The organism is Campylobacter sp. BCW_6465, from assembly GCF_001762815.1.
Classification (GTDB): Bacteria; Campylobacterota; Campylobacteria; order Campylobacterales; family Campylobacteraceae; genus Campylobacter_D; species Campylobacter_D jejuni.
In genome coordinates, this window is record NZ_MJXN01000101.1 from 1 (window position 1) to 113404 (window position 113404).

The following is a 113404-nucleotide window of genomic DNA, read 5'->3' on the forward strand; positions in this document are numbered from 1 at the left end:
TTTTTACTCTTACATAAATTCTGCCAATTTGAAACACTTTTGATTTCAAGACATTGTTTTAAACTTTCTTTTTCAGCTTGTATATTTTGCATTCTTTCATAAGTTAAAGCTTGGATATATAAAGCTCTTGCTCTATCTTCATCTGAAAGTTTTAATTTAAGCAAATCTGCTAAAACAGCTAAACTTTCTTCATTTTTATTGATTTTAGCCAAAGCATCAAGATACATAAATTCTAAATTAGGACTAAAAAGATTTATACCTTTAAAATTTTGATAGTCAATGGCCTTAGGTGCGTAAGTTAAAATAGTTGTTTGCATATTATGATCATTAGCATAAGAAAGTAAAGCATCATAAGCTTCTACCATACTAAAATTCATTGGAAAACTTTCTAAAATTTGCAAAATTTTAATGGCTTGATTGTAGTCATTTAAACGCAACAAAGACAAAAATTGCAAATAATAAGCCTTAAAATTCTCATCATCGCTTTTTAAAATTCTAGAATTAGCTATATCTTTAGAAATTTTAATCACCTGAGGATATTGTTTATTATCAAAAAGAATAGATGCTTTTTGAAGACCATAAAATATAGAATCTTCGCTATAATTTTTATCTATATAATCAAGTGCTTGTTCAACATTAGAAGTTCTGATAAGACAAGCTAACATTTGTTTTTTATTCTCAATTTTCTGACCTATATCATAAGCGCTAAAACGCATAAAAATATTTGCAGCATTGATACAATTATCAGCTTTTATCGCATTTTTTAAATCATTAACAGCTGCTTTCTCTAAAAATTGAATAGCATTTGGAATTTTTTTACTTTCTATAAGATCTTTATAAGCTAAAATCGCACTAAAATTTCCCTCTTTATAATAAAGTGCAACATCTTCATCTAAAGCTTTATTTGCAATATTCTCATCTTTATTTGCATATTGCTTCATTAAATCTGTATAACGCTGATGCAAAAAGCTTGCATTATTATCACCTAAAGCAAAGAATACCTCATCACTTGCTTTTTTGATTTCATCTAAATACCTACCATCTAAATAATCATCCATATACAAATCAAGGTATTTTTTAGCATCACTAGATCTATTAGTATGTGATAAAACTAAGGCTAAATCTTTTAAAGTTTCTTCATAACTTGGATCAAGTTTGGACATTTTAGCAAAGGCGTCTTCATAAATACTTGCACTTATATCAAATTGTCCTTTTTGATTAAATAATTTAGCAAGTTCTAAAGATCTTGGAATATCTTTTCCAAAATATTCAGGATTGGCTTTTAAAATAGTGTTAATATACTCTATAGCTTTATTTACTTGCCCATTTGAAAGCAAATTCTTTGCCAAACTCATAGCTGCTCTTGCAGCTAAATCTAAATTTTTTGTATTAAAATAAGTATTTTCATAAATATTTACAGCTTTTTCTTTTTCATTTAAATTATAAATATAGTCTGCATAATCAAGTTTTGATAACTGAGTAAAATAATTATTAGGTTGTTCATTATCCAAAATCGACATTGTATATTCTACATCAGCACGCTGGGCTAAAGCGATATAAGTTCTTAACATTATATGTAAAACTTCTGAAAAATTTTTATCACTTGTAAAAGTACGCGTCCAATTTTTAGCATCATCAATCATCTTTTCTAAAATTTGTTGATCACGCATGCTTGGATCTTGGGTGTAAAGTTTATTTTGAGCTCTTAATTTATATAGTATAAATTCACTAATAAAAATACTACCACGATATCTATTGATAGCATTTTGCGCATCAATAGCAACCTGACTATAATTAGCCTTATCGTATTCTTTTTTGATGCGTAAATAAGTATTGATATCTGCACTTTGAGGGATGACAACAGGATCAGAATTTAAATCCAAAGCTCCAACATAAGGCAAGCTCTCGTGTGGAAAATTGATATTAAAATCAAGTCCATCATAGTCTTTAATAGGTGCTAGCTCTGGTGCAAAAATAAAAGTAAAAGCTTTACTTTTATACGAGCTTGATGAACTAAGTTCTTTATCTATATAAATATTTTGAGAAGTGTCAAACATTCTTGCTTGTATTTTTGGCAAAATGATCATTTTAATTTTTTGAGCTTCTTGTATAAATTTTAAATCAAAAGCAGAAAAACTCTGATCTTTTAATTTATTATCAACCATACCTGCAATATCACATTCAAAATGAACTTTTGATTCGGTAATAAATTTTTGACATGTAAATTCTAAATCATTACTCGCATGTAAAACTGCAAAAGCTTGATTATTTTCGCGACCCGTGTTTAAAACAAGCTCAAAAGCAAAAGCATTTAAAAAACTTAATAAAATTAAAAATAATATTCTCATAAAATAATTATAGCAAAACTCTTATAACATTAACAATATAGCAAAAGTGCTTATACAAACACAAAAAGCTAAAATAAAATTTTGTATAAAACTAAACTTAATATTATGAACCCTATCATTTTTCATAAATAAAGCATGAATTAAAATCTTTAAATACGCATAAAGCATAATAACAGAAGATAAAGCCACAAAAAGTGCCAAATACCAATATCCATTTAAAATTGCTGTATTTAAAATCATAAATTTACCCCAAAATACTCCAAAAGGCGGGACACCTGCTAAAGAAAGCACACTAATGCTCAAACAAAAAGCAATTAAAGGTTTTTTAACCAAAAGTCCATTTAAACTCTCATAAGAATTATTCTCATAATTGCTTAAAATCATAAATACAGCATAATTTGCAAAAGCAAATAAAGTCCAATATCCAAAAATAGCAAGCAAAATTCCATCAAAATTTTGTTCTTTTAATAAAGGAATACAAGCCACCAAAACCAAAGAAGAATGCACTACAGAACTATAAGCAAACATTTTTTTGATATTGTTTTGACTTAGAGCCGCAAAAGCACCTATAAGCATAGAAAAAATCGCTAGAACTATTATGATATATTCAAAACCTGTATTATTTAAAAAATCAAACAAACGAATAACCACAACCAACATGGCAACTTTTGGCACAACTGAAATAAAAGCAACCAAATTTGTATGTGCTGCATAATACACGTCTTTAAGCCAAAAATGAAAAGGCGCCAAAGAAAGCTTAATTGCACAAAGAACGAAAATCATCACTCCAGCACCCAAAAGCATGGGATCTTTTTGAAACTCATTTTTTAACGCTAAATTAGCAGATAAATCTAAAGTTCCTATTTTTAAATAAATAAAAGCTACAGCCATAACAAAAAACCCAGCTCCTACAGCCGCTACACTAAAGTATTTTATCGCACTTGAAATAGCATTATCACTTCCACGCATTGCTATTAAAGTATAAAGTGCTAAAGAAGAACTTTCAAGTCCTATAAAAATAAGTACTAAATTTGAGCTTGAAACCATCAAAAGCAAAGATGCAATCACAAATAAAAATAAAGCATAAAATTCACCCTGATTTTCTTCTTTTTGCATTAAAAGATATAAAAATGAAAAACACAAAATCACCAAAGAAGCATAAAATGAAACAATATCATTATTTAAAGTAGCCAAAAAAGCTTTTGCTTCTAAACCTTGAGCATTTGCATTATTTAAAATCAAAAAAGCACTTACAATTAAAGATAAAGAACTTATGCCAATATAAAACGATCGATGAAATTTCCAAAAACCAGAGCAAAGCAAAAGAACTATTGCGGTTGTAATTAAAAATAAAAATGGATAAGATAAGCTTATATTTAAAAGTTCTAAATTTAAAAAATTATTTAACATTTGCCTCTCCTATTTTAGATAAAAAATCTAAAGTATTTTGCTCCACAGCTCTAATATTCATTGTTTTTATAAGATTATCCACATCTTTTTGTATCGGCTTTAAAAGTATATTTGGCATAAGCCCTAGTCCAAAAATCATTACTACAATACACACAAGCGCTACTATTTCTCTAAAGCGTAAAGAAAAACCCTCTATAAAGCTTTGTTTTTGCATGAAAAATATTTTTCTAAATACTGCGAACATATAAATCGCTCCTAAAATAATCACCAAACCTGCCAACAAAGCGTAAAATAAATTAATCTTTGCTATACCTAAAAGAATTAAAAACTCTCCCACAAAAGAAACAGTTAAAGGCAAAGAAACACTCGCAAGTAAAATTAGCATAAAGAAAATTGAAAATAAAGGTGCTTTTTTGGCCAAAGAATGGTAAAAAGAAATATCATAAGTATGATATCTTTGATATAAAAGTTCAACCATTAAAAATAAAGATCCTGTTACAATACCGTGTGCAAACATATAAAAAACCGCACCACTAATACCTAAAGCATTTAAAGAAAAAATTCCCAAAATCATCACACCAAGATGTGAAATAGAACTATAAGCGATCAATTCTTTAATATTTTCTGCTCTATAAGCAATTAAAGCATTATAAACGATACTCACTATACATAAAGCTACAATTAAAGGCATAAAATACACACTCGCATCTGGAAAAAGTGGTAAACAAAAAAGTAAAAATCCAAAAGGAGCCATTTTAAAAACTACAAGCATTACAGAAACAAGCACAGGCGAATTTGCATAAACCTTAGGTGCCCAAGTATGAAGTGGAAATAAAGGAGCTTTGATAGCAAAAGCGATAAAAAATGCTCCAAAAAGTAAAAGTTGCTCTGTGAAATTTACTGCTGAGGCATTATTTTTCCAAATTTCCAAGTCAAAAGTGAAGATGTTTAAAAGTTGATAATTTAAATAAGCTTGATAAATCAATGCTACAAGCATTAAAATTGAACCCGCAAAAGCACAGATAAAAAATTTCACCCCTGCTCTAAAATCTTTACCATAAACTCCCATAATATAAAGCAAAGGCAAAAGAGAAAATTCCCAAAAAACATAAAATAACAAACCATCTTTTGCGCTAAAAAGTCCCATAATAGCAAATTCTAAAAAGAATATACAAGATACAAGCGCTTTTTGTTCCAGCTTTAAAAATAAAAAGCTTAAAAATATCATCAAAGAACTTAAAAGCATCAATATAATTGCGATACTGTCTACTCCTACATGAAAGCTAAAAAATTTCAAAATTTTAAAAGAGAGATTATAATCAAAGCTTGCCCCTTGTAAAAAATCCGCAAAAATATCCAAATTTAAAGCCAAAATCATAAAACTTACAACAACGCTAAAAACCTTAACGCCTCCACGATTTAAAAGCAAAACCACAAAAGCAGAAATTAAAGGAAAAAATATCAAATAATTTAGCATTTTACACCATCCATACCAAAATCAACAAAATCACAAAAGCTGTCACCAAAAATCTAAGCATTAAGTTTAAGCTGTTTGGCATAATCATTTTTTGTGAAATATTTTGAGAATAAAAAGCAATTTTTTCAACTATTCTATCAAAAATATAAAGATCACAATGTTTTAAAATCGCACATAAGCTTTCATATTTTGAAACAATAAATTGATGATAGAATCTAGGAATAAAATAATCATTACTTAAAAGTTTGTGAATTTTATTTTCTTCAATACTTTCTTTAAACCAAGAATTTTTATAAGCAAAAATAGCCAAAATTACACCCAAAATAGCTGCTACACTCGCACAAATCATTACAATTTGATTTTGTGCATCAATAAAAACTAATTTTGTGCTTAAATATTCAAAAAAACTATGTTCAAAAAATCCTGCAACAATAGCTAAAACCATCAAAGGACTCATAGCCAAAAGTGCGATTTTACTTGCTTCATGTGGATGTTCATCATGCCTTGCAGGGGTAAAAAATACCAACATTAAAAGTCTAAAGCTATAAAATGCTGTTAAAAAAGCTGCGATTAAAAGCACTAAAAAAATACCATGGTGAAAAGAAATGAAAGAATATCCTAAAATCAAATCTTTAGAGAAAAATCCTGCAAAAGGATAAATTCCTGCTAAAGCTAAAGATCCTATACACATCAAAATAGCCGTAAATTTTAAAGGTTTAAAAAGTCCACCCATTTTTTTAATGTCTAATTTATCATTCATAGCATGCATTACATTTCCAGCACCTAAAAAAAGTAAAGATTTAAAAAAAGCATGTGTAGCTAAGTGAAATAAAGCTATACCATAAGCCCCAAGTCCTGCAGCTACAAACATATATCCAAGTTGTGATAAGGTAGAGTAAGCAATAATGCGTTTTAAATCCCTAGCCACCAAAGCCATAGAGGCTGCAAAAATCGCTACAAAAGCTCCAAGTAAGGCAATAATATAAGAAACCTCAGGAACTAAATCATAAAGCGTGCTAGCACGAATTACCAAATAAACCCCCGCTGTTACCATGGTTGCTGCATGGATTAATGCAGAAACAGGAGTTGGCCCTGCCATAGCATCAGCAAGCCAAGTGTGAAAAGGAAATTGTGCAGATTTTCCCATAGCTCCTATAAATAAACAAGTTGCGATTAAGATCAAAGCATTGTGATCTAGGCTTTGTGCCATGGAAAAAACTTCATTATATTTTAAAGTTCCTGCTTGTAAATAAAGCCAAAAAATTCCTAAAAGCATACCCAAATCTGCAATACGATTCATAATAAAAGCTTCATTAGCTGCAAAAGAATAAGTATCATTTTTATACCAAAAACCTATAAGCAACCAAGAGCAAAGCCCAACACCTTCCCAACCTACAAAAAGTCCTAAGAAATTATCACTCATAACTAAAAAAAGCATAGAAAAGACAAAAAGTCCTAAATAAGCAAAAAATTTATTAAAACCTTCATCATGAGCCATATAAAAAATACTATAAAAATGCACACAAGTAGCTACAATACCTACAACACTCATCATAGTAAGCGAAATGGCATCTATATCAAATCCAAAATTTACTCCAGCAAACCATTCAAACAAACTCACATTAAAAGCTTCATTGCAAAAAAGCAAATACAAAGAACAAAAAGCACTCAAAGCTATTAGAAGTGAGCAAATTATCCCTACAAATTGTTTTTTCTCACTCAAAGCAAAACAACTTGCAAACAAAAAAGCAATAAAAGGACTAAAAAGAGAAATCAAAGCCAAATTTTGCATACTAAGCCTCCACTTCTTTTAAGCTTTTTAATTCCAAAGTGCCTTTTCTTCTATACCAAAGCACACACAAAGCTACACCAACAGCTACTTCACAAGCCGCTACACCCATGATAAAAAGTGCAAAAACCTGTCCATTTAAATCATTGTGCATTTTAGAAGCTGCTACTAAGGCTAAATTAGCACTATTTAATAAAATTTCACTCGAAATAAAAAGCATGATGAGATTTTGTCTTTTTAAAATCCCTACAAGCCCTATGACAAACATTAAAATAGCTATAAAAAAATACTTTTCTATCATTGTTTTTCCTTTGCCAGCTCTTTATGAGTAAGTACTATAGCACAAACTAAAGCAATCAAAAGTAAAATGGCTATGAATTCAAAAGCCAAAAGATATTTTGAAAAAATCGCTAAAGCCAGTTGTTTATTAAAATCAAACAAAGCAGGATCATTTAAAGGCAAATCCGTGCTGATATTTTGGTATTTAAAACCTATAAGCATGGCCAAAAGTAAAATTGCACTTAAAACCACCAAAGTAAAAAAACTTTTTTTAGCTTTAAGTTGTTCTTTAAATTCCTTAGAAGTATCAAAAAACATCATCGCAAAACTATAAAGTCCAAGTACAGCTCCACTATAAACAATAATTTGTATCACGCCTAAAAACTCTGCATCAAGTAAAAAATAAAATCCCGATAAAAACACCATTCCACCCGCTAAAGCCGAAAGAGAATAAAGCATATTTTTACTTAAAACCGCAATACCAAAAAAGCCTAAAACCACTACACTAAAAAATACAAAAGCCAAATTTTCTATCATTTATTTTCTCCTTGCTCTTGCGTATTTTGATTTTCTAAGGCTCTTTCAATCATCACATCGTAATAATTTGGCGTTTTTTTAACCCACAAATTTGCATCCTTTCTAAGACTTCCTGCTCCTTCAAATTCAACTTGATTTTTAAGCTTATCAATAGGAGTTAAAAAATCTTGCTTATAGCCAAAATAAGACCTTTGCTCGGCTGCATTTTCATACTCTGTCCCATGTACTATAGCAAGTTCTGGGCAAACCTCAGCGCAAAAACCACAATAAATACAACGCCCTAAATTAATACTATAATTTCCTACTTTTTTACGCCCATTTTCATCTAAAGAAGTTTCCATTCTGATACAATTACTAATGCAAATTTTTTCGCAAAGCCCACAACCTATACATCTTTCATTTTCGCTTTCTATAAAACGCATCAAACGATGAACAGCACGGTAACGATTGTCAAGCTTTACCTTTTCAAAAGGATATTTAATCGTAGCGCTATTATTTCTCTTAAGTAATTCTCTCATCATCACAAAAAGCCCTACAAAAAGCTCTAGTTTAACGCTTCTACGCAAAGCTTGTGAAATTTTCTCCCAAGTGCTAACAGGAGTTTTTCTTTTCTCATCCACTAAATAATAATTTTTCATATCAAACTCCTATAAAAGAACTGCCAAAGCAGTGATTAAAAGGTTTAAAACCGCTAAAGGGATTAAGATCAAATAGCACATTTTCATCACTTGATCTGGACGCAATTGCGGAAAAGCAGCTCTTGCCCAAAAATACCAAAAGAAAATAAAACTTGATTTTACTATCATCATAATCCAACCAGGAATAATCCAAAAGCTGTTAAAACCCCCTAAAAACAAAAGAGTTACCAAAATAGCTCCAGCTATCATAGAAGCATATTCACCTATAAAAAACATACCCCATCTTAAACCCGAATACTCCGTTCCATAACCCGCTACAATTTCAGCATCATTTTCCGTCAAACAAAGCGGAGTTCTATTGGTCTCTATAAATAAAGCAATTATAAAAAGCACAAAAGCCAAGGGCTGTTTAAAAATAAGCCAAGAAAAAAATCCATCACTTTGATAATTGTTAATATCCACCAAAGAAAAAGAACCTACAAGCATTACAATAGCAATCAAAGCCAAAGCTCCTACGCTTTCATAGGAAATAATCGCTACAAGCCCTCTTGCAGCCCCTAAAATCGACCATTTATTATTACTTGCAAGTCCACCCAAAAACACCGCATAAAAGCAAAGTCCTGAAGTGCCGATGACAAAAAGCAAAGCTACATTGATATCTGCCACTATAGGCTGAATCACCCTTCCAAATAAAGTAAATTCAGGTAGCATAGGAATAGCCGCTAAAGAAACAAAAGCACAAATAGCAGAAATCAAAGGTGCTATAGCAAAAATAAATTTTTGCGAATTTGAAGGGATTATATCTTCTTTAGTAAAAAGTTTTATCATATCAGCTACAAGTTGAATAAGCCCAAAAGGCCCTACCATATCAGGCCCTATGCGTCTTTGAAAATAAGCTAAAACTTTTCTTTCAGCATAAGTTGCAAGACCTGCTAAACTCGCAAATATTGCAATGACAATAATACATTTAATCAAAGCCTCTAAAGCAAAAAAAGCAAAATCACTCATGGTTTGTTCCTAATTTTTCTAAATTCGCCACAACAAATCTTTCATCAAAAAAGCTTAGCGTGTCAAGTTTTTCATCAAAATACGGTAAGAAAGCTCCATTTTTTATATCCTTATCCACACGCACACTAAGGCTTAATTCTTTATCTTTTATTTTAAGTTTTACAAGATCTTTATCTTTTAAATTTTTCTCTTTAGCTAAATTTTCACTTACACCTAAAAAAATCACCTCATTAATCGCACTAGCACGATTTGAAAATCTACCAAATTGATAGCTAGGATTAGCACTATAAAGCAAAATTTCATCTTCTTTTGGGTTTAAATTTTCAAAATTTGGAGAGATGAATTCTTTTTTAGCAACTTGTTTAAAACATTCTAAATTAAGCTCATATCCCCTTTTACAATCGCCTGCATTGGTATAAAAATTGTCTAAATGATCAAAATCAATCGGAGAAAAACCTTTATTTATAGGGAGTCTCTTAGTATAATTTATGGTATATTCCTCATCAAAACCTAAAGCATTAGCTAAATCATTTAAAAAATATCCCTTAAATTCTAAAGCAGCGTTAGTTGGCACCACTCTTTTATCGTAATTTAAAAAAGTTCCTTCTTGCTGATTTAAACTCGCACTAGCTAAATTTGCATGCTCTTCATAAGAAAAACTAAAATCACCTTTTTCATTATAACCTAAAGTCTTGCCTTCTTGTGTGTTTTTATCCAAATCGCAAATCATGGCCACACCTAAGGTATTGGTATGCGTAGGATTTAAAAAGACTTTAAAAGGAGTGGTATTTTGGATCAAAGCAAGTAATTTAGCAAGTTTTTTCGCATTTTTATGAAAATAAAAATCACTCCCTATAACAAGAGTAAAATTTGCTTTTTTAAGCAATAAATCTTCTAATTTATCTTCATCTATGCCTAAATTTTTAGCAAAAATAGAGCGTTGCACTTCTATGATTTTTTTCACTTTCTTAGGCACGACTTTTTTTACTTCTTTTTGGATTTCATTGCCTTCTTCATCTTTTTCTATGACTTGCTCTACAACTTCTTCGTTGATACTTTCTTCTATTTCTTTATTTTCACTAACAAAAAACTCTGCTAAATGAGTTTTAATATCTTCATCTTGGCTAAATTTTTGAAGTAAAAAATATAAAATTTGCTCTTCATCGCCACTTTTATGAATGTGTGAAATAAAATTTTTAGAATATTTTGCTATACCCATATCTTCCATAGGATGAAAATAAAGCCCTGAGCCTTTATTCATCACTAAAGCATTATTGATTTTATAGCTAAGTGTTGGAGCATCATATCTTAAAAGCATTCCAGCCACAACCAAAAAATCACTTTTTGTTATATCTTGAGTATTAGCACTATAAAACTCGCCAGAATTAGCGATAAATTCTTGTAAAAATTCTTTAAATTTCAAAGCTTCTTCATTGATCAAAGAAAGATTAAATTTCTTTTTTAAATTTTGTAAAATCAAAGCTTCTTCATTGGTAATAAAACTATTAAATTTAATGTTTTTAATTTCATTTTTCTCAAAAAGCTCCACAAGTTCTTTAAAGGCTTTTTCATCTTTATCTGCCTCATTTTGCGTATCAAAAGCAAATCTTGCAGCCTTATTTAAACTCGCAAAGGCAAAATCATTACTCACACGATAAATTTTTTCTTTTTGATTGCTAATACCACTTTGCTTAATATCATAATACATCAACTCACAATCGCTTGAATGCGGATTTGAAGCAGGGATTCTTTTAAGTTCCCAAATATTTGAAGTGTATTGAAATTTCGAACCTATCAAAGCTCCTGTTGGGCATACGCTTGTACATTCCCCACAAAATGAACAATCAAGCGTGTCGCCATTTGCAGGACCTATCAAACTTTTTTGAAATTTAGTCCAAATCGCATAAGCATCTTTTCCCATGCTCTCTTTAAAGCTATTATCCACACTATCTCCGCCACGAGGAACGGTTTTTAAAGCACTTTCGCCGATTTTATCCTTACAAACTGTAATACAACGCTCACATACTATGCAAAGTGCGGGATCGTAATTAATCATTCCCCAATGTTTATGCGGTTTATGCGTGTCTTTAATCCAATGTTTTTGAACATTTACACGACTTTTATGAGTGAAATTTTGCAATTCACACTCGCCTGATTTATCGCAAACTCCACATTCTAAAGGATGATTGATACAATAAGCTTGCATGATCTCATTTCTTTCATCCCAAAGATTTTTTAAATCACTTTCTACAACCATACCCTCTTTTGCTTTAGTATTGCAAGAATATACCTTTTTACCATCAGCTTCAACCATACACATACGACAAGCCAAAGTAGGACTACAGCCTGAAAGATAGCAAATCGCTGGGATAAAAATATCATTTCTTCTTGCTATATTTAAAATATATTCGCCTTCTTCAAAGGCGCAATTTATACCATTAATCTTAACTGTCATTTTGCTTCCTTTATGCGAATTGGAGTAAAATCAAAACCATTGTTTTCATAATTTAAAAAAGCTATGGTGCCTTGTAAATTTTCATCTAAACAAAGCTTGGTTTTAAAACTAAAATCTTTAGCCAAAATTTTAACTTCACTTTGATCTTTGCATTTTGCAATTTGTAAAAATTGCTTTGAACAATGTAAATTTTTATCTTGCAAATTTGCTCTAAAAAGCACTAAACCATCATAATTATCTAGTTCTTTTAAGGTGTTTAATTTTGCCTTTTTAAAATCGCATTCTTCTTCATCGCTATCTAAAATCTTTAATTCATATTTTACGCTTAAGAAATTCAAAAAATATTTGATATTTTCGCTATCTTTATAAAAATGGATATTTTTATCTATAATTAAATACTTAGCCTCTTTTAAAAAAGCAAGCACTTCACCTGCTTCTTCCTCTCCAAAGCAAGATTCAGCACTTAAATATCCCTCATCTAAATCGCTAAATTGTCCTTCATCGCTTAATTTACAAAGCAAGGCTAAAACAAAACTCAAACTTGCAATTTCGCATTTGTAAAATTTAGCTTTTAAATTTTTATCTTCCAAACAAGAAATATTAATACTATTTACACCTATTTTTTCACATAAATTTTTGTTTTTAAGGCTTGGCATATCTAAAAAACAAAGAGCATTATCATAAATCATACCCTCTCCTTTTTTATAACAATAGTCCAATCCACTTGATTAAATTTCAAAGAATTTAAAAGCTCGCAACCTTGTTCTTTTACAAAAGAAAAACTTTTTTCAACAGGAGAAAAATCGCCGATTTCAAAAAGCACCACTAAAACCTCACCTTGTTTTGCTTCTTTTATGATTTGTGCTAAATCTTCAAAAAGCTCTTTGCTTTTTCTTAAATCTACTCTTCTCATCGATCTATCTCACCTAAAACTATATTTACATTACCCATAATGGCTACAACATCAGCCAAATAAGTACCTACAAGCATTTCTTCAAAAAACGCACAATGCCAATAACTAGGCGTTCTAGCCTTTAAACGATAAGGTCTTCCTGTACCATCACTATGGATAAAAAAGCCAAGCTCACCTTTTGGACTTTCGGTAGGCACATAAACTTCGCCTTTAGGAGGTTTTAAACCTTGAGTGATTAAAACAAAATGCTGCATTAAGGAATAATTCTGCGTTAAAATTTGTTCCTTTGAAGCACTTACATACTCAGGATGCGTAGCTAAAATTTCAGGTGGAGTATCTTTATAAAGCGTGGCACATTGCCTAAGGATTTTCAAACTTTCACGAAATTCTTGCATATAAACTTTATATCTTGCATAAGAATCCCCTTGTGTAGCATAAGGCACACCAAATTCGACTTCATTATAAAGCAAATAAGGCTCTTCTTTGCGTATATCGTATTTTATACCACTTCCTCTTAACATCACACCCGTACAACCCCAATTTAAGGCTTGTTCTTTGGTAACCACACCTACATTTTCAGTTCTTAAACGCCAAATTCTATTATCATCTAAAAGATCTTCATAATCTTTTAGATCATTTGGAAATTTGTCACAAAATGCAAGCATTTCTTCTAAATAATTCTCAGGTAAATCAAGCATAACCCCGCCTATTCTCATAGAAGAATGCGTAAGCCTTGCGCCGCAATACTTTTCTATCAAATCCAAAACATACTCACGTTCTCTAAAGCAGTATAAAAACACACTCATCGCACCAATATCAAGCGCATGAGTGGCAAGCCAAAGCAAATGTGATGCAATACGGTTTAATTCTAAAAGTATCATGCGTATCACTGCTGCACGGCGTGGAATCTCTAAACCACAAAGCTTTTCAACCGCTGCACAATAAGCATAATTATTCGCTGAAGCGGCGATATAATCCATTCTATCAGTAGTAGGAATAAATTCTTGATAAATCATATTTTCAGCCATTTTTTCCATACCACGATGCATATAACCTATACAAGGACGTGCTTTTACAACTTGCTCTCCATCAAGTTCTAAAATAAGACGTAAATTTCCATGTGCTGAAGGGTGTTGAGGGCCTAAATTGATAATCATTTTTGAGTCTTCTTGCTCAAAAGCTATATTTTCATAATAAGGTTTTAACTTGCTAGGAATTTGCATTTTAACGCCTTTTCTCTAAAATTTTTGCTTCATCACGTTTTACTTTTTTTACAAAAGCTACGCCTTCATCTTCTTGATATTCTTGTTTAAAGGAAACTTCCTTCTTTTGACCACCTTTTGGCACTTCATGATAAAGTCTTGCAAAATTTAGCGTATCTTTATCATCAACAAAACCAGAATCTCTTTGTTCTTCACCCACTACTTCACGATATTCTTTACCAAAAATTTTATCAATCTCATACCATCTTGCAAACTCATCACCCTTTAAAGGATAAGTTTTTAAAAGCGGATGTCCAAACCAATCATCAGGCATTAAAATGCGTTTTAAATTGGGATGATTTATGATGAAAATTCCAAACATATCATAAATTTCTCTCTCACTCCAATTTGCCCCTTTAAAAACATGAGCCACGCTTTGCAAACGCTCTTTTACGCCTACAAAAGTTTTTATTCTCACTCTTAATTTTTTTTCTAAATTTAAAAGCTGATAAAATACTTCAAAACCATTTTTATCTGCTACAAAATCAATAGCACTTGCCTCTGTAAAACTTAAATACCCTAAAGTTTTAAGCATTTGCAAAGTTTTAACGTTGTCTTCTTTTTTAATTTCTATTACCCAAAAATCAAGCTCTACAAAGGAATTTAAAATTTCTACTTGAGTTTTTAAAACTTCAAAATCATCTTTAAAAACACTTTCATTAACATCAGATTTTACAGTGTATGGCGCGTGATAAAATCTATCTTTGTAATAATTTTGAGTTTGAGCATTTTTTTTATCGCTATACTTTCTCATCATATCAACCTTTTAGGTGCGATCTTACGACTTGCTTTTTCTTTGCGGATCTTTTTTTGCAAAATCATCAAAGCAAACTGAAAACTTTCTGGGCGTGGAGCACAGCCTGGCACATAAATATCTACAGGTATAATTCTATCCACACCTTGAACCGTAGAATAAGTATTAAACATACCGCCTGTATTGGCACAACTTCCCATAGAAATCACCCATTTAGGATCAGGCATTTGATCGTAAAGTCTTCTTGTAAATTCAGCGTGTTTTTTACACAAAGTTCCTGCGATAATCATCACTTCGCTATGGCGTGGTGAAGCTCTAAAAATCGTTCCAAATCTATCAAAATCATATCTTGAACCCCCGGCCGCCATCATCTCAATCGCACAACAGGCAAGTCCATAAGATAAAGCCCATAAAGAATTACTCCTACCCCATTGAACTAGTTTATCAACGCTAGTTAAAACGACGGGCAAACCACTTGCATAATTTACTTGATGCTCTGCCATGCAAACGCTCCTTTTTTATAAGCATATAAAAATCCAACTCCTAAAAGTACGATAAAAACAAAAACTTCTAAAAGCCCAAACCAACCTAAATCTTTAAAAATCAAAGCCCAAGGAAATAAAAACACAACTTCTATATCCAAAAGTATGAAGATTAAGGCGATGATGAAAAATTGAGAGTTAATCTTGTTAGCTTGTTTAACAGGAATAGGACCACATTCATAAATTCCAAGTCCTAATTTTTTGCGATTTTTTGCGGCAAAATTATTACCAATTTTTGAAGCTAAAAAAACCAGTCCAAAAAAAATAACACTAGCAAGTACTAGCATTAAAAAAATACCGAAATAAGGATGCGAAGCATCTATATGAGACATTTATTCTCCTTTTTTAAAGCACTTTAATCACTCCACAACAAAAATTAAATTTACACTTTTCTTTATTTTACTCTAAACTTTCTATATTGAAACTTATATTAAAAAATATTTTTTAAAGTTTTAATTTTTTATGATTAAATTTATAAAAAAGATCACTTTGATGGGTTATAAATATATAAGAAATATTATTTTTTTGCTGATAGATATATAAAAAAGTTAAAATTTCTTTAGAAGTTTTAATATCAAGCGCTGAAGTAATTTCATCTAAAATCAACAATTTAGGATTTAAAACCAAAGCACGGATAAGACCTACACGCGTGGCTTCTCCTCCGCTTAATTCATAGGGTTTTTGTTCTAAAATTTGTTTTTTTAGACTAAAAAAATCAAAAAATTCTAAAATCAAGTCATCATTCTTTTGTAAATTAAAATTTTCCAAACCATCTTGTATAAGATTTTTGATTTTTTTATAAGGGTTTAAAGTCATTTTTTGATCTTGAAAGCAATACTGAATTTGCTTTCTTAAAAGTCTCTGTTTGTTTTTATCAAGCTTGTGTAAGTTAAGATTTTCATACCATACCTCACCCTCGCTTGGATCTTCTAAAAAACAAAGAATTCTAGCTAATGTACTTTTACCTGCACCACTTTTACCTAAAACTATTAAATTGTCATTTTCATTTAAAGAAAAATTGATATTATCAAAAATAATATGTCTTTCTTTTTTTAAATACCAATGCTTTTTAAGCTCATAAAACTTACTTAAATTACAAACTTTAAGCATTATAATACCTTAAAAACTCATCTAAGCTATATAAATTTGAACTATTTTTTTCTAGCATAAGAATTTCATCTGCTAAAGAATTTACCAAATTTAAATCATGAGTGATGCAAACTAAGGCTGTGTTATTTTTTAATTCTTCTAAAATCGATATAATCTTAGAAGCGTTTTCTTTATCCAAAGAAGCTGTGATTTCATCACAAATTAAAATTTGGGGTTGATTTAATAATGCTAAAGCTAGGCTCACCCTTCTTGCCATACCCAAACTTAATTCATTAGCATAAGAATGCCACAAACGATCAAGATTTTCAAATCCTAATTTTTTAAAATAAGAAAAAGCATAATCTTTTCTTTCTTTTTGTTTTAATTTTGTATGAGTTTTTAAAACAAGATGACATAAATTTCCAATATCCAAATAAGGATAAAGACTAAGCTCTGCATCTTGTAAAACAAGTGCCACCTTAGAACGAAAATCTCTAAGTTCTTCTTTGTTAAAATTAAAAATACAAGAATTATGAAAACTTAATTCATCAAAACTTATTGTGAAATTAGAATCTAAAAGTCTTACCAAAGCTTTTCCTAACAAGCTTTTACCCACTCCACTTTGTCCTAGTATCATTAAAGTTTTGCCTGTTTTTATATCTAAATTAATATCCTTAAGCAATAAATTATTCTTCAAACTGATATTTAAATTTCTTACCTTCAAGATCTTATACCCCAAATTTTTTGTAAAAAATTACCCAACCATAAAAGAGGTAAAAACAACAAAAGCAAGCTTAAAAGTGGAAAAAGTATCATCCACCAAGCACCTATAAAAACTGCTTTTGAAGACTCACTCAAAAGAGTACCTAAAGTTGGAATTTCAAATCCTAAGCCCAGTCCAAAAAAACTCAAAGTAGCTTCTGTGGCTATAGCATGAACAATATTAAATATAAAAAGTGTAAAAATCAGTGTTTTTAAAGCGGGTATTAAATCTTTAAAAAAAGCTCTAAATTTAGTTCTTCCAAGCACTATATTTGCTTTGTAAAAATCTAAATTTTCAAGTCTTTTTAATTCACTTTCTATAATTCTTGCTATGAAACACCAATGAATTAAAGCGATTAAAAAAATCATCAAAAACACATCAGAAGTTATCATGCTTTGAAAAAACATCATAAGTAAAAAAGCAGGCAAGGCTAAAAAAAACTCTAAAATACGCATCCAAAAAATATAAAAAAAACATCGTGCTAAAAACAAATAACACAAAGCAAAAATAATAGACAATAAAGATCCACCAACACCTATAATCAAAGAATTTCTCAAAGCAAAAAGCAAACGAGAAAACAAATCCCTACCTAAAAAATCAGTCCCTAAAATATAAGTAAAATTAGGAGCTTGATGCAAATTTTCTAAATGAGTGCTTAAAATATCAAAAGGAGTCAAAAAAGGTGCGAATAAGGCGCATAAAAACAAAAAAATTAAAGGCGCAAGTATGATAAGAAATTTAAACAAAATCAAGCCTTCTTAATCTAGGATTTAAAATCCTAGCTACAATATCACTTAAAAATGTAAAAAATGCTGCAAGCAAAACACTAAAAAATATAAGCGCAAGCACAACAGGATAATCTTTAAAAATAATACTTTTAAAAAGTAAAGACCCAAGCCCCTCGTAAGCAAAGACACTTTCTACCACATAAGTTCCCATCATAAAACTTAAAGCACTTCCCCCAAAATAAGCCACAATAGGACTTAAAGAATATTTCAAAACTAAAAAATAAATATCTTTTTCCCTCAAAGCTCTAGCGTATAAATTTTGAATAAAAATTTGAGAAAAACTTTCATTGATAAAATTTCTAGCAATCCTTAAAAATAACGCCAAATGTGATAAAACGAGCACCAAAACAGGTAAAATCAAATGCTCTAAACGATTTAAAAAATCATCTTCAAAGCCTATATCACTACTTCCCATAACAGGCAAAATTTTCCAAAAAATTCCAAAAATTAAAACAAACAATAAAGCTAAAACAAAAGGAGGTAAAGCAAAAAAATTAAAAGCTAAAAAAGTGATGATTTTATCTATAGAACTTTCTTTATAGTAATATCCTAAAAGTGCCAAAAAAACACTGAGTAAAAATAAAAGCATTAAGGCACTAAAACCCAAAATAAAAGTATTAAAAATTCTTTCTTTTATAAGCTTTAAAACACTTTCTCCACTTAAAAAAGAAACCCCTAAATCTCCTTTTAAAGCCTTAAAAAGCCAAATTTTATACTGCTCTAGCAAAGGCTTATCAAGCCCTAAATTTTGTTCTATTCTTTGAACAAATTCTTTACTTTGCGAATTAACTCCATTAGCATAAGCTATACTGCCTTTGCTAAAATGAAGTAAAACAAAACATAAAAAAGTACTAAAAAATGCTATAAAAATACTAAAAACTAAGCGTTTTAGCACTATTTACTCCACTCATAAATATTCCAAGTAAAACCCACTCCATGATGACCTAAAGTCCTTGCTTTGATACCTTTTAAATCTTTATTATAAACTAAAGCAAAATCAAGATAGGCTAAAAAAATAAAAGGAGGATTTTCATACAAAGCATCTATAAAATCTTTATAATATTTTTTTCTCTCTTCTAAATTTGAAGTATTTCTTGCTTTTTGCAAGGCTATATCCACTTTTTTATCATGATAATGTCCAAAATTCCAACCCTCATCATTTAAAGCACTATCTTGCGAACTTTCAAATACCCTAAAAGTGTGAAAATCAGGATCTAAAGGACTTCCCCAGCCTATTAAAAAACTATCTACTTTAGAATAATCAAAACTTCCAGCAGGTTTAGTCACCACCTTGCTTACAACTCCTATTTTTCTAAATTCGCTTTGCAAAATTCCAGCTAAACTTACCCTTAAAGGATCATTACTCATTGCCCAAATTTCAAATTCTAAAATTTTCCCATCTTTTTCAAAATTTCCATCTTTATTTTTCTTAAAACCTGCACTTACAAGCAAGTCCTCGGCTTTTTTAGGATCATATCTGTAAATTTTAAAATTCTTAGAATTTGCCCAAGAACGCTCTAAAGGGTGATTAGCTACAAAAGCATAACCATGTAAAAGATTTTTTACTATACTTTCTTTATCAACTGCGTAATTTAAGGCTTGTCTTACTTTTAAATCTTTTAAAAATTCATTATCAAAATTAAACATTAAAGCCCGATAATCAGCCGATTTTTCACGCAAAATTCTAAAATTTTCATCATTTTTAAAAAGATTTAGCAAAGAAACATCGATTAAAGCTGCGTCTATCTTGCCATTTTTAAGCTGGGCACTAGCTATAGAAGGGTCAAAAATGTGTTTTATAATAAGTCTTGGAGTTTTTACCTTATCAAGATAAAAATGTTCATTGGCTTTAAATTCAACATATTCACCTTTTTTCCATTTTACAAATTTATAAGGACCTGTGCCTATAGGATTTTGATTAAAAGAGCTTGTGTTTAAATTCTCATTTTCAAGCAAATGTTTAGGAAGCATTCCTATGCTTAAAGCATCTAAAAATGCGGGATAAGGTTTAAAAAGTGTGATTTTTACATGAGAAGGATTTAAAATTTCCACACTTTTAATGTCTTCAAAATTGACATAAACAGAAGAATTGTTTTTAGGATTTTTAAAGGCTTCTATACTAAATTTCACATCATCAGCACCAAATTTGACTCCATCATGCCATAAAACATCATCTCTTAAAAAAATATCATAAATAAGCCCATCTTTATTAACATCCCAAGACTTAGCCAAATCAGGTTTTAAACTCATATTTTCATCAAAACGCGTAAGCCCTGAAAATACAAGATTAATCACTGCATCATGATCCTCGCTATAAGCAGGATTTATCCTTGTGATTTCATTTTCAACTGCTATAATAAGCATATCTTTTTGGGTTTTTGCTTCTAAATTCACAAACAACAACATTGCAAAAATTAAAAATCTCAACATAAAAAACCTTTTTATTTTAATAACGCACAAAATTATAAAACAAAAAAACTTAACTCGCAAGCCTATACGGGGGATAAAGTTATATTTTAGTTATAAATTTCTATTTAAATACTATATTTAATAAAATTTTTATCATTATATTATTCAAATTTTTATTTTTTGAAGTTAAATTCATAAACGAAAAATCCATTATAAAGCCTATATTTAGGAGTTTTAAAGTCTTAATTTTAATTGAATAAAATTATTATTTGTATTATAATTGCAATTACTTTTGTCACATAAATGTAAGGAGATAACATGAAACAAAATCGTAGAGATTTTTAAAATGGAGTTCTTTGTTTGGTGGCTTAACCTTAAGTCCTATAAGTCTAAGTGCAAATTTATTAAAAACTCCACCATTGATCAGCAAATGGGCTGAATGTAATGTAAATTGCGGAACAAAATGTCCTGTAAAAGTGCATACTCAAGATGGAATTATTAAATAATCAGTACTGATAATGAAGGTGAATGATAGCTTTGATAATCGTCAAGCAAGAGCCTGTATTAGAGGGCGTAGTTCAAGATATAAAGTTTACAACGCAAATCGCCTAAAAAGATCTTTAAAAAGAGTGGGAAAAAGGGGTGAAGGTAAATTTTTATGCCTATTTCTTGGAAACAAGCTTTTGATGAAATTTCTGCCAAAATGCAAGAAATTAAAGAAAAATACGGCAATGAAGCCTTTTATATAAATTATACAACAAGAACAATAATCAATCGCTGTACACAAGGTCCATGGGCTAGACTTTTAAATCTTTATGGTGATTATTTAAATTATCATAATTCTTATTCTACGGCTCAAATTTCAAATGCTATGAATTTTTTCTATGGAGGATCTCCTGCTAGCGATATATACACTTTACGCTCTGCAAAATTAGCTATATTTTTTAGAGCAAATCATGTTGAAACTAGAATGGGAGGTGGTGGAGTAGGCTATGCTTATCAAAAAGCCTTTAGCACCAGGAACCGATGCAGCTTTGATTGCTGTGCTAACTTATGTGATGATAAAAAGATTTACTTGATAGAACTTTTCTTGATAAATACACCATAAGCTTTAGCGAAAATACTCTGCCACAAGATACAACCAAAACTCAAGTTATGAAAGCTATGTTTTAGGACTAAACGATGGAGTAGAAAAAACTCCTGATTGGGCTAGCAAGATTATAAACCACATAGTTCAACTTGCAAGAGAAATTACCACCATAAAGCCTTGTTTTTTATTCACAGATGCCATTTATCGCGGAAAAGAAATGGCAGATATTAGCGATGGAGTACGTGGTAAAACACAATTAAAACAAAATATCAAATTTATTTAATACAGCAGGAAATTGCCTTACAAATCAGCACAGCACCATTAAATAAGTGCATGATATTTTAAACGATGAGAATTTGTGTAAGTGTATAGTAGAGATATTAATGTAACTAGAACTCCGTCAAACAATTATGCTGATTATATCTTACCTGATGCAACTATGCTAGAGCAAGAAGATTTTATAAAACCTAGTGCAGGATATTATAACAATAAGCCTTATATTATTTATTGTCAAAAAGCTATCGAGACAGTTGGTGAAGCAAAACCTAATTTATGAAATGTGTCTTGAACTTGCTAAAAGACTTGGCATAGAAAAAGAATTTAGCGAAGGAAGAACACAAAAAGATTGGCTAAAATACCTTTATGAAGAAAGTATAAAAAAATCCACTTTTGTCTAGTTTTGAAGAAATGTGCGAAAAAGGACTTGTAAAATTTGAGCCTGTAAAACCTGTAGCGGCATTACAAAGTTTTATAAAAGATCCTATCAATAATCCTTTAAAAACTCCTAGCGAAAGGATAGAAATTTATAGCACAAAACTCGCACAAATGCAAAAAACTTGGAAATTAAAAGAAGAACAACAAATAGTGCCTATTCCTGTTTTTGAAAGCCAAAGAGAAGGGATTTTAGATCCATTAAAACAAAAGTATCCTTTGCAATTTTTTGGCTATCACTACAAAGGTAAAACGCATTCTAGCTTTTGGGAAATTCCACAAATTAGAGAAGCTAATCCACAAGAAATTTGGATAAATACCATAGATGCAGAGTAAAGAAGTATCAAAACAGGCAATGTGGTGCAAGTAAGAAATGACTTAGGAATCATACCAGGTTGTGCAGTAACCCCACAAGGCGCATGGGTAAAATATGAAAATGGCACCAATGTGGGAACTTGTGTGAATTCTTTGGCAAGTATAGTGCCAACTGCTATTTCTAAAGGAAATGGACAACATTCTATTTTAGTTGAAATTGCAAAAGTTTAAGGAGAAAAAGATGAAATTAGAAGAAAATTCACAATTTGGTTTTATGCTAGATCAAAACAAATGCTTAGGCTGTAGGACTTGCTCACCTTCTTGCAAGGATTATAAAAACATGCCTGTGGGGGTTAATTTTCGCCGTGTATTTGAGACTGAAGCGGGAAATTGGACCTGTAAAGAAGATGGAAGTTTTGAGCAAAGTGTTTTTGCTTACTACACTTCTATTTCTTGTAATCATTGTTCTAATCCATCTTGTCTTAAAGCTTATCCAACCGGTGCAACAACGAAAATAAATAGGGTATAGTAACAATCGATGATAGTATGTGTATAGGCTGCAAAGCTTGTTCTATGGTATGTCCTTATGGCGCACCTCAATTTAATCATGAAAGTGGTCATATGAGCAAATGCGATGGGTGTTATGAGAGATTAAAAGAAGGTAAAAATCCAAAGGAATTTGCAATGGTGGTTGCTTTTATCCCTTCATTTTTTCATTTAAATGATATTGCACACATTTTTAATGTATTAAATAGAATGGGTGTTTTTTATGCAAATAATGAGTGACATATAGGCTGGATGAATAATGAAATTTTATTTGTATCTCTTGTGTGTGCTTTGGGCTTTTTGCTTTATCTAAAAACTTCAAATTGGGTGTTTTATCTTACGCTAATATGTGGAATTTTAGGACTTTTCTTTATGAGTGGAGCTTATGGCTCCATGCAAGAAAGTGTGCCTACTTGGGATTTTAAGATCACTTTGCTTTATTTTTTCGCTAGTACTATATTTTTAGGTGCTATTGTTTATTATTGTTTTTTTGAAAATAGCGAACATGAAAAAAATGTCGTTTTTTACAGGACTTATGGGCATAGGGCTTTAAGCACTGCTATAGTTTTGCAAACCCTACATGTAGGACAAACTTGGATTATGGGGCTTGTAAACCCTTTTGAACTTTTAGGTGGAGCCTATGATTGGTTTATATCGCTTTCTTTTGCATTCTTAGGACTTGGGATTTTTACTTGGTATTTGCATAATTATTTACATGAAAAATTTAAAAGTAAATTTTTTGCTTATTTTGCCCTACTTTGTGCATTTTTAGGGGTGTTTACCACTAGAATGCTATTTTATGGACTTATAAGTTGGGACATTCTTAATGCAAAAATTGGCAATAGATATATTTATCAATTTTTTGCAAAATCCACCTAATCATTTTTTGCTAGAAAAACTTAAAAAAGAAGAATTCTGGCAAAATTGGTTTTTAAAAAATAATAGCAAATTACAATGCACCGCTTTAAAGCTTTTATCATCTTCAAACGAAGATGATAAATTAATAGCAAGTGATTTTACTTCTTTGTTTTTAAGTGATGTTGATTATGTAAAAGCACCGCCTTTTGCTTCTTTTTATCTTGATGAAAATAAAGAAATTTATTCAGATAATTCTGATAAAATTAAGCAAATTTTTGTGCAAAATAACTTTTTTTCTTTTTTTAATGAAGAACCTGCAGATAGCTTGATAAATGAATTATTATTTATTAGTTTTTTAATCAAAAAACAAGATGATATAACTTTGCAAAAATTCTTAAAAGAAGAATTTTTTACTTGGTTTAACATGTGGAGTTTTGATGTTATCAATAAAGCTAAAACACATTTTTATAAAGCATTAGCAATATTAATGCAAGACTTTTTCAATCAACTAAATACAAAATTTTAACACAAGTCAATTTTTTTCTCCTTTTTAAGATATAAAATATCTCTTTTACAATAAAAAGGAGAAATTATGACAAAAAAACAAATTCAAATCATCAAAGATTGTGTGCCTATTTTGCAAAAAAATGGAGAGGATTTAACCAATGAGTTTTATAAAATAATGTTTAATGATTATCCTGAGGTAAAACCTATGTTTAATATGGAAAAACAAATTTCAGGAGAACAACCAAAAGCTTTAGCGATGGCGATTTTAATGGCAGCCAAAAATATAGAAAATTTAGAAAATATGAGAAGCTTTGTTGATAAAGTTGCCATAACTCATGTTAATTTAGGGGTTAAAGAAGAGCATTATCCTATAGTTGGAGCTTGCCTTTTAAAGGCTATTAAAAATCTTTTAAATCCTGATGAAGCCACTCTTAAAGCTTGGGAAGTTGCTTATGGAAAAATTGCTGAATTTTATATCGATATAGAAAAAAAGCTCTATGATAAATAATACAAGCCCATTTTGGGCTTTAATCAAATTTTTCTACTAAATTTTTAGCCAATTCCTTTATATTCTCACCCTTTAATTCGCTGATTTCACCATTTTGAGCCAAGAAAATTCTATCAGCACTATCAAAATATGCATCATCATGTGTGATAGCAAAGATTGTTTTACCTTGCTCTTTTAACAAAGGTAAAAGTTTTTTATAAAAAAATCTTCTAAAAACAGGATCTTGATCAGCCGCCCATTCATCAAGCACTAAAATATCCCTTTCTTCAAGCAAGGCTATAAGCATAGCTAAACGCTTTTTTTGCCCTGTAGAAAGTTTGGTTAAGGTCAGTTCATTATCTTTGACACTTGTTTTATCTTTAAGTTCTAAAAACTCCAACCAAAAAGCAATTTTTTCTTCGCTTGCAAAATTTTCTTTATTTAAGGTTTTAGTAAAAAGATGAAAATCGCTAAAAACAGCAGAAATAAGAGATCTATACTCATCTAACTTTTTATCATCTATAAGCGTATCATCAACATAAATTCCGCCTTTGCTTGGCTTAAAAAGTCCTGTCAAAAGCATACAAAAAGTGGATTTACCACTTCCATTTTTACCTATTAAAAATACCAATTCACCTTTTTTAAGTTCTATATTTACAGGATTTAAGTGAAAATTTTCTTCATAAGCAAATTGAGTATTTCTAAAAGAAATTTTTTTCCATTCGCTAATATAATGTGTTTTTTTAAAACCTTCTATATAATCATCTAATTCCAATTTTGCGATCTTATCCAAAGCGATTTTTGCCAAAAGCAAAGTAGGAAAAGATCCTATCATAGATACTAAAGGGGTTCGTAAAAACAAAATAGAAAGAGCTATAGTTGTAGCATCTGCAACACTTGCCCATTCAAATTTTAAAGCTAAGTAAAACTCTACGCCTACTAAAGCCAAAAGAGTTACATTTGTCCAGTTGTTTGAGAGATTGTTAAAAAGATTGCCTAAAGTACTATTTTTCTTTTTCAATCTTGCATTATTTTCAAATTCATCTTCATAATAAAGCTTGGCTCTATCACGATTGATCAAAAGTTCTTTATGTCCATCTAGTATATTTTGGTAATTATTTTGCAAAGCATCGTCATTTTCCCTTGCCTTTCGAAAATACTGATATACTTTCATCATCAAAAAATTATTAGTAATAAAAATAACCATAATCCATACCACACACAAAGCAAAAATTTGTGGTGAAAGATAACATAAATAAACACTAGTGCATAAAATCAATATACTTGATTGTAAAAAATCAGGCAATCTTAAAAGCCCAAAAGATATATTTCTCACATCACTTCCCAAAGAAGCTAAAATTCTAGCCTTACCTACTTTAGCCACTCTTAACAAAGGGGTATCTAAGATCTGCTTTACTACACGCCTTTGCATTTTAAAAATAAAATTTTGTCCAAAAATACTAAGTCCAAGTTCAACTATGGTAGAACTTATAAAAAATATCAAAAGCAAAACAATAAAATAAAAAATAGGAATGTTTTGTGCATTTTTAAGCAAATAATCATTGATAAAAACAAGAGTTAAAACTCCAACAGCACTTGTAATAAAAGAAAAAAGCAAAAAAGAAATCAACTTTAATTTATTTTGCTTAAGTAATTCCATAATAAAAGGCATTTATAAACTCCAAAATATAATTTTAATTATAACATTTTAAGAGTGATTATTAAAATTTTATTTTATCTTTTGCTATAAAAACAGCACAAATAGCCAATAACGCTAAAAAAATCATATATACTCATACCATATAAAAATGGATTTTCATTTTTACTCGCGAGTGTATTAAGCCAAAAAACGAGTTGCGGAGTAATACCGCCTGAAATTGCATAAGCAATATTATAAGAAAAAGAAATTCATGAAAATCTTATTTTAGCTCTAAAAACTTCACTCATTAAAATAGGTGCAAACACATTAATTCCACCTAAAAAACAAACAATCGAATACAAAATACATACCAAAACCAAATTTTTAAGCTCATATAAAGCATAAAAATATAAAAAAGAAAAAAATACAAAAATTAAAGAAAATAAAATGCAAATTTTAAATAAACCAAATTTATCTACAAGATAACCCATAAAAGCCCCGCCTAAAGCTATTCCCAAAATTCCTAATATCTGCAAATAATTTCCTTTAATCTCACTTAAATTTAAAATACTAGGCATAAATTTAGGCATTAATAAAACAAGCACAATAACACAACCTGTTAAAACTCAAGTCATCACCATTGATGAAAATAAATTTTTTACAATATCCTTTTCTTTAAATAAATCTTTAAGTGGAAAAGAACTAAGCGATGATTCTTTTTTCATTTGTTTAAAAACAGGAGTTTCTTGCAAAAATCTACGCAAATAAATAGAAATAATCCCAAAAATTCCACCTACAAAAAAAGCAATACGCCATGCATAAGCAGCAATTTCTTCTATGCTAAAAAAAGCATTAATGATTAAAAATACTATACTTCCTAACAAAATTCCTAAAGCCATAGCTGAATTTAAACAGCTTAAAAAGAAAGCTTTTTGTTTTTCTTGACAATGTTCTCTTGCAAAAACCCAAGCCCCAGGCAATTCTCCACCTATAGCTATACCTTGAAAAATTCTTACAAGTATCAATAAAACAGGAGCTAAAAACCCAAGAGTTTCATAACCTGGAATAAAAGCTAAGACAAAGGTAGGAAGAACCATTAGTAAAATACTTAGCATAAACATATTTTTACGCCCAAATTTATCTCCAAAATGTGCCATAACTATACCACCTAAAGGACGTGCTAAATATCCAGCTGCAAATGCTCCATAAGTATTTAATAAAGCCCAAAATTCACTCATACCTTTAGGAAAAAATACATTGGCTATATATTCAACAAAAAAGACAAAAATAATAAAATCATAAAATTCTAAAGTTCCTCCTAGTGAAGAAAGTCCTAAGATCTTAATTTCCTTTGTTCCAAATTTTGATTTTCTCATTGATTAATTACCTTAAATTTTAAAAACATTGTTTTTATTATACTATAATCATTTCCAAAATATTATCTAAAAAATTTAAGGATAAATATGTTTAATTTTATAACCACTCTTTTAAAAACCAATCTTTATTTTTTAGAAGAAAAAAACCACAAGCAAAAATTCAAATCAAACCCATATAATCTCACTTTAAACAGTCTGATGATGAATTTTTAAATTTATTATTTTCTTTTCTAGTGCCACAAAGCGATGAAGATAAGAATTTTATAGAAAAAACTCGCACAAAAATCAAAAGAAAATGAGCATAATATTGTTCTGATAAAAAATCCGAATTTTAATGCTTTAATAGACACGGGGTTTTTAGATACTATTGGCACATTAAAAGAAAAATTGCATATCCACAAAACCGATTTTAAAGATATCACTCATATTATCTTAACACATGCACATCCTGATCATATAGGAGCTTTAATGAGCGAAGAAAATCTTTTTCCAAAAGCTCAAATTTTAATCGATAAAAAAGAATATGATTTTTAGATCAAAAGCGATAGACAAGAAATTAAAAACACTTTGCTTAAACTTAAAAATATAGAATTTATTAACCACTCTAAAGATTTAATCTTTCAAAATTCAGGCATTAAAGCCGTACCTGCTTACGGGCATACCCCAGGTCAAAATGCTATAATAATTGATGATAAAATAGTCTTTTGGGGAGATTTACTTCACCTTTATGATATACAAATCCCAAAACCTAAAATCGCTATAAAATTTGATATAGATCAAAATGAGGCTATACAAACAAGGGAAAAACTACTTAAAGAATTTAAAGAAAGAAAACTCAAAGTTATAGGGACTCATATGTCTTTTATTGAGCCTAAATTTTTAGATTAATTACTTAAAAATTACTAAAAATTAAGTAAAAATTTTAATAATTTTTGCTAAAATTATAGCCTTTTTATTTCATGAAAGGAGAAAATTTTGGCAAAAGATGATGTAATTGAAATTGATGGCACCGTACTTGAAGCATTGCCTAATGCAAATTTCAAGGTTGAACTTGACAACAAACATGTAATTTTATGTCATATTGCAGGAAAAATGCGTATGCATTATATAAGAATAATGCCAGGTGATAAAGTAAAAGTAGAACTTACACCTTATAGCCTTGATAAAGGGCGTATAACTTTTAGATATAAATAATCTAAGTTATTTAAAAGCTAATTTTAGATAAAATTAGAGTTTTTGCGACAAATTACATCGAACTATATGAAGAAGTATTTTTAAAATCCACCACTTATTTTGAAAATAGTTGGTTATTCATAAAACCTGATGTAGTCGTAAATCAAGTGGAATTCATTCAAGGAGACGCTCATGAAAGTGAGACCATCGGTTAAAAAGATGTGCGACAAGTGCAAAGTAGTTCGCCGTAAAGGCGTGGTTCGCATTATTTGCGAAAATCCAAAACATAAACAAAGACAAGGATAAACATGGCTCGTATTGCAGGTGTGGATTTACCAAAGAAAAAAAGAATTGAGTATGGACTAACCTATATTTATGGTATAGGGCTTTTCACTTCAAGAAAAATTCTAGATAAAGTAGGAATTTCTTATGATAAAAGAGTTCATGAGTTAAGTGAAGATGAAGCAGCAGCTATCCGTAAAGAAATTCAAGAAAACTATATGGTTGAAGGGGACTTGAGAAAACAAGTTGCTATGGATATTAAAGCACTTATGGATTTAGGAAGCTTTAGAGGCTTAAGACACAGAAAAGGCTTACCAGTTCGCGGACAAAAAACAAAAACAAACGCAAGAACTAGAAAAGGTAAGAGAAAAACTGTTGGTGCAAAATCATAAGGATAAATCATGGCAAAAAGAAAAATCGTAAAGAAAAAAGTAGTTAAAAAAAATATAGCAAAAGGTATTGTTTATATCAGTGCGACTTTTAACAATACTATGGTTACAGTAACTGATGAAATGGGAAATGCTATCGCTTGGAGTAGTGCAGGTGGTTTAGGATTTAAAGGTTCTAAAAAATCAACTCCTTATGCAGCACAACAAGCAGTAGAAGACGCTTTAAATAAAGCAAAAGAACACGGAATTAAAGAAGTAGGCATTAAAGTACAAGGACCAGGAAGCGGTAGAGAAACTGCTGTTAAGAGTGTAGGTGCTATGGAAGGAATTAAAGTAACTTTCTTAAAAGATATCACTCCATTAGCTCACAATGGTTGCAGACCGCCTAAGCGTCGTCGTGTCTAAGATATTAAGAAAAATTTAGGAGAATATTATGGCAAGATATAGAGGACCAGTAGAAAAATTAGAAAGACGCTTTGGTGTTAGCTTAGCATTAAAAGGGGAAAGAAGACTAGCTGGCAAAAGTGCACTAGATAAACGCCCTTATGCACCAGGACAACACGGAGCAAGAAAAGGTAAAATTAGTGAGTATGGACTTCAATTAAGAGAAAAACAAAAAGCTAAATTTATGTATGGAGTAAGTGAAAAGCAATTCCGTCGTTTATTTGCTGAAGCAGCAAGAAGAGAAGGAAATACAGGGGTATTACTTATCCAACTTTTAGAACAAAGATTAGACAATGTAGTATATAGAATGGGTTTTGCTACAACACGTCGTTTTGCAAGACAACTTGTAACACATGGACATGTTTTAGTAAATGGTAAAAGAGTGGATATTCCTAGCTTTAGAGTAGAAGCAGGTGCTAAAATCGAAATCATCGAAAAAAGCAAAAACAATCCTCAAATTACAAGAGCTATCGAACTTACAGCACAAACTGGAATCGTTGCTTGGGTTGATGTTGAAAAAGATAAGAGATTTGGAATTTTCACAAGAAAACCTGAGAGAGAAGAAGTTGTCATTCCGGTTGAGGAAAGATTTATCGTTGAGCTTTACTCTAAGTAATAGGGGCTAAATATGAGAAACATTACAACATCTGCTTATACGCCAACAGAATTTACAATAGAAAACATTAGTGATACTGTGGCTAAAATCAGTGCTTGGCCTTTTGAGATCGGCTATGGAATCACCCTAGCCCATCCTTTACGCCGTTTGCTTTACACTAGCACCATAGGATATGCTCCAACTGCAATTCATATTGATGGCGTAGCTCATGAATTTGATAGCATGCGTGGTATGCTTGAAGATGTAGCACTTTTTATCATTAATCTAAAAAAACTACGCTTTAAAATTAAAGGCGAATCAAATAAAGAAATAGTAGAATTTAGCTTTAAAGGCTCAAAAGAAATTTACGGCAAAGATCTAAATAATGATCAAGTAGAAGTAGTAAATAAAGACGCCTATCTAGCAACAATCAACGAAGATGCTGAACTCAAATTCACATTGATTGTTGAAAAAGGTATTGGCTATGTACCAAGCGAAGAAATTAAAGAGCTTTTAAATGATCCTAAATTTATAGCTTTAGATGCTTTCTTTACACCTGTAAGAGAAGCAACCTATGATATTGAAAAAGTTTTATTTGAAGATAATCCTGATTATGAAAAAGTGGTTTTAACCGTAACAACTGATGGACAAATCACTCCAAATGAGGCTTTTCAAAATGCTCTAGAAGCTATGTATAAACAATTATCAGTATTTGATAAAATTACCAATGTTAGAAGCGTAATTAAAAATCAAGCAACAAGCAATGAACTAGAAAATACTAAATTATTGCAAAACATTACAGATTTAAATTTAAGTGCTAGAAGTTATAATTGTCTTGAAAAAGCAGGAGTAGTTTACATAGGTGAGCTTGCTTTGATGAGTGTAAGTGAACTTGCAGGGCTTAAAAATTTAGGTAAAAAATCTCTTGATGAAATTAAAAACATCATGGAAAGCATAGGTTTTCCTGTGGGAACTTCTAAGCTTAGCGATAATAAAGAAATACTTAAAAATAAAATCGCAGAATTAAAAGCACAAAACGAAGGATAAAGAATGAGACATAAACATGGATATAGAAAACTTGGCAGAACTTCATCTCATCGTGCTGCCTTATTAAAAAATTTAACTATAGCTTTAGTAAATAGTGGAAAAATCGAAACTACTCTACCAAAAGCTAAAGAATTAAGAGGTTATGTAGAAAGATTGATTACTAGAGCAAGACTTGGAGATTTTAACGCTCATAAAGCAGTTTTTGCTTCATTACAAGATAAAAACGCTACTAATAAATTAGTGACTGAAATTGCTCCAAAATTCAAAGATCGCAATGGTGGATATACAAGAATCATCAAAACAAGAATTCGCCGTGGTGATGCTGCTGAAATGGCTTTCATCGAATTTGTGGCTTAATCAAATCCTAGCTTTTGCTAGGATTAATACTTCAATTAAATACCCTAAAAATAAAAAGTTTTAAATAATTATTTTAAATAAAATTAAATTTATTTATTTTTCAAAACCCTTGCTAAAAATTCAACTACTTATGCTAATATAAGTTTTTAATTTTTAATTTCAAGGATATGTTATGCAAGAAAACACTCGTTTACGCATTGCGATACAAAAATCAGGTAGACTTTCAAAAGAATCCATAGAGCTTCTTTCAGAATGTGGTGTTAAAATGCATATCCATGAACAAAGTTTGATCGCTTTTTCTACAAATTTACCTATAGATATTTTACGCGTTAGAGATGATGATATCCCTGGGCTTATTTTTGATGGTGTTGTAGATTTAGGTATTATAGGGGAAAATGTTTTAGAAGAAAATGAACTTGAACGCCAGTCTTTAGGAGAAAATCCAAGTTATAAGCTTTTAAAAAAGCTAGATTTTGGATATTGCCGTCTTTCTCTTGCCTTACCTCAAGAAAAAAAATTTCAAAATTTGAAAGATTTTGAAGGCTTAAGGATAGCTACTTCTTATCCACAACTTTTAAAGCGTTTTATGAAAGAAAATGGGATTAATTATAAAAATTGTATGCTTACAGGTTCTGTTGAAGTAGCCCCTAGGGCAAATTTAGCCGATGCAATTTGCGATCTTGTTTCAAGCGGGGCAACTTTACAAGCAAATAATCTTAAAGAAGTTAAAGTCATTTATGAATCTCGTGCTTGTTTGATTCAAAAAGAAAATGCTTTAAGTAAAGAAAAACAAGCTTTAGTGGATAAAATTATGTTGCGTGTAGCAGGAGTAATGCAAGCAAGAGAATCTAAATACATTATGCTTCATGCTCCAAAAGAAAAGCTTGATAAAATTCAAGCCCTACTTCCAGGAGTTGAAAGACCAACCATCTTACCTTTAGCACACGATGAAAAAAATGTAGCTTTACATATGGTAAGTAAAGAAAATCTTTTTTGGGAAACCATGGAGGCTTTAAAAGAAGAAGGTGCGAGTTCGATTTTGGTTCTGCCTATAGAAAAAATGTTAAAGTGAGTAAAAAATGCAAATTTTAGTATATGATAATTTAGATGAAAAACAAAAAGAAGAATCATTAAAACGCCCTGCTATAAGTGCGAAAGATGAAATTTCAAAAATAGTAAGTTCTATCATTAAAGAAGTGCAAGAAAAAGGCGATGAAGCTTTGATAGAACAAGCTTTAAAATTTGATAAGGCTGAAATTTCTAATATTAAAATCACTCAAGAAGAAATTACTCAAGCAAGTAATCGTTTGGATAAAGATTTACAAGACGCTATTTTAGTAGCTTATGAAAATATCAAAAAATTCCACGAAGCCCAAATCCCACATGAAATCGCTCTTGAAACTACAAAAGGCGTTAAATGTGAGGTTTTAACACGCCCTATAGAAAAAGTAGGACTTTACATACCAGGGGGTTTAGCACCTTTGTTTTCAACGGTTTTAATGTTAGCTATCCCTGCAAAAATTGCAAGTTGTGAAAAAATCGTTTTAGCAAGTCCTGCAAAAATCAATGATGCCGTGCTTTTTTGTGCCAAGCTTTGTGGCGTGGATGAAATTTATCAAATGGGCGGTGCAGGAGCTATAGCAGCTTTGGCCTACGGTACGCAAAGTGTTTTAAAGGTGGATAAAATTTTTGGCCCAGGAAATGCCTTTGTAACCGAAGCAAAACGCCAAGTAAGTAGCGATATAAACGGAGCGACTATTGATATGCAAGCAGGACCTAGTGAAGTTTTAGTAATAGCTGATGATTTGGCTAATGAAAAATTTGTAGCTAGTGATTTGCTTTCACAAGCTGAACATGGTGCAGATTCTCAAGTGATTTTGGTGTGTTTAAGTCAAAATTTTGCTAAAAAAACAAGCGATGAAGTCCAAAGTCAATTAGAACTTTTGCCTCGCAAAGAGCTTGCAAGCAAAAGCATTGCTAATTCACGCATTATCATAGCTAAAGATTTAAATCAAGCCTTAGAAATTTCAAATCTTTACGCTCCTGAACATTTGATCATACAAACTCAAAATCCACGAGAACTTTTAAAAGGTGTGAAACACGCAGGATCGGTATTTTTAGGAGCTTATTCTCCAGAGTCTATGGGTGATTATGCAAGTGGAACTAATCATGTTTTACCTACTTATGGACTTACTAAAACGCATTCTAGTTTAGGTTTGGCAGATTTTAGTAAAAGAATGACCGTTCAAGAGCTAAGCAAAGAAGGCTTTCTAGCTTTAGGTAAAAGTGTTGAAATTTTAGCACAAAATGAGCATTTAGATGCACACAAAAATGCAGTAACTTTTCGTTTAGAGAGCTTAAAATGAGTCAAAAAATTCTTTTTATAGATAGAGATGGCACTTTAATAGAGGAGCCAAAAAGCGATTTTCAAATCGATACTCTTGAAAAATTGCGTTTTGAAAAAGATGCTATTCCTACTCTTTTAAAACTAAAAAATTTTGGATTTAAATTTGTCATGGTAAGCAATCAAGATGGTCTTGGAACGCCAAGTTTTCCAAAGGAAAATTTTGAAATCGCTCATGAAAAAATGCTTGATATTTTAAAAAGTTGTGGTATAGAATTTCAAGATATTTTTATTTGTCCGCATTTTGAAAATGAAAATTGTGCTTGTAGAAAACCTAAAACCGCTATGTTAGAAGAATATATCAAACACGAACTTTATAACAAGGAGCAAAGTTTTGTTATAGGAGATCGTGAGAGTGATATGATCTTAGCTTCAAATTTAAGTGTGCGTGGTTTAAGATACGGCGAACTTTCTTGGAAAGAAATAGAAAATGAAATTTTAAGTTCTTTTAGAAGTGCGAGTTATCAAAGAACTACTAAAGAAACAGATATAAAAGTAAAAGTGTGCTTAAATGGGGGCAAGGTTAGCATTAAAACAGGTATTGATTTTTTTGATCACATGTTAGAGCAAATCGCTGTACATGGAGGTATAGGGCTTGAAATTTCTTGCAAAGGGGATTTAGAAATCGATGAGCATCATAGCGTTGAAGATGTAGCCTTAGCACTTGGAGCTTGTATCAAAAAAGCTTTAGGGGATAAAATCGGCATTGCAAGATATGGTTTTGCTTTACCTATGGATGAGTGTTTGGCAAGTTGTGCGATGGATTTTTGCAATCGTCCTCATTTAGTCTATAAAGCCAAATTTAAAAAATCTCATTTAGGAGCTTTAAGCACAGAAATGATCGAACACTTTTTTTATTCTTTAAGCTATGCTATGGGTGTGAGTTTGCATTTAAAAGTTAAAGGTAAAAACGATCACCATAAAGCCGAAGGGCTTTTTAAAGCCTTTGCAAAAGCTTTGAAAATGGCAGTAAAAATAGAAAGTGAAAATTTAGCCAGCTCTAAAGGAGTGATATGAAAATCATCATCATCGATACAGCCTGTGCGAATTTGGCATCTTTGAAATTTTGTTTGGATAGATTAGGTTTTAATGCAACTATCAGTAGGGATTTAAAAGAACTTGAAAGTGCGGATAAGCTTTTTTTACCTGGAGTGGGTACTGCAAAAGAAGCGATGAAAAATTTAGAACAATTTAATCTTATTGATTTTATTAAAAATACCAAAAAACCTTTACTTGGTATTTGTTTAGGTATGCAAATTTTAGGAAATTTTTCCGAAGAATTAAATCAAGAAACCTTAAAACTCATAGATTTTACAACTCAAAAATTTAAAGCTAAAGAAGGCTTTACTTTTCCACATATGGGATGGAATCAAGTTCATAGCTCTCATGCTTTGTTTAAAGGTTTAGAAGGGGCTTATTTTTATTTTGTGCATAGTTATTGTGTAGGACTTGGAGAATACACTATAGCAGATTGTGAGTATTCGCAAAAATTTAGCGCAAGTGTAATGAAAGATAATTTTTACGGGGTGCAATTTCACCCTGAAAGAAGCAGTGAAGCGGGAGAAATTTTAATTTCAAATTTTATTAAGGATATAGGATGACTCAAATCATACCCGCACTCGATCTTATAGATGGCGAAGTGGTGCGTCTTGTAAAAGGGGATTACGAACAAAAAAAAGTATATAAATACAATCCCTTAAAGAAATTTAAAGAATACGAAAAAGCAGGAGCGAAAGAACTTCACCTTGTAGATCTTACAGGCGCAAAAGATCCTAGCAAAAGACAGCTTGTTTTGATAGAAAAATTAGCTAAAGAAGTCAGTGTCAATCTACAAGTAGGTGGAGGCATACGCTCTAAAGAAGAAGTTAAAGCTTTGCTTGATTGTGGAGTAAAAAGAGTAGTGATAGGATCTATGGCGATTAAAGATGTGACTTTATGTCTTGAAATTTTAAAAGAATTTGGTAATGAAGTTATAGTTTTAGCCTTAGATACGATTTTGAAAGAGGATTATGTTGTGGCTGTAAATGCTTGGCAAGAAGCAAGCGATAAGAAGCTTATGGAAGTTTTAGATTTTTATAGCAATAAAGGCTTAAAACACATACTTTGCACAGATATTTCAAAAGATGGCACCATGCAAGGAGTAAATATAAGACTTTACAAACTTATTCATGAAATTTTTCCTAATATTTGCATTCAGGCAAGTGGTGGAGTAGCGAGCTTAAAAGACCTTGAAAACTTAAAAGGAATTTGTAGTGGGGTTATCGTAGGAAAAGCTTTATTAGACGGAGTTTTTAGCGTAGAAGAAGGAATAAGATGCTTACAAAACGCATAATTGCATGTTTAGATGTCAAAGATGGCAGAGTAGTAAAAGGAACACAATTTAAAAACCATAAAGATATGGGAGATATCATAGAGCTTGCTAGGTATTATTCTCAAAATGGTATTGATGAGCTTGTTTTTTATGATATTGCTGCAAGCGCTAGAAAAGAACGCATATCAAGAGAATGGGTAAGTGAAGTAGCAAAAAATATCAATATTCCTTTTTGTGTTGCAGGGGGTATTAAAAGCGAAGAAGATGCAGCTGAACTTTTGGCTAATGGGGCAGATAAAATTTCTATCAATTCTCCTGCTTTAAATGATCCAAGCCTAATCACACGCCTTGCTAAAAGCTTTGGCGTGCAATGCGTAGTAGTAGGGATTGATAGCTTCAAAGATGAAAATGGAAATTTAAAAGTATTTCAATACACAGGCGATGAAAAAACAAGCAAACATAGTGGAAAAAGCACTTTAGAATGGGTTAAAGAAGTGCAAGATCTAGGCGCAGGTGAAATTGTTTTAAATATGATGAATCAAGATGGTGTTAAAAATGGCTATGATTTAGAACAATTAGAAGCTGTATATAAAATTTGTAAAGTACCTTTGATCGCAAGCGGGGGAGCGGGAAAAATGGAGCATTTTTTAGAAGCTTTTAAACTAGGTATAGATGGGGCTTTAGCTGCTTCTGTTTTTCATCAAAAACTTATAGACATTAAAGAATTAAAAATTTATCTTAAAAATCAAGGCTTAAGTATAAGGATATAATATGCAAAATTTCAAAGAACTTAATGAAAAAATTGCTTGGCAAAAAGTGGATCATCTTTTACCTGTCATCATCCAAGATGCAAAAACTTGTGAAGTTTTAATGCTAGGCTTTATGAATAATGAAGCCTTAGAAAAAAGCTTAGAAAGTGGCAAAGTAGTCTTTTTTTCACGCACAAAACAGCGTCTTTGGATGAAGGGTGAAGAAAGTGGAAATTTCTTAAATATCATAGATTTAAGCTTGGATTGCGATAATGACACGCTTTTAATTTTAGCAAATCCTGTAGGGCCTACTTGTCATACGGGCAATATTTCTTGTTTTGAAAAAATTTCTAAAAATGCGGATTTTGTTTTTCTAGCCAGACTTGAAAAACTTATCAATTCACGCAAAAATGCCGATGAAAATACTTCTTATACAGCAAAACTTTTCAAAAATGGTACAAAACGCATCGCACAAAAAGTTGGTGAAGAAGGTGTAGAAACAGCTTTAGCAGCGACAGTAAAAGATAAAGAAGAGCTTATTTGTGAAGCAGCGGATTTAATGTATCATTTAAGTGTTTTACTTGCAGATGCAAATCTTAGTTTCTCAGATGTGATTTCAAAGTTGAAAGAAAGACATAAAGCTTAAAGCTTTATGTAAATAAATTTGTATCAATGCAAGGCTTCATTAAGTTTGACTGCTTTTTTGTTTAAAGCTACTATCATAGCACCACTTATAGAATCTTGACGAAAATGTAGGCCATTTAAACCTTTAAGCTCTAAGCCTTTATAAATTTCTTTATCAAAATTAAAATAAGGATTAAGTTTAGCAAGTTCCTCAGCATCTTTGAGTAAAAATTTCGTTCCTTCTAGCACCGCAATACCTGCATCAACTATACAATTATCCCCTAAAGGAATTCCTGTAACTGAATTAGCTCCTAAAAGACAAGCCTTACCTACGCTTATAGCATTGCCACTTGTTCCACTTAAAACACCTAAAATCGAAGCTCCTCCACCTACATCAGAACCTTCTCCTACTATAGCACTTGAGCTAATACGCCCTTCAACCATACAAGCTCCTGTTGTACCTGCATTAAAATTCACATAACTTGCCCCTGGCATGATGGTTGTTCCTGCTGCTAAAGATGCACCCATTCTTACTTTAGAACTTTCTAAAATTCTTGTATTATCTTCAGGGATAATATGTGCTAAAAATCTTGGAAATTTATCAACAAAATCGATTTTTGGATATTGATTGCTCATTTTTAAACGCATTTCATTTGCTCTTAAATACTCAAGCTCGATAGGCTTATCATCGCTCCAAGCTACATTGCTTAAAAGTCCAAAAGCTCCATTTAGATTGATACTTCTTAAAGGTACTTTTTTAGTAGAAAGCAAATAAAGTTTTAGATAAACACTTTCTACACTTAAAGGTTCTTTATCTTCAAAAAGACAAACAAAAGCAAATTCATCGTCTTTAAATTTATCTTTGATAATCTTTAATAAATCGATATTTTGATGCCCCTCTTCTTCTAAAAAAGGTTTAAAACAAGAAAGTGCAAAATCAATATCTTCTAATTTCAAAGTTTGCACAAACTCACTCGCATTAAAATCAATCTCCACGCCCCTTTGCATAAAAGCTTCAAGCATGATTGCCGCTGAGCCAAAATTTTGCTCATAGTTAATCAAAGCAAAACTTGCTTGTAAGATTTTATTTTTATTTAACTGTCCTCTATCAAGCCTTGCTATACCAAAAGCTTTAGGTTTTTTATAGCCACTTTTTTGCTCGATTTGTTTGATTAAAAGTAAAAAATCTTCTTTAGTATTAATCATTTTCTTTTCCTTATCCACTTAATTTTTAATGCGAACACGCACTTTTTCCATTCATCACAGGTTGTATAGCAGAATTATCCGCACCACCTTCATTGTTAATCTTTTCTATAAAGCTCCAAATTTTTTCAGTCGCCATTAAATAACGCTTTGAACTCACACTTTCAGGGTGATAAAAACTCACAGGCTTGCCTTCATCTCCACCTTCTCTTACTATCATTTCTATAGGAATTTGTGCTAAAACTTCACTTTTATAAGCTTTTGCCATATCCTCAGCTGTTCCTTTACCAAAAATATCATACTCTTTACCATTATCAGGGCATAAAAATCCACTCATATTTTCAATCACACCCGCTATAGGAATGTGAAGTTTATTAAACATATCTAAAGCTCTTTTACTATCGTCTAAAGATACGGTTTGAGGCGTGCTTACGCAAACTCCTGCAGTAATAGGAATACTTTGTGCAGAAGTAATTTGCGCATCACCTGTTCCTGGAGGCATATCTAAAAACAATACATCAAGTTCAGGCCAAATCACATCAGCTAAAAGTTGCTCGATTGCTTTCATAATCATAGCTCCACGCCACATAAGACCTTGACCCTCTTCAATCAAAACCCCCATACTCATCATATAAACACCATGAGTTAAAATAGGCTTTAATCTCTGCCCTACTACTTCAGGCTGAGTTTTGGTTTCACCTAGCATTCTTGGAATATTTGGCCCATAAATATCCGCGTCTAAAATACCTACTCTTTTTCCCATTTTAGCCATGGAAATTGCTAAATTTACTGTAGTTGTAGATTTACCCACACCACCTTTTCCACTTGAAACCATGATGAAATTTTTTACTTGTGGAGCGATATTTTTTCCACTTCTTGAATTACTTTTTTCTTCAGGAAATTTTGGAGCGATGATATTAAGTTCGATATTTTTTAAAGCCAAACTCGATAAAGCTTCAGTAGCATTTTTACGAATTTCATTGGCTACTTCAGGATTTGCTGAAACGATTTCTATATCAATGAATACACCATCATCTTGAATTTTAATATCTTTTACAAAGTTAAAACTCACTATATCCTTTTCAAAACCAGGATATTTTACAGTTTTTAATTTCTCTAAAATTTGTTCTTTCATGTCTTTTCCTTGTCTTTTAAAAAAATCAATTTTACTAATAAAATGATAAAATTTAGCTTTTTATAAGTGTATAATATGGTAACATTATAAAAACCAACAATATTAAAAAGAGGAATAAAAAAATGAGTGAAATGAGCCTCATTATGTTAGCAGCTGGAAATTCTACTCGTTTTAACACAAAGGTAAAAAAACAATTTTTACGACTTGGAAATGACCCTCTTTGGCTTTATGCAACAAAAAATTTAAGCTCTTTTTATCCTTTTAAAAAAATAGTTGTTACCTCTAGTAATATCACTTATATGAAAAAATTTACTAAAAACTATGAATTCATAGAAGGTGGTGATACCAGAGCAGAATCCTTAAAAAAAGCCTTAGAGCTCATAGATAGTGAATTTGTTATGGTAAGTGATGTAGCAAGGGTATTGGTGAGTAAAAATTTGTTTGATCGTTTGATTGAAAATTTAAATAAAGCAGATTGTATTACCCCTGCTTTAAAAGTTGCAGATACAACGCTTTTTGACAATGAAGCCTTACAAAGAGAAAAAATCAAACTCATTCAAACCCCGCAAATTTCTAAAACCAAATTGCTTAAAAAAGCCTTGGATCAAAACCTAGAATTTACAGATGATAGCACAGCTATAGCTGCAATGGATGGAAAAATTTGGTTTGTTGAAGGTGAAGAAAATGCAAGAAAACTAACCTTTAAAGAAGATCTTAAAAAGCTTGATTTGCCTAAACCTAGCTTTGAAATTTTTACTGGTAATGGTTTTGATGTGCATGAATTTGGAGAGAATCGCCCTTTGCTTTTAGCAGGAGTGCAAATTCATCCTACTATGGGGCTTAAAGCACACAGCGATGGAGATGTTTTAGCTCACTCTTTAACCGATGCGATTTTAGGTGCTGCAGGACTTGGAGATATAGGAGAGCTTTATCCTGATACTGATATGAAATTTAAAAATGCCAACTCCATGGAGCTTTTAAAACAGGCTTATGATAAAGTCAGAGAAATAGGTTTTGAACTCATTAATATAGACATTTGCATCATGGCACAAAGCCCTAAACTTAAAGACTTTAAACAAGCTATGCAAAGTAATATAGCTCATACTTTAGACTTGGATGAATTTAGAATCAATGTTAAAGCCACAACAACGGAAAAATTGGGTTTTATTGGAAGAAAAGAAGGTATGGCAGTGCTTAGTAGTGTAAATTTAAAATATTTTGATTGGACAAGATTATGAAAGTTTTAATTATTGAAAATGAAATTTATCTAGCGCAAAGCATTAGCATTAAACTAAGTGATGCTGGATATAGCTGTGAAATTATCAACTCATTTGATGAATACAATGGTGAAAAATACTATGATATTGTACTGCTTTCTACAAATACTAATAATTTTCTAAAAGCCGTAGGTCAGTTTAAACATAGTATTATTATTTTGCTTATTTCTTATATAAGTACAGATACAGTTTCAAATCCTTTGAAATTAGGCGCTAGTGATTATATTCAAAAACCCTTTATGATAGAAGAGCTGATTAGAAAAATAAAGCATTATCAAGATTTTAGAAAACTTTCAATCCTTAATAAAGCTTATCAAAGCTATATCAAATCAAGATTAGAAACAATCAAAATTCCAGAGTATAATTATAAAAAATTAAAACTTCCATTGATATTAAAATCCAACAAGCAAAGCAGTGCTGATGCTTTTGTTTTTAATTATGCAAATGAATGTGACATTACTCTTTCTTTTATTGATTTAACATCTACAAATTCAGTTGAAAAAGTTATGAAACTTCCCACAGAAAACAATCTCTTATTTTTGAGTAATTTTCAAGCATTAAAAGCAACAGAAAAGGAAAAACTCCTAGATTTTATACAAAACAAAAATGTTATTTTGCATACCAATTCAAATACAGATGATTTAAAAATAAACTGCATTAATTTAAATGATAATGAAAAAAATATCGATAGCAATGAAATTTTAACCATAGATGAGTATGTAAAATATGTTATTATAAACTACCAAAATATATTTCCTGATACTGATCTTTCAAAAAAATTAGGCATTTCACGTAAATCTTTATGGGAAAAAAGGAAGAAATATGAAATCAGCAAGAAAAAATAAAAACATTACCATAGATCAAAATCAATTTGGCATCTTATCACTTATTAAAGAAGGTTTATTAGGTACTTGCACTCATTTAATGAATGAAAAAGAAGTCAATGAAATCATTAAATCAAGAAAATTTAAAGGAGAAAGTTTTCCCTATCCCTTAAGCTTTGCACCAAAAAATGCTGAAGAAGCAGTAAATGATATAAAATCTGGCGATAGAATCGATCTAATACTAGATGAAAAAGTAGTAGGACATATAGATTTTAAAAGCCAATTTAAAAATAATAAAAAATTTTCTGATATTTTCAATCCCAACACTTGCTCTCTAAAAGATATAGGAACAACTTGCATAAGTGGAAAAATAGAAATTTACAATTCTCAAATTAAAAAAATAAAAGAAAATTTTCAACAAATCAAAAACAATCTTAATGCACAAAAAATTACCGCTATAGTTTCAAGTTTTGATCCTTTGCATCGTGCCCATGAAAGGATGTTTCGTTGGACCATTGATAAAGCAGATTTAGTTGTAATTTTTCTTGTAGAATCTTTTGATGCAAATGGGTTTGAATTCGAACTTAAAGAAGCTTATTTGAAAAAATTTATTCAAAACTATCTTCCACCGGATAGAATTTTCATTTTTCCATTAAAAAATATTAATATTTTTCACGCCCATTTAAATCCTGGTTTAGAAAGCATTATCGCAAAAAGTCTAGGTTGTACCAAACTAGTAGTAGGACAAAATCATACAGGACTTGGAATGTTTTATGATGATAATCAACCAAAAACCATACTTGATGATTTTTCCAAGGATTATGGCATAGAAGTGATTGTTTTGCCTGAATTTGTATTTTGCGATCAATGTCGCATGATTGTTAGCACAAGATCTTGCCCTCATGGTTGTCATCACCATTTGCACTATAATTCTCAGTCTTTAAAAGATTTACTAAGAGCGGGTATCATTCCTCCAGCAATTTTCATGCGCAAGGAAGTATCTAGTATTATTTTAACTTCTCTTTTTCCAAATAGATTAAAAAATATGCAAAAAATTTATAATGAGCTTTTTCCAACTGATGGAATTTTAGAATACAAAAATGATGAAGAATTTTATCAAAAACTTTTAGAAATTCATCAAATGTCTTATATGGTGTAACAAAATGCAAAAATTATTTTTAACTTTTTTTTATTCAGGTTCTATAAAAAAGGCAAGTGGGACTTTTGGTACTATCGCTGCTTTAATACCTGCTTTTTTTATACTTAAATATCTCGGGATTAATACTTTGTTTTTACTAAGTATTTTAATTTTTGTTGCAAGTATTCGTGTTATAGATGATTATGAAAAAAAAACAGGAATTCACGATGACAAACACATAGTTATCGATGAAGTTGCTGGGGTTTTTCTTGCTTGTGCTATTGCAGCAAGTGTTGAAAACTCGATAGTCAATTTTATTTTGGCTTTTGTTTTATTTAGACTCTTTGACATTACAAAACCTTCTATTATTGGCAAGATAGATAAAAAAGTCAAAGGCGGACTAGGTGTAATGCTTGATGATATGCTAGCAGGATTGTTTGCTGGACTTTTAAGTGCGGTAATTTATGGATTTTTACTTAAATTTAATTTAGTTTTTTGGGATATAAATTTAAAGGATTTATTTTGAAATTTTGCTTAAATTAATTAAATTTTAAATTTTATTCTTATATAATTTAGTCTTTAATTTCAAAAAAGGAAAATATAAATGGCAAACCATAAATCTGCTGAAAAAAGAGCAAGACAAACTATTAAAAAAACAGAAAGAAATAGATTCTATAGAACAAGACTTAAAAATATAACTAAAGCCGTAAGAGAAGCTGCAGCAAATGGAGATAAAAATGCTGCTAATGAAGCTTTAAAAGTAGCTAATAAAAGCATTCATGCTATGGTAAGTCGCGGTTTCATTAAAAAACAAACTGCTTCTCGCCGTGTAAGCCGCTTAGCCCTTTTAGTAAATAAAATCGCATAATTTTCTATATAGTTTTTAATGTTAGCTGGCAAACTAGATCCTTTTTTAAAACGCTTTGAAGAGTTAAATTCTCTTCTTAGCAGTTCTGATATACTCAACGATATCAGTAAAATGACTACACTCTCTAAAGAACAAAAAAATTTAGAACCTATCGTTTTAAAAGCTAAAGAGTATTTAAAAACTTTAGACAATATAGAAGAAAATAAAGCTTTGCTAAACGATCCAGAACTTGGGGAACTTGCGAAAGAAGAACTAAAAACTTTAGAAGAATTAAAACCAAAACTTGAAGAAGAGATTAAAATTTTACTTCTTCCTAAAGATCCCAATGATGAAAGAAATATTTTTCTTGAAATTCGCGCAGGCACAGGTGGCGATGAGGCATCTTTATTTGTAGGAGATCTTGTAAAAGCTTATGCAAGATATGCTGAAAATCGCGGCTATAAACTTGAGATTGTAAGCTCTAGCGAAGGAAGTGTAGGTGGATTTAAAGAAATCATCATGCTTGTTAAAGGAACAGGAGCTTATTCAAGACTTAAATATGAAGGTGGAACGCACCGTGTTCAAAGAGTTCCTCAAACAGAATCCCAAGGACGCGTGCATACTTCTGCTATCACCGTGGCAGTAATGCCAGAAGTTGATGATATAGAAATCGAAATCAATCCAAACGATCTTAAAGTTGATGTTATGCGATCTTCAGGACATGGTGGACAAAGTGTAAATACTACTGATTCGGCTGTTCGTATCACTCATGTCCCTACAGGTATAGTTGTAGTCAATCAAGATGGAAAAAGCCAACACAAAAATAAAGAAAGTGCGATGAAAGTCCTAAAAGCAAGGCTTTATGAAATGCAAGAGAGTGAAAGACTAGCAAAAGAAAGCGAAGCAAGAAAATCACAAGTAGGAAGCGGAGATAGAAGCGAACGCATTCGCACTTACAATTTTCCACAAAATCGTATCAGCGATCATAGAATAAATCTTACTTTATATCGCTTAGATGCCATTATGCAAGATGGGCTTTTTGATGAAATCATAGAACCTTTAATCACTCATCATCAAGCCCAAGCTTTACAAGAACAAAATTTATAAGATTTTATATAAATTAATGCTTATGTGGGAATTTATGTGGATTTCCACTAGCACCTACATGTGAAACATTTCCATTTTCTATATCATAAGCTTGACCAAAACCTTTTACAAAGCGTCCTTTTTTAAATTCAAGCTTTACTAGATGAAAATCAAGCATCTTGCGTATAGTTTTAATGCCTCCTTCTCCTCCGGTTTGTTTTTCAAACTCATCATAAATTTGATCAAATCTTTCACCTCTCTCTAAAAAGCTTGCATTTACTCTATAGCGCAATCTTTTGCGAAGTATAACAGAAGCAGCTTTACTCTCATCCTCTAAAAACATTATTTCCATATTGTTTGGATTTACTTTGATGTTGTTAAAATGTTCACTTACTTCACTTATATAAATATAATTTCCCCATTGTGTGCTTACAAAAGGTGCATACGAGCAAACAACTTCTCCATTTGCATTTAAAGTTGCCAAAGCTACAGAATTAAAACTTAGCATAAATTCATTTAATTCTTTTTCTACGCTACTAAAATTTTGCTCACTCTTTGCACTCATGCAAAGGGATATTATAGTATCTTTAATTGTGTTTTCATCGGCTTTTTTAGGAAATTCCACTCGTAAATTTTCTTTATCATTGTAAACAAGATCTAAGCCATTAAAATCAACACTTTTTAGAAAAACATCTTGCACTTGCTCAATACCACCAAATTTTTTACAAAGATCAACTAAATTTGATTTATGATGATCATTCATATGAGAAATAATGCTTTCAAAATTCATTTTTATCCTTTCTTGATTTTAAAATAAAATATTAAAAAAAATGGTATCAATTATCAAATTAAAAATAACTTAAAATATAAAAATTATCTATTTTAACAAAAATTTATACTAAATTAAGTTAATAAAGGATAAATTTCGTTCTAAATTATTATGATATAAATTATCATTATTTATTTTATTTAAGGAGTAAAATTTGCACCCAAATAAAAAAGCTTTTAAATTATCTTTATTTGCATTATTACTAATAACTAATTTAAATGCACAAGAATCAAATGAAGCCATCAATCTACAAAAAGTTGTTGTTAGTGCAACAGGTTTTGAGCAAGATGCGGACTCAAATTTACGCAATGTAATCAGCATAGAAGGTAAAGATCTGCAAAATAAAGGTTATGTTTCCTTAGAACAAGCCTTAGAAAGAATTTCAGGCATTAGTTTTGTAAATTTTGGACTTGGACGCAATATAGATATGCGTGGACAAGGAGATAAATCCAATATAGCTGTAAAAGTTATGATCGATGGGCGTGCTATTAATGTTCTTGATAATTCCCATGGTGTAACCCCGCTAGATAGTATCAATTTAGATAATGTAGAACGCATAGAAATCATACCTGGGGGTGGTTCTGTGCTTTATGGAAGTGGTACTAGAGGGGGCGTGATTAATATCATTACAAAAAAACAAAAATCAGATGCTTTTGCTATAAATTTAAAAAGCAGTGCTTATGATCATGGTGGAATAGGTGGAAATTTAGGTATCAATGGCGCCAAACAAATAAATGAAAATTTAGCTTTTAGCTTTGATATACAAAGTTTTAACCTTGATGGATATCAAGAAGGTTATAATGAAAAAGGTTATTTTATCAACACAAAAACCTATATTGATATCAATGATAATAGCGATTTAACTTTGGGGTATAATTATTTTAAAAGCAAAAATACCAGCAGTGGCTATCTAACAAAAGCACAAGCTCAAAGCGATCCAACTCAAAAAGGCAATAGTGACAATATCACACAAATCAATCGCCCTGAAATTTCTTTGGATTATCATTACTATTTTGATGATATATGGGAATTTAACCTAGAAGCTTTTTGGCAAAATCAAAAGATCAATTATCTAAAAGATGTTTCTACAATGAGCTACATGAATATGAGTCTTCCTGTATATCAAAATGGAAGTAGTTTTGAAGACACACTTACAGGGATAAGTTTAAAAAACAAGCTAAATTATGCAAATAATTCTTATTTTATTTTTGGTTATGAATTTGCAAACCATGATGCAAAAAGAACAAGTATTATTCATTATGATGTAAATAGTCCTAATTTTCAAATGAGTCACACCATGACAACGCTTATGGATATGGATAAACAAAGCCATTCTATTTTCGCTCTTGATTCTCATGAATTTAATGATATTTTTAGTATTTCAGGTGGAGCAAGATATGAATATAGTCTTTATGACACAAATAGAAATTACACTAGCAATATGATTATATCAAGCGTTCCTAGACCAAGCACTCCAGAGCTTTTTTCAACCGATGATACAAGTCATAACTTCGCCTTTGAAATCACTCCAAATTTTAAATACTCAGACACAGGAAAGCTTTATATCAAATACGAAAGAGGTTTTGTCTCTCCAAGTCCAGCACAATTTGTCAATAAGGATCAAAAAACTCAAAAGTATTATTCTGCAAATTTAAATCCTGAGATCTTTGATACTTTTGAACTAGGAATTGATGATTTTTGGTGGGATTTTTACGGCTTTAATCTAACTTTATTTTACACCCTAAGCAAAGATGAAATTTCTTATCTTGGAAACCCTCACGCAACAGGTGGAGGATTTTGGCAATATTATAATATAGATCAAACTCGCCGTTTAGGAGTAGAATTAAGTCTGAGTCAAAATTTTTTAGATGATGATTTAATCCTTAGAGAAAGTCTAACTTATCTTGATGCTAAAATTTCTAAAGGTGTTAATGACGGCATGAGAATTCCTTATGTTTCAAAAATCAAAGCCACAGCTGGGCTCGAATACGCTTGGAATAAAAATTTCTCAAATTTTATTGATTTAACCTATTTTTCTAGAGCAAAAGATGGTGGAACTATAGATGAAAATACAGGAAAAATGTCTAAAAATTCTTGGATAAGGGATTATTTTTTAACAGATATTGGTATGAAATATAATTATAAAAAATTACAAATTTTAGCAGGAATTCGCAATCTTTTCGATAAAAGATACTACACATACCAAGACAGTATAAATGATCAATACCTAGTTGGGAATGGCAGAAACTACTATGTTGAATTTAAATACGCATTCTAAAATTTTAGTGATTATAGGGCTTTTTGTAGCTTATATAATCGCTTCTTTTACAGCACTTTGCTTAGGAGATGAGAATTTAAACCCAAAAGAACTTTTTTCATATATCTTTAGCCAAGATGAAATTTTAAGACAAATCATCATAGATGGACGCTTGCCACGCATTATAATGGCGATTTTAATCGGTATGCTTTTAGCTAGTAGTGGGGCTATCACTCAAAATGTATTTTCAAATCCTATAGCCGATCCTTATATTATAGGTATAGCTTCTGCAGCAACCTTTGGATCGGTTTTGGCGTATTTGTTAAAATTGAATGATTATTATTATGGAATTTTAGGTTTTGTTTGCTCTGCCTTTTTTGCCCTAGGAGTTTTTAAAATTTCTTCTAAAGCTTCTATAGCAACTTTACTCATTATCGGCATAGCAGCTTCATCTTTTTTAGGAGCTTTTACTTCTTTTTTCACCTATCTTATAGGCGAGGATTCTTTTAAAATAGTCGCTTGGCTTATGGGAAATATAGGCAATGCTTCTTGGTTTCGTGTGGGAATTTTAATCTTGCCTTTAATTTTTTGTTTGTTTTATTTTTACGCTCATAAAAACGAATTAAACATACTTTTAAGCGGAGATGATGAAGCTAGAAATCTAGGGGTAAATGCTCAAAAATTAAAGATAAATTTACTCATTGTTTCATCCTTGGCTGTATCTTTTGCGGTTGCTTTTAGCGGACTTATAGGCTTTGTTGGGCTCATCATTCCTCATACCATAAGACTTTTGCTTAAAAATTATGATAATGCCTTAGTTATCCCTTTATGTACAGCATTTGGAGGATTATTTTTACTTATTTGTGATACTTTAGCAAGAACTCTTTTAGCCCCTGTGCAAATTCCGATTGGAATCCTAACTGCATTTTTTGGAGCTCCTATTTTTTTATACTTGGCTTTAAGCGCTAGGAGATTTTTATAATGCTAAAAATACAAAATTTAAGCTTTGCTTATCACCAAAAAGATTTACTAAAAAACATTCATTTAGAACTTAAAAATCAGGCTTTTATAGGAATTTTAGGGCCAAATGGCTCAGGTAAAAGCACTCTTTTAAAACTTATACTTAAAAATTTAAGTCCAAATAAAGGAGAGATAAGTCTTTTTAACACAAATATCAAAGATTTTTCTCTTAAAGAATTTGCCAAAATTTGCGGATTTGTGCCTCAAAAATCAGAATTAAACACCCCTTTAAAAGTCATCGATGTGCTTTTGATGAGCAAATATGCGAATTTAAAACACGCTTTTAGTTCTTATTCTAAAGAAGATATTTTAGAAATTAAAGAATTTGCTAAGGATTTAAGACTTGAAAATTTTCTAGAAAGAAGCATACTTTCTTTAAGTGGGGGTGAATTTCAAAGAATGCTTTTGGCAAGAGCTTTGCTTAAAAAGCCAAAAATTCTTTTTTTAGATGAACCCACTTCAGCCCTTGATTTAAACTATGCTATAGAGCTTTTAAGTCTTTGCGAAAAACTAGTTAAAGAAAAAAATATAGCCGTTGTTGCTATCTTGCATGATTTAAATTTAGCTTCTATGTTCTGCGATAAAATCCTTTTTTTAAAAGAAGGGGAGATAAGGTATTTTGGAACGAGCAAAGAGCTTTTTACTCAAGAAATTTTAAAAGAAATTTATGATTTAAACTGCGAGATTATTTATAAAAATTCTAAACCTTATATTTTAGCTTTAAAGGAGAAAAAATGAAAAAAATTTTAATTATTATGAGTTTGTTTTTAATCACACTAAATGCAAAAGAACGCCTTGTAGTACTTGATCCTGCAAGTATAGAAACCCTTTTTATGCTTAAGGCTGAAGATCAAATCGTAGGCATTGCCACTTTACAACACTCAAATATCTATCCTAAAGATCAAACCTCAAAACTTACAAGCGTAGGCACTTTTTCAAATCCTTCACTTGAAAAAATAGTAGCATTAAAACCAAGTTTGGTGATTTTAAGCTCTTATTCTTTAAATTTAGAAGAAGGACTTAAAAATTTTGGTATCAAAAGTATCAATTTAAAAGCCGAACGTTTAGAAGATATAACAAAAAATATCACAACCTTAGGCCAAATCACGAAAAAAGAAAAAGAAGCAGAGCTTTTAAAACAAGAATTTGCTCAAAATTTAAAAAAATTAAGCGATAAACCCTTAAATAAAAGTGCGATTTATCTTTATTCTAGCAACCCTTTAATGGCCTTTAATGATAATTCTTTAATAGCTGATATTTTAAGACTCATAGGGATTAAAAATTTAAGCCCACAAAGTCAAATTTCAAGACCTGTTATATCAGCAGAATATATACTGAAACAAAATCCAGACATACTCATTCTTGGAATGGATGCCAAAAATAATCTTTTGGATACAAATGCTTTATTGAAAAATACCAAAGCAGTTAAAACAGGAAGTATTTATTTTAACAAAGATACACATATATTATTACGCCTTAGTCCTAAGATAATAGATAGAATTCAAGAATTTAAAACAAAGCTAGAAAATAACAATTTTTAATCACCCAATCTTGCTTTAAAAAATTCGCAAGTTTGACAAAGTTTTTCTATGCGTTTATCTTCTTCAAAAGCTTTTTTCATCATCTTTATACGCGGTGATTTAAAAAGCTTATCAAAGTTATTTTCAAAAACATTTCCTAAGTTAATATCTGCTTTAGTATCCAAACAGCAAGGCACCAAACTTCCATCACTTAAAATCCCAATTTGCTCTTTTAAAGCATGACATTTTCCTTTTTTATAAAGGGGTTTGTCTTTTAAATTAGGCCATTTAAAAAGTTTATTTTGATGAAGCAAAATATGTCTTTGCAAGCGATTTTTACTTAAGTTTGTATCAATCTTAACTTCAAATTCTTTGGCTAAAAACTCATAAATTTTTAAATTTGACTTAGGTGCTTTAAAATTAGCATCTAAATTCCAAAGTCTTAGATTGATAAAAGAAAGGCTTTTTTGCTCTAAATGCTTTTTGCAAAGTTCTAAAATAGGCTTAAAATACTGTTCTAAAGAAATTTTGCTTTGACTTAAAAAAGATATTAAAGAAATATTGATTTGATGGATATTCTCATACCCTAACAATAAAGCTTGATTTTTAGAATTTAAATAAAAGCCACTTGTAGTGATTTCAAGTTTCATAGCTTCACCTTTTGCGATTTTTAGATAATTTTCCAAATTAGGTAAAAGCAAAGGATCGCCCAAAAGATGAAAGGTAAAAAGCTCAGCTTTATTAGAAATTTCATAAGCTAAGTTTTGAAATTTTTCTTCACTCATTACCCCGCGAATTCCTTTTTGAGAAGGACAAAAATCACATTTTAAACCACAAATATCGCTTAATTCTATATATATTTTTTTAAATTTCATTATATTTCCTAGAGTAAACATTTTACCAAAATTTATGAAATTTATTAAAATATGTAACATTTTTATCGATATTTTTATCTTTTTTATTTCTCTTCTTTATTTTTAAATATATTAAACAAAAATCACACTATACTTAAATAAAAATCTAAAATTAAGGAAGGGTTTATGCAAGAGCTTACTCGCACGAAAAAAATTCGCTCTATTATTGCTGCAAGTAGCGGAAATTTAGTAGAGTGGTTTGATTTTTATATCTATGCTTTTACAGCAACTTATTTTGCTCATACTTTTTCAACTTCAGATAATCCTGTTATCCAGCAAATCAATGCCTTTGGGGTTTTTGCAGCAGGATTTTTTATGCGTCCTATAGGCTCTTGGCTTTTTGGCTCTTTAGCTGATAAAGTAGGTCGTAAAAAATCTATGGTTATATCAGTGGTTTTAATGGCTTTAGGCTCTTTTATGATAGCAGCCTTACCAAGCAAAGATACAGTGGGCGATCTTGCTATTATCTTGCTTTTAATAGCAAGACTTATTCAAGGTCTTAGTGTAGGCGGGGAGTATGGCATAGCAGCTACTTATCTTTCAGAACTTGCTACGGAAGGAAAACGCGGTTTTTACTCATCTTTTCAGTATGTAACCCTAATAGGTGGTCAACTTTTGGCCGTTGCAAGCATTAGTATAATGTTTTTATTTTTTAGCATTGATGATATGAAAGATTATGCTTGGAGAATACTTTTTGTAATAGGCGGAATTTTAGCACTAGGCTCGCTTTTTGTAAGAAAAATGATGAATGAAAGTGCTACAAAACTTCACCAGCATGAAGATCGTGGTACTTTAAAGGCATTATGCAAATCTTGGAAACCTTTTTTAATGGTACTTGGGGTTACCTCTGGAGGTTCTTTAGCTTTTTACACCATTACAACTTATACTAAAACTTTTATGGAAAATACGGGTATGGATAAAATGCTTGTTAATAATCTTTTCTTAGGTGCTTTATTTATACTAATGATCATTCAACCTCTTTTTGGATATATAGGAGATAAAATAGGTCACAAACGATCTTTAATTGTATTTTGTATTTTGGCATTGGTAGGAATTTATCCTATTTTTTCACTTATAGCCAATAACGCACAAAATAATCCTTCTTTGACATTTATGTTGGTGGTATTATTGTTTGTTATTTTAAGTTTTTATACTTCAGTTGCTGGGATTTTTAAAGCAAAACTTTTTCCTGAACATGTAAGAGCTTTAGGGACAGGTTTAGGTTATGCTATTTCAAATGCTGTTTTTGGAGGATCTGCTCCTTGGGTTGCTTTACAATTTAAAAATGCAGGTATAGAAAATGGCTTTTTTATATATATAGCTATTTTTACAATCATCATGCTTATAGCTACTTTATGCTTGCCTAAAAAATCAGAGCTTAATTAATTTTAACGCTTTTAAAGAAAGTGCCGAAAGCGCGGTACTTTCTAACTCTTTTAAGGTTTTAAATTCATAATTTTTATTTTCATTGTTTAAAATTTGATGATAAACCTTGATATGAAGTTTATACTTAGTATAGCCGTGCTTAAACTCCCCTATAAAACTCATATCTTTAGAAAGTTTATACTCTCCTTCTTTAAAAAAAGGAAAATTATACATACCCTTATAAAGCTTATCTTGGCTTTTCTGTATCGCAAATTTTTTATTAAATTCAAACAAAAAAAGATTTAAATTTAAACTCTCATAAAGTATTTTTTTAACTCTTGGATAAAGCTCTGTATTAAATTTACCTTGACAAAAATCATACAAAGGACAAATTCCACACTTTGCATTTTTACTCACACAAACCAAAGCCCCTATATCAAGCAAAGCTTGGTTATGATCAAAGGCATGATTTAAATTTAAAAGCTCTTTAGCTCTTTTTTCAAGTTCTTTCATACTAGGATTTTCCAAAGTAAAAAGACGAGAAAGCACACGGCGTATATTACCATCAACAAAAGAAACCTTTTGATCATAACCAAAACAAGCTATAGCGCCTGCTGTATAAGCTCCTATACCGCTTAATTTTTTTAGATCCTCAACTTCTTTGGGTAATTTAGCCCCAAACTTATCCACACATTCTAAAGCTGCCTTTTTTAAATTTCTAGCACGAGTGTAGTAACCAAGCCCTTGCCAAGCCTTTAAAAGCTCATCTTCATTAGCATTAGCCAAACTTTCTAAAGTAGGAAATTTTTGCAAAAAGGGGAAATAAAACCTTTCTAAAACTGATTTAACTTGAGTTTGCTGAAGCATAATTTCGCTGATATAAACCCCATAGGCTCTATCAATATGCTTTAAACTTTCATCACAATTTTGACTTTGTAAATTACGCCAAGGTAGAGTTTTGCGTCCATTTTTTTCATACCAAAGAAGTAAATTTTCTTGTAGTTTTTCAAGCTCTTTTTTTTGCATAAATGAGAGTATAACAAAAAATTTTAAAATTTTTTGCTAAAATTAGCTCAAATTAAATTATTAAGGATATCCATGTTAGCTTTTTTTAAAGGTTTAGGTATAGGTTTTTTATGTTTATTACTTTTTGTTGCAGGAGTAGTTTTTAATGTAGAATTTTTAGGCAAAAAAGACTCTAATCATGATTTATATTTTTCAAGAAATATAGAAGTAAGCAATACACTAAAACCCGATATTTTATATACAAATATTAATTTTTGGGCAAATGAAAATTTAAGTTCAAAAATTACATTAGACAATAGTGAAAAAGCTGAAATCACAAATACTTTCAATCAAATTTTAGAACGCTCAAAAAAAGAAAATTTTTGTAGCGGAGGAAGTTTTTCTTTAGAACCTAATTTTTCCTATAAAGATGGTATACAAACTCCAAAAGGTCAAAGATTTGATGCGAATTTAGAATGCGAATTTAAAGAAAACCAACTTGCAGATTTTAACAATCTTTTAAATGACATCAATTCTATCATAGCTAAAAATAATTTCATCAGCGTTTCAACACCAGCCATACAAACAAAATTTTCAAAAGATACACTAAACAACAACAAAGAAAATCTCTACAAAGAGCTTTTAAAAACATCATACGAATATGAAAAAACTTACTCTTTAGATCTTAATAAAACTTGTGTATTGAAAAATTTACAAGTAAATGCCAATACCAATATCGCGCCTAGAATGCTAAATACAAAATCTGATAATATAGAACTTTCATCTCCAATTATCGGCGAAAAAGAACAAATTTTAAGTGCAAAAGCTTTATTTATTTGCAAATAACTTAAGGCAAAATAAACTCCTTTTAAGTTTATTTTGCTATACTTTTATCTTCAATTCTTTCAGAAATTTATGCGGGAATAGCTCAGGGGTAGAGCACAACCTTGCCAAGGTTGGGGTCGCGAGTTCGAATCTCGTTTCCCGCTCCATAATCACCCGCCCGGGTGGTGGAATTGGTAGACACAAGGGACTTAAAATCCCTCGGAATTTTTCTTCCGTGCCGGTTCAAGTCCGGCCTCGGGCACCACTTTTTCAACATTATCAGGGCGACATAGCCAAGCGGTAAGGCATGGGCCTGCAAAGCCTTGATCTCCGGTTCGAATCCGGATGTCGCCTCCAAAAGGCAAAACTTTACTTTATCGGGAGATGGCTGAGTGGTCGAAAGCGGCGGTCTTGAAAACCGTTGAGGGTCACACCTCCAGGGGTTCGAATCCCTTTCTCCCGGCCACCAAAACTTTCTAGTTTATCAAGCTTATGTCATTCCTGAAATTATAAAGGATACTACAGATGAAAAATAATTTCGGTCTTACTATTTTTGTTATATCCTAAAAAACTTAGAAAAACTATGGTTAATATAACTAAAAATAAGAAATACAAATGGAAAATTTAGAATTTATTATCTTAAAACAAAAATATAAAATTTTAAAAATATGTCAAATTTTAAAATACAAGGTAGCCAAATGAAAGAATTTTATATGAATTTAGCTTTAAATGAGGCTTGGAAATATCAGTTTTTAACCTATCCGAATCCGGCTGTAGGCTGTGTAATCTTAGATAAAAATGAAAAAATTTTAGCCATAAAAGCTCATGAAAAAGCTGGATTGGCTCATGCAGAACTTAATGCCATAGCTCATGCTTTTAAAAGTTTAAGACCTGAAATTTCATTGCCTAAAGAAGCAAACGCTTTACATGAGTTTATTTGCAAAAACCATCAAGGTGTATTTAAAGATAGCATAGCTTTTGTAACGCTTGAACCTTGCTCTCATCAAGGAAAAACGCCTCCTTGCGCAAAACTCTTTAGCGAGCTAGGTTTTAAAAAAATTTTCATCAGCGTTAAAGATGAAAATAAAATCGCAAGTGGTGGGACTGAGTTTTTAAAAAAACAAGGTGTAGAGGTTGAATTTGACATACTTAAAGAAGAAGGAAAAAAACTTTTAAAACCTTTTTTAAAATGGCAAAAAGGGCAATTTAAACTTTTTAAATTAGCCCTTTCTATGAACGGCTCACCTTTTGGTAAAATCGTAAGCAATGAGCTAAGTCGTACTTATGCACATAAAATTAGAGCGGTGATTGATTTACTTGTAGTCGGTGGAGAAACCATAAGAAAAGATCACCCTATACTAGATGCTAGGCTTTGCAAAGCAAAAGCGCCCAATCTTTGTATCTTAAGCCGTCAAAATATAGATAATTTTGATAAAAATATCCCTTTATTTAAAGTTCCAAATCGCCAAATTTATACCCAAATTCCAAGTGAAACTAAATTTTTAATGTATGAGGGTGGAGAAAATTTTCTCAAAACCTTTAAAGATGAAATAGATATGTTTTTGATTTTTCAAAGTTCAAGTTTAAATGATGAAAAAAATGTTACAATACCTTTAAATTTCAAGCCACTTTATAGGAATTTTTTAGGGAGTGATACTTATGGCATTTATGAACTTTAGTGGATTTTTTTATGCAAGAAATGATTTAAGATTATTTAAAATAGAAAAGAAAAATGAATTAAAATCCTTTTTTTACAAAGACTACACCTTATCAAGCTATAAAGATGCTTTAAATTTAAACAATGAAATCTTTTTTTATCAAAGTTTAAAAGAAGGCTTATTTAAAGAAAATGATGAAATTTTAGTTTCAAATTTGGGTAAAAAGATCATACTTTTTAGAAATTTCACTCAAAATTGCGATAATTTTAATGAAGCAAAATTAAAACAAATATTGCTTTTATTTTTTTTATTATTAGCGAGTGTATTTTTTGCAAGTTTGGCTATGATTAATGAATTTGGAGCCATAGATCTTGTTTTTTTAATGATTTGCTTATTGCTTTTAGTGATGGGAGTAATTAATCTTGGCTTGCTTTTTAAGCAAATTCGTATTCTTAAAAGTTTTTCCAAAGAAGAAATGAAAGAATTTTTAAGTCAAAGAATGAAAAAATACACTAAAGTGTAAAAACACTTTAGCATACTGTTTTTAAATTTGTAGCAAGACCACCTAAAGAAGTTTCTTTGTATTTATAATTCATATCTTTTCCTGTTTCATACATGGTTTCTATAACCTCATCAAGGCTTACCATAGGAGTAGATTTACGTGTCATTGCCATTCTAGCAGCACTTATAGCCTTAATAGCTCCAAAGGCATTTCTTTCTATGCAAGGAATTTGCACAAGCCCTGCAACTGGATCGCAAGTTAAACCTAGATGATGTTCCATTGCCATTTCAGCAGCATTGCATGCTTTAAAAGCATTAGCCCCTAAAACTGTTGCCATAGCCGCAGCTGCCATCGAACTAGCACTACCAATTTCTGCTTGACAGCCTGCTTCTGCTCCGCTAATACTTGCATTTTTCTTATAAAAAGAACCTATAAGCATTGCTGTTAATAAAAACTCTATAGCCTTTTCATCGCTAAAACCTATAGTATGATTTTTAAGATAAAGCATAACAGCAGGGATAACAGCACATGCTCCATTTGTTGGCGCGGTTACAACTTTTGCTCCGCTAGCATTTTCTTCAGCAATCGCAATAGCATATAAAGAAATAAAATCTATAATGCCCATAGGATCAGCTGTCATCGCCACTCTTTCTTTAAGTCCTTTAGCTCTACGCTTTAAATGAAGTTTTCCAGGCAAATAATCTTCATTTGGATGCGTACCATTATAATACACTTCTTGCATTACTTCCCAAATTTCAAGACAATAAGCACGAATTTCCTCTTTAGTGTGAAATTGCAATTCATAACGATAAGAAAGCTCTGCTAAATCCCAATCTCTTTTATCGCAAAGCTCTAAAGCTTCTTTTGCATTGTTAAGCTCTATATCTAGTTTTTTCTTTTTATTTTGGTTGGAATTTTTACCTTTTTTTTCTAATTGTGCAGCTGTTAAAACAAAGCCTCCACCTACAGAATAATAAGTTTCTTCATCAACTAACCCACCTTTACAATCATAAGCTTTAATCTTCATACCATTCTCATGTAAAGGTAAAAAATCTTTGGAAAATATCAAATCTTTTTCATAATTAAAACAAAGTTTTTTCTCACCACAAAAATCAATTTGAGCATTTTCAATAGCATTTTTATTTACTTCATCTTGTATTGCTGCGCTTAAATTTTTAGCTTCTAGGCCATTTAACCCCCAAATTACAGCCTTATCACTCAAGTGTCCTTTACCTGTTAATGACAAAGAACCATAAAGAATGACTTCAACTCTATCAATTTCATCAAGCTTTTTAGCAACTTTTTTACAAAATAAATTTCCAGCAAGCATAGGCCCTAAAGTATGAGAAGAAGAAGGACCGACACCTATTTTAAAAATGCTTAAATTACTCATTTTTTATCCTTAATTTATAAAAGATTGTGAATTGCAGCAGAAATTGCAACTATTCCCATTACCAAAATAAAAAGATCTAAAAATTTATTACGAAATCTTGCCAAAATATCAAAACGATAAATACAATAAAGCGGCATCAAGAAAAGCAAAATAGCCAAAACAGGACCACCAATAGCCTCAATAATTCCTATAACACTTGGATTTTTATACGCAACAAGCCAAGCGATAACAAAGGTAATGATCGCTGTTAAAGTTTGAGCGAATTTACCTTGAATTTTACCATTACTTGCTTTATATAAAATACCGTTTAAGCCTTCTTGAGAACCAAGATAATGTCCTAAGAAACTTTTACTAATGGCCACAAGTGCAACAATAGGCCCAACATAAGTCAGCAAAGAAACTTCAGGAAATTTATTTGCTATAAAGGTAAGAATATTGATATTTTGATCTTTTGCTGATGCAAAATCTTCTGGTGTAAAAGTTAAAGCGCAAGAAAAAACAAAAAACATTACAACAAAAACCATAAGAATAATTGCCAAAGAAATAATTTTTCTAGCGCGAGGTTCAGCATAATCACCATATTCTTTTTTACAATAACAAGCAAGTGAAGAAATAATAGGAGAGTGATTAAAACTAAATACCATCACAGGAATAACAAGCCATAAAGTAACCCAAAAATTACTTGTTGAAATTACGGAAAAATCAACATTTGTAAATAATGATGAATTCCATTGTGGAATTAAAAGCAATGAAAAAATAAATAAAAATATAATAAAAGGAAAAACAAGAAAACTCATTGCTTTTGTTACAACATTTTCACCAAGAATAGAAATCAAAACCAAAACTCCAACAATCAAAAAACTCACCCACCAACGAGCAGCATGAGTAAGATCTGCATTGAAATTAAACTGATTGATTAAGAACTCAAGCAAAGTTGTTGTAAGATTAGCACTATAAACCAATAAAATAGGTAAAATAGCAAAAAAATACAAAAGTGTAATTAAAAATCCACCGCCCTTGCCAAAATAACTTTCTGCAACAAAAGTAATATCATCTTTTGGATTAGAACTTGAAAGCACAAAGCGACATAAATTTCTATGAGCTAAGTAAGTCATAGGAAAAGCTAAAACAAGTATAACTAACAAAGGTATCAATCCACCAAGCCCAGCACTAATAGGTAACAAAAGTACACCGGCTCCAATAGCTGTTCCAAAAAGAGATAAAACCCACCTTGTATCGTGACTAGTCCATTTAGGAGTATTCATTATTCTTCCTTAAATTTAAGATTACATCTCTTTTATTTTAGCAAAATATTTATAAATAATTATTTTTTAAAAAAAATATTTTAAATCTTATGTAACATTTTGTAAATTTAATTTTATAAAAAAACAATCACTTGTATCAATAAAGTATTATTTTAAAACTAAATATATTTTGGGTTTTGCAATCAAAAAAGAAAAAATTTGGAAGACTATGCTTCCAAATTTTTGCATCAAATTTTCTAAGGGAGTTAAATTTTCAAAAATTAATCTAATTTTTGACCTAGGACATTTCCTTGCATATCCGTATAAACTTTCATGTTATTATTAAACTTAAATTTATAACCATTAATTTCTTTATCTATTTCAAGAATTTGAGCATTTGGTTGAGTTGCACTTACTTTTTTCATAACACTAGGTAAAATAGTATGTGGTAAAGCCTTGTATTTTCCATCAACTTCTTTCCAATCTCCATTGATCATAAAATCAATTTCAGTTCCATCATTTAAAATTACATCATAAGAATCTATATCTTTTTTCACCAAACCAATTTGAGCGGTTTTAAAATTTTTAGAAATAAATTCTTTGGCATTATTTGGAAGTTCGCTAGCAGGAACAACCATATCTTTAGCTAAAAGCACCGTAGCACCCAACAAAGCAAGTAAAGTTAATTTTGCTTTCATAATTTCTCCTTTTGTGTTTTGGTTGGCGAAAGTTTAACTCAAAACTGTGAAGTGAATGTGAAACTTAAAAAATAATTTTCAAGCTTTCGTTCTCAACACTTATACCTTGACTTTTTATAAATTTTATTTCTTTTCCATCTTCAAATTTTAAAATATCTTTATCTTTTAGATTAATATCATAAGTTAAAATATGTAAAACAATATCATAAATACAAAAGAAAAGTTCTTTTTCTTCTATGTTTAAATCACAAACTTCAAGTTCTAATTTATCAAAATTTCTAAGCCCATAAGTATAAGCATTGACTCCATTTTCACTAGGATAAACACTAACATATATCCAATTATATACCGGCAAGCGATTATCATCTAACATTTTTGCATTTTCTATATAAAAACTGGGCTCTAAAACAACTGCACCTGTATAAAAACCTAAAGCATGTTTATTATCCAAACATAAAGCTGCAATTTTCGTAAACATTTTAGCTTGTTCTAATTTGCTTTGATCTTGACTTAGCACCGCTATAAGAAGATGAGCTTTATGTTTTTTAGTTTGCTCTAAGGCATCTTTCCACATAAAATTAAAATTTGCATAGTATTCTGCTTCGTGATTAGGTATAGGATTTTTAATCAAATTTAGAGTAATCAACATATTTTCATGTGAAAAAATCACTCCCTCTTTGGTAAAATTTTCATCAGCTATTTTTATATTAAATTTATCTTCTAAAATGCTTTTTAACTCCGAAAAATTAAAATCAACTTCATCAAGAAGAACAAAAGAGGTAAAATTGTGATTTAAATCTATAGTCATATTAAACCCTATTAAATTTTTATAAATTATAACCTAATAAAAATAAAAACTATAAACAAGAATTTCTTAAAAATTATGATAATTGATATTAATTATAAATTTATTTTTTATATAGTATAATCTTTTAAAATTTATAAGTATATTTTTGGAGAAAAATGTGGAATTTCTAAAAGATTACATCGATTTAATTATCTTTTTAATTCTAGGAATTATGGCATTTATAGCTTTTTGGTGTGTTGTAGAAAGAATGCTATTTTTTAGAAAAATTAACTTTAAAAATTATGAGAATCAAGAGCAATTTGATGATGCGATTAGTGAAAATTTAACCACTATATATATCATCTATTCCAATGCCCCTTATATAGGACTTTTAGGCACTGTAATAGGCATCATGGTTACATTTTACGAAATGGGCTTGGTAGGCAATATAGATGTCAAATCTATAGTCGTGGGACTTTCTTTAGCTCTTAAGGCTACAGCTTTGGGACTTTTGGTTGCTATTCCTGCTTTAATGGCTTATAATGCCTTACTTAGAAAAGTTTCCCTCTTAAGCAATGCTTATAAGGCAAATAAAAATGCTTAAACTACCGAAAAATGAAGGTTTAAATATAGTTCCATTTATAGACATTATGCTTGTTTTGCTTGCTATAGTACTTAGTATTTCAACCTTTATTGCGCATGGAAAAATTCAAATCTCACTTCCTTCAAGTGAAAATGCTACCAATATAAGCAATAATGAAAAAAAACTTCTTATAACCATAGACGAAAAAAATACTTTTTATTTAAATGATAAATTAGCTGATTTAAATGAAGTTCAAAATGCTATTTTTTCACTTGATAAAAAAACCATAGTAGAACTAAAAAGCGATAAAAATGCTAAATTTGAAAGCTTTGTAAAAATTATAGATTTTTTAAAAGCCAAAGAACATGAAAATTTTCAAATTCTTACTGAGAAAAACAAATGAAAACTTTATTTTTAAATCATAAATACCAAGCTTCTTATATAACTTTTATAGTCTTTATACCTTTGCTTTTTGTCATTTTTCACTCAAATGACTTTTTTAAAATGGAAATTAAAAATGAAGATTCTTTTTCTTTAGCAATAAAACAATTTACCCAAACTAATCCAACAAATGAGACTAAACCAACAGAATCCATTATAGAACCTATCAAACCAAAACCTCAGCCAAAAGTTATTAAAAAAACTCCTGAAAAAATGCAAAAAAAGATAAAAAAAACACCTTCACATCCAATACCAAATAAAATCCCAATAGCACCAACTCAAGAAGTTAAAACTTTTACAAAAACAACTGATACAAATGTCAAACCTAAAATCACCCAATTAACACAAGGAAAAGATAATCACCCTGTATTAAAAGAAATCCAAAAAGCTATACAACAAGCACAATTTTATCCAAGGCAAGCAAAAAAAATGCGTATGCAAGGAACTGTAAAAGTAGAATTTTTATGGAAAGAAAATAAAACTTTAACAGATTTAAAAATCATAGAAAGCTCAGGATATGATTTGTTAGATAAAAGTGCTTTAGAAAGCATAAAAAAAGCTTCTTTAAATTTTCCACACTATAACGGGGATTTAAGAATTACACTACCTATTATATATGATTTTAAAATCTTAAGAGGGTAAAATTATAATTTGCTACACTCTCTTATCTACAATTTGTGTTTCTTGATTTTCAATTTTATTTTGAAAATCTTTACTTAAATTCTGACTTAATTCTTGCAAAGATTTTTGCTTCAGTTTTTCAAATTCTTCAGGATTGCTAGCCTCAAGCTTTGCCTGCTCATCAGCACTTAAAGCACTTAAACCTTTTTCTTGGGCTTTTTGAAGCAAATCTTCGTCTTCTTTTTCTTTGATATTATTTTCCTTGTCATCTTTTTTATTGATTTTTTGCGGATCTATGGTTTTCATAGCATTAGCTCCACCACCTGATGCTTCTTTAATGTCGCTTAAAATTTCTCTCATGCTAGGTTCTTTAACATCACTATCATCAACTTTACCATCTTTATTTACATCTTTATCAATAAAAAAATTTAATTTTTCTTCTATATTTGCATCATCAGATATTTTTTCATCGCTTGTTTTAAAGCCTAAATTTTGCATACTTTGTTGAAGGGTGCTTGTATTAAAATTTAATTTTACACTTTGTTGTTTATTATTTAAATTTGAATTTAAAGAACCAAAATTATCTTTTACACTTTCAAACCAATTTGAAATAAATTGGTTTGCTTCGCCATTAAGCCTTATACTACCATCATTTCTAGCAACATAATTCGTATAAGAACTGAAATTTTTTTGTAAACTACTATAATTTTCATTGCTTAAATTTAAAGCTATAAGTTCACCTTGCTTATTTTCAAAAACAACCTTAACACCATCGTTATTTAAACTCGAAAGATCTTGCACGGGAATTTTATCTTGATCTTCTTTTTTTAATACGCTAAGCTCTTTTTTATCAACATTATTAGTTAAAGAATGGGTTAAACTAGCAGAAGTATCGATTTTCATTATTTATCCTTTTTTACATTTTGCAAATAAACCTAAACGACACATTTTTCTCTCATGTGAATTTTTTAAAGAATTACACTTTTTAAGTTCTTGCTCGTAGTTGGCACAAGAATTTGCAAAAGCAAAAGAACTCAAAATGCTTAAAACCAAAATTATTTTTAACACTTTCCAATCCTTATTTTAAAGATTTTTTAGTTAAAATTATACCTTTTATAATCGACAAAATCTTAAAAAACTTTATAATCTCAGAAAGGAATCAATGAAAGCATTAGCTCTTTTTAGCGGTGGGCTTGATAGTATGCTTGCAATGAAACTCATCACTGCGCAAGGCATAGAAGTTAAAGCCCTAAATATCAACATAGGTTTTGGAAGCACAAGCGATAAAAGTGAAATCATGAAAAAGCGTGCAGCGATGGTAGGTGCAGATTTTGAAATGATAGATGTAAGAAATTCCTATCTTCAAGAAGTGCTTTTTAATCCACAATATGGTTATGGCAAACATTTTAATCCTTGCATAGATTGTCATGCTTTTATGTTTAAAACTGCTCTTGCTATGTTAAAAGAAGAAAATGCAAGTTTTATCATCACAGGAGAAGTTTTAGGACAACGCCCTATGAGTCAAAGAAGTGATGCGATGGCAAAAGTTAAAAAACTTGCTCTTGATGAAGAAGATTTAATCTTGCGTCCTATGTGTGCAAAAAACCTACCTCTAACCAAACCTGAAAGAGAAGGTTGGGTAGATAGAGAAAAACTCGAAGGTATTAGCGGAAGAAGTCGTAAAAGACAACTTGAACTTGCAGCTAAATTTGGATTAGAAGACTTTGAAAGCCCAGGTGGGGGTTGTTTGCTAACTCTTGATAGTTTTGCTAAAAAAATTCGAGATTTCATAGAATTTGACAAAGATATGCAGGTTAATGACGCACAACTTTTAAAATATGGTCGTCATTTAAGATTACCCAATGGAGCTAAAATGATCATAGGTAGAAATGAACTTGAAAATACTCTTTTAAAAGGTTTAAAAACTCCTAAATATGAAGTAATAGAACTTGGGGATTTAATCGGAGCTTACTCTTTGGTAGATGAAAAAATTTCAGAAAAAGACTTAGAACTTGCCTTAAAAATAGCCCTTACCTATACTAAACACGAAGCAGGAAAAAGCTATGAACTTAAATTTAAAAATCAAGCTTATACAAGTATAGCTTTTGAAAATAAGGCTGATATTAATCAATTTTTTATTAGTTAAAGTATAAAGTATTTAGCAAAACAAGCGATATAGTATTTGAATCTTTTCAAAATATTGCAATCAAGCCCATGAAAATGGGCTTTTTTTATTTTAATCCATAAGCATTTTTTAAATTTTTTAAATTCGCACTCGCATTCAAAAGCAAACAATCAGCCAAAACTAAACGCACCATAGCACTAGCTACAACACTTCCTCTAACACCTACACAAGGATCATGCCTACCTTTGAGTTCAAATTCCAAATTATTGCCAAATTTATCTATACTTTCTTGCTTGGCAAAAATAGAAGGAGTAGGTTTAAAATAAGTTTTTAAAATAAGATTTTCTCCATTTGAAATTCCTCCTAAAATTCCTCCACTATGATTGCTTAAAAACTTGCCATCTTTTAAAGCATCATTATTACACGATCCGCGCATTTTGCTTGCATTAATACCTTCGCCTATTTCAACTGCTTTAACAGCATTAATTCCCATTAAAGCATGAGCTAATTTAGAGTCTAACTTATCATAAAGAACTTCTCCAAGTCCCACAAGCATACCACTAACTTTTGTAAAAACAGCAGCGCCTACACTATCTTTTGAATTTCTAGCATTTAAAATTTCATTTTTAAAGTCACTTTCTAGTTTTGGATCAAGGCAAAAAATTTCACTTTTCTTAGCAAATTCAAAATCAAATTCTTCTTCTTTCAAATTTGATACAAAAGTTCCTATTCCAAAAACACCACTTTGAACACAAATGCCAAATTCACACAAAAGCATCGCTGCAACTGCACCACCAGCCACTCTAGCAACACTTTCTCTAGCGCTTGATCTACCTCCACCCCTATGATCTCTTATGCCATATTTATAAAAATAAGCAAAATCCGCATGAGCAGGACGAAATAGATCTTTTAAATTATCATAATCCTTAGAATGAGCATTTTCATTAAAAACTACTATAGCTATAGGATGACCCGTTGTATATCCTTCAAAAACTCCACTTAAAACCTGAGCTTTATCGCTTTCTTTTCTTGGTGTTGCAAATTTACTTCCGCCTTTGCGTTTATCAAGCTCATTTTGTAAAAATTCTTCATCAAATTTAACTCCAGCAGGCACTCCATCAATAATACATCCAACAGCCACACCATGAGACTCACCAAAACTTGTAAATTTCAATCTCGTACCAAAGGTATTCACTATAAAGCTCCTAATTTCTCAAGTGCAATTTTTGCTGCCATTTGTTGTGCTTCTTTTTTGCTTCCCGCAATAGCTCTTGCAAGTTCTTTACCATCAAGCATTAAAGCGATTTCAAATTGCTTTAAATGATCAGGACCAAAAGCACGCACTGTTTCATACTGCGGAGTTTGTCCGATTTTTCCTTGTGTAATCTCTTGTAATTTTGTTTTATAATCTTTTATAAGAATTTTTGCATCAATTTGAGGGAAATTTTTTTCTATAAGCCTTAAAGCAATAGTTTTTGCAAACTCAAACCCAGCTTCTAAATGTATAGCACCTATAATGGCTTCTAACGCATCTGAAAGTATAGAAGGCTTTTCTTTTCCTCCATTGTTTTCCTCAGCAACACTCATAAAAATAAAATCGCCCAAATTTAAACTATTTGCAATTTTTGCAAAAGACTTTTCATTCACTAAAGCCGCTCTAAGCTTAGATAAATCTCCTTCGGCATCTTTGGCGAATTTATGAAAAAGGTATTCACCCACAACTAAATCAAGCACGGCATCACCTAAAAATTCCAAGCGTTCGTTGTTGTAAGATTTTTTAAAACTTTTATGGGTTAAAGCATGTATAAGAATATTTTTATCTTTAAATTCATAAGTTAAACTCTGCTCTAGTTTTTCAATGTTTTTCATCATTTTCCCTTGCAATTTTCAAAGCAGCTTCACGCGCCAATGTATCACATCTTTCATTTTCCAAATGTCCATTATGTGCTTTTACCCAAAAAGCCTTAATCTTATGAGATTTTGCCACTTTAATATATTCCTTCCATAAATCTATATTTTTTTTACCTTTAAAATCCTTTTTTATCCATCCTTCTAGCCATTCATTAATACTTTGAACCATTAGGTTAGAATCTGTAAAAAGCGAAATTTCACAAGGCTCTTTTAAAGCCTTCAAAGATTCAATAATTGCCATTAGCTCCATTCTATTGTTAGTGGTATTAGCCTCAGCTCCAAAACCTTCCTTTTGATACTCTTTATAACGCAAAATATAAGCCCATCCACCAAAACCTGGATTATTAAGACATGAACCGTCTGTATAAATTTCAATGTGCTTCATTATTTTTCACTTCATAAATAATTTTACAAGTATTAAACTCATAACAAACAGGACAGTGATAAAAAAACAAAGGCATAACATTTTTACACTCAGAACAACGGTATGAAAATTCTAACCTCGCATTAAAAGAATTATCTTTTAAAATTTTTAACATTTTAAAATTAGAATTTTTAAAAACAAACTGATGCGTATCATCATGCTTTGAAATTTTACCCAAAGCATAAAAGAATTCTAAAAAATCTTGATTTTCTAAATTAAACGCTTCATTTTCTCTATAAAGCAAATCACAAATATCAAAAAAATTTTGCCCTAAAAACATATGATATTTTTCAAAAACTAAACGCCCTAACATAGGATTATCTTCTATTTTAAATTCTAAAAGTTTTTTCTTTTTTTCTTCATCGGTGATATTAAAAGTACAAAGTTCTAAAGCTTTGATAAAATCATGCTCTTTTTGCACATCTTCATTAAGCTCAAAAAGACATTCTAAAAGTTCTAAATTTTCTTTATAAGAACGAAGTTTTAAATAAACAATTTTTAAAAGTTTTAAGGCTTGTATATTTCTTGGACGCAGTTTTAAAACTTGTAATAAAACTTCTTTTGCACGCTCTAAAAATCCTGCTTTAAAATAAACTTTTGCTAAAGAAAGGAAAATAAATTCTCTTTCTTGTTTATCTTTACATTTTTCAAGAGCAATCAAATAAATTTGAGTTGCTTTTTCAAATTCCCCACTTTTGGTAAAAATTTCAGCCAAAAAACTTAAATTTCCAAAACTCAAGCTACTATTTCTTAACAACTCTTTATGAGCGTTATCCATTTCAAATTTTTTTATAAATTTTTCAAGCTTTTGTTCTTCATCTTTGTTAGCAAATATTTTCCAAATATAATTTACAACAGCTACAACAAATACTAAAATGGTTAAAATTATAAGCCCTACTAAAGGGTCTCTGTATTCTACAAAGAAAAAATCCATAGTCTCGCTCTAAAAATTTTATGCCAAATTATAGCCAAATCTTTGTATAATTTTAACAAGGTTTGTAAAATGATAACTAAAGAAAGTATAGAAAATTTATCCCAAAGACTTAATATTGTTGATATTATAGAAAATTATATTGAAGTAAAAAAACAAGGCTCTAGTTTTGTGTGTATCTGTCCTTTCCATGCAGATAAAAACCCGTCTATGCATATCAATCCTACCAAAGGTTTTTATCATTGTTTTGCTTGCAAGGCTGGTGGAGATGCTTTTAAATTTGTAATGGATTATGAAAAATTAAGTTTTGCCGATGCAGTTGAAAAAGTTGCAAGCCTTAGTAATTTTACTTTGAGTTATACAAAAGAAAAACAAGAAAATAAAAAAGAGCTAAAGTCTATACTACCAAGCTTAAATGCGTATTTTAAAGATAATCTCAAACACCACAAAGAAGTTTTAACCTATCTTTACCAAAGAGCTTTAAATGACAAAGATATAGCCAAATTCGAATTAGGTTTTGCAGGAGCAAGTGAAGATAGTATAAGATTATTGCAAAATCAAAAAATTCCTTTAGAAGATGCTATGAGTGTTGGAGCTTTAAAAAAAGATGAAAATAATGAATTTTACGCAAGTTTTATATGGCGTATCACCTTTCCAATCTACGATCATAAAGACTTATTAGTAGGGTTTGGAGGGCGTACTTTAAATCCCAATGTACCGGCAAAGTATGTAAATTCACCCCAAAATATACTTTTTGATAAAAGTAGAATTTTTTATGCTTTTAACATCGCTAAAGAAAATATAGCCAAAAAAAAAGAAATAATAGTATGTGAAGGCTACATGGATGCAATAGCTTTTCACAAAGCAGGGTTTAACAATGCTGTAGCAGTTCTTGGAACAGCACTAACCGAACATCATCTACCTTTAATCCGCCGTTATGATGCAAAAGTGATTTTATGTTTTGACAATGATGAAGCAGGATTAAAAGCTGCGACACGATCTGCATTTTTATTAAGCACAAATAAAATAGACGGTAAAGTGGCAATTTTGCAAGGCGGAAAAGATCCTGCTGAGCTCGTAGCAAAAAATGAAAGCGCAAAACTCCATAATATATTCGATGAAGGAATAGAGCTTGGCGAATTTTATATCAGACGCTTAATATCCACTCATTCCATAATTTCTGCTCTTGACAAACAAAAAGCTTTAGAAACTATACAAAAATTCACCTTTAATCTTGAACCTTTAGTGGCAAATTCTTACACTGGTCTAGTTTCAAATTTATTAAAAGTGGATGAAAAATTTATCGTCTTATCACAAAATTCAAAAAAAACCATACAAACCCCTTTAATTTCTCAAAATAAATACAATTTTCCTAAAGAAAAAATTCACATTGCAGAATTAGAACTTATAGCTTTTTTAAAACAGCATCCAGATATATGTAACGATTTTAAGCAAATTAGTGATAGTGTTTGTTTTAAGCATAAAATTTTATTGGATAAAATTTTAGAAAAAAAAGGTTATGAAGATAGTGATATTAGAGAATTTGAAAGTAAAAATATTCGAAAAAATTTAAACTATAGCGAATTCTTGTTAGGTATTTGCAAGGTTAATTTAGCTTTTTTAAACAATGTAAAAATTAAAAATTCTACACTCGCATTAAAAAAACAACTTTTTACGCTTATTGATAAAAATTTAAATCTTCTAATTAAAAATTTAAATACCGAAGAATTAAATAATTTTTTAAAAGAATATTTAAGCTTCTTAAAATATGAAAAAAACGAAGAAATTCTGCAACAATCATTTAGAAACTTAAATGGAATTTTTAGTAACAAAAACTTTACAGCTTATGATTTAGGATTTAGCGCACAAGATAATGACGAACCTTTTTAATTTATTTAAATTTCAAGCCTTAATTTACCTTTTTTTAAACACAATCACGCTAAAGTATATAAAAATTTTTAAGGATAAATTATGATGCCTTTTAGTGATGAAGAGCTTATAAATCCTGTTAAAGCAAGTTTAGAAAAGAGCTTGCCTATGCTTGAACGTGATGGCGGAGGGCTTGAATTTTTAGGGATTAAAAATGGGGTTGTTTATGTCCATTTAATAGGAGCTTGCAAAGGTTGTGCATCAAGTGGAACGACACTAAAATACGGTCTTGAAAGGCAACTTAAGATTGATATTCATCCAGAAATCACTATAATCAATTTAAACGGCGGAGCAGACGAATTTGCAAAATTATAAAAAACTTGGAATTGAACATTTTTACAAGAAAGATTTTAAAACTGCAAAAATGTATTTTTCTATGGCTTATGAAAAACGCAAAAATAAACGCTTGCTAAATTTTATCTGCCTTTGCGATCTTGCTTTAAAATCTCCTAAAGAAGCTTCTTTACTTTTTGATTTTTATATAGAACATTACAAAATCTCTAGCATTGATAAAGACTTAGAAGAAATTTTAAGTACAATTGAATTTAAAAAACAAGAAAACAAACAGGAAAACGAATTTGAAGATAGGCATGCGTTAAATTATCAAGATTTTTTAAAAAGCGAAGAAGAACTTGGCTTTCAAAAAAGTTTTGAAAATATCATTAACAGCACTAAATTAGTTATTGATAATCGTGATGATTTTTTAGATTTTTTGGAAAAATTACTTGATAATGGCTATAAAGATATGACTTTAAATTATATAGAAAATGTTATGCCTCATTTTTGGGCAAATGATAGATTTATCAAACTCCAAGAAAAACTCATAGGATTTAAAAGTGAAATTAAAACTTGAAAATTCATTCATTACAGATAATACCTTAGAGTGTGAAAAAGAATGCTTTTTTTTACAAACCACACAAAATGCTAAATTTCACGCTCAAGCCTTAGAAAAAGGTGCAAAAATCATTGATGTAAATGAGTGTAAAAAACTTTTAAAAATCGATGAAAAGATTCAAATCATAGGAATCACAGGAACCAATGGCAAAACCACAACCGCAGCAGCGATTTATTCTATCTTACTAGATTTAGGTTATAAGTGTGGGCTTTGCGGAACAAGAGGAGCTTTTATCAACGATGAACAAATTGATGAAAAATCCTTAACCACCTCCCCTATTCTTAAAACCTTAGAGTACCTACAAATAGCCACTCAAAAAAAATGTGATTTTTTTATCATGGAAGTAAGCTCACACGCACTCGTTCAAAACCGTATCGAAGGCTTAAAATTTGTTGCTAAAATTTTTACCAATATCACTCAAGATCATTTAGATTTTCACGGTACTTTTGAAAATTACAAAGAAGCAAAAGAGCTTTTTTTTACAGATGAGAGTTTAAAATTTATCAACAAAGATGCTTTGGCTATTAAATTTAATGTGCGTAATGCTTTTACTTATGGCATAGAAAATCCTGCTTTATATCAAATCAAAGCTTATTCTTTAGAAGAAGGCATTAGTGCTATTGTAACAAATAAAAATCAAACTTTTCACATAGACTCGCCCTTGCTAGGACTTTTTAATCTTTACAATCTTCTAGTTGCTAGCGCTTGTGTGAATGAACTTGTAAAGCCTGATTTAAAAGACTTGGAAAATGCTATCAGTGGATTTGGTGGGGTTTGTGGCAGGGTAGAACAAGTAGCAAAAGGTGTGATTGTAGATTTTGCTCATACACCTGATGGCATTGAAAAAGTGCTTGACACTCTTAAAAATAAAAAACTCATCGTTGTTTTTGGAGCAGGTGGAGATAGGGACAAAACCAAACGCCCTTTAATGGGAAAAATCGTCGAACATTTTGCAAAAATTGCTATCATTACAAGTGACAATCCACGCAACGAAGAACCAAAAACCATCATGGAAGAAATTTTATCAGGCTTTGCTAAAAAAGAAAAAGTTTTAATGATAGAAGATAGAAAAGAAGCCATAAAAAAAGCTTTAGAACTAAAAGAAAATGACGATTTAGTCGTTATTTTAGGCAAAGGTGATGAAACTACTCAAGAAATTAAAGGGATAAAATATCCTTTTAGCGATAAAGTAGTTGTTAATGAAATTTTAAAAAATCAAGGATAATCAATGTTTGAAAATATGGATTTTTCTAAAATGGGAGAACTTTTAAATCAAGTTCAAGAAAAAGCAAAAAATATAGAACTAGAACTTGCAAATCGTGAATTTAGCGCCAAAAGTGGAGCAGGACTTGTTAAAGTAAGCGCCAATGGAAAAGGTGAAATTATCGATGTTAGCATTGATGATTCTTTACTTGAAGATAAAGAGTCCTTGCAAATTTTACTTATTTCTGCAATTAATGATGTTTTGGCTATGGTTGCGCAAAATCGTTCCAATATAGCGAATGATGTTTTAGGCGGTTTTGGAGGTATGAAATTATGAAAAAAATTTTAATTATTTGCATGCTTTTTACTTTGTCTTTTGGTATAGAAAGACCTAAATTTGAAGATTTTTTAGCAGGTTATGAAAGAAATAAGGCAAGCATGCTCAACTATGAAGGAATGCCAGCTTTTGCACTCAGTGAAAATTTACTTGCTGTGTTAAAACAGCCTAATACTAAGCTTAACAAATATGTAAAATATGATCCATTTTTAAATTTATATCTTGTAAGAACTGACTTTAGCCTAATCCCTACTCCTATGGGTAATGAAGAAAAACTTACTCGTAATGATTGGGTTGGAATTTGGGATCCTAATAAACCTTATATAGGGCATATTAAGTATTTAGCTCAAAATATTGATGAAAAAGATCAACTTGATTTTAATTCTAAAATAGGACTTTTAGGGACTCCATGCTGTGAAATGATGGGGATTGCTTTAAATAATAGCTCTTTTATAGGCAATCGCTATTTAAAACATTTTATGAAATATAACGATGTTTATTGGGGGGATATTGGCGTTGATTTTGTTGTTCGAGAAAATAAAATTTATGTTAACAATGTAAGAAAAAATCCACAATTTTTAATCAACGATCAAGTTATAAGTGTTGATGGCTTACCCGCTAATGATTTAAGAAAACTCAATGAAAAAATTCTTTTTGCAGATCGCGGAAGCACTCTTTATTTTCAAGTATTGCGTGATAATATGGATTTAAATATTTCTACTGAAGTTTTTGCAAAAGATTTGAGCAAATTTAACCTTCCTGATTCTAAACCAAAACCAAAAATTACAAATTTCACAAGCAATCTTGGTTTAACGGTTAATACTAGTCTTGTTGTAACCAAAATAGATCCAAAATCAAAAGCATCAAATGCAGGATTTATGGTAGGAGATAAAATTTTACGCGTTAATAATATTATTTTAAATAATTTTAAAGAATTACAAAATATTTTAAGCGCTGGTAATGACTTTAGCATCTTAATTGAACGCAAAAGTACTAAATTACCTTTATCAAATTTCAACAATGAACTAGGCGGAAATGCCAACTCAGGTGGCGATGGTAAATTTCAATTTTTCATAAGGCTTACTAAGTGAATTTAAAAGAACTTTTTATCCATCACTTAGAAAAAAATCTACCTAAGGTTGAAAGCTTTCATCCTTTTTTTAATGAAGCTTTAGCCCTTATGCTAAAAGCAGGAGGAAAGCATTTTCGTGCACAATTGCTTTTAAGCGTAGTACAAAGCAATAAACCTGAACTTTTAAATCAAGCTTTAGATGTGGCTTTAGCTTTGGAATTTATCCATACTTATTCACTCATACACGATGATTTACCCGCTATGGATAATGCGGACTTTAGACGAGGAATTCCAACCTTACACAAAAGCTACGATGAAACTACAGCCATCTTAGTGGGCGATGCTTTAAATACTGAAGCTTTTTTAGCTCTAAGTCATGCTCATTTAAAAGATGAAATCAAAATCAAACTCATAAAAACCCTTGCCTTTAATGCAGGACTTAATGGAATGGTTATAGGACAAGCTATTGATTGTTTTTTTGAAGACAAAAGACTGAGTTTAAATGAACTTGAGTTTTTACATACACACAAAACCGCAAGATTAATCGCTGCAGCTTTAAAAATGGGTTGTGAAATTTGCGAACTTAACAACGAAGAAAGCAATCAAATTTACAAACTTGGTTTAAAACTAGGACTGATTTTTCAAATCAATGATGATATTATCGATGTAACTACAAGTCAAGAACAAAGCGGAAAGCCTACTAACAACGATATTCATAAAAATTCTTTTGTCAATTTGCTTGGACTTGAACAAGCCATAAAAACAAAAGAAAATCTTCTTAGTGAATGCGAACAAGACTTAGAAAAACTTAATGAAAAACTCGCACAAATGATACAAAATTTAATAATTCAATACTTATAAAGGCAAAAAATGGACATTCAAATTTTACAAGAACAGGCAAATACTCTAAGATTTTTAAGTGCCGATATGGTGCAAAAAGCAAACTCAGGACACCCAGGTGCACCTTTGGGCTTAGCAGATATTTTAAGTGTTTTAAGTTATCATTTAAAGCACAATCCTAAAAATCCCACTTGGCTAAACCGTGATAGACTTATATTTTCAGGTGGACATGCAAGTGCTTTGCTTTATAGTTTTTTACATTTAAGTGGCTATGATTTAAGCTTGGAAGATCTTAAAAATTTCCGCCAACTTCATGCTAAAACCCCTGGACACCCTGAAATTTCAACTCTTGGAGTAGAAATCGCTACAGGCCCTTTAGGGCAAGGCGTTGCCAATGCCGTAGGCTTTGCTATGGCAGCAAAAAAAGCACAAAATTTGCTAGGTAGTGATTTAATCGATCATAAAATTTATTGTCTTTGCGGAGATGGGGATTTACAAGAAGGCATTTCTTATGAAGCTTGTTCTTTAGCAGGACTTCACAAACTTGATAATTTCATACTTATTTACGATAGCAACAATATCTCCATAGAAGGCGATGTAGGTTTAGCCTTTAATGAAAATGTAAAAATGCGTTTTGAAGCACAAGGATTTGAAGTTTTAAGTATAAATGGACACAATTACGAAGAAATCAATAAAGCCTTAGAACAAGCTAAAAAATCCACAAAACCTTGTCTTATCATCGCAAAAACAACTATAGCAAAGGGTGCAGGAGAGCTTGAAGGCAGTCATAAAAGCCATGGTGCACCTTTGGGCGAAGAAGTGATTAAAAAAGCCAAAGAACAAGCAGGTTTTGTTCCAAATATCAGTTTTCATATCCCACAAGCAAGCAAAATCCGCTTTGAAAGTGCTGTAGAACTTGGGGATTTAGAAGAAGCAAAATGGAAAGATAAACTTGAAAAAAGTGGTAAAAAAGAACTTTTAGAAAGGCTATTAAACCCTGATTTTAGCAAGATAGCTTATCCTGATTTTAAAGGAAAAGATCTTGCTACAAGAGATAGCAATGGTGAAATTTTAAATGTTTTAGCTAAAAATTTAGAAGGATTTTTAGGTGGAAGTGCGGATTTAGGCCCTTCAAATAAAACAGAACTTCACGGTATGGGAGACTTTATAGAAGGTAAAAATATCCATTTTGGCATCAGAGAACACGCTATGGCAGCGATTAACAATGCTTTTGCAAGATATGGAATTTTCTTACCATTTTCGGCAACTTTTTTCATCTTTAGCGAGTACTTAAAACCTGCCGCAAGAATAGCAGCCCTAATGAAAATCAAACATTTTTTCATTTTCACACACGATAGCATAGGTGTGGGCGAAGATGGACCAACACACCAACCTATAGAACAACTTAGCACTTTTAGAGCTATGCCAAATTTTTTAACCTTTAGACCTGCTGATGGAGTGGAAAATGTCAAAGCTTGGCAAATAGCCTTAAATGAAGGTATTCCAAGTGCTTTTGTGCTTTCACGCCAAAAACTCAAAGCTCTAAATGAACCCGTTTTTGGAGATGTAAAAAACGGAGCATATTTACTTAAAGAAAGCAAAGATGCTAAATTTACACTTTTAGCGAGCGGAAGTGAAGTTTGGCTTTGTTTAGAAAGTGCAAACGAACTAGAAAAACAAGGTTTTGCTTGTAATGTTGTTTCCATGCCTTGTTTTGAACTTTTTGAAAAACAAGATAAAGCTTATCAAGAAAGATTGTTAAAAGGTGAAGTTATAGGTGTTGAAGCAGCGCATTCTAATGAACTTTATAAATTTTGCCATAAAGTGTATGGTATAGAAAGTTTTGGAGAAAGTGGCAAAGACAAGGATGTTTTTGAACACTTTGGCTTTAGCGTTTCAAAGCTTGTAAATTTTATCCTTAGCAAATAAAATGAATACAAATTTCAAATTTCAAAATAACACTCTTTTTATCTTTGGAATTTGGGATAAAACAAGTATTTATAAGTTAAAAATAAAAGATTTTTTAGCTTTGATTCAAAGCAAGGAAGTGATTTTTGATTTTAAAGATCTAAAAGCAATCGATACCGCTGGAGTGAGATTTTTCCTTGCTTTGGAAAATGACCTTAAAGATAAAAATATTAAAATCACCAAAGAAGGCTTAAATTCACGCTTTCAAACCCTTTTTGAACTTTGTGAAAAAAACTACCAAAGACTAAGCAAAACAAAAAAATCACATAAAAATTTCAGTGAATACTTTATCGATCTTGGAAAATTAAGTTTAGAACTTTTAAAAATTTTAAGAAAATTCATCAATTTCACAGGAGCTTTTTCCACAAGTCTTTTTTTATGCCTTAAAAATCCTAAAAATTTTCGCTTTATTGCTTTTTTATATCATATAGAAAATTCTGCTTTTAAAGCCTTGCCTATAGTTATTTTAACTGCTCTTTTAGTAGGAGTGGTTTTAGCCTATCAGGCCGCTTATCAACTCGCACAATTTGGAGCCAATATTTTCATAGTAGATTTGATGGGAATTTCAGCCACTAGAGAACTTGCACCTTTAATCGCCGCCATAGTGATCGCAGGAAGAAGTGCAAGCTCTTATACCGCACAAATTGGAGTGATGAAAATTACTGATGAAATTGCAGCTATGAATACTATGGGTTTTCGTTCTTTTGAATTTATTATTATTCCACGTGTTATGGCTTTGGTAGTGGCTATGCCTTTAATCGTTGCCATTAGCGATGCGATCAGTATTATAGGCGGAATGATGGTTGCAAAATTAAATCTTGATATTTCTTTTGCCGAATTTTTAAGACGCTTTAGAGAAGCTGTAGATATAAAACATATCTTTATAGGACTTGCAAAAGCACCTATTTTTGGATTTTTAATAGGGCTTATTGCTTGTTTTCGTGGTTTTGAGGTAAAAAACACTACACAAAGCATAGGAATTTATACCACAAAAAGCGTTGTAAATGCTATTTTTTGGGTGATAGCTTTTGATGCTTTATTCTCTGTTATTTTAACTTCTGCAGGAATTTAAATGGTTATTAAAGCGCAAAATATCATTACAAAATTTGGAGAAAAAATCGTCCATGATGGCGTAAGTTTTGAAATCAAAAAAAACGAAATTTTTGGTATTTTAGGAGGTAGCGGAAGTGGAAAATCCGTCCTTTTAAAACAAATGCTTATGCTTGAACATTTTGATGGTGGAGAATATGAAATTTTAGGCTATAAGCTTAAAAATATCAACGAAGAAGATGCACTTGCTTTGCGTAAAAAATGGGGTGTAGTTTTTCAGTTTGCTGCACTTTTTAGCTTTTTTAATGTTTATGAAAATATCGCCATTCCTTTAAAAGAATACACTCATTTAGATGAAAATAGCATACAAGAACTGGTTTTAATGAAGTTAAAAATGGTAGGTTTAAACGAAAGTGTTTTAAAACAATTTCCAAGCGAACTTAGTGGTGGTATGCAAAAAAGAGTGGCAATTGCTAGAGCTTTAGCACTTGATAGTAAGTTACTTTTTTTAGATGAACCTACCTCAGGACTTGACCCTCATAGTAGTCGCGAATTTGACGATTTGGTTTTAGAATTAAAAAAAAGTTTTGATTTAAATATCATTTTGGTTACACATGATAAAGAAAGTATGAAAAATTTACTCGATCGCTTTATCATTTTAGAAAATAAAAAAGTTGGATTTTGCGGTACTTATGAAGAATTACGCCTGCAAAATAAACGACTTTTTAAAAGATTTATGGAGTAAAAGTGGAAAATAGAGCAAATTATTTTTTTGTAGGACTTTTTGTTTTTGGAGTGTTTTTTGCAAGTCTTGGTTTCATACTTTGGCTTGGTGGATACTCTAAAGAAGAAAGTTTTAAGTATTATGAAATTCACACACAAGAATCCGTTGCAGGACTTGGCATAAAAGCACCCGTAAGGCTTTTGGGCGTGGAAGTAGGTAGCGTAGAAGAAATCAGCATTTACAATCAAGATGAACTCGGCGTTAACATACGCATTAAGGTCAAAAACAATACCCCTATAAAAGAAGACACCTTTGCTACTTTGCAACTTCAAGGTATCACAGGACTTAAATTTGTCCAACTTCAAGGCGGAAGCAAAAATAGCAAAGATTTAGTATCTATACAGGGAAAACTTCCAGTCATTCCTTTTAAAGAAAGTTTTTTAGCAACCATAGACAGACAAAGTGAACATATTTTTTCTTTGGTTAAAACGGCCGATGATAAATCAAAAGAACTTTTAAGCGAAAAAAATCTTAAAAATCTAGAAATCTTTTTGCAAAATCTAGCAGAATTAAGTGCAAATTTAAATGCTAATTCTAAAAATTTAAGCCTTAATCTTTCAAACACAAGTTTAAAAATAGGAAAAATGGCTGATAATATAAGCCTTAGTGCGCAAAATTTCAACTCCAGTCTTAAAGACATAAAAGAAAGCACGATGATTTTAAAAAATTTCATAAAAAAAGCTGATGAAAAATTAAACACTTATGATGATATTAAAGCATCTTTGATGCAAAATTTAGAGCTTTTTAAACGAGTTTTAATTGAAAGCAATATTCTAATAGAAAATTTACAAAATAGCCCTGCTGATTTGATTTTTAAAGAAACTAAACCTAAACTAGGACCAGGAGAAAAATAATGCTAAAGCAATTATTCTATATTTTGACTTTTACTTTTATATTATGCGGATGCTCTTTAAGACACGAAACCATCAACAAAAATGAAAATATCATATTAAAAGATGAAGGAATAGACTCAAATATTTTTTTTAAAAAAACCGGTAAAATTCTTAAAATTCGCAATGCAAATGCACCTTTGTATTTAAACTCGCGAGCTATTGTTTATATAGATAATGGTTTTAGCAACAAATACGCACATTATTTCTGGGGAGACTTACCAAGCAATCTTTATTCTTTTTTAATTTTGTCAAAATTTGAACAAAGCAATATTTTTACAACCTTACTTTCTTCAACAAGCTCTTTAAATGCGGATTATGCCCTTGAAAGCAGGATTAACTCTTTTGAACAAATTCTTAACAACAATGAAAACTACGCTCAAATTTCTATAAGCGTAAATTTCATAAATCTTGAAAACAATCAAATAATAGCTCATAAAATTTTCAATACTAAAGAAAAAATAGAAAAAAAAGATATCCGCTCTACTTATAATGCTTTTCAAAAAGCCTTAAATAAAATTGGAAATGAGATTGTTTTTTGGGTAAATTCTAATTTATCCTAATTTAGGAACACTTTTTGCTTTTTAAATATTTAGCAATATTTTTGAAAGGTAAACAATGAAAAGTGATTTAGATATATTTAAAAAACACTTAGGCGAAATTCAAAGCGTGAATGAATTTAAAGCAAATCAAATTTGCTCTCAAATCAATGATGCAAATGATTTTATAGGAGCACTTCAAGTACTTGATATGTCTTTAAAAAAAATAGAAAAAAGCATTCTAGAAAGAATAGATGAAAATTCAGATGATATGCAAAAAAGAACTCTTGATGCCACAGCATCACAACTTATACAAAACTGCTCTTTCATGGGAACAGCCCTTTTTGGAAATATTTTCAATGTTTATGTTGGTAAAAAACTTTTTGAATTTGAAATTGCTAATCCACTTTTAATTCTTCAAACAAGTAATTACGAAGGTGTATTGGCCTATATACAAGATAAAAGAGATGAAATAAAAATCATTCTATCAGAGTTAGCAACCGCAATCACCATGGGCGAAACTGTGGATAATGCTGGAATTTATAACTCTACAATGGATTTTAAAAATTTATTTAAATAAGAATAGTAATCATTTGTTCTCTTTAAGCAAATATAATATATTTTAGCTTAAAGAGATTTTCCAAACTCTAAAAGAGAGTTAGGCTACGAATAAAAAGGGGGAGGGAAATAGCCTAACCCAAACGAGATCTTAAAAGATCTCTTTAAACTAAAATAAATATTTAGATAATTTAATAAAAATTATTAAATTATCTAAACCATATTTATGTTTTAGTTTAATACGATGTGACACTTTATTCTAATAACACTTAATATATGATAAAAATATTATTTAGTAACTTAAATTATTAAAGAATATTACTACAATATTATTTAAAAAATTTTAAATTTTTAGGATTTTAAGAAAAAAATATTATTTTTATAATTTAATATCATATCATAGAAAGAATTTCAGCACGCCCATTAATCACAGCAACACAATGTTCATAATGAGCCGCATTAAGCCCATCAATACTTCCAGCATCCCATTTTCCATTATAATGTTTTGGTGTTCCATCTTTTTGGCATATCATAGGCTCTATGCAAAACACCATTCCATTTTTAATTTTAGGGCCACTTTTTGCACTCGCACCTTTTTCTAAATAATTTAAAATTTCAGGCTCTCCATGGGGCTTTCGTCCTATACCATGTCCACAATATCCACGAAGCGGGACAAAACCTCTTGCATGGATAAATTCGCCTAAAGCAGCTGAAAGTTCCTTAAAACGCATTCCATCATGAATAATATCTATAGCATGATATAACGCGTCTTTAGCACAAGAGATTAAAGCTTTATCAGTGGGTGAAACTTCTCCTATAGCAATAGTTCTTGCTGCATCCCCATAATACCCATCAATCAAACTTCCCACATCAAGACCTAAAATATCACCCTCTTTGATAATTTTATCATCTGGAATTCCATGGATACAAACTTGATTTAAAGATGTGCAAATGGCACCTGGAAAACCATAAAGTCCCTTAAATGATGGCTTGGCACCAAGGCTTAAAATATAATCTTCTGCCATTTTATCAATTTGTTTTAAACTCATTCCTATTTTAATTTCATTCTCTAAAAAATTTAAAGTTTTTGCTACAATTTGATTTGCTATTCTTAATTTTTCTATTTCATCTGGTTTTTTCAATTCTATCATTTTATTTCCTTATAAATTTAGCCAAATTTTAGCAGTATTTTTTAAAGATTCAACATCGCTTGAAGCATAAAAATGCAATCTTGCTTTATGATTTTTCAAATCTATATTTTCTCTTTCTTTAAGAAATTCAACTATAGCATCTCCTGAATGAATTAATTTTGTTTTATCGCCAAAATACTTACTTAAAGAACGACCTAGTAAAGGGAAATGAGTGCAAGCGAGTATCAAAGCATCTGGAGTTGTGATATTTTTAAAATAATACTCCATAGCACTTTGCAAAAAATCTCCTTCAAAAATACCTTCTTCAACCATAGGCACAAAAAGCCCTGTAGCTAAAGCATTTATATTTGTATATCCTTGAAATAATAAACGCTTTTGGTATTCTTCTGATTTAATGGTTGCTTTTGTTGCAATGACTAAAATTTCTTTATTTTTATCATGTAAAGCTTTTATCGTTGCTTCAACCCCTGCATCAATTACACCATATACTGGAAAATGTGCTTTTGCTTTTAAAGCATCTAAAGCATAAGCACTAGCAGTATTACATGCAATGATAAGCATATCAATTTGGAATTGTTCAAAAAATTCCAATGCTTCAAGACAGAACTTTATAATAGTATCTTTATCTTTCACCCCATAAGGAACTCTTGCGGTATCTCCATAATAGATAATTTCATCAAACAGTCTAGCTTCATAAAGAGATTTTAAAACACTAAGCCCCCCTACTCCGCTATCAAATACACCTATTTTCACTTTAATACCTTCTTGCTCCTATATAACGAGCCTTCCAATAAGAACTATTTAACTCGACTTCTTTTACTCCACCTTTACTAGATAAATGTATAAATTTTCCCTTGCTCGTATAAATACCAACATGCATACCATTTGGCCCTCTACCTGTCTTAAAAAATACCAAATCTCCTGTTTGCAATTTTGATTTAGAAACTTTTCTCCCAGAACCTAATTGAGTTTTTGTAGTGCGAGGTATGCGTATATTAAGCTGAGCTAATACACTCTGTGTAAATCCTGAACAATCAGCACCTTTTTTAGTAGTTCCACCTAAAACATAAGGAGTTTTTTTCCATTCATTTGCTATAGTCTTAAGTTTTGTTTCTTTATTTGTATTATAAATCGGACGAGTATAGTTTAAATTCTGATAAAAACTACATCCACTTATAAAGAATACAATCGTGATGATGAAAAAAATATGCCTCATCAGTCCCCTTAAGATCGAGCAGCAAAGAATTTAAGATAAATAAAACCCCAAATCCCAGAACAAAATGAAGCTATGAGAATAGCTAAATTATCTGCATAATTAAAAATATCACTGACTTCATACGCCAAGCCATCGATAAACAAACTCATTGTAAAACCGATACCTGTAAGTATACAAACCCCATAAAGTTGTTTCAAATTTGAACCTTGGGGCAAGGCTGCAAATTTAAAGCGGATTGCCAAATAAGAAAACAAAAATACACCCACTTGTTTACCTACAAAAAGCCCCAAGAAAATACCTATACTTACACCTGAAAAAATTGCTCCTATGTCGATATTGGATAAATTTACCCCAGCGTTAGCAAAAGCAAATAAAGGTAAAATAATAAAAGCAATCCAAAATTTTAGACTTTCATAGATTTCTTCTAAAAATGCTTCTCCATTTTTAGTTTGCATCGGTATAAAAAATGCTGTTATGATTCCAGCCAAAGTTGCATGCACACCACTTTTTAAAACACTAATCCAAAGAATAACTGAACAAATAAAATAAAAAGACTTTCTTGTTATTCCTAAAATATTTAAAACAAGCATTACCAAAATAGCAATTCCTGCAACGACAAAAGCAACTATTGATAATTTTGTCGTATAAAAAATAGCTATAATTAAAATAGCACCCACATCATCAAAAATAGCCAAAGAAAGTAAGAAAATTTTTAAACTTGATGGAATATGCTTACCACACATCATTAAAATCGCTAAGGCAAACGCTGTATCTGTAGCTGTAGGTATAGCCCAACCTTTTAAGGTATAAGCATCTCCTATATTCACCAAAGCAAACAACATTGCTGGTATAAGTATACCCCCTAAAGCAGCCATAAAAGGTAAAACAATATTTTTAGGATTTTTAAAATCCCCATGCAAAAATTCCTTCTTAAGCTCAAGCCCTATAGCAAAGAAAAATATAGATATAAGCCCATCATTTATCCAAAGCAAAAAAGGTTTATTAAGCTCAAATTCACCTACACTAAATCCGACTTTTAAATTTAGAAATTCTCGATAATGTTCGCTAAAAGATCCATTTTGCACAAGCAAAGCAAGCAAAGTACAAACTATAAGTAAAACACCACCAAAAGCCTCATTTAAAACTAAAGTTTTTAATTTATGTACTATATTATTCATTTAACAATCTTAAGATAAATAAAACCAACAATGGCACTTAAAAAACTAGCTATTAAAATAGCAAGTTTATCCGCATGTTCAAAAATATCACTATTTTTATAAGCCAAACCATCAATAAACAAACTCATCGTAAAACCAATGCCTGTTAAAATACATATACCATAAAATTTTCCATATTTAATATTTTCAGGTAGTTTTGCAAGCTTAAGTTTGATAGCAATAAAACAAAAAGTAAAAACACCTAGTTGCTTTCCTAAAAATAATCCTAGAATAATTCCAAGGCTTACAGGTGAAAATACCGAACCAAGATGCATATCTCTGATATCAATTCCAGCATTGGCAAAAGCAAATAAAGGCAAGATAAAATAAACCACCCAAGGATTTAAATCCTTAAGAACTTCATGCAAATAAGGTTTTTTATTTTTTGTATCAAGCGGTATAAATAAAGAAATAATCACACCAGCCAAAGTCGCATGCACTCCACTTTTAAGCATAGCTATCCACAATACAACACCTACTAACACATACAAAGAAAGATGGGTGATGTGATAATAGTTTAACAAAAGTAGAGCAAATATACAAAACAAACAAATAATAATCGCCAAAGCTGAAAGCTGATCTGTATAAAATAAAGCAATAATAACAATAGCGCCCAAATCATCAAAAATAGCTAAAGAAAGTAAAAAAAGCTTTAAACTTGTAGAAATTTTATTTCCTAAAAGCATCAAAATACCCACTGCAAAAGCTATATCGGTTGCTGTAGGTATTGCCCAACCTTTCATAGCAAAATCATGAGAATAATTAATAGCAGCAAAAATTAAAGCAGGAGTAATCATACCCCCCAAAGCTCCAAATATAGGTAAAGATACAGCTCTTATATTTTTAAGCTGTCCGCGTAAAATTTCATATTTTAACTCAAGTCCTATACATAGAAAAAATATAGCTATCAAACCATCATTTATCCATAAATCCAACGACTTTGAAATTTGAAAATGATCAAATCCTACTGTAAAATTAGCATGAAAAAAATCTGTATAAATAACACTTAAAGAAGAATTTTTACATAATAAGGCTAAAAATGTAAAAAATATAAGCAAAATACCAGGGAAAGTTTCACTTAAAACCATCTTCTTTATCATTTGCATCCTTGCTCCTAAATAAATATTATAAAAATTTAATACGATAAATAAAATGGCAAAATTATAACGAAAAAATACTAAAGAAATAATTATTTAAAAAAACAAGCTCAAGATACCAACAAGTTCTTAAGCTTGTTCTTAAGATATTTAAGCGTAAATATCCAAACCACTAGAGCTAGAAACTTGTGGAGCGGAGGCTTGAGAGACACCTTCCATACCTTCGATGAGTTCATTCATCAATGCCTCGTTTGTGTCCATAGATTTTTTCAAAACTGAAGTATTAACAGCAGTCATTAAATTAGCATTACCCATAGAAACATCTGAAACCATATCATCCTCCTTTTAGATTGAGTCTTAAGACTTTATTTAAATCGGATGATATTTTTAAAACTTAATATTTTTTACTAAACTTTTTAAAATTTTTCAAGGAAACCAATATCTGAAATTAAAAATCATAAATTTTTTAAGATAAAATCCTATTTTAAAAATTTTTACACTATGAAACAATAAGCAAAATATAAATGGTTGATACTTTTAGAAGCAAATGAAATAGATAAAAATTTTACTTCAATAAATTTAAGTTTTATCTTATTTATACGATTTATAATATAATCAAAAATTACAACTTAAAAAGCTATTGCAATTATATAGGAGTTTGCTAATGTTACTTAATACACCTTGTAGGGGAATAGTAGATACAAATTTTGAAAGTAAAAGAATTAATATAACTTCAACTTTAAAATTTCAAGAAAAAAAAGAAAAAGTAGAAGCTAAAGCTGAGAAAGAAGAAGCAAATAAAGACAATAGCAATTCTATAAACACAGATACCAACAAAAAAGATAAACTTTTGGATATATCTACTTAATCTAAAATATGCTATAACCATCTCCTTGAAGAATACACAATAAATGATTTTTTGATTTTTATTAAGCTTTTAAAACACTAAAAAAGGAAAAATTAAAAATACAAAAACAATATCCCAAAGTGGATAGTTTAGAAGAAAATCTTGCGATACTTAAAAACAACCCATATTAAATCACAAAAATAAGATATATTTAAAAATTTATTAAAATATATCTTAAATATAATTAATAAAAAATATTATCGATACAAAAGCTTATTTTTTAGTTCTATTTAAGATTTTTAATATTATACTAGCCATTATTTATTTTGATAATAAATATTATTTTTATCAAAAACCAAGGGTAATGATAATGAAAATTTTTAAAATTATATTTTTAATTATAAGTATTTTTTTATCAAGCTCAGCTTTTGCTAGAGTAGATGATTATATTAATGAAGCAAATCTTATCAAAGATATGCTAAAACAAAGCATAGAAACTTATAAAAAGGGGGATAATCTAGGTGCTAAAAAGCTTAGCGAAGATGCGTATTTTCAACATTTTGAAAATATGGAAGGCCCTATAGGAAGAAACATAGGAAGAAAAGCCATCACCATGGAGCGTAAATTTGTAAATTTGCGTCGCATGTATAAAGATGAAGCTCCTTTAACACAAATTAATGCTTTAATTGATAGTCTTTATTATGATCTTGATGAAGTAGCCCCAATCTTACAAAATGGATATCGTTTAAAAGCAGAAGCAAGCGATACAAACTATGATAAGGCTAAAGCTGAAAAATCAAGCCTAGAAGCCAATGCCAAACGCGAAGCTGATGCAGAAGCTTTAATCGCACAAATGATGGGCGTGGATAAAAAAGATTTAGCACAAAGTTCTTTAGACACTCAAACTCCTAATACACCTACAAACAACGATGCGAGCAAACTTACAGATGATAATGCAAGCGCTGATTTACAAGCTGCTGCTGCAATGGACGTAAGATTGCAATTTATACTAGATAATATCTCTACCAAATTTTCACAGGCAGCTAATGCTTTTAAAGAAAAAAACTACCAAACTAGTAAAGATTTTTTAAATGATGCCTTATTTAGTGATTATCGCAATACCAAAGTAGAAATTTTAGTAAATAAATTTACCAAAGCAGGAAACGATCAAAAAATTCAACAAGCCATACGCACCCTTATACGCCAAATCAACGATGCAAAAATAGATGAAAAAGACTTAAGAAATGGCTTAGATAACATAGAAGAACAAATTTTTGATGTTTTCTTACAAATTCCAAATTCAGAACTTTCAAGTTTGCAAATTTCAGGCTTTAATGATGAAACAAAAGGCAAAGATTATGCCAAAGTTTCTAATGATATCAAACTTGCCTTAGATGGAATTTTGAAAAATTATGATGGCTTTAGCGCTTCTATAGTAGATGATTTGCAAGGAATTTATCTAGATACTTTTGAAGCAAGCGGTATGGAAAATAAAATCGGTGCTGTAGATAGCGGCTTAAAACTTAAAATAGAAAGTTTATTTTCCAAAGGCGTAGCACTGATTAAAGCAAGTGCAGATAAAAAAGAGCTTGAAGCTACTTTTAATGACTTAGAACAACTCATAGCAAACAGTGTAGATAAAATTCAAGATTCTACTCCTTATTCGTTGTTTATATGGGCTTTAGGCATTATTTTGCGTGAAGGCTTGGAAGCTTTGATTATCGTTGTAGCCATTGTTTCTTATCTTGTGCAAAGTGGTAACAAAAATCGTCTAAATATCGCCTATAGTGCTCTTTTTACAGGAGTGATTTTAAGTTTTATTACCGCTTTTGGAGTTTCTTGGCTATTCAAAGAAAATGCAGGACAAAGTAGAGAGCTTATAGAGGGTATTACCATGCTTATAGCCGTATTACTACTCTTTTATGTGGGCTTTTGGCTACTTTCAAACGCACAAAATAAAAAATGGACAAGCTTTATCAAACAAGGTGCTATAGATGCTATATCAAACAATAGTGCAAAAACCCTTTGGATCACCGTATTTTTAGCTGTTTATAGAGAAGGTGCAGAAACTGTGCTTTTTTATCAAGCCTTGCTTTTTGATGCTAAAACAAGCACTGATTTTAGTGCTGTTTTTGGTGGGCTTGGACTTGGAATTTTAATACTTATTGTTTTATATTTTCTTTTAAAAGCAGGAGCCATTCGCATACCTGTAAAACAATTTTTCTATATCACTTCTTACATTATTTTTTACATGGTTTTTGTTTTTACAGGCAAAGGCATAGCTGAACTCATAGAAGGAAAAGTCATCATTCCTAGTCTTATACCTATGAATTTTGAACCGATTTTATGGCTTGGAATTTATCCTTACTATGAAACCTTAATCCCTCAATTTATAGTTTTGATCATGCTAATTATTGGCATTTTAATAACAAAACAAATTTCAAAAAAAGGAGTAAAATCATGATAAAAAAAGTTTTATCAGTAGTTGCTGCAGCTGCGGTTATTAGTACAAATTTATTTGCAGGCGAAGTGCCAATCGGTGATCCAAAAGAACTTAATGGTATGGAAATAGCCGCTGTTTATTTACAACCTATTGAAATGGAACCAAGAGGTATTGATTTAGCTGCGTCTTTAGCAGATATTCACCTAGAAGCTGATATTCACGCACTTAAAAACAATCCAAATGGTTTTCCAGAAGGTTTTTGGATGCCTTATTTAACCATAGCCTATGAACTTAAAAATACCGACACAGGTGCGATTAAACGCGGAACTTTGATGCCTATGGTGGCTGATGATGGTCCTCACTATGGTGCAAATATCGCTATGGAAAAAGATAAAAAAGGTGGCTTTGGCGTAGGAAATTATGAACTTACTTTTTATATCTCAAATCCAGAAAAACAAGGTTTTGGACGCCATGTTGATGAAGAAACAGGCGTGGGTAAGTGGTTTGAACCTTTTAAAGTAGATTATAAATTCAAATACACAGGCACGCCAAAATGATTTTACACTCGGATTTTCCGAGTGTTTAAATATTTTTATTTTTATTTGAAAAATTAAAATAACAATGTTTAAAGAGTAAATTATGAGTATATATTTTGTGCATTTTCTTATCAGTGTTTTACCGCTAAGTATTTTAATGGCCTTTATCACTCCTGATAAAAAATATATTTTTAAAAGTTTTTTAGTAGTTTTTTTGGGCTTTTTATTTGGATATTTTGCTTTTTTTATCGCAGCACAATTTTTAAAAACTGAAAATTTAATCTTTAATTTTGATTTTGTTTTTATAGGTTTATTGCTAGTAAGCTTTATATTTTATTTTTGGAAAAAAATTGAAATTTTAAATTTTATTTTATTGGGAATTTTAAGTTTTTGCACCGCTTTGCATTATTATTTTTTAAGTCAAGATTTCCCTATTTTTACTAGCTCTTTAATCGATAGCGAAGGTATAAGTTCTTTAGGTTTTATTGCTTTAGCCTTGCTTGTTTGTATTTTGATTTTCTTCTTTTTAAAATGGCAAAAAAATTTTAATCAAAAAACAAGCTTTATGCTGTTTTTACTGCTTATCCTTATAGAAAGCGATAAAGCTCTAGCCAATATCTTGCTTACTTTAATGCGAAATTCCATCATAGAAACTCATACTTTTTTGGTGAGTTTTGTAGGAAAAAGTAATTATTTTGGTGTTTTTGGAATTTATGTTTATTTAATTTTCATCACTTTTTTAGCATTCTTAAGCTTAAAAATTCGCAAAAAAAATATAAGCAAAAAACAAATTTTAGATATAAATTATCGCAAAAATGAAGCTAAAACAAGTCTTATTAATCGCTATTTTTCCAGTGTTTTTATCTCCTGTGTTATAAGTTTTTGCATTGTTTTATACTTTTTTATGGTAAGCTCTAAGCCTTTAACCATAGATGAGCCTAAAGAAATTTTACCCGATAAGAATGGCAAATTTATCTTTGATATAGCTCTTTTAAGGGATAACAAACTCCACCGCTTTGCTTATATCAGTGCTGAAGGCAAAGTGATAAGGTTTTTTCTTATCAACAAAAGAGAAGATAAGGATTCTCCTGTAGCTGTTTTTGATGCTTGTATGATTTGTGGAGATATGGGCTATATCAAAAAAGATGGACAACTCATTTGCATTTCTTGCAATGTGCGTATTTTCTTGCCTAGTGTAGGCAAAAGCGGGGGTTGCAATCCTATCCCACTCAAATACGAATACGATGGTAAAAAAATCACCATAGATGTTAAAGATGTAATAGCAGGATCTAATTATTTTAGTCAAATCAAAGAAATTGAAGTGCAAGATCCTGTATCAAAAACAAAGGTTATAAACACCCAAGCTCCTTTTTCTTATAGTTATAAAGGGATTACTTATTATTTTTCAAATCAAAACAACTATGAAGAATTTAAAAAAGATCCTACAAAATATGTAGAAGAAAACGAAGCCCAATTTTTAATCCAAAGGAGAAACGATGTTGGCTAAAATGATTTTTAACTCTATATTTAAAAACAAAATTCAAAAATTTTTAGCCTTTCTTACTTGTTTTTTAGCCACGCTTTTGCTCTCTACTATGCTAAATATTACCCTAAGTATAGGCGATGAAGTAACTAAACAACTCAAAAGCTATGGCTCTAATATCCTTGTTTTACCCAAAGGCTCAAGTCTTAGTATAGAAATAGGTAATGAACTTTATGAACCCTTAAAAAACAAAAACTACCTAGAAGAAAAAAATTTATATATGATTAAAGACATTTATTGGCGTAACAACATCACCGCACTTGCTCCTTTTTTAGAGGGTAAAATCGCAATTGAAAACTCCCAGCAAAAAGCACTTATTTATGGCACTTATTTTCAAAAAGCCATAAAAATTAAAGATGATGATGATTTTATCACAGGTATAAAAAGTCTTTATCCTTATTTAGCAGTGCAAGGAGAATGGGCAAAAGATGATAGCAATGAAATCATGCTAGGTGAAGACTTTGCTAAAAACAATAAACTAAAACTAGGAGATACTATCAAACTCATAGGAGAAAACAATCAAAGCAAAGAAGCAAAAATTGTAGGCATTTTACTTCATGCCAATCCTAAAATGTCAAATAAAATCATCACTCCTTTAAATTTAGCTCAAGATTTACTCAACAAACAAGGGCTTTACTCAAGTGCAGAAGTAAGAGCTTTTACCATACCTGAATCAGCCCTTTCTGAAAAAGTGCGTCGCATGGGCGAAGAAAAATTAGATCAGTTGGAATATGACAAATGGTATTGCTCAGCTTATGTAGGCTCAATCGCTAGTCAAATTAGCGATGGCTTACCAGGTGCTGATGCAAAAGCTCTAAATGCTATAAGCGATGCTCAAAGCTTGGTGGTTAAAAAGATCCAATCCTTAATGGGCATTACTTGCATTATTTGTCTTATTGTTGCAAGTATTGCGATTTCAAGCCTGATGAGTTCTGAAATTCATCGTAGAAAAAAAGAAATAGGACTTTTAAAAGTGCTTGGTGCTAATACTTTTCAAATTTATCTCATCTTTGCTAGTGAAAATTTAATCGTAGCTTTATTTGCTGCTTTATTTGGATTTATTTTTGGCACAGCACTTTCTCAAATCATCAGCCTTAGCATTTTTGGATATTTTATTGATATAGCCTTTGTAGCTTTACCTTTAAGCTTTATTTTTGCAGGACTTATTGCCTTACTAGGTTGCTTGCTTCCTATCAAAAATATCACACAACTTTCAGCTGCAGGAGTGCTTTATGGTAGATAAGTTTTTCCTTAATGAGCTTTTTAAAAGCATTAGCTTTTCTTATCAAAGACTTTTTATTATAGTTTTAAGTGTTTTTATAGGAGCACTTACTTGCTCAGCTTTTTTAAATATTTATTTTGATATTGATACCAAACTTTCTAAAGAATTAAAAGCTTATGGAGCAAATGTAATGATAAGCCCGAAGCAGGATGAAAATTTTATCTCCAATGCTGAGTATGAAAAAATAAAAGAAAATTTAAAGGCTAGAGCTTTAACTCCTTTTTTGTATGATTTTTTAAATTTAGGTAGTACAAGCGGAGTGGTTTTAGGCACTGATTTTAGGGCTTTAAAAATCACTAAACCTTTTTTAGAAGTTAAAGAAGGAAGCTTTTCTCTAAATGATTTTGATGAAAATTCAGCCTTTTTAGGGGTTAATTTAGCCAAGCAACTAGGCCTAAAAACAGGCAATGAACTTCAAATTTACAATCCAAACAATGGAAAAAGCATAAAACTTACCATAAAAGGCATACTTTCAAGCAATGATGAATTTGATAGCATTGTTTTAGCCCCTTTAAGCGTGGTGCAAAATTTAAGCGATAGAGCCGGTATTAACTATGCTAATGCTGTAGTTTATGGAAATTTTGATGAAGTTAAAGCCAAAACACAAGCAATCAACAATGAATTCATCGATGCAAAACCTATATCTTCAGTATCCTTAAGCGAAGGTTTAGTACTTGGAAAAATCAAAGCTTTAATGTTTTTAATCATACTTGTAGTATTGATCATAGTCACTACTAGCGTTAATACAACTTTAAGCTCTATTATATTTTCTCGCAAAAAAGAGATCACACTGCGTTTAGCCTTGGGTGCGAAAAAAAGTGAAATTTTTAAACTTTTTGCTAGTGAATGCTTTATAGTAAGTTTTTTTGCTAGTTTAATCGGAGCTTTTTGTGGGATATTTTTAGCCAATGTCTTTGGTTATTTGATTTTTAATTCTAGTATTGATTTTAGATTTATAGCTGTTTTTATAGCCTTAATCATTTCTTTGATTTTTGCCTTTTTGGCTGCATTTTTTCCTATAAAAAGAGCATTAAAAATCAATGTGTGTGAAAATTTGAAAGGTGAATGATGAAAAAAGAACTTATTAAAATAAACAATTTAAATAAAGAATTTGGCAAAGTTAAAGCCTTAAACAATATCAACTTAAGCGTCTATGAAGGAGAATGGCTTGCCATCATGGGTCCATCAGGAAGTGGAAAATCAACGCTTTTAAACATACTATCACTCATGGATACTCCAAGCTCTGGAGAGTATATCTTAGACAATGAAAACCTAGAGCAAATGGATGAAGAGCAAAAAATCACCTTGCGTCGTGAAAAAATAGGGCTTGTCTTTCAACAATTTCATCTTATCCCCTATCTTAACGCCTTAGAAAATGTTATGCTCTCTCAGTATTATCACTCAAGTGTAGATGAAGAAGATGCCAAAATGGTTCTTGAAAAAGTAGGACTTTCACACAGACTCACTCATTTACCTAGCCAATTAAGTGGCGGGGAACAACAAAGAGTTTGTATAGCAAGAGCTTTGATCAACAACCCAGAGCTTTTGCTCGCAGATGAACCCACAGGAAATTTAGATGAAGCCAATGAACAAATCGTTCTTCAAACCTTGCAAAAATTAAAAAATGAAGGCAAAACTATAGTTTTAATCACACACAATCCTGATTTAGCCAAATTCGCAGATCGAACCCTTATCTTACAACATGGGGTGTTAAAATGAAAAAAAGTCTTTTAATCTTAAGCATTTTGTTTTTGCTCAATGCTTGTTCTTTTGAAAATTCAAAAGATACTGGAAAAGTTGGAGAAAAAAGCGCTGAAATTTCAGCTAAAGATACCTTAGGAAAAGCTGTAAAACTTGCTGATGATAATACAAGTTTAAAAGTCTTAGTCTTTTTTCAAAATGGCTGCCCTTCTTGCTTAAAAGAACTCCCTTCTTTAGATGAATTCATACAAAATCATCCCAATAAAATCAGTGTTTATGCTATAAATTCCATCGATAATGCCAATGTGGTTAAGGTTTTAGCCGAACAATTTGACTTTAAAAATGTAAAAGTTTTAAAAGACGATCTTAAAATCACCAATGATCGTTACGCTGTGTTTGCAACCCCTACTACCATCATCATTAAAGATGGGATGATAAAAGATAGAATTTTAGGAGAAAAACCATGGGAATTTTTCGAATCCAAGCTTATTTCTTTGCTTTAATCATAGCTTTATTTTTTGTAGCTTGTGATAGTGGAGAAAATTTTAAAGCTTTAAATAGTGATAAAACCTATAATTTTGCCTACAATGGTTTTGAAAAAAGCCTAAAACTAAATGATAAAGCACAAAATTTTGCTTTAGTATTTTTCACAAAAGATTGCGGAGTTTGCAAAGAACAAATTCCTATTTTGCAGAATTTGGCTAAAAATTATGATTTTAGTATCTTTGTGGTTTTAGGTGATGCAAATGATGCAAATGATGCAAAAGCTTGGGCTGATGAAAAAGGTTTATCTAATTTAGCAATGTTTTATGAAAAAAGAGCAGCTAAATACCTTTCAAGTGCCATTGGGGAAATATATGGAGTACCTGTGCTTAGTTTTTTCAAAGAAGGAAAAATGGATGAAAAATTCATAGGCTTAACTCCTTATAGCATACTTGAAAAAGAAATCAAAAAAGTAAAAAGCTAAAAATTTACTTTAAAGCTTTTTATCTCCTATAAAATATCCATAAAGCTCATAGCTTCCATCTTTTTTCATCAAAATTACAGGATATTTTTCACTATAACCTTGTTCCATTCCTGGGCTTCCTTGCGGCATGCCAGGAGCTGAAATTCCTATAACATCTTTAGGTTTGTTTTCAAGCAACCATGCTATGGCACTTTCAGGAACATGCCCTTCAATAGCATAACCTTCAATCACACCTGTATGGCAACTTTGATACTCATCTTTTATACCCATTTTTTCTTTGATTTTAAGAAAATCATTGGTTTTATGAACACTAACCTCATAACCCTTAGCTTTCATATAATCAGCCCAAAAATCACAACAGCCACAAGTAGGACTTTCATAAACTTGTATTTCCTTAGCCTGCGTAAGAGTGAGTAAAAAAAGAATGGTTAAAATTGTTTTTTTCATAATCGCTATCCTAAGTAAAAAATATATAATAATACTTTTATAAAGTTAATATCATCACATTTTTAACACCAAAAAATAAATTTACAAAATTTAATCAAGAAAAGATTTTTAATTAGTGCTAATTTTTCTTTACAGCAAAGATATAAAAGATAAAACGATTTAAAAAACTAGAAATTTTTAACTTAAAAAGCTTAAAATTTAGATATATTTTATACTATGTTTTTTATAGTCAAAACCTTTATGGTGTGAAAGCTCTAAAATAATAGAGCTTTCAAATATTATTTGAAATTATAGCGCTTTGAAGAGATACCAGAACGACAATTAACGCCATTGCTTAATTTTATAGGTCTATCAAGATGATCACATTCAATATCCCATTCAGCAGCCCAATTTGTTTTTCTATCTACAACTAAGAATTCATTATAATAAACAGTCTTTCCTTTTGCTATTTCTTGTTTCATTACTTTTAAAGGACCTCTTTGAATAACATTATATTGTTCTGGATCGTCTTTTTTGATACTTTCTATAGCATAAATCTCTAAGTTATCAGTGTTAAATTGATTTTTCATTCCTTCTTTAGCGTTATCTAAAGCTATTTTTGCATAGGTATCATCTTCTCCTGATACTTTAACTAAATTAGAATCATGTATAGTGATAACCCCTGCAAATGCTGACACATTTAAAGCAACTAAAGCTGCCAAAGCTAAACCTAATTTTTTCATTTTAATCTCCTTGAATTGAATTTTGTATATTTTAATTATTTTTCAAATCTTTTGCAAGATAATTTTTAAATTTATCTAAATTAAATTTGCATTTTATCTAACAATCATAAGAAATTTTAAAATGAAATAAAAATTTATGAGAAATCAACTCTTGTTTGAAAATGATAAAAGTAAGTGGTGCGGATGAAAGGGCTTGAAATATATAACTAAAAATAAATACCTATTTTATAGTATTTTTATAATAGTTACCTTTATTAAGTTACCTTTTTATTTGTATAGAAATTTAAAGAATATCCTTTGAAAACTTAAATCAAATTTGAAAACTACACTTTTCAAACTTTTTTTATTTGTATCATCATTAAAGCCCTATTTTATGGAGTTATTAAAAATTACATTAAGGTATTTTTAAAGTCATTTAAGTTTATTTAGCTTAAATGGAATGTTTCACGCTTTTTTTGTTTAAGTTTTCTTATTTTTTTAAACTTTTTTAGCTTGAAACTTAAACGTATTTTTTCAAAAGCTTAAGAAGTAATACAAAGGCTATTTAAAAATAAATCATCATAAATAACATTCATTTTTAAGCCCTATTTATTATTTTATCGGTTATGCTTTTTACTTCTTTAAATGTGCATAGTTTAGCACTACCATTTTCATAATCATTTAAAGCTTTATGTAGTTCTTGTTTTGTTTCTTGCCAACTTTTACCGCTCTCGTATTCAACTAAAGTATTTTATAATTATTACTTTCTAACTCATAGCTTATATTTAACTCTTTTAAAATATCTAAAAGCTTGTTTATTTCTTGCTCTTTTGCTTTTATTGTTATGGTTTTCATTGCTTTCCCTTTACTGGTTCAAAATTTAGTTATTATAACTTATTTTATTTTATAAGCCTTTAAAAGAAAAGCTATTTAATTGAAAATACTTTGACAAAGCTATATAAGTTAAAGTTAGGTAGCTTTTAACCCCTAGATTTAATCTACATATTAGCCCCTAAGTTTAGTTTAGTAGTTCCCTAACACTTAGGTGGGTAGATTAAATCTAATGACCTAACTTTTAATTAGCTCATCTTTATTAAGTGGGATTTTATATAAAAGCCATAAAAATAATCACCTTTCCCATTTCAGGTTTTCTTAATATCAGCTTAAATATTAAATTAATTTTTGTATATTTCAAAGTTTGTTTTATATGGAGTAAATTTTATTTACATCATCTTTTTTATATACTTTATAAGGATTTTATTGCGTGGTTTATTTGTATTTGAATTTAGAATATTAAAAATAGATTTTTACCCTTAAAGGTAAGGGTAGCAAGTTTAACTTACTACCTTATTTTATTTCTTTTTACTCTCTTCAAGTAATTCTTTTAATAATCTCTCTTCTTGTTTCTTATGCAGTTCTTTAAGCTCTTTAGGGGTAAATTCTTTACCTAACTCATCTTTTATAATTTCATGATAAACACTTGCATACATATCTATATTGTGATGACAATTATCTTGGTCGATAACAATTTCTTTTATTTTATCAAGCATTACCATAAGCATATCTTTTACATACTCTATACTTGTATCATTGTCAAACATGTTGCAGGTTTTAACATTGTTTTCGTCTTCCAAATCACTTAAAAATAAATCTAAAAGATATTTAAAAGCGTTTATTTTGCCATCTAAACAACTCATTCTACAATAATCTACCTTTTCCATTTTTTATCCTTTTGTATTGATTTAATAATTAAAAATCATAATTATATATTGTTTTAATCTATAAGTCAAGTATTAAAGTATTATTTTAATGCTATATGCTACAATATAGCTATTAAATTAATATAAAGGCTTAATTATGACTAATAATGATTTCGAAAGCATTCTAAAAAAATGCAACTTATCAAAAAAAGAATTTGCTACTCTTTGCGACTTGCCCTATCCTACTTTGATGAATTGGGTTAAAGCCGATAAAACGCCTAACTGGGTTAAATCTTGGCTTGAAAACTATATCAAAGCTCAAAAATACAATAAGATTAAAGACTTAATAAAAGATGATTTGTAAGTTTTGATGGGGTATCTTCAAATTTGAAGACACTATCCAAAATTGGATACACCCCCCCCCTCAACCACTTTTTATAAAAAATACTAAATTAAAATATAAAAATAAATTGATAAATATTTTCATAATTAAACCACTATGATATAAAAATTATTGCGTGAAACATTTTAAAGGCTTATTTTTAATATAAAGCAATTATAATCAATTATAAATTACCCTTTATAATTGATTAAAATGCCTATAAAATAGGGATTTGCTCCATTTTTAAGGAAAATAGCCTTTATAATTGATACAAATACCTAATTTACCATACTTTCAAACCTTAAATCCTATCAATTATAAATCTTTTCTCTTTATGCCTATGTTTTTTAAGATTTTTACTAAAAAATCATCAATTATAAGGCAAAAAGCAAAGTTATTTATAATTGATGCTTATAAATGCTTCAAATACCTATAAAATAGTTATTTCAATCAATTATAAATGCTATTTTTGTTAAAATGCTTATAAAGCCTTATTTTATCTATATTTGCTTCAATTATAAAGGCTATTTTATAATTGATTATAATTGATATATAATTTCTTTTATATAAAAAAATGTTTCACGCAATATAAAAAGAATAAAAAATATAAAATGATAAAATAACAAATGATATTATTTATCAAAATAAAAAGTATAAAAATAAACTAATATTAAAATAAGCGATTTTAAGCGTTTTTATTTTTTGTCTAAGGTGTTTTATCGGTAAAAATACTTTTTTGATTTTAGGAGTGTTTTTGTTAAGCTATAGCTATAAGATAATAATTAAGTTTTAAGCTATATGATTTAAACTCATATAGCTTTTTACTTATTCGCTAAATAAAGTTTGCTCGGCATTTATTTCTATGCCGTTAATGATGGTTTTATTCTCTTTTAAAGGCACATAATGCTTTAAAGCTTTTCCACCCGTTGCCCTTGATTTTTCTAGTATATTAAAATATAACCCTTTTCCACTTTCTAGCTTTTTAATAGCATGTGTATCGGTTTTTGATTTTTCTAAAAGCTCTAATAACTCCCCTTGCAAAATCTCGCCTTTTTGTTCTATGATTTCTTTAGCTTTTGTAAGAAAGTTTGTATCGTTTTCATTTATTGCTCTTTCTATTTTTAAATCAAGCGTATTTAGGTCTATATCTACCTTTAAATTATAAGGTAAAAAATTTCTTGCCTTTTTTGTATTTAATTCTATATTTAAAATTTCTCCATCGTTATTGCTTGTTTGTATTTTAAAAAGGTTATCGGTCGCATTTAAGAAATTAACCCCACCCATGAACTCACTTTCAGCACTCTTTCCCTTGTGATGTATAAATAAAAAAGTAGCTTCGCCTTTATGACTTATTTTTTTAATTATTTTCATAAATTCAGCTACTTTTTTATTATCATTCATATCACCATTAAAAAAGTTAAAAAGGCTATCAAATACGATAAAAACATTAACCAAACCACCGCTTTGCATTAAAGGTTCTAGATATTTTTCAACAATAAAGTTAAAATTAACTTCTATCTCATCAGTTCCACACTCTAAAGCATTGCTTGTTTGTATATAATTAAAAGCAGGATAATCTAAAAAATAATATCCCCCTATTTGCATACTTTTTTTAATCCTGCTTTTAATGGTTATTTTGCTATTATCACCATCAAAATAAATAATTTTTCTAATCTTGTTAAATTCTAATAAATGCTTGCAAATAGCAAAACTTAAAAAAGTTTTACCCTTATTAGCTTCACTTGTTAAAAAACTAATACTCCCTTTATCTAAAAAATCATCGATTAAAGATGTAAATTCTATTTTTTCTAAATCAACGCTTCTTATAGCCCATTGTGTTAAATCTACAAAAGAATTATTTTTTATATTTGCATTTTGTGATATAATTTTACTAGGGTTATAATTTGTTTCATTTGATTTCCTTTCAATATTTTCAAATTCTTTAAAGTCAAGTTTATTATTATCTAGGGCTTGACTTTTTATTTCTTTTAAATTATTAATTTCTTTACTATAATCTTTCATTTTATTACCTTTAAAAATAAATTCATTTTTTTATTAAAATAATTCTTAAAGTATTTTTCCATATAAGAAAAAAAACTATTTAAGCCTTTTTTATCTCTTTGGTAGTCTTGTCTTAACTCTTTCATTAAATAAGCTAAAAAATCTATAAAATCAGCGTTTTTTACCTCATCATAATTAAAAACACAATAACCTTTTTTTAAAGGATTTATTTGTATTAATTCTTTTAAAAGCTCTAAATTAGCTTTAAAACTGCTCTCATCGTTTTCAACTATAAAAACTATTCTTTTATTATCGATGAGGTTTAAAAGCTCATTTATTTGCTCGTGTGAGTGTATATTTTGCATCACGCTATCACTTTGAAAACAAACCGCGTTTAATCCCAGCAATTCACTTACTATAATTTCTTTTATGCCACTAAAGATAAAACAATAATCTTTTAATAAGCCTTTTTCTTTGGCTTTTATAAGTTTTATAAATTTATTGCTACTACCTTTAACTTTAAACCATTTGACTAATTCATTTTTAAAAAGCTTTTCTCTAATAGCTACGCTTTTAATTTCGTTTTTATCTTTCAAGATAAAAGCTAAACTTTTATCATCTTTTGAAAAAGCAAAATAGTCTTTTAAAATACTTTCAAACTCATCATCTTTTAAAAAATTTAATTTACATAAGTGCATAAAAAGTCTAAAATCATTAAAAAAAGCTTTTTCTAAAGCCTTACATTCTATAAAATCGCTATTAGCTAAATTAAAATTAGCCTGTAAAGAATAAGCTATATTTTTTAAATAGCTATTATCTTTTAAAGGCTCTTTTTGTGGTTTAAAGCTACCCACCTTTTGCGTGGGTAACCTGTTAAAATCACTAAATATAATCAAAGCTTCTTTTAACTCAACATTTTCTTTAAAAGCTATAAAATCGATTATATCTCCACTAAAACTTCCGTTAAAATCAGTAATCAAGCAAGTGTTAGTTTTTATTTTAAGGCTTTTATTGTGCTTTTCATTTCCTTGTTTATCAAACTCCAAACCATAACGTAAATATAAAAAATCAACTATAGAATAATAATTTTTTATATACGCCTTTATTTCATCATTAAAAAGGCTTATACTCATTTTAAGCCTTTAATTTGTGTTTTAAAGCTTCATAAGTTGCCTTACAAGCATTTAAAAGAATAATCCTTTTTTGCTCTTTCTTTATAAAAACCTTATTTTCTAAAAAGCTTTTTTTATGAACTTCTAAAACTGATAAAAGCTCTTTAATTTCTTTTTCAAAGCTTGTATTTTTTAGTAGTGGTCTAAGTTTATCTTTCAATAGGCTAAACATTGAAAAATCAAAATATTTAAATCTTACATTAAAAATAAATAATAACTCATCTTTTAAGTATTCTAAAGCTTGTCTATCATTCATAACTTACCCTTTAATTGATAGTATGGTTTTTAAACCACTCATCAAGCTTAACTTTTTCATAAAAGATTTTTTTACCTATTTTAATATAAGGTATTTTCTTTTGCATTCTGTATTTATTTTGAGTATCTTTGCTTAAGCTGTAAAGTGTAATTACTTCTTGTATAGTTAAAAAGTCTTTGTTTGTGTCTTGCATTTTATATCCTTTCTAAATTTTATTAATGCAATTAATAAAGCCATTAAAAAGGAATTAGTAAGTTTAAATTTATTACAATTTCTTTTAAGGGCTTAAACTATGGCTCTTATAATGAAATTGTGCGTTTTAATTCTTTGTTTGGCGACTTGATTGAAACGCACTAGCTCAAAAAGTTTAAAGCTTTTCAAGTTTCATTAAATTAAAAAATATTATTTGAAATATTTTATGGAGTATTTTAGCAGTTTTTAAAATAAAAGACAAGACAAAATTAAAATTAAAATATTTTAATTAATTGTATTATATATTAATTATATCTTAAATAATTATCAAAAGCTTTTATAATAGCATTTTTAAGCTCTTTTCTTTTAACTTCTCTTTTATTCAGTTTATATTTTTCTTGCATTTTAAACATAAAATCATCAAAAATATTATTACAAGCATTGATGTAATTTTTGTTATTGTTAAAATCTATAGAAAATAAAATATTTTTATTAATAGCTAGCTTTATGTAAAAATTGATATATTCTTTTATATTTCTACTTAGCAGTCTATTGGTAAATATATAATTTTTCAATTCTTCTGCTACTGGTATTTTTCTACAAGCATTACAAAATTTATAAAAATGATATTGGACTATTATTGTATTTTTTAGTATATTTTCATCTTTCAAATTTTCATCTAATATTTTTAAAGCTTTGACTAATATTTCATTATCTTTTTTTATTTGTGTTGAAGTTTTTTTTATTTCGCTTTTAAATATAGTATTATATAAAAACTTTTCCATTGAAAATTTTACAAAATGTGATAAATTATGTATTATATTTTCTCTTTCTTTTACTCTTTCTCTTGGGGATAATTTGTTAAAAATCTTAAAGCTATTAAAAAGAATATCATTATTAAGTAAAAAATCACATAAGGCAATTTTTTGTTCTTCTATCTTATTATTTAAAATTGTGCATTCTTCACTTTGAAAGATAAAATATAAAGGATTTTCAAGCCAACTATTACATAAATAATCATATAAATAGTTTTCATCTTTTGCTTTTTCTATTTCTATATTATAATATGGCTCTATTTTATCATTAATGGCTTCTTGACATTCTCTTTCTTTTTCCCATTTTATCGCCACTTCAAAATCAGCTTTAAAACTTGGTAACATCGCTTATTTTACTCTCTTTTTCCCATTTAACCACTTATTAAAATAAACTTAAATTAAAGCCATTAATAGTAAGTTTCTTTTCTTTTTTTAACTTTACTTTTGTATTTGCTATTTTTGCCATTGCCTTAATGGCTTTTGCCAAATCATCACTTACATTTTCTAAAATCAAGTTCATTTTTAACCCCTTAAAGTGTTTTAATATATGCCTTAGCCGATACCGCTAAAAATGCACTCCTTGATAAGCCCATTTTTTTAGAATAAAAGTCTATTTCATCTACAAGACTATTTTTTAAGGTAATAGCTAGATTTTTACTTTTGTCTTTTTGTATGGGTTCTGGGATAAACTCATTTTTAGCCAAAGCTTCTTCTAAATAACAAGCAAAGGCATTTTTTAAATCTTCTATTGCTTCGTTTGGTGTTTTACCATCTCCTGCCATTAAGACAAGTTTATTAAGTTCTTTATCATCAAATTGTGCGAAATAATCGCCATCATCAAGTTTTACTAAATTAATCTTATAAGGCAAATTCAAATAATAATTTATATCTTTTTTCATTTTTCACCCTTTAAAAGTTTTAATATTTGCTTTACATAAACTTCTTTTATAGGTTTATGCAAAGGCACAATAATGCTTTTATTATCTTTTTTAAATTTATGATGACTTCCCCTAATACTAACTAGTTCATAACCATACCATTTTAAAAGCTTTTCTATGTTATCAAAACTTGCATTTTTGGGGTTATTTTCTAATTCTTTGATTAACTTTTCTTTGTTACTCATATATGTATTATATATATAATTGTCTTAAAATATTTTAAATGTATTCAAAGTCTTACAAGGTATTTTATATTTTATTAAGTATTTGTATTTTATAATTCTTTTACATTCAAAGGGGGGCTCAACCCCTATTAAGATAATCTAACAAATCTTCATTTATTAAGCAAATCAAATCATTTAAAAAGTTTTCTATCTTACCAGGCATTAAACCTATATTAGTCCCTTTTTCTTTTGTGCTTATGCGTGGATATAATTTATTATCATTTTCTCTAATTTTTAAAAGATTTTCAAAATGACAGGCTCTATTCCTTAAAGTATGTAGCAAGTTTAAAACTATATTAACTTTATCTATATTATCAAAGCCTTGTTTTGTATTTTCGTAAATAAAAAAGTTTCTATTACTACTGCTATACTTCCTAAAATCAAAAGCCCTTAAATCTAAAATCTTATTTTGCACCTTATAGGATATGATTAATTTAGCTACTACACCTAAGCTAAGGCGTGATAAGATTTGATGAGGTTCTAAACTTTCTTTGTCTTTAAACTCATTTATTTTAGCCAATAAAAAAGGATTATCGCTAGTTTTTATCCATTCTTTGCAATTACTATTTAATTCATAATCTAGGGCATTTCTTAGATAAATTTCAAGTATTGCTATTTTAGGTATTATCTTAGATATTAATTTCAAGTTCTCAAAATGTTCGTTTATATCTTTATAATGCTCTAATCTTTGTTTTGAAAAGATAAAATCTAAATCTAACATTTTAATCTTTTTCTTGTAGCTTTTTTAAAGCTTCATTAGCTCTTTGACTTGCCTTAAGTGTATCATTAGTCGCATAAATATTTATAGTGCTTAAATCCCTATGCCCTAAAGCTCCACTAATAACTGCGGGATTAACTCCATTTTGCATTAAAAAACTAGCCTTTATGTGCCTTGAAAAATGGGGCGTCCATTCTTTTACTCCGCTAAGTTCTCTTATTTTGGCTTCTTGCCTTGCCAAATTTGATATTTTTTTACCGCTAATGCTAGAAACAAAAACTAAACCTTTGTCTTGTTTAACCTCATCTTTTAAAGCCTTTAGTGCATTATAGCATTCATCATCTAAGGCGTGCTCTTGTGCTTCGCCATTTTTTGTCTTTGGCAAAAATATGGTTTTTCTTTCTAAATCTACATTTTGCCAAAGCAAACTTAAAACCTCATCCCTACGCCTACCACTATGTATAAGCAAGAATAAAGCCTTATAAAGTAAATTATCTTTGTATAGTTCTAAAATAGCATTTAAAATAGCTTCATATTTGCCTTTAGGATTAGTAACAAGCTTTTTATTTTGCACTCTATCAAGCTTTAAACCTAATGTAACATTTTCATTAATCCATTTATTTTTTACTGCATATCTAATCATAGGGCTTAGCACTTCTTTAATGGCTCTATTATATGTTTTTGGCTCTAATCCTTTGTTTTTCATTCCATTATAAAACTCTTGCACCTTGTAAAGCGTAAGTTCATCTAAGTGTATATTTCCTAATGGCTCTAAGATATGATTATTAAAAATGCTTATTAGATTTCTTATGTGTCCTTTGTGTTGTTCGTTTAAATCTTTTATGTTGTAATTGGTTTTTATAAATATCTCAAAAAGATTTTTTATCAAAATGCTAGAGTTTAAAGCATATCCAACGCTAAAAAGCTTTTTAAACTCGTTTTCATATTCTTTAGCTCTTGCAAGTGCTATTCTTATATATTCGTTTTCATTCCACGCAGGGCGCAAAGGAATAGTAAAAGCGTGTTGCTTTTCTTTACCCCCATTTTGCATTCTAAATAAAAAGGCGTTGATTTTATTTTTATGTCTTTTTAAATGCGTCCCTTTTCCTATTGGTATATTATAATCCTTTCTATCAATCGCCATTTTTAACCTTATTATTTTTGCTATATTATAGCGTATTTCAAAGCCTTATAAACTTAATAAAATTATCTTAGGTTACCTTTGCTTTAAGGTTAAGGCTTATTTTTACCTTTTTTGCCGCTAAACTTAAATGGATTAAAAGGACTATTTTATAGCTATCCTTTTATCCGGTTACTATTAAAAGTTACCTGCTAAAAGGTTGCCTTTTTGAAATAATTCGAAATGATATAATGGGACTTCAAAGGCTTCAGCGTAATTTAAGCAAAATCTCTCAAAGTATGGTAAAATGGGGTTTAGAGTGGTGCGGATGAAAGGACTTGAACCTTCACGCATTGCTGCACCAGATCCTAAGTCTGGCGTGTCTGCCAATTTCACCACATCCGCTAAAGTGGTACGCCCAAGAGGATTCGAACCTCTGACCTACGGCTTAGAAGGCCGTTGCTCTATCCAGCTGAGCTATGAACGCATATAAAATCTTGGTGGTGCGCCCGATAGGAATCGAACCCATAACCTACAGATCCGAAGTCTGTTGCTCTATCCAGTTGAGCTACGAGCGCTTAGTGGGGTGAGTGATGGGAATTGAACCCACGACCCTCAGGACCACAATCTGATGCTCTAACCGACTGAGCTACACTCACCATTTTGTATAAATTTATAAAAAATGGTCGGGGTGAAAGGATTCGAACCTTCGGCCCCTTGGTCCCAAACCAAGTGCGCTAACCAGACTGCGCTACACCCCGAATAAATAAAAGGAAATATTTTATCACAAAATAATTTTAAAGTCAAGGATTTTCATCTCTTATTCTTAAAAAAACCGGAAAGCGAGGTAAGGAATTTTTGGTCAATCCATTAAATTTATAAGTCACAATACTACCAATTTTTGGAGGATTTTTTCTATCTTCATCTTTTAAACCACTGCCTATTTTAATGATTTGTCCATTAGGCATTTTACAAAGTAAGGCACCTACTTGATTTTCAAATTTACCCTTACCCTTGCGAAATCCTACCAACTCACATTCTGCATCATCATAGGGTTTTAATTTCATAGCATTTTTACTTCTGCCTTTTTCATAAGGACTTAAATTTTTGCGTATGACAATACCTTCACCTTGATTTTTTATAATGCTTTCGTAAAATTGATTTAAATTATTTTGATTTTCAACTGGAATTTGAGGAATAATTTTTATATAGGCACTAGGATATTTTTGCAAATACTCTTCTAAAACAGCCAAACGATTTTTAAGAGTACAAGTAGAAATTTGAAATTCTTCGCAAGCATTTGGCACATCAAAAATATTATAAGTTACTTCCTTCCATAAGGTCAAATTGCTATCGCCACTACGAATTAAAGCTGAAATTTCATCAAATTTATTTCTTGCTATCCAAAGCTCACCATCAATAGCAAAAGGAGGGAAATTTTTTGTAAAAAAGTCAGGAGTTTTTATTTTATAATTTTGGCGAGTTTTTAGATATTTTCCATCCCAAATTCCACGTACTCCATCAAATTTTTCGCTCATCAAGTAAGCATTAAAATCTTTAGAGTTAAAATCTTGCTTATCGAATTTGCTAAGAAGTAAAATTTCATTAGCAAAAACTAAACAAGCACAACATATTAAAAAAATAAATCTCATCAAAGCAGATTAATCATATATCCAGTTGCATCTTTTTGAATATTATAATTATAAGTTCCATCAAGATATATTACAAGTCGATAATATCCTTTATGAGATCCAAAGTCTATGCGTTTAAAAATAGAATTGCTAAGGCGTATGTTTTTTGTAGGGCTAATCATTTTAGATCTAAAATCTATAACGATTTTGCTTGGATTTCCTACTGAAAAATCTGTGATCATTTCATCACTAGTGTTAAGTTTTATTTTGTTTTTATAAACCGCGTAAGAAATAAAATCATAAATCTTTGCAACCTGTAAAGGTATTTCAACATTGGCTGTTGAGTTTGATTCTTGTTTAGAACTATTTTTTTCAGGTATAGTAACTGAAACATCAAGTACTTTTGAAGGATCAGGGCTTTTAAATCTTGATATAGTATAAGTATCGTGCCAATCAATACTTTTATTGACATCTAAATCGATCTTATCTTCACTTCCGTCTAAATTGATATAATTAAAAGTAATGCTTTTTAAAATTCTTGCACTAGAATTAAATTTAACTTCCTCTTTTTGAAATTCAGGTGGAGCAACCAAGGTTATATTTTGATCTGTCTTGAAAGGATTTTCATCAGCATATAAAAGAGAGGTAAAAATAAAAAATATTGCTAAAATTCTAGTTTTCATTTGGGTATAATCCTTTTAATTCAAAATAATCTTTTTGTGCTTTAGCATTTTGTTCTTTGAGCAAAATAATCTTTTTATTAAGCTCTTCTTTGGTATTTTCTAAGCTCAATAAAGTATCTAAAGAATACTGCCCAAAAAACATATTGCCAAAATAAATCGCTCCAATTACAACAAGAAAAGCCCAAAAAATCATTTTTATAACATGGGTATAAAAACTTTTTTTTCTTGTGCTTTCGTCGTATTCTTTAAGTAAATCGCTCAGAGCTTTTCTCCTAAGTATTCATCACTTTCAAGTTCAATTTCAAGCAAGCGATTGTATTTTGCAGTTCTTTCGCCTCTTGCTAGGGCTCCTGTTTTGATTTGTCCTGTATTTAAAGCTACGGCAAAATCTGCTATAAAAGCATCTTCACTTTCGCCGCTTCTATGACTCATCACGCATTTATAGTTATTTCTTTGTGCTAAACGCACAGTTCTCATAGTTTGGGTAATAGTTCCGATTTGATTTGGTTTAATAAGCACAGCATTTGCCATTTTTTTGATGATGCCTTCTCTTAAAATATCTTCATTAGTTACAAACAAATCATCGCCTACAAGCTGAATTTTATTGCCCAATTTTTCAGTAAGCTTAATCCAACCTTCAAAGTCATTTTCAGCTAAGCCATCTTCGATACTGCAAATTGGATATTTTGCACAAAGTTCTACATAGCGTTCGATCAAATCCTCGCTTGAAAAAGCCTTGCCTTCCATGTGGTATTTACCATCTTTGAAAAATTCTGTACTTGCTACATCAAGAGCAATTTTTACACGATTTTCATAACCTGCTTTTTTGATACAAGTCATTAAAAGATCGATAGGTTCTGTGTTATTAGCTAAATTTGGAGCAAAACCGCCTTCATCACCTAAAGCTGTAGAATGTCCAGAATTTGCGAGTTCTTTTTTTAATATCGCATAAATTTCACAAACTGAACGCAAAGCTTCTTTAAAACTAGTAAAACCAAAAGGCATGATCATAAATTCTTGAAAATCTACATTGTTGTTTGCATGAGCACCGCCATTTATGATATTACACATTGGTACAGGTAAAATGCTCGCATTTGCACCACCTAAGTAGCGATACAAAGGCATTCCCAAAGCAGCCGCAGCCGCACGAGCTGTTGCCATAGATACGCCTAAAGTCGCATTTGCACCTAAATTTGAATAGTTCTTTGTTCCATCAAGCTCACGCAAAGTATCATCAAGTTGAGTTTGATTAAAAGCATCTAGCCCTAAAATTTCATCTGCAATGGTTTCATTGACATTTGCAACAGCTTTTAAAACGCCTTTTCCGCCAAATCTTTCATCATTATCACGCAATTCTAAAGCCTCTTTTGAACCTGTACTTGCACCACTTGGAACTATGGCCGCACCTACACTTCCATCGCTTAGTGTAACTTCGGCTTTTACAGTTGGATTTCCTCTGCTATCAAGAACTTCATAGGCTCTAACATCTTCAATTACTAACATTATTCTTCTCCTTCGTCATCTTCGCTACCGCTGAACATACCTTCTATTCCCATAGAATTTTGAATCGCTTTTGTGATTTCATCTGCAATTTCAGGGTTTTCTTTTAAAAAAGCTTTTGAGTTTTCTCTACCTTGTCCAAGTTTTTTATCTTTATAAGAGAACCACGCACCACTTTTATCTACAATATCAAGTTTTACACCGTAATCAATCAACTCACCTTCACGGCTTAAACCCTCTCCAAACATCACATCAAATTCAGCTTGTCTGAATGGAGGAGCAACTTTATTTTTAACTACTTTTACTTTTACACGATTTCCTATAGGTTCTTCGTTTTGTTTTAAGGTTGCTACTTTTCTAACATCTAAACGCACAGAAGCATAAAATTTTAACGCATTTCCACCTGTTGTGGTTTCAGGAGTACCATAACCCATAGCACCGATTTTCATACGAATTTGGTTGATGAAAATTACTGTGGTATTCATTTTATGAACTATACCTGTAAGTTTTCTTAGAGCTTGAGACATAAGTCTTGCTTGAAGTCCTACATGTTGATCGCCCATATCGCCTTCAATTTCTGCTTTTGGGGTAAGTGCTGCAACACTATCTACTACGATAAGATCTACTGCACCACTTCTTGCTATAGTTTCTACAATTTCTAAAGCTTGCTCTCCAAAATCAGGCTGAGAAACATACAAATCATCTGTATTTACACCTAAATTTTTAGCATATTTTACATCAAGCGCATGTTCTGCATCGATAAAAGCACAAACTCCACCTGCTTTTTGGCATTCTGCGATAATGTGTAAAGTTAGAGTGGTTTTACCTGAACTTTCAGGCCCATAAATTTCTATAATTCTTCCTTTTGGAACACCGCCTATACCTAAAGCAAGATCAAGCCCAACTGAACCTGTGCCTATGCTATCGATTTGCTCAACTTCTTTATCCCCTAGTCTTAAGATAGTGCCTTTTCCAAAGGTTTTATCTAAACTTTTTAGGGCAGCGTCTAGGGATTTTCTTTTATTATCATCCATAACTTTCCTTAAAAATTCTAAATTTTTAGCTAGAATTCTAACAAAATAAAATTAAATAATGATTTATTTTGCTAGAATTAGAGCAAAGATTTAAAGGAAGCATAGATGAAAAAAATTACTATTGCGCATTCTCCTGATGCTGATGATATTTTTATGTATATGGCTATTAAATTTGGGTGGATAGGGAATGATTTTGCTTATGAAAATACAGCTTTAGATATACAAACTTTAAATGAATTTGCTTTGAAAAATGAATTTGATGCTACGGCTATTTCTTTTGGGCTTTATCCTTTAATTGCTTCTGAATATGCGCTTTTACGCACAGCAGTGAGTTTTGGCGAAGGTTATGGGCCAAAACTCATCAAGAAAAAAGACACACATTTAAAAAGAAATTTTAAAGTCGCTTTGAGTGGAGCAAATACCACCAATGCTTTGATTTTTCGTATGAAATACCCTGAAGCTAGAATTATTTATAAGAATTTTTTAGACATTGAAAATGCAGTTTTAAGTGGTGAAGTAGATGCAGGAGTTTTGATCCATGAAAGCATTTTAGAATTTGATCAAAGTCTTTGCGTGGAAGCAGAACTTTGGGATATATGGCTTGAATTTGCTAAAGAAAATTTACCTTTGCCTTTAGGTGGAATGGCTTTGCGTCGCTCTTTGCCTTTAAGCGATGCGATTAAGATCGAAAAGGATTTAACCAATGCTGTAAAAATCGCCGATGCAAATCGTAAAATTTTAGCCCCTATGCTTATGGAAAGAAAACTTATCCGTGTTGATGAAGAAAAACTGGATACTTATCTTAATCTATATGCCAATAAAAACTCCATTAGCATGAATCAAACTCAACTTTTAGCTGTAGATACGCTTTTTAAACTAGGATATGATTATAAATTTTATGATAAAATCATACATGTAAATGATTATCTTATCCCTAGCGAATACGAAGAAGCTAGAAATTCTTAAAAAGGATAAAAATGGATGAAAGTACCTTAGTTGCTCTTGGAGTGCAAACCTTTAAAATCACACTTTTACTTTCCTTGCCTATGCTTTTAGCAGGGCTTATTGCAGGGCTTGTAATCAGTATTTTTCAAGCAACTACACAGATTAACGAAATGACACTTTCTTTTGTTCCTAAAATCATCCTGGTTGTAGTTATTTTAATCTTTTTAATGCCTTGGATGACTACAACTATGATTGACTTTACTGAAAACATACTAAATCAAATTCCAACTTTTATCAAATGATCATTGATTTTAAAAAATACTCTTCTGTGCGTATAGGAAATGAATTTGAAGTTTTAGTTTTGGATCAAATTTGTGATTTTGATGGTTTTTTAATAGGCGGCGCAAATAACCTTTTAGTTAGCCCAAAACCTAAAAATATAGGAGTTTTAGGAGATAGTTTTGATTTTATACAAATTTTAGATCAAAATAAAGATTTCACCCATCTTCGCATAGGCTGCAAAACAAAATCAAGCAAAATATATCGCTTTGCCAAAGAAAATAATCTTAAGGGTTTTGAGTATTTAAGCAAAATTCCTGGTACACTTGGCGGGCTTTTGAAAATGAATGCAGGACTTAAAGGAGAGTGTATTAGTCAAAATTTAATCAAAATTGCTACTTTTCAAGGCGAAATTTTAAGAGAAAATATAAATTTTGATTATCGTTTTTGTCCTTTAAATATGCCTTTTTTTTGGGCTGAATTTAAACTAAACTTTGGCTTTGATACCCTTAAAGATAAAGCTTTAAAAAATGCAAGGAACAACCAACCTAGTGGAGCAAGCTTTGGCTCTATCTTTAAAAATCCAAAAAACGACTTTGCAGGACGTTTAATCGAAGCTGTAGGACTTAAAGGATTTAGCAAAGGAGATGCTATGTTAAGCGATAAACACGCAAATTTTTTAATCAATAAAAAAAATGCAAGTTTTGAAGATGCGTTTTTTCTTATCAAATTAGCCAGAAAAAAAGTCTTTGAAGAATTTGGCATAAACTTAGAAAATGAAGTGATTATAATCTAAACACAGAAAACAATAAAAGTCTAAAAAATTTACTCTTAATCTAACTTTAAATAAAACATAAATTCAAACCATATAGTTTTATTATAATAAGTATTTAATAATATTTTAAGTATAACTATTTTAATATTCTGTCGTTTTATTTTGTATTTTATATTATTTTTAAAAAATATAATATATAGAACAAATTATAAAGGGAGGAAATTCTTATGAAAAATATCACATTAACTAAAACACCTATAGGAGAGGGTAAAGAACCCTGTTTAAATTCTAAAAAGATAGTTTTATCTTTAGCTACTATTTCTTTCTTAGCGAGTTGTGCTAATGCTACACTTGCTCCTGAAATAAAAACTTATGATGAAGCAAATAAAAATACTAAAGCTAGATCAGCAAGTGTTTATCAGAATACTAATACGACTGTAAGTGGTTCAGAAACTAACACAATAACCATTACTGGAAATGGAACATCAAATTCTTTAACAATCGGATCAAGCGGAACTTTAGGCAGTATAGGTAATAAAGGTAATATTATTTACGCCCATGCTAGTGGTAGCGATACTCTTACACTTACCAATCTTACCAACAATGGAACCATCAATGGTAAAGTAGCCATACAAAATAGCCAAGATAACCTCACAGGAACCATCACTGTTAACACCTTTGAAAATAAAGGTCAAGTTAATGGTCAAATTTATATGGGAATTTGGGGAAATAATTCAGGAACTCTTAATATAGATAAATTTGAAAATAGTGGGACTATAACAGCTTCTAATAATGATAAAGGAATTTTTTTCGAAGGAAAAAATACCAATATAGAAACCTTTAATAATAGCGGAACTATCACAAGCAATTCAATTGCCATTGATGTTGCAAACAATTC

Annotated in this window: 126 protein-coding genes, 9 tRNA genes and 4 pseudogenes (1 of these 139 cut by a window edge); 73 read left to right on the forward strand and 66 right to left on the reverse strand. The window is 30.2% G+C overall.

Annotated features, from left to right (window positions below):
• From AJ886_RS07135 to AJ886_RS07230, 20 genes are all read right to left on the reverse strand, one after another.
• Positions 1 to 2348: tetratricopeptide repeat protein (locus AJ886_RS07135; protein WP_070287460.1), on the reverse strand; the 2348-nt coding region annotated here is incomplete at its 3' end.
• Between the two features lie 21 nt (positions 2349 to 2369).
• Entirely contained in the window at positions 2370 to 3758 is a 1389-nt protein-coding gene (locus AJ886_RS07140) for an NADH-quinone oxidoreductase subunit N (RefSeq protein WP_070287461.1), read from the reverse strand.
• Positions 3748 to 5235: an NADH-quinone oxidoreductase subunit M gene (locus tag AJ886_RS07145; RefSeq protein ID WP_070287462.1), complete on the reverse strand. Its 1488-nt coding sequence runs from the start codon at positions 5233 to 5235 to the stop codon at positions 3748 to 3750. Before AJ886_RS07145 ends, AJ886_RS07140 begins: the two co-directional genes overlap by 11 nt.
• A gap of 1 nt (position 5236) precedes the next feature.
• On the reverse strand, positions 5237 to 7027 hold the full coding sequence (gene nuoL / locus AJ886_RS07150; protein WP_070287463.1) for an NADH-quinone oxidoreductase subunit L: 1791 nt from the start codon (positions 7025 to 7027) through the stop codon (positions 5237 to 5239).
• A 1-nt stretch (position 7028) separates the two neighbouring features.
• On the reverse strand, positions 7029 to 7325 hold the full coding sequence (nuoK, locus tag AJ886_RS07155) for an NADH-quinone oxidoreductase subunit NuoK (RefSeq protein ID WP_002858466.1): 297 nt from the start codon (positions 7323 to 7325) through the stop codon (positions 7029 to 7031).
• Positions 7322 to 7840: an NADH-quinone oxidoreductase subunit J gene (locus AJ886_RS07160; RefSeq protein ID WP_070275935.1), complete on the reverse strand. Its 519-nt coding sequence runs from the start codon at positions 7838 to 7840 to the stop codon at positions 7322 to 7324. The genes nuoK and AJ886_RS07160 overlap by 4 nt, the downstream gene beginning before the upstream one ends.
• Positions 7837 to 8478: an NADH-quinone oxidoreductase subunit NuoI gene (gene nuoI, locus AJ886_RS07165; protein ID WP_052782041.1), complete on the reverse strand. Its 642-nt coding sequence runs from the start codon at positions 8476 to 8478 to the stop codon at positions 7837 to 7839. The genes AJ886_RS07160 and nuoI overlap by 4 nt, the downstream gene beginning before the upstream one ends.
• Positions 8479 to 8487: 9 nt before the next feature.
• Positions 8488 to 9486 carry an NADH-quinone oxidoreductase subunit NuoH gene (gene nuoH, locus AJ886_RS07170; protein ID WP_002856570.1) on the reverse strand — a complete coding sequence of 333 codons (999 nt, stop codon included), beginning with the start codon at positions 9484 to 9486 and terminating at the stop codon, positions 8488 to 8490.
• Positions 9479 to 11941 carry an NADH-quinone oxidoreductase subunit G gene (locus tag AJ886_RS07175; protein WP_070287464.1) on the reverse strand — a complete coding sequence of 821 codons (2463 nt, stop codon included), beginning with the start codon at positions 11939 to 11941 and terminating at the stop codon, positions 9479 to 9481. Before AJ886_RS07175 ends, nuoH begins: the two co-directional genes overlap by 8 nt.
• Complete coding sequence (locus AJ886_RS07180; protein ID WP_002862215.1) at positions 11938 to 12630, reverse strand: hypothetical protein; 693 nt, start codon at positions 12628 to 12630, stop codon at positions 11938 to 11940. Before AJ886_RS07180 ends, AJ886_RS07175 begins: the two co-directional genes overlap by 4 nt.
• Positions 12627 to 12854 (reverse strand): NADH-ubiquinone oxidoreductase subunit E family protein, encoded by a 228-nt coding sequence (locus AJ886_RS07185; protein ID WP_002824979.1) that lies wholly within the window; start codon positions 12852 to 12854, stop codon positions 12627 to 12629. The genes AJ886_RS07180 and AJ886_RS07185 overlap by 4 nt, the downstream gene beginning before the upstream one ends.
• Complete coding sequence (gene nuoD / locus AJ886_RS07190) at positions 12851 to 14077, reverse strand: NADH dehydrogenase (quinone) subunit D (protein WP_002862216.1); 1227 nt, start codon at positions 14075 to 14077, stop codon at positions 12851 to 12853. The genes AJ886_RS07185 and nuoD overlap by 4 nt, the downstream gene beginning before the upstream one ends.
• Before the next feature lies 1 nt (position 14078).
• The gene (locus AJ886_RS07195; RefSeq protein WP_083267252.1) at positions 14079 to 14873 is read right to left on the reverse strand and encodes an NADH-quinone oxidoreductase subunit C; all 795 of its coding nucleotides are present in this window, start codon (positions 14871 to 14873) and stop codon (positions 14079 to 14081) included.
• Positions 14870 to 15373 carry a NuoB/complex I 20 kDa subunit family protein gene (locus tag AJ886_RS07200; RefSeq protein ID WP_002851253.1) on the reverse strand — a complete coding sequence of 168 codons (504 nt, stop codon included), beginning with the start codon at positions 15371 to 15373 and terminating at the stop codon, positions 14870 to 14872. The genes AJ886_RS07195 and AJ886_RS07200 overlap by 4 nt, the downstream gene beginning before the upstream one ends.
• Entirely contained in the window at positions 15355 to 15744 is a 390-nt protein-coding gene (locus AJ886_RS07205) for an NAD(P)H-quinone oxidoreductase subunit 3 (protein WP_002824972.1), read from the reverse strand. Before AJ886_RS07205 ends, AJ886_RS07200 begins: the two co-directional genes overlap by 19 nt.
• Positions 15745 to 15856: 112 nt before the next feature.
• A complete protein-coding gene (locus tag AJ886_RS07210; RefSeq protein WP_070287466.1) occupies positions 15857 to 16522 on the reverse strand; it encodes an ATP-binding cassette domain-containing protein in 666 nt (221 codons plus the stop codon).
• On the reverse strand, positions 16515 to 17225 hold the full coding sequence (locus tag AJ886_RS07215) for an ATP-binding cassette domain-containing protein (RefSeq protein ID WP_032599167.1): 711 nt from the start codon (positions 17223 to 17225) through the stop codon (positions 16515 to 16517). Before AJ886_RS07215 ends, AJ886_RS07210 begins: the two co-directional genes overlap by 8 nt.
• The gene (locus AJ886_RS07220) at positions 17222 to 18016 is read right to left on the reverse strand and encodes an ABC transporter permease (protein WP_074487149.1); all 795 of its coding nucleotides are present in this window, start codon (positions 18014 to 18016) and stop codon (positions 17222 to 17224) included. Before AJ886_RS07220 ends, AJ886_RS07215 begins: the two co-directional genes overlap by 4 nt.
• A complete protein-coding gene (locus AJ886_RS07225; RefSeq protein WP_070287467.1) occupies positions 18003 to 18947 on the reverse strand; it encodes an ABC transporter permease in 945 nt (314 codons plus the stop codon). The genes AJ886_RS07220 and AJ886_RS07225 overlap by 14 nt, the downstream gene beginning before the upstream one ends.
• Positions 18947 to 20482: an ABC transporter substrate-binding protein gene (locus tag AJ886_RS07230; RefSeq protein ID WP_070287468.1), complete on the reverse strand. Its 1536-nt coding sequence runs from the start codon at positions 20480 to 20482 to the stop codon at positions 18947 to 18949. The genes AJ886_RS07225 and AJ886_RS07230 overlap by 1 nt, the downstream gene beginning before the upstream one ends.
• 335 nt (positions 20483 to 20817) lie before the next feature.
• Here AJ886_RS07230 and AJ886_RS10820 point away from each other — a divergent pair, with 335 nt between their 5' ends.
• The 9 genes and pseudogenes from AJ886_RS10820 to cgb all read left to right on the forward strand — a co-directional run bounded on the left by AJ886_RS10820 (position 20818) and on the right by cgb (position 24996).
• The gene (locus AJ886_RS10820) at positions 20818 to 20967 is read left to right on the forward strand and encodes a hypothetical protein (RefSeq protein ID WP_002862223.1); all 150 of its coding nucleotides are present in this window, start codon (positions 20818 to 20820) and stop codon (positions 20965 to 20967) included.
• A gap of 152 nt (positions 20968 to 21119) precedes the next feature.
• The gene (locus AJ886_RS10825) at positions 21120 to 21569 is read left to right on the forward strand and encodes a molybdopterin-dependent oxidoreductase (RefSeq protein ID WP_070286654.1); all 450 of its coding nucleotides are present in this window, start codon (positions 21120 to 21122) and stop codon (positions 21567 to 21569) included.
• A 346-nt stretch (positions 21570 to 21915) separates the two neighbouring features.
• Positions 21916 to 22107, forward strand: a complete 192-nt coding sequence (locus AJ886_RS10830; protein ID WP_070287469.1) for a molybdopterin-dependent oxidoreductase — start codon at positions 21916 to 21918, stop codon at positions 22105 to 22107.
• 113 nt (positions 22108 to 22220) lie between these two features.
• Entirely contained in the window at positions 22221 to 22598 is a 378-nt protein-coding gene (locus AJ886_RS10835; protein ID WP_070287470.1) for a hypothetical protein, read from the forward strand.
• Between the two features lie 24 nt (positions 22599 to 22622).
• The gene (locus AJ886_RS10840; protein WP_053872597.1) at positions 22623 to 22808 is read left to right on the forward strand and encodes a hypothetical protein; all 186 of its coding nucleotides are present in this window, start codon (positions 22623 to 22625) and stop codon (positions 22806 to 22808) included.
• A gap of 10 nt (positions 22809 to 22818) precedes the next feature.
• Positions 22819 to 23249 (forward strand): annotated as a pseudogene (locus tag AJ886_RS07255) (4Fe-4S dicluster domain-containing protein); the annotation flags it as partial.
• Positions 23250 to 23375: 126 nt separating this feature from the next.
• Complete coding sequence (locus tag AJ886_RS07260) at positions 23376 to 24002, forward strand: DmsC/YnfH family molybdoenzyme membrane anchor subunit (protein WP_079860282.1); 627 nt, start codon at positions 23376 to 23378, stop codon at positions 24000 to 24002.
• On the forward strand, positions 23959 to 24507 hold the full coding sequence (locus AJ886_RS07265) for a molecular chaperone (RefSeq protein WP_186820682.1): 549 nt from the start codon (positions 23959 to 23961) through the stop codon (positions 24505 to 24507). The genes AJ886_RS07260 and AJ886_RS07265 overlap by 44 nt, the downstream gene beginning before the upstream one ends.
• A gap of 66 nt (positions 24508 to 24573) precedes the next feature.
• Positions 24574 to 24996, forward strand: a complete 423-nt coding sequence (cgb, locus tag AJ886_RS07270) for a single-domain globin Cgb (RefSeq protein ID WP_070287472.1) — start codon at positions 24574 to 24576, stop codon at positions 24994 to 24996.
• Between the two features lie 19 nt (positions 24997 to 25015).
• Here the strand turns inward: cgb and AJ886_RS07275 are convergent, their stop codons facing one another.
• Both AJ886_RS07275 and AJ886_RS07280 read right to left on the reverse strand, forming a co-directional pair.
• Complete coding sequence (locus AJ886_RS07275) at positions 25016 to 26647, reverse strand: multidrug ABC transporter permease/ATP-binding protein (RefSeq protein ID WP_002938403.1); 1632 nt, start codon at positions 26645 to 26647, stop codon at positions 25016 to 25018.
• Positions 26648 to 26696: 49 nt separating this feature from the next.
• Positions 26697 to 27990 (reverse strand): annotated as a pseudogene (locus AJ886_RS07280) (MFS transporter).
• Between the two features lie 87 nt (positions 27991 to 28077).
• On the opposite strand from AJ886_RS07280, the pseudogene AJ886_RS10300 reads away from it, so the two are divergent.
• From AJ886_RS10300 to hisIE, 15 genes and pseudogenes are all read left to right on the forward strand, one after another.
• Positions 28078 to 28878 (forward strand): annotated as a pseudogene (locus AJ886_RS10300) (MBL fold metallo-hydrolase).
• 87 nt (positions 28879 to 28965) lie between these two features.
• Positions 28966 to 29184 (forward strand): translation initiation factor IF-1, encoded by a 219-nt coding sequence (gene infA, locus AJ886_RS07295; protein WP_002781436.1) that lies wholly within the window; start codon positions 28966 to 28968, stop codon positions 29182 to 29184.
• 171 nt (positions 29185 to 29355) lie between these two features.
• A complete protein-coding gene (gene rpmJ / locus AJ886_RS07300; protein WP_002781429.1) occupies positions 29356 to 29469 on the forward strand; it encodes a 50S ribosomal protein L36 in 114 nt (37 codons plus the stop codon).
• 2 nt (positions 29470 to 29471) lie between these two features.
• Positions 29472 to 29837, forward strand: coding sequence for a 30S ribosomal protein S13 (gene rpsM / locus AJ886_RS07305; RefSeq protein ID WP_002800121.1), 366 nt, complete (start codon positions 29472 to 29474; stop codon positions 29835 to 29837).
• A 9-nt stretch (positions 29838 to 29846) separates the two neighbouring features.
• A complete protein-coding gene (gene rpsK, locus AJ886_RS07310) occupies positions 29847 to 30239 on the forward strand; it encodes a 30S ribosomal protein S11 (RefSeq protein WP_002779544.1) in 393 nt (130 codons plus the stop codon).
• A gap of 28 nt (positions 30240 to 30267) precedes the next feature.
• On the forward strand, positions 30268 to 30894 hold the full coding sequence (gene rpsD, locus AJ886_RS07315) for a 30S ribosomal protein S4 (RefSeq protein WP_002856574.1): 627 nt from the start codon (positions 30268 to 30270) through the stop codon (positions 30892 to 30894).
• Positions 30895 to 30906: 12 nt separating this feature from the next.
• Complete coding sequence (locus AJ886_RS07320) at positions 30907 to 31920, forward strand: DNA-directed RNA polymerase subunit alpha (protein WP_002932419.1); 1014 nt, start codon at positions 30907 to 30909, stop codon at positions 31918 to 31920.
• Between the two features lie 3 nt (positions 31921 to 31923).
• Complete coding sequence (gene rplQ / locus AJ886_RS07325) at positions 31924 to 32277, forward strand: 50S ribosomal protein L17 (RefSeq protein WP_070239828.1); 354 nt, start codon at positions 31924 to 31926, stop codon at positions 32275 to 32277.
• Positions 32278 to 32449: 172 nt separating this feature from the next.
• Positions 32450 to 33349, forward strand: coding sequence for an ATP phosphoribosyltransferase (gene hisG, locus AJ886_RS07330; protein WP_002873484.1), 900 nt, complete (start codon positions 32450 to 32452; stop codon positions 33347 to 33349).
• A 7-nt stretch (positions 33350 to 33356) separates the two neighbouring features.
• Positions 33357 to 34643: a histidinol dehydrogenase gene (hisD, locus tag AJ886_RS07335; RefSeq protein ID WP_070283781.1), complete on the forward strand. Its 1287-nt coding sequence runs from the start codon at positions 33357 to 33359 to the stop codon at positions 34641 to 34643.
• Positions 34640 to 35698 (forward strand): bifunctional histidinol-phosphatase/imidazoleglycerol-phosphate dehydratase HisB, encoded by a 1059-nt coding sequence (gene hisB, locus AJ886_RS07340; RefSeq protein ID WP_070283780.1) that lies wholly within the window; start codon positions 34640 to 34642, stop codon positions 35696 to 35698. The genes hisD and hisB overlap by 4 nt, the downstream gene beginning before the upstream one ends.
• A complete protein-coding gene (gene hisH, locus AJ886_RS07345; protein ID WP_002862245.1) occupies positions 35695 to 36282 on the forward strand; it encodes an imidazole glycerol phosphate synthase subunit HisH in 588 nt (195 codons plus the stop codon). The genes hisB and hisH overlap by 4 nt, the downstream gene beginning before the upstream one ends.
• Positions 36279 to 37013, forward strand: a complete 735-nt coding sequence (gene hisA / locus AJ886_RS07350; RefSeq protein ID WP_070283779.1) for a 1-(5-phosphoribosyl)-5-[(5-phosphoribosylamino)methylideneamino]imidazole-4-carboxamide isomerase — start codon at positions 36279 to 36281, stop codon at positions 37011 to 37013. Before hisH ends, hisA begins: the two co-directional genes overlap by 4 nt.
• Positions 36995 to 37762, forward strand: a complete 768-nt coding sequence (hisF, locus tag AJ886_RS07355) for an imidazole glycerol phosphate synthase subunit HisF (RefSeq protein ID WP_002862247.1) — start codon at positions 36995 to 36997, stop codon at positions 37760 to 37762. Before hisA ends, hisF begins: the two co-directional genes overlap by 19 nt.
• Before the next feature lies 1 nt (position 37763).
• A complete protein-coding gene (gene hisIE, locus AJ886_RS07360) occupies positions 37764 to 38387 on the forward strand; it encodes a bifunctional phosphoribosyl-AMP cyclohydrolase/phosphoribosyl-ATP diphosphatase HisIE (protein ID WP_070277685.1) in 624 nt (207 codons plus the stop codon).
• A 23-nt stretch (positions 38388 to 38410) separates the two neighbouring features.
• Here hisIE and AJ886_RS07365 read toward each other — a convergent pair whose 3' ends face one another.
• Entirely contained in the window at positions 38411 to 39571 is a 1161-nt protein-coding gene (locus tag AJ886_RS07365) for a tetrahydrodipicolinate N-succinyltransferase N-terminal domain-containing protein (protein WP_002866583.1), read from the reverse strand.
• Between the two features lie 25 nt (positions 39572 to 39596).
• Positions 39597 to 40703, reverse strand: coding sequence for an Mrp/NBP35 family ATP-binding protein (locus AJ886_RS07370; RefSeq protein ID WP_070277687.1), 1107 nt, complete (start codon positions 40701 to 40703; stop codon positions 39597 to 39599).
• A gap of 122 nt (positions 40704 to 40825) precedes the next feature.
• Between AJ886_RS07370 and AJ886_RS07375 the strand changes: the two genes are divergently transcribed.
• The 6 genes from AJ886_RS07375 (at position 40826) to prfA (ending at position 45896) form a co-directional block, all read left to right on the forward strand.
• Complete coding sequence (locus tag AJ886_RS07375; protein WP_070287473.1) at positions 40826 to 41941, forward strand: bifunctional 2-C-methyl-D-erythritol 4-phosphate cytidylyltransferase/2-C-methyl-D-erythritol 2,4-cyclodiphosphate synthase; 1116 nt, start codon at positions 40826 to 40828, stop codon at positions 41939 to 41941.
• Positions 41938 to 42825: a response regulator gene (locus AJ886_RS07380; protein ID WP_002866587.1), complete on the forward strand. Its 888-nt coding sequence runs from the start codon at positions 41938 to 41940 to the stop codon at positions 42823 to 42825. The genes AJ886_RS07375 and AJ886_RS07380 overlap by 4 nt, the downstream gene beginning before the upstream one ends.
• Positions 42803 to 43963 carry a sulfate adenylyltransferase gene (locus AJ886_RS07385; protein WP_070239843.1) on the forward strand — a complete coding sequence of 387 codons (1161 nt, stop codon included), beginning with the start codon at positions 42803 to 42805 and terminating at the stop codon, positions 43961 to 43963. The genes AJ886_RS07380 and AJ886_RS07385 overlap by 23 nt, the downstream gene beginning before the upstream one ends.
• Positions 43964 to 43967: 4 nt before the next feature.
• Entirely contained in the window at positions 43968 to 44468 is a 501-nt protein-coding gene (locus AJ886_RS07390; RefSeq protein WP_002858951.1) for a phosphatidylglycerophosphatase A, read from the forward strand.
• Positions 44469 to 44546: 78 nt separating this feature from the next.
• Positions 44547 to 44810, forward strand: a complete 264-nt coding sequence (gene rpsT, locus AJ886_RS07395) for a 30S ribosomal protein S20 (RefSeq protein ID WP_002856547.1) — start codon at positions 44547 to 44549, stop codon at positions 44808 to 44810.
• Positions 44811 to 44828: 18 nt separating this feature from the next.
• Positions 44829 to 45896 carry a peptide chain release factor 1 gene (prfA, locus tag AJ886_RS07400; RefSeq protein WP_070287474.1) on the forward strand — a complete coding sequence of 356 codons (1068 nt, stop codon included), beginning with the start codon at positions 44829 to 44831 and terminating at the stop codon, positions 45894 to 45896.
• A 13-nt stretch (positions 45897 to 45909) separates the two neighbouring features.
• Here prfA and AJ886_RS07405 read toward each other — a convergent pair whose 3' ends face one another.
• Entirely contained in the window at positions 45910 to 46665 is a 756-nt protein-coding gene (locus AJ886_RS07405) for a HugZ family heme oxygenase (RefSeq protein WP_070287475.1), read from the reverse strand.
• 193 nt (positions 46666 to 46858) lie between these two features.
• Between AJ886_RS07405 and AJ886_RS07410 the strand changes: the two genes are divergently transcribed.
• Genes AJ886_RS07410 through AJ886_RS07425 form a run of 4 tightly spaced genes read left to right on the forward strand, consistent with a single transcriptional unit; the run spans position 46859 to position 51522 of the window.
• Positions 46859 to 48982, forward strand: a complete 2124-nt coding sequence (locus tag AJ886_RS07410) for a TonB-dependent receptor (protein WP_070287476.1) — start codon at positions 46859 to 46861, stop codon at positions 48980 to 48982.
• The gene (locus tag AJ886_RS07415; protein ID WP_070287477.1) at positions 48957 to 49943 is read left to right on the forward strand and encodes a FecCD family ABC transporter permease; all 987 of its coding nucleotides are present in this window, start codon (positions 48957 to 48959) and stop codon (positions 49941 to 49943) included. Before AJ886_RS07410 ends, AJ886_RS07415 begins: the two co-directional genes overlap by 26 nt.
• A complete protein-coding gene (locus tag AJ886_RS07420) occupies positions 49943 to 50719 on the forward strand; it encodes an ABC transporter ATP-binding protein (protein ID WP_070287478.1) in 777 nt (258 codons plus the stop codon). Before AJ886_RS07415 ends, AJ886_RS07420 begins: the two co-directional genes overlap by 1 nt.
• Positions 50716 to 51522, forward strand: coding sequence for an ABC transporter substrate-binding protein (locus AJ886_RS07425; protein WP_070287479.1), 807 nt, complete (start codon positions 50716 to 50718; stop codon positions 51520 to 51522). The genes AJ886_RS07420 and AJ886_RS07425 overlap by 4 nt, the downstream gene beginning before the upstream one ends.
• On the opposite strand, the gene AJ886_RS07430 is transcribed toward AJ886_RS07425, so the two are convergent.
• A complete protein-coding gene (locus tag AJ886_RS07430) occupies positions 51519 to 52376 on the reverse strand; it encodes a radical SAM/SPASM domain-containing protein (protein WP_070287480.1) in 858 nt (285 codons plus the stop codon). The genes AJ886_RS07425 and AJ886_RS07430 overlap by 4 nt on opposite strands.
• A 165-nt stretch (positions 52377 to 52541) precedes the next feature.
• Here AJ886_RS07430 and AJ886_RS07435 point away from each other — a divergent pair, with 165 nt between their 5' ends.
• Positions 52542 to 53801, forward strand: coding sequence for an MFS transporter (locus AJ886_RS07435; RefSeq protein WP_002851199.1), 1260 nt, complete (start codon positions 52542 to 52544; stop codon positions 53799 to 53801).
• Here the strand turns inward: AJ886_RS07435 and mutY are convergent.
• Positions 53787 to 54806, reverse strand: a complete 1020-nt coding sequence (gene mutY, locus AJ886_RS07440; RefSeq protein WP_070287481.1) for an A/G-specific adenine glycosylase — start codon at positions 54804 to 54806, stop codon at positions 53787 to 53789. The genes AJ886_RS07435 and mutY overlap by 15 nt on opposite strands.
• Before the next feature lie 72 nt (positions 54807 to 54878).
• Between mutY and AJ886_RS07445 the strand changes: the two genes are divergently transcribed.
• From AJ886_RS07445 to AJ886_RS07475, 7 genes are all read left to right on the forward strand, one after another.
• Entirely contained in the window at positions 54879 to 55631 is a 753-nt protein-coding gene (locus tag AJ886_RS07445; RefSeq protein WP_070287482.1) for a hypothetical protein, read from the forward strand.
• Positions 55632 to 55702: 71 nt separating this feature from the next.
• Positions 55703 to 55777: transfer RNA gene (locus tag AJ886_RS07450), tRNA-Gly, on the forward strand.
• A gap of 9 nt (positions 55778 to 55786) precedes the next feature.
• Positions 55787 to 55875 (forward strand) — tRNA-Leu (locus AJ886_RS07455).
• A gap of 18 nt (positions 55876 to 55893) precedes the next feature.
• Positions 55894 to 55967: transfer RNA gene (locus AJ886_RS07460), tRNA-Cys, on the forward strand.
• A gap of 21 nt (positions 55968 to 55988) precedes the next feature.
• A tRNA-Ser gene (locus AJ886_RS07465) sits at positions 55989 to 56076 on the forward strand.
• 202 nt (positions 56077 to 56278) lie between these two features.
• Positions 56279 to 57289, forward strand: a complete 1011-nt coding sequence (gene ribD, locus AJ886_RS07470) for a bifunctional diaminohydroxyphosphoribosylaminopyrimidine deaminase/5-amino-6-(5-phosphoribosylamino)uracil reductase RibD (RefSeq protein ID WP_083267254.1) — start codon at positions 56279 to 56281, stop codon at positions 57287 to 57289.
• The gene (locus tag AJ886_RS07475) at positions 57270 to 57791 is read left to right on the forward strand and encodes a hypothetical protein (protein ID WP_002862267.1); all 522 of its coding nucleotides are present in this window, start codon (positions 57270 to 57272) and stop codon (positions 57789 to 57791) included. Before ribD ends, AJ886_RS07475 begins: the two co-directional genes overlap by 20 nt.
• A 7-nt stretch (positions 57792 to 57798) precedes the next feature.
• Here AJ886_RS07475 and AJ886_RS07480 read toward each other — a convergent pair whose 3' ends face one another.
• From AJ886_RS07480 to AJ886_RS07495, 4 genes are all read right to left on the reverse strand, one after another.
• The gene (locus AJ886_RS07480) at positions 57799 to 59163 is read right to left on the reverse strand and encodes an L-serine ammonia-lyase (protein ID WP_070287484.1); all 1365 of its coding nucleotides are present in this window, start codon (positions 59161 to 59163) and stop codon (positions 57799 to 57801) included.
• A gap of 14 nt (positions 59164 to 59177) precedes the next feature.
• Positions 59178 to 60428, reverse strand: coding sequence for an aromatic amino acid transport family protein (locus AJ886_RS07485; protein ID WP_002862268.1), 1251 nt, complete (start codon positions 60426 to 60428; stop codon positions 59178 to 59180).
• A 260-nt stretch (positions 60429 to 60688) separates the two neighbouring features.
• Positions 60689 to 61105 (reverse strand): PepSY-like domain-containing protein, encoded by a 417-nt coding sequence (locus AJ886_RS07490; protein ID WP_002856602.1) that lies wholly within the window; start codon positions 61103 to 61105, stop codon positions 60689 to 60691.
• A gap of 64 nt (positions 61106 to 61169) precedes the next feature.
• Positions 61170 to 61913 (reverse strand): DUF4261 domain-containing protein, encoded by a 744-nt coding sequence (locus AJ886_RS07495; protein WP_044306321.1) that lies wholly within the window; start codon positions 61911 to 61913, stop codon positions 61170 to 61172.
• Positions 61914 to 62070: 157 nt separating this feature from the next.
• Here AJ886_RS07495 and exbB point away from each other — a divergent pair, with 157 nt between their 5' ends.
• From exbB to AJ886_RS07510, 3 genes are read left to right on the forward strand one after another with little or no spacing between them, the layout of a single operon-like run.
• The gene (gene exbB, locus AJ886_RS07500) at positions 62071 to 62496 is read left to right on the forward strand and encodes a TonB-system energizer ExbB (RefSeq protein ID WP_002870206.1); all 426 of its coding nucleotides are present in this window, start codon (positions 62071 to 62073) and stop codon (positions 62494 to 62496) included.
• A complete protein-coding gene (exbD, locus tag AJ886_RS07505) occupies positions 62489 to 62878 on the forward strand; it encodes a TonB system transport protein ExbD (protein WP_002851470.1) in 390 nt (129 codons plus the stop codon). Before exbB ends, exbD begins: the two co-directional genes overlap by 8 nt.
• Entirely contained in the window at positions 62875 to 63558 is a 684-nt protein-coding gene (locus AJ886_RS07510; protein WP_002862271.1) for an energy transducer TonB, read from the forward strand. The genes exbD and AJ886_RS07510 overlap by 4 nt, the downstream gene beginning before the upstream one ends.
• Before the next feature lie 12 nt (positions 63559 to 63570).
• Here the strand turns inward: AJ886_RS07510 and AJ886_RS07515 are convergent, their stop codons facing one another.
• Together AJ886_RS07515 and AJ886_RS07520 are read right to left on the reverse strand one after the other, a co-directional pair.
• On the reverse strand, positions 63571 to 64440 hold the full coding sequence (locus AJ886_RS07515; RefSeq protein ID WP_070233516.1) for a hypothetical protein: 870 nt from the start codon (positions 64438 to 64440) through the stop codon (positions 63571 to 63573).
• A gap of 3 nt (positions 64441 to 64443) precedes the next feature.
• Positions 64444 to 64605 carry a hypothetical protein gene (locus AJ886_RS07520; RefSeq protein WP_002778908.1) on the reverse strand — a complete coding sequence of 54 codons (162 nt, stop codon included), beginning with the start codon at positions 64603 to 64605 and terminating at the stop codon, positions 64444 to 64446.
• A gap of 94 nt (positions 64606 to 64699) precedes the next feature.
• Here AJ886_RS07520 and AJ886_RS07525 point away from each other — a divergent pair, with 94 nt between their 5' ends.
• Positions 64700 to 65683 carry an MnmA/TRMU family protein gene (locus AJ886_RS07525; RefSeq protein ID WP_002871881.1) on the forward strand — a complete coding sequence of 328 codons (984 nt, stop codon included), beginning with the start codon at positions 64700 to 64702 and terminating at the stop codon, positions 65681 to 65683.
• 85 nt (positions 65684 to 65768) lie between these two features.
• Here AJ886_RS07525 and aroC read toward each other — a convergent pair whose 3' ends face one another.
• The 4 genes from aroC to AJ886_RS07545 are packed head-to-tail and all read right to left on the reverse strand — an operon-like array spanning position 65769 to position 68931.
• Positions 65769 to 66857, reverse strand: a complete 1089-nt coding sequence (gene aroC / locus AJ886_RS07530; RefSeq protein ID WP_070287485.1) for a chorismate synthase — start codon at positions 66855 to 66857, stop codon at positions 65769 to 65771.
• Complete coding sequence (gene rnc, locus AJ886_RS07535; RefSeq protein ID WP_070233515.1) at positions 66857 to 67531, reverse strand: ribonuclease III; 675 nt, start codon at positions 67529 to 67531, stop codon at positions 66857 to 66859. The genes aroC and rnc overlap by 1 nt, the downstream gene beginning before the upstream one ends.
• A complete protein-coding gene (rnhA, locus tag AJ886_RS07540) occupies positions 67518 to 67958 on the reverse strand; it encodes a ribonuclease HI (protein WP_002851277.1) in 441 nt (146 codons plus the stop codon). Before rnhA ends, rnc begins: the two co-directional genes overlap by 14 nt.
• Complete coding sequence (locus AJ886_RS07545) at positions 67945 to 68931, reverse strand: hypothetical protein (protein WP_070233514.1); 987 nt, start codon at positions 68929 to 68931, stop codon at positions 67945 to 67947. Before AJ886_RS07545 ends, rnhA begins: the two co-directional genes overlap by 14 nt.
• Before the next feature lie 69 nt (positions 68932 to 69000).
• Here AJ886_RS07545 and dnaG point away from each other — a divergent pair, with 69 nt between their 5' ends.
• The 13 genes from dnaG (at position 69001) to AJ886_RS07610 (ending at position 81015) form a co-directional block, all read left to right on the forward strand.
• On the forward strand, positions 69001 to 70818 hold the full coding sequence (gene dnaG / locus AJ886_RS07550) for a DNA primase (RefSeq protein WP_070233513.1): 1818 nt from the start codon (positions 69001 to 69003) through the stop codon (positions 70816 to 70818).
• Between the two features lie 81 nt (positions 70819 to 70899).
• A complete protein-coding gene (locus AJ886_RS07555; protein WP_002866611.1) occupies positions 70900 to 71172 on the forward strand; it encodes a NifU family protein in 273 nt (90 codons plus the stop codon).
• Complete coding sequence (locus AJ886_RS07560; protein ID WP_070233512.1) at positions 71159 to 71710, forward strand: histidine kinase; 552 nt, start codon at positions 71159 to 71161, stop codon at positions 71708 to 71710. Before AJ886_RS07555 ends, AJ886_RS07560 begins: the two co-directional genes overlap by 14 nt.
• A complete protein-coding gene (locus AJ886_RS07565; RefSeq protein WP_070233511.1) occupies positions 71694 to 72977 on the forward strand; it encodes a UDP-N-acetylmuramoyl-L-alanyl-D-glutamate--2,6-diaminopimelate ligase in 1284 nt (427 codons plus the stop codon). The genes AJ886_RS07560 and AJ886_RS07565 overlap by 17 nt, the downstream gene beginning before the upstream one ends.
• Positions 72978 to 72980: 3 nt before the next feature.
• Entirely contained in the window at positions 72981 to 73292 is a 312-nt protein-coding gene (locus AJ886_RS07570) for a YbaB/EbfC family nucleoid-associated protein (protein ID WP_002871256.1), read from the forward strand.
• On the forward strand, positions 73289 to 74383 hold the full coding sequence (locus AJ886_RS07575) for a PDZ domain-containing protein (protein WP_070287486.1): 1095 nt from the start codon (positions 73289 to 73291) through the stop codon (positions 74381 to 74383). The genes AJ886_RS07570 and AJ886_RS07575 overlap by 4 nt, the downstream gene beginning before the upstream one ends.
• The gene (locus AJ886_RS07580; protein ID WP_070277987.1) at positions 74380 to 75225 is read left to right on the forward strand and encodes a polyprenyl synthetase family protein; all 846 of its coding nucleotides are present in this window, start codon (positions 74380 to 74382) and stop codon (positions 75223 to 75225) included. The genes AJ886_RS07575 and AJ886_RS07580 overlap by 4 nt, the downstream gene beginning before the upstream one ends.
• 9 nt (positions 75226 to 75234) lie before the next feature.
• Entirely contained in the window at positions 75235 to 77133 is a 1899-nt protein-coding gene (tkt, locus tag AJ886_RS07585) for a transketolase (RefSeq protein ID WP_070277989.1), read from the forward strand.
• 1 nt (position 77134) lies between these two features.
• Positions 77135 to 78244, forward strand: coding sequence for an ABC transporter permease (locus AJ886_RS07590; RefSeq protein WP_070287487.1), 1110 nt, complete (start codon positions 77135 to 77137; stop codon positions 78242 to 78244).
• Complete coding sequence (locus AJ886_RS07595; protein ID WP_002871260.1) at positions 78245 to 78967, forward strand: ABC transporter ATP-binding protein; 723 nt, start codon at positions 78245 to 78247, stop codon at positions 78965 to 78967.
• 2 nt (positions 78968 to 78969) lie between these two features.
• Positions 78970 to 79860 (forward strand): MlaD family protein, encoded by an 891-nt coding sequence (locus AJ886_RS07600; RefSeq protein ID WP_002871261.1) that lies wholly within the window; start codon positions 78970 to 78972, stop codon positions 79858 to 79860.
• A complete protein-coding gene (locus AJ886_RS07605) occupies positions 79860 to 80459 on the forward strand; it encodes an ABC-type transport auxiliary lipoprotein family protein (RefSeq protein ID WP_002871262.1) in 600 nt (199 codons plus the stop codon). Before AJ886_RS07600 ends, AJ886_RS07605 begins: the two co-directional genes overlap by 1 nt.
• Positions 80460 to 80514: 55 nt before the next feature.
• Positions 80515 to 81015, forward strand: a complete 501-nt coding sequence (locus tag AJ886_RS07610; RefSeq protein WP_002862286.1) for a flagellar FLiS export co-chaperone — start codon at positions 80515 to 80517, stop codon at positions 81013 to 81015.
• Positions 81016 to 81385: 370 nt separating this feature from the next.
• Here AJ886_RS07610 and map read toward each other — a convergent pair whose 3' ends face one another.
• The 6 genes from map to AJ886_RS07640 form a co-directional block, all read right to left on the reverse strand.
• Entirely contained in the window at positions 81386 to 82144 is a 759-nt protein-coding gene (gene map / locus AJ886_RS07615; RefSeq protein ID WP_002856112.1) for a type I methionyl aminopeptidase, read from the reverse strand.
• Between the two features lie 9 nt (positions 82145 to 82153).
• Complete coding sequence (murI, locus tag AJ886_RS07620; RefSeq protein ID WP_002862287.1) at positions 82154 to 82897, reverse strand: glutamate racemase; 744 nt, start codon at positions 82895 to 82897, stop codon at positions 82154 to 82156.
• Between the two features lies 1 nt (position 82898).
• Entirely contained in the window at positions 82899 to 83360 is a 462-nt protein-coding gene (locus tag AJ886_RS07625; RefSeq protein ID WP_070287488.1) for a C40 family peptidase, read from the reverse strand.
• 8 nt (positions 83361 to 83368) lie between these two features.
• Positions 83369 to 84538: a Na+/H+ antiporter NhaA gene (nhaA, locus tag AJ886_RS07630; protein WP_070287489.1), complete on the reverse strand. Its 1170-nt coding sequence runs from the start codon at positions 84536 to 84538 to the stop codon at positions 83369 to 83371.
• Positions 84535 to 85683 carry a Na+/H+ antiporter NhaA gene (nhaA, locus tag AJ886_RS07635; protein WP_070287490.1) on the reverse strand — a complete coding sequence of 383 codons (1149 nt, stop codon included), beginning with the start codon at positions 85681 to 85683 and terminating at the stop codon, positions 84535 to 84537. The genes nhaA (AJ886_RS07630) and nhaA (AJ886_RS07635) overlap by 4 nt, the downstream gene beginning before the upstream one ends.
• Before the next feature lie 141 nt (positions 85684 to 85824).
• Positions 85825 to 86007, reverse strand: a complete 183-nt coding sequence (locus AJ886_RS07640; protein WP_002856010.1) for a YjfB family protein — start codon at positions 86005 to 86007, stop codon at positions 85825 to 85827.
• A 331-nt stretch (positions 86008 to 86338) separates the two neighbouring features.
• Between AJ886_RS07640 and AJ886_RS07645 the strand changes: the two genes are divergently transcribed.
• The 9 genes from AJ886_RS07645 (at position 86339) to AJ886_RS07685 (ending at position 94993) form a co-directional block, all read left to right on the forward strand.
• Complete coding sequence (locus AJ886_RS07645) at positions 86339 to 86542, forward strand: hypothetical protein (protein WP_070239903.1); 204 nt, start codon at positions 86339 to 86341, stop codon at positions 86540 to 86542.
• A gap of 349 nt (positions 86543 to 86891) precedes the next feature.
• Positions 86892 to 88985, forward strand: a complete 2094-nt coding sequence (locus tag AJ886_RS07650; RefSeq protein WP_070287491.1) for an FTR1 family protein — start codon at positions 86892 to 86894, stop codon at positions 88983 to 88985.
• Entirely contained in the window at positions 88982 to 89521 is a 540-nt protein-coding gene (locus AJ886_RS07655) for an iron transporter (protein WP_002778842.1), read from the forward strand. Before AJ886_RS07650 ends, AJ886_RS07655 begins: the two co-directional genes overlap by 4 nt.
• An 82-nt stretch (positions 89522 to 89603) precedes the next feature.
• Positions 89604 to 91007, forward strand: coding sequence for a Fe-S-containing protein (locus tag AJ886_RS07660; protein ID WP_070287492.1), 1404 nt, complete (start codon positions 89604 to 89606; stop codon positions 91005 to 91007).
• On the forward strand, positions 90997 to 92286 hold the full coding sequence (locus AJ886_RS07665; RefSeq protein WP_070287493.1) for an ABC transporter permease: 1290 nt from the start codon (positions 90997 to 90999) through the stop codon (positions 92284 to 92286). Before AJ886_RS07660 ends, AJ886_RS07665 begins: the two co-directional genes overlap by 11 nt.
• Positions 92276 to 93394 (forward strand): ABC transporter permease, encoded by a 1119-nt coding sequence (locus tag AJ886_RS07670; RefSeq protein ID WP_070287494.1) that lies wholly within the window; start codon positions 92276 to 92278, stop codon positions 93392 to 93394. The genes AJ886_RS07665 and AJ886_RS07670 overlap by 11 nt, the downstream gene beginning before the upstream one ends.
• Positions 93391 to 94044, forward strand: coding sequence for an ABC transporter ATP-binding protein (locus AJ886_RS07675; protein ID WP_002860103.1), 654 nt, complete (start codon positions 93391 to 93393; stop codon positions 94042 to 94044). The genes AJ886_RS07670 and AJ886_RS07675 overlap by 4 nt, the downstream gene beginning before the upstream one ends.
• A complete protein-coding gene (locus AJ886_RS07680; protein WP_002851267.1) occupies positions 94041 to 94529 on the forward strand; it encodes a TlpA family protein disulfide reductase in 489 nt (162 codons plus the stop codon). Before AJ886_RS07675 ends, AJ886_RS07680 begins: the two co-directional genes overlap by 4 nt.
• A complete protein-coding gene (locus AJ886_RS07685; protein ID WP_038814768.1) occupies positions 94490 to 94993 on the forward strand; it encodes a TlpA family protein disulfide reductase in 504 nt (167 codons plus the stop codon). The genes AJ886_RS07680 and AJ886_RS07685 overlap by 40 nt, the downstream gene beginning before the upstream one ends.
• A 9-nt stretch (positions 94994 to 95002) precedes the next feature.
• Here the strand turns inward: AJ886_RS07685 and AJ886_RS07690 are convergent, their stop codons facing one another.
• The 3 genes from AJ886_RS07690 to AJ886_RS07710 form a co-directional block, all read right to left on the reverse strand.
• A complete protein-coding gene (locus tag AJ886_RS07690; protein ID WP_070287495.1) occupies positions 95003 to 95440 on the reverse strand; it encodes a DUF411 domain-containing protein in 438 nt (145 codons plus the stop codon).
• 278 nt (positions 95441 to 95718) lie between these two features.
• Positions 95719 to 96162 carry a hypothetical protein gene (locus AJ886_RS07700; RefSeq protein WP_070287496.1) on the reverse strand — a complete coding sequence of 148 codons (444 nt, stop codon included), beginning with the start codon at positions 96160 to 96162 and terminating at the stop codon, positions 95719 to 95721.
• A gap of 1331 nt (positions 96163 to 97493) precedes the next feature.
• Positions 97494 to 97862, reverse strand: coding sequence for a hypothetical protein (locus AJ886_RS07710; RefSeq protein ID WP_070243021.1), 369 nt, complete (start codon positions 97860 to 97862; stop codon positions 97494 to 97496).
• 136 nt (positions 97863 to 97998) lie between these two features.
• On the opposite strand from AJ886_RS07710, the gene AJ886_RS07715 reads away from it, so the two are divergent.
• Entirely contained in the window at positions 97999 to 98205 is a 207-nt protein-coding gene (locus AJ886_RS07715; protein WP_002870306.1) for a hypothetical protein, read from the forward strand.
• A gap of 843 nt (positions 98206 to 99048) precedes the next feature.
• On the opposite strand, the gene AJ886_RS07720 is transcribed toward AJ886_RS07715, so the two are convergent.
• The 20 genes from AJ886_RS07720 to recA form a co-directional block, all read right to left on the reverse strand.
• Positions 99049 to 100245: an AAA family ATPase gene (locus AJ886_RS07720; RefSeq protein WP_070287497.1), complete on the reverse strand. Its 1197-nt coding sequence runs from the start codon at positions 100243 to 100245 to the stop codon at positions 99049 to 99051.
• On the reverse strand, positions 100242 to 101357 hold the full coding sequence (locus tag AJ886_RS07725; RefSeq protein WP_070287498.1) for a hypothetical protein: 1116 nt from the start codon (positions 101355 to 101357) through the stop codon (positions 100242 to 100244). Before AJ886_RS07725 ends, AJ886_RS07720 begins: the two co-directional genes overlap by 4 nt.
• Before the next feature lies 1 nt (position 101358).
• Positions 101359 to 101652 (reverse strand): hypothetical protein, encoded by a 294-nt coding sequence (locus AJ886_RS07730; protein ID WP_057100553.1) that lies wholly within the window; start codon positions 101650 to 101652, stop codon positions 101359 to 101361.
• 10 nt (positions 101653 to 101662) lie between these two features.
• Complete coding sequence (locus AJ886_RS07735; RefSeq protein WP_002869698.1) at positions 101663 to 101845, reverse strand: helix-turn-helix domain-containing protein; 183 nt, start codon at positions 101843 to 101845, stop codon at positions 101663 to 101665.
• Between the two features lie 304 nt (positions 101846 to 102149).
• Positions 102150 to 103004: a hypothetical protein gene (locus tag AJ886_RS07740; RefSeq protein ID WP_070243027.1), complete on the reverse strand. Its 855-nt coding sequence runs from the start codon at positions 103002 to 103004 to the stop codon at positions 102150 to 102152.
• Between the two features lie 37 nt (positions 103005 to 103041).
• A complete protein-coding gene (locus tag AJ886_RS10585) occupies positions 103042 to 103179 on the reverse strand; it encodes a hypothetical protein (RefSeq protein ID WP_186820747.1) in 138 nt (45 codons plus the stop codon).
• A gap of 10 nt (positions 103180 to 103189) precedes the next feature.
• On the reverse strand, positions 103190 to 103558 hold the full coding sequence (locus AJ886_RS07745) for a hypothetical protein (RefSeq protein ID WP_002860113.1): 369 nt from the start codon (positions 103556 to 103558) through the stop codon (positions 103190 to 103192).
• Entirely contained in the window at positions 103555 to 103782 is a 228-nt protein-coding gene (locus AJ886_RS07750; RefSeq protein WP_070287499.1) for a type II toxin-antitoxin system HicA family toxin, read from the reverse strand. Before AJ886_RS07750 ends, AJ886_RS07745 begins: the two co-directional genes overlap by 4 nt.
• 118 nt (positions 103783 to 103900) lie before the next feature.
• The gene (locus AJ886_RS07755) at positions 103901 to 104542 is read right to left on the reverse strand and encodes a hypothetical protein (RefSeq protein ID WP_070243029.1); all 642 of its coding nucleotides are present in this window, start codon (positions 104540 to 104542) and stop codon (positions 103901 to 103903) included.
• Position 104543: 1 nt separating this feature from the next.
• Positions 104544 to 105683, reverse strand: coding sequence for a tyrosine-type recombinase/integrase (locus AJ886_RS07760; RefSeq protein ID WP_070239935.1), 1140 nt, complete (start codon positions 105681 to 105683; stop codon positions 104544 to 104546).
• A gap of 296 nt (positions 105684 to 105979) precedes the next feature.
• Positions 105980 to 106064: transfer RNA gene (locus tag AJ886_RS07765), tRNA-Leu, on the reverse strand.
• 5 nt (positions 106065 to 106069) lie between these two features.
• Positions 106070 to 106146: transfer RNA gene (locus AJ886_RS07770), tRNA-Arg, on the reverse strand.
• Positions 106147 to 106160: 14 nt separating this feature from the next.
• Positions 106161 to 106237 (reverse strand) — tRNA-Arg (locus AJ886_RS07775).
• A 4-nt stretch (positions 106238 to 106241) separates the two neighbouring features.
• A tRNA-His gene (locus AJ886_RS07780) sits at positions 106242 to 106318 on the reverse strand.
• A gap of 24 nt (positions 106319 to 106342) precedes the next feature.
• Positions 106343 to 106420: transfer RNA gene (locus AJ886_RS07785), tRNA-Pro, on the reverse strand.
• Positions 106421 to 106462: 42 nt separating this feature from the next.
• Positions 106463 to 107311, reverse strand: coding sequence for a DNA ligase (locus tag AJ886_RS07790; RefSeq protein ID WP_044794075.1), 849 nt, complete (start codon positions 107309 to 107311; stop codon positions 106463 to 106465).
• Positions 107311 to 107973: a glycoprotein CgpA gene (gene cgpA, locus AJ886_RS07795; RefSeq protein ID WP_002851387.1), complete on the reverse strand. Its 663-nt coding sequence runs from the start codon at positions 107971 to 107973 to the stop codon at positions 107311 to 107313. The genes AJ886_RS07790 and cgpA overlap by 1 nt, the downstream gene beginning before the upstream one ends.
• On the reverse strand, positions 107963 to 108166 hold the full coding sequence (locus tag AJ886_RS07800) for a hypothetical protein (RefSeq protein WP_002839177.1): 204 nt from the start codon (positions 108164 to 108166) through the stop codon (positions 107963 to 107965). The genes cgpA and AJ886_RS07800 overlap by 11 nt, the downstream gene beginning before the upstream one ends.
• 65 nt (positions 108167 to 108231) lie before the next feature.
• Entirely contained in the window at positions 108232 to 109476 is a 1245-nt protein-coding gene (eno, locus tag AJ886_RS07805) for a phosphopyruvate hydratase (RefSeq protein WP_002862301.1), read from the reverse strand.
• A complete protein-coding gene (recA, locus tag AJ886_RS07810; protein ID WP_002862302.1) occupies positions 109476 to 110507 on the reverse strand; it encodes a recombinase RecA in 1032 nt (343 codons plus the stop codon). The genes eno and recA overlap by 1 nt, the downstream gene beginning before the upstream one ends.
• A 105-nt stretch (positions 110508 to 110612) precedes the next feature.
• Between recA and AJ886_RS07815 the strand changes: the two genes are divergently transcribed.
• The 4 genes and pseudogenes from AJ886_RS07815 to AJ886_RS10590 all read left to right on the forward strand — a co-directional run.
• On the forward strand, positions 110613 to 111473 hold the full coding sequence (locus AJ886_RS07815) for a menaquinone biosynthesis family protein (protein WP_070287500.1): 861 nt from the start codon (positions 110613 to 110615) through the stop codon (positions 111471 to 111473).
• An 11-nt stretch (positions 111474 to 111484) separates the two neighbouring features.
• On the forward strand, positions 111485 to 111754 hold the full coding sequence (gene fliQ, locus AJ886_RS07820) for a flagellar biosynthesis protein FliQ (protein ID WP_002851290.1): 270 nt from the start codon (positions 111485 to 111487) through the stop codon (positions 111752 to 111754).
• Positions 111751 to 112527, forward strand: a complete 777-nt coding sequence (locus AJ886_RS07825; protein ID WP_070243034.1) for a UDP-N-acetylmuramate dehydrogenase — start codon at positions 111751 to 111753, stop codon at positions 112525 to 112527. The genes fliQ and AJ886_RS07825 overlap by 4 nt, the downstream gene beginning before the upstream one ends.
• A gap of 206 nt (positions 112528 to 112733) precedes the next feature.
• Positions 112734 to 113404 (forward strand): annotated as a pseudogene (locus AJ886_RS10590) (hypothetical protein); its annotated part runs 990 nt beyond the window's last position; the annotation flags it as partial.

What these genes read in the sequence shown, in the direction of transcription:
- AJ886_RS07140 (WP_070287461.1), bottom strand. Translation starts at nt 3,758, where the DNA reads ATGTTAAATAATTTTTTAAATTTAGAACTTTTAAATATAAGCTTATCT.
- AJ886_RS07145 (WP_070287462.1), bottom strand. Translation starts at nt 5,235, where the DNA reads ATGCTAAATTATTTGATATTTTTTCCTTTAATTTCTGCTTTTGTGGTT.
- nuoL (WP_070287463.1), bottom strand. Translation starts at nt 7,027, where the DNA reads ATGCAAAATTTGGCTTTGATTTCTCTTTTTAGTCCTTTTATTGCTTTT.
- nuoK (WP_002858466.1), bottom strand. Translation starts at nt 7,325, where the DNA reads ATGATAGAAAAGTATTTTTTTATAGCTATTTTAATGTTTGTCATAGGG.
- AJ886_RS07160 (WP_070275935.1), bottom strand. Translation starts at nt 7,840, where the DNA reads ATGATAGAAAATTTGGCTTTTGTATTTTTTAGTGTAGTGGTTTTAGGC.
- nuoI (WP_052782041.1), bottom strand. Translation starts at nt 8,478, where the DNA reads ATGAAAAATTATTATTTAGTGGATGAGAAAAGAAAAACTCCTGTTAGC.
- nuoH (WP_002856570.1), bottom strand. Translation starts at nt 9,486, where the DNA reads ATGAGTGATTTTGCTTTTTTTGCTTTAGAGGCTTTGATTAAATGTATT.
- AJ886_RS07175 (WP_070287464.1), bottom strand. Translation starts at nt 11,941, where the DNA reads ATGACAGTTAAGATTAATGGTATAAATTGCGCCTTTGAAGAAGGCGAA.
- AJ886_RS07180 (WP_002862215.1), bottom strand. Translation starts at nt 12,630, where the DNA reads ATGATTTATGATAATGCTCTTTGTTTTTTAGATATGCCAAGCCTTAAA.
- AJ886_RS07185 (WP_002824979.1), bottom strand. Translation starts at nt 12,854, where the DNA reads ATGAGAAGAGTAGATTTAAGAAAAAGCAAAGAGCTTTTTGAAGATTTA.
- nuoD (WP_002862216.1), bottom strand. Translation starts at nt 14,077, where the DNA reads ATGCAAATTCCTAGCAAGTTAAAACCTTATTATGAAAATATAGCTTTT.
- AJ886_RS07195 (WP_083267252.1), bottom strand. Translation starts at nt 14,873, where the DNA reads ATGATGAGAAAGTATAGCGATAAAAAAAATGCTCAAACTCAAAATTAT.
- AJ886_RS07200 (WP_002851253.1), bottom strand. Translation starts at nt 15,373, where the DNA reads ATGGCAGAGCATCAAGTAAATTATGCAAGTGGTTTGCCCGTCGTTTTA.
- AJ886_RS07205 (WP_002824972.1), bottom strand. Translation starts at nt 15,744, where the DNA reads ATGTCTCATATAGATGCTTCGCATCCTTATTTCGGTATTTTTTTAATG.
- AJ886_RS07210 (WP_070287466.1), bottom strand. Translation starts at nt 16,522, where the DNA reads ATGCTTAAAGTTTGTAATTTAAGTAAGTTTTATGAGCTTAAAAAGCAT.
- AJ886_RS07230 (WP_070287468.1), bottom strand. Translation starts at nt 20,482, where the DNA reads ATGTTGAGATTTTTAATTTTTGCAATGTTGTTGTTTGTGAATTTAGAA.
- AJ886_RS10825 (WP_070286654.1), top strand. Translation starts at nt 21,120, where the DNA reads ATGCCTATTTCTTGGAAACAAGCTTTTGATGAAATTTCTGCCAAAATG.
- AJ886_RS07260 (WP_079860282.1), top strand. Translation starts at nt 23,376, where the DNA reads ATGAATAATGAAATTTTATTTGTATCTCTTGTGTGTGCTTTGGGCTTT.
- cgb (WP_070287472.1), top strand. Translation starts at nt 24,574, where the DNA reads ATGACAAAAAAACAAATTCAAATCATCAAAGATTGTGTGCCTATTTTG.
- AJ886_RS07275 (WP_002938403.1), bottom strand. Translation starts at nt 26,647, where the DNA reads ATGCCTTTTATTATGGAATTACTTAAGCAAAATAAATTAAAGTTGATT.
- rpmJ (WP_002781429.1), top strand. Translation starts at nt 29,356, where the DNA reads ATGAAAGTGAGACCATCGGTTAAAAAGATGTGCGACAAGTGCAAAGTA.
- rpsM (WP_002800121.1), top strand. Translation starts at nt 29,472, where the DNA reads ATGGCTCGTATTGCAGGTGTGGATTTACCAAAGAAAAAAAGAATTGAG.
- rpsK (WP_002779544.1), top strand. Translation starts at nt 29,847, where the DNA reads ATGGCAAAAAGAAAAATCGTAAAGAAAAAAGTAGTTAAAAAAAATATA.
- rpsD (WP_002856574.1), top strand. Translation starts at nt 30,268, where the DNA reads ATGGCAAGATATAGAGGACCAGTAGAAAAATTAGAAAGACGCTTTGGT.
- AJ886_RS07320 (WP_002932419.1), top strand. Translation starts at nt 30,907, where the DNA reads ATGAGAAACATTACAACATCTGCTTATACGCCAACAGAATTTACAATA.
- rplQ (WP_070239828.1), top strand. Translation starts at nt 31,924, where the DNA reads ATGAGACATAAACATGGATATAGAAAACTTGGCAGAACTTCATCTCAT.
- hisG (WP_002873484.1), top strand. Translation starts at nt 32,450, where the DNA reads ATGCAAGAAAACACTCGTTTACGCATTGCGATACAAAAATCAGGTAGA.
- hisD (WP_070283781.1), top strand. Translation starts at nt 33,357, where the DNA reads ATGCAAATTTTAGTATATGATAATTTAGATGAAAAACAAAAAGAAGAA.
- hisB (WP_070283780.1), top strand. Translation starts at nt 34,640, where the DNA reads ATGAGTCAAAAAATTCTTTTTATAGATAGAGATGGCACTTTAATAGAG.
- hisH (WP_002862245.1), top strand. Translation starts at nt 35,695, where the DNA reads ATGAAAATCATCATCATCGATACAGCCTGTGCGAATTTGGCATCTTTG.
- hisA (WP_070283779.1), top strand. Translation starts at nt 36,279, where the DNA reads ATGACTCAAATCATACCCGCACTCGATCTTATAGATGGCGAAGTGGTG.
- hisF (WP_002862247.1), top strand. Translation starts at nt 36,995, where the DNA reads ATGCTTACAAAACGCATAATTGCATGTTTAGATGTCAAAGATGGCAGA.
- hisIE (WP_070277685.1), top strand. Translation starts at nt 37,764, where the DNA reads ATGCAAAATTTCAAAGAACTTAATGAAAAAATTGCTTGGCAAAAAGTG.
- AJ886_RS07365 (WP_002866583.1), bottom strand. Translation starts at nt 39,571, where the DNA reads ATGATTAATACTAAAGAAGATTTTTTACTTTTAATCAAACAAATCGAG.
- AJ886_RS07370 (WP_070277687.1), bottom strand. Translation starts at nt 40,703, where the DNA reads ATGAAAGAACAAATTTTAGAGAAATTAAAAACTGTAAAATATCCTGGT.
- AJ886_RS07375 (WP_070287473.1), top strand. Translation starts at nt 40,826, where the DNA reads ATGAGTGAAATGAGCCTCATTATGTTAGCAGCTGGAAATTCTACTCGT.
- AJ886_RS07380 (WP_002866587.1), top strand. Translation starts at nt 41,938, where the DNA reads ATGAAAGTTTTAATTATTGAAAATGAAATTTATCTAGCGCAAAGCATT.
- AJ886_RS07385 (WP_070239843.1), top strand. Translation starts at nt 42,803, where the DNA reads ATGAAATCAGCAAGAAAAAATAAAAACATTACCATAGATCAAAATCAA.
- AJ886_RS07390 (WP_002858951.1), top strand. Translation starts at nt 43,968, where the DNA reads ATGCAAAAATTATTTTTAACTTTTTTTTATTCAGGTTCTATAAAAAAG.
- rpsT (WP_002856547.1), top strand. Translation starts at nt 44,547, where the DNA reads ATGGCAAACCATAAATCTGCTGAAAAAAGAGCAAGACAAACTATTAAA.
- prfA (WP_070287474.1), top strand. Translation starts at nt 44,829, where the DNA reads ATGTTAGCTGGCAAACTAGATCCTTTTTTAAAACGCTTTGAAGAGTTA.
- AJ886_RS07405 (WP_070287475.1), bottom strand. Translation starts at nt 46,665, where the DNA reads ATGAATTTTGAAAGCATTATTTCTCATATGAATGATCATCATAAATCA.
- AJ886_RS07415 (WP_070287477.1), top strand. Translation starts at nt 48,957, where the DNA reads ATGTTGAATTTAAATACGCATTCTAAAATTTTAGTGATTATAGGGCTT.
- AJ886_RS07420 (WP_070287478.1), top strand. Translation starts at nt 49,943, where the DNA reads ATGCTAAAAATACAAAATTTAAGCTTTGCTTATCACCAAAAAGATTTA.
- AJ886_RS07425 (WP_070287479.1), top strand. Translation starts at nt 50,716, where the DNA reads ATGAAAAAAATTTTAATTATTATGAGTTTGTTTTTAATCACACTAAAT.
- AJ886_RS07430 (WP_070287480.1), bottom strand. Translation starts at nt 52,376, where the DNA reads ATGAAATTTAAAAAAATATATATAGAATTAAGCGATATTTGTGGTTTA.
- AJ886_RS07435 (WP_002851199.1), top strand. Translation starts at nt 52,542, where the DNA reads ATGCAAGAGCTTACTCGCACGAAAAAAATTCGCTCTATTATTGCTGCA.
- mutY (WP_070287481.1), bottom strand. Translation starts at nt 54,806, where the DNA reads ATGCAAAAAAAAGAGCTTGAAAAACTACAAGAAAATTTACTTCTTTGG.
- AJ886_RS07445 (WP_070287482.1), top strand. Translation starts at nt 54,879, where the DNA reads ATGTTAGCTTTTTTTAAAGGTTTAGGTATAGGTTTTTTATGTTTATTA.
- ribD (WP_083267254.1), top strand. Translation starts at nt 56,279, where the DNA reads ATGTCAAATTTTAAAATACAAGGTAGCCAAATGAAAGAATTTTATATG.
- AJ886_RS07475 (WP_002862267.1), top strand. Translation starts at nt 57,270, where the DNA reads ATGGCATTTATGAACTTTAGTGGATTTTTTTATGCAAGAAATGATTTA.
- AJ886_RS07480 (WP_070287484.1), bottom strand. Translation starts at nt 59,163, where the DNA reads ATGAGTAATTTAAGCATTTTTAAAATAGGTGTCGGTCCTTCTTCTTCT.
- AJ886_RS07485 (WP_002862268.1), bottom strand. Translation starts at nt 60,428, where the DNA reads ATGAATACTCCTAAATGGACTAGTCACGATACAAGGTGGGTTTTATCT.
- AJ886_RS07490 (WP_002856602.1), bottom strand. Translation starts at nt 61,105, where the DNA reads ATGAAAGCAAAATTAACTTTACTTGCTTTGTTGGGTGCTACGGTGCTT.
- AJ886_RS07495 (WP_044306321.1), bottom strand. Translation starts at nt 61,913, where the DNA reads ATGACTATAGATTTAAATCACAATTTTACCTCTTTTGTTCTTCTTGAT.
- exbD (WP_002851470.1), top strand. Translation starts at nt 62,489, where the DNA reads ATGCTTAAACTACCGAAAAATGAAGGTTTAAATATAGTTCCATTTATA.
- AJ886_RS07510 (WP_002862271.1), top strand. Translation starts at nt 62,875, where the DNA reads ATGAAAACTTTATTTTTAAATCATAAATACCAAGCTTCTTATATAACT.
- AJ886_RS07515 (WP_070233516.1), bottom strand. Translation starts at nt 64,440, where the DNA reads ATGAAAATCGATACTTCTGCTAGTTTAACCCATTCTTTAACTAATAAT.
- AJ886_RS07525 (WP_002871881.1), top strand. Translation starts at nt 64,700, where the DNA reads ATGAAAGCATTAGCTCTTTTTAGCGGTGGGCTTGATAGTATGCTTGCA.
- rnc (WP_070233515.1), bottom strand. Translation starts at nt 67,531, where the DNA reads ATGAAAAACATTGAAAAACTAGAGCAGAGTTTAACTTATGAATTTAAA.
- rnhA (WP_002851277.1), bottom strand. Translation starts at nt 67,958, where the DNA reads ATGAAGCACATTGAAATTTATACAGACGGTTCATGTCTTAATAATCCA.
- AJ886_RS07545 (WP_070233514.1), bottom strand. Translation starts at nt 68,931, where the DNA reads ATGGATTTTTTCTTTGTAGAATACAGAGACCCTTTAGTAGGGCTTATA.
- dnaG (WP_070233513.1), top strand. Translation starts at nt 69,001, where the DNA reads ATGATAACTAAAGAAAGTATAGAAAATTTATCCCAAAGACTTAATATT.
- AJ886_RS07555 (WP_002866611.1), top strand. Translation starts at nt 70,900, where the DNA reads ATGATGCCTTTTAGTGATGAAGAGCTTATAAATCCTGTTAAAGCAAGT.
- AJ886_RS07570 (WP_002871256.1), top strand. Translation starts at nt 72,981, where the DNA reads ATGTTTGAAAATATGGATTTTTCTAAAATGGGAGAACTTTTAAATCAA.
- AJ886_RS07575 (WP_070287486.1), top strand. Translation starts at nt 73,289, where the DNA reads ATGAAAAAAATTTTAATTATTTGCATGCTTTTTACTTTGTCTTTTGGT.
- tkt (WP_070277989.1), top strand. Translation starts at nt 75,235, where the DNA reads ATGGACATTCAAATTTTACAAGAACAGGCAAATACTCTAAGATTTTTA.
- AJ886_RS07590 (WP_070287487.1), top strand. Translation starts at nt 77,135, where the DNA reads ATGAATACAAATTTCAAATTTCAAAATAACACTCTTTTTATCTTTGGA.
- AJ886_RS07595 (WP_002871260.1), top strand. Translation starts at nt 78,245, where the DNA reads ATGGTTATTAAAGCGCAAAATATCATTACAAAATTTGGAGAAAAAATC.
- AJ886_RS07605 (WP_002871262.1), top strand. Translation starts at nt 79,860, where the DNA reads ATGCTAAAGCAATTATTCTATATTTTGACTTTTACTTTTATATTATGC.
- AJ886_RS07610 (WP_002862286.1), top strand. Translation starts at nt 80,515, where the DNA reads ATGAAAAGTGATTTAGATATATTTAAAAAACACTTAGGCGAAATTCAA.
- map (WP_002856112.1), bottom strand. Translation starts at nt 82,144, where the DNA reads ATGATAGAATTGAAAAAACCAGATGAAATAGAAAAATTAAGAATAGCA.
- AJ886_RS07625 (WP_070287488.1), bottom strand. Translation starts at nt 83,360, where the DNA reads ATGAGGCATATTTTTTTCATCATCACGATTGTATTCTTTATAAGTGGA.
- nhaA (WP_070287489.1), bottom strand. Translation starts at nt 84,538, where the DNA reads ATGAATAATATAGTACATAAATTAAAAACTTTAGTTTTAAATGAGGCT.
- nhaA (WP_070287490.1), bottom strand. Translation starts at nt 85,683, where the DNA reads ATGCAAATGATAAAGAAGATGGTTTTAAGTGAAACTTTCCCTGGTATT.
- AJ886_RS07640 (WP_002856010.1), bottom strand. Translation starts at nt 86,007, where the DNA reads ATGGTTTCAGATGTTTCTATGGGTAATGCTAATTTAATGACTGCTGTT.
- AJ886_RS07645 (WP_070239903.1), top strand. Translation starts at nt 86,339, where the DNA reads ATGTTACTTAATACACCTTGTAGGGGAATAGTAGATACAAATTTTGAA.
- AJ886_RS07650 (WP_070287491.1), top strand. Translation starts at nt 86,892, where the DNA reads ATGAAAATTTTTAAAATTATATTTTTAATTATAAGTATTTTTTTATCA.
- AJ886_RS07655 (WP_002778842.1), top strand. Translation starts at nt 88,982, where the DNA reads ATGATAAAAAAAGTTTTATCAGTAGTTGCTGCAGCTGCGGTTATTAGT.
- AJ886_RS07660 (WP_070287492.1), top strand. Translation starts at nt 89,604, where the DNA reads ATGAGTATATATTTTGTGCATTTTCTTATCAGTGTTTTACCGCTAAGT.
- AJ886_RS07665 (WP_070287493.1), top strand. Translation starts at nt 90,997, where the DNA reads ATGTTGGCTAAAATGATTTTTAACTCTATATTTAAAAACAAAATTCAA.
- AJ886_RS07670 (WP_070287494.1), top strand. Translation starts at nt 92,276, where the DNA reads ATGGTAGATAAGTTTTTCCTTAATGAGCTTTTTAAAAGCATTAGCTTT.
- AJ886_RS07675 (WP_002860103.1), top strand. Translation starts at nt 93,391, where the DNA reads ATGATGAAAAAAGAACTTATTAAAATAAACAATTTAAATAAAGAATTT.
- AJ886_RS07680 (WP_002851267.1), top strand. Translation starts at nt 94,041, where the DNA reads ATGAAAAAAAGTCTTTTAATCTTAAGCATTTTGTTTTTGCTCAATGCT.
- AJ886_RS07685 (WP_038814768.1), top strand. Translation starts at nt 94,490, where the DNA reads ATGGGAATTTTTCGAATCCAAGCTTATTTCTTTGCTTTAATCATAGCT.
- AJ886_RS07690 (WP_070287495.1), bottom strand. Translation starts at nt 95,440, where the DNA reads ATGAAAAAAACAATTTTAACCATTCTTTTTTTACTCACTCTTACGCAG.
- AJ886_RS07700 (WP_070287496.1), bottom strand. Translation starts at nt 96,162, where the DNA reads ATGAAAAAATTAGGTTTAGCTTTGGCAGCTTTAGTTGCTTTAAATGTG.
- AJ886_RS07710 (WP_070243021.1), bottom strand. Translation starts at nt 97,862, where the DNA reads ATGGAAAAGGTAGATTATTGTAGAATGAGTTGTTTAGATGGCAAAATA.
- AJ886_RS07715 (WP_002870306.1), top strand. Translation starts at nt 97,999, where the DNA reads ATGACTAATAATGATTTCGAAAGCATTCTAAAAAAATGCAACTTATCA.
- AJ886_RS07720 (WP_070287497.1), bottom strand. Translation starts at nt 100,245, where the DNA reads ATGAAAGATTATAGTAAAGAAATTAATAATTTAAAAGAAATAAAAAGT.
- AJ886_RS07725 (WP_070287498.1), bottom strand. Translation starts at nt 101,357, where the DNA reads ATGAGTATAAGCCTTTTTAATGATGAAATAAAGGCGTATATAAAAAAT.
- AJ886_RS07730 (WP_057100553.1), bottom strand. Translation starts at nt 101,652, where the DNA reads ATGAATGATAGACAAGCTTTAGAATACTTAAAAGATGAGTTATTATTT.
- AJ886_RS07735 (WP_002869698.1), bottom strand. Translation starts at nt 101,845, where the DNA reads ATGCAAGACACAAACAAAGACTTTTTAACTATACAAGAAGTAATTACA.
- AJ886_RS07740 (WP_070243027.1), bottom strand. Translation starts at nt 103,004, where the DNA reads ATGTTACCAAGTTTTAAAGCTGATTTTGAAGTGGCGATAAAATGGGAA.
- AJ886_RS10585 (WP_186820747.1), bottom strand. Translation starts at nt 103,179, where the DNA reads ATGAACTTGATTTTAGAAAATGTAAGTGATGATTTGGCAAAAGCCATT.
- AJ886_RS07745 (WP_002860113.1), bottom strand. Translation starts at nt 103,558, where the DNA reads ATGAAAAAAGATATAAATTATTATTTGAATTTGCCTTATAAGATTAAT.
- AJ886_RS07750 (WP_070287499.1), bottom strand. Translation starts at nt 103,782, where the DNA reads ATGAGTAACAAAGAAAAGTTAATCAAAGAATTAGAAAATAACCCCAAA.
- AJ886_RS07755 (WP_070243029.1), bottom strand. Translation starts at nt 104,542, where the DNA reads ATGTTAGATTTAGATTTTATCTTTTCAAAACAAAGATTAGAGCATTAT.
- AJ886_RS07760 (WP_070239935.1), bottom strand. Translation starts at nt 105,683, where the DNA reads ATGGCGATTGATAGAAAGGATTATAATATACCAATAGGAAAAGGGACG.
- AJ886_RS07790 (WP_044794075.1), bottom strand. Translation starts at nt 107,311, where the DNA reads ATGAGATTTATTTTTTTAATATGTTGTGCTTGTTTAGTTTTTGCTAAT.
- cgpA (WP_002851387.1), bottom strand. Translation starts at nt 107,973, where the DNA reads ATGAAAACTAGAATTTTAGCAATATTTTTTATTTTTACCTCTCTTTTA.
- AJ886_RS07800 (WP_002839177.1), bottom strand. Translation starts at nt 108,166, where the DNA reads ATGATTTTTTGGGCTTTTCTTGTTGTAATTGGAGCGATTTATTTTGGC.
- eno (WP_002862301.1), bottom strand. Translation starts at nt 109,476, where the DNA reads ATGTTAGTAATTGAAGATGTTAGAGCCTATGAAGTTCTTGATAGCAGA.
- recA (WP_002862302.1), bottom strand. Translation starts at nt 110,507, where the DNA reads ATGGATGATAATAAAAGAAAATCCCTAGACGCTGCCCTAAAAAGTTTA.
- AJ886_RS07815 (WP_070287500.1), top strand. Translation starts at nt 110,613, where the DNA reads ATGAAAAAAATTACTATTGCGCATTCTCCTGATGCTGATGATATTTTT.
- fliQ (WP_002851290.1), top strand. Translation starts at nt 111,485, where the DNA reads ATGGATGAAAGTACCTTAGTTGCTCTTGGAGTGCAAACCTTTAAAATC.
- AJ886_RS07825 (WP_070243034.1), top strand. Translation starts at nt 111,751, where the DNA reads ATGATCATTGATTTTAAAAAATACTCTTCTGTGCGTATAGGAAATGAA.